This is a genomic window from Dyadobacter sp. Leaf189, assembly GCF_001424405.1.
GTDB lineage: Bacteria > Bacteroidota > Bacteroidia > Cytophagales > Spirosomataceae > Dyadobacter.
This window is the reverse complement of record NZ_LMPS01000005.1, coordinates 346029-461371: the sequence shown is the minus strand read 5'-3', so window position 1 is coordinate 461371 and position 115343 is coordinate 346029. Positions and strand designations below refer to the sequence as shown.

The 115343-nt window shown below is 47.7% G+C and carries 94 protein-coding genes, 1 tRNA gene and 1 riboswitch (2 of these 96 cut by a window edge); of the genes, 56 read left to right on the top strand and 39 right to left on the bottom strand.

Features of this window, described 5'->3' with window-relative positions; all coding sequences use genetic code 11:
- From ASG33_RS16295 to ASG33_RS16270, 6 genes are all read right to left on the bottom strand, one after another.
- Nucleotides 1–481 carry the 5' portion of a PQQ-binding-like beta-propeller repeat protein gene (locus ASG33_RS16295; protein ID WP_056287475.1) on the bottom strand. Its footprint begins 1628 nt before the window's first position, so 481 of the gene's 2109 nt are visible here — the first part of the coding sequence; it begins with the start codon at nucleotides 479–481; the stop codon falls past the left edge of the window.
- Nucleotides 482–586: 105 nt separating this feature from the next.
- Entirely contained in the window at nucleotides 587–1873 is a 1287-nt protein-coding gene (locus ASG33_RS16290) for a hypothetical protein (protein WP_056287473.1), read from the bottom strand.
- Nucleotides 1860–2444 carry an RNA polymerase sigma factor gene (locus ASG33_RS16285; protein ID WP_056287470.1) on the bottom strand — a complete coding sequence of 195 codons (585 nt, stop codon included), beginning with the start codon at nucleotides 2442–2444 and terminating at the stop codon, nucleotides 1860–1862. The genes ASG33_RS16290 and ASG33_RS16285 overlap by 14 nt, the downstream gene beginning before the upstream one ends.
- 47 nt (nucleotides 2445–2491) lie before the next feature.
- Complete coding sequence (locus ASG33_RS16280; RefSeq protein ID WP_157474817.1) at nucleotides 2492–3409, bottom strand: hypothetical protein; 918 nt, start codon at nucleotides 3407–3409, stop codon at nucleotides 2492–2494.
- Nucleotides 3410–3607: 198 nt separating this feature from the next.
- The gene (locus tag ASG33_RS25820; protein WP_157474816.1) at nucleotides 3608–4261 is read right to left on the bottom strand and encodes a hypothetical protein; all 654 of its coding nucleotides are present in this window, start codon (nucleotides 4259–4261) and stop codon (nucleotides 3608–3610) included.
- Nucleotides 4262–4947: 686 nt separating this feature from the next.
- Nucleotides 4948–5670 carry a DUF1080 domain-containing protein gene (locus ASG33_RS16270; protein WP_056287463.1) on the bottom strand — a complete coding sequence of 241 codons (723 nt, stop codon included), beginning with the start codon at nucleotides 5668–5670 and terminating at the stop codon, nucleotides 4948–4950.
- Between the two features lie 172 nt (nucleotides 5671–5842).
- Here ASG33_RS16270 and ASG33_RS16265 point away from each other — a divergent pair, with 172 nt between their 5' ends.
- Nucleotides 5843–8578, top strand: a complete 2736-nt coding sequence (locus ASG33_RS16265) for a VWA domain-containing protein (protein WP_056287461.1) — start codon at nucleotides 5843–5845, stop codon at nucleotides 8576–8578.
- 10 nt (nucleotides 8579–8588) lie between these two features.
- On the opposite strand, the gene ASG33_RS16260 is transcribed toward ASG33_RS16265, so the two are convergent.
- A complete protein-coding gene (locus ASG33_RS16260) occupies nucleotides 8589–9698 on the bottom strand; it encodes an acyl-CoA desaturase (RefSeq protein WP_056287458.1) in 1110 nt (369 codons plus the stop codon).
- 270 nt (nucleotides 9699–9968) lie between these two features.
- On the opposite strand from ASG33_RS16260, the gene ASG33_RS16255 reads away from it, so the two are divergent.
- Nucleotides 9969–10436, top strand: coding sequence for a hypothetical protein (locus ASG33_RS16255; RefSeq protein ID WP_056287456.1), 468 nt, complete (start codon nucleotides 9969–9971; stop codon nucleotides 10434–10436).
- Nucleotides 10437–10442: 6 nt separating this feature from the next.
- Here ASG33_RS16255 and ASG33_RS16250 read toward each other — a convergent pair whose 3' ends face one another.
- From ASG33_RS16250 to ASG33_RS16235, 4 genes are all read right to left on the bottom strand, one after another.
- Nucleotides 10443–10790, bottom strand: coding sequence for a TfoX/Sxy family protein (locus ASG33_RS16250; protein WP_056288565.1), 348 nt, complete (start codon nucleotides 10788–10790; stop codon nucleotides 10443–10445).
- A 66-nt stretch (nucleotides 10791–10856) separates the two neighbouring features.
- Nucleotides 10857–11756 (bottom strand): lysophospholipid acyltransferase family protein, encoded by a 900-nt coding sequence (locus ASG33_RS16245; RefSeq protein ID WP_229238679.1) that lies wholly within the window; start codon nucleotides 11754–11756, stop codon nucleotides 10857–10859.
- Nucleotides 11757–11937: 181 nt separating this feature from the next.
- Nucleotides 11938–12309: a DMT family protein gene (locus tag ASG33_RS16240; protein ID WP_056287453.1), complete on the bottom strand. Its 372-nt coding sequence runs from the start codon at nucleotides 12307–12309 to the stop codon at nucleotides 11938–11940.
- A gap of 89 nt (nucleotides 12310–12398) precedes the next feature.
- Complete coding sequence (locus ASG33_RS16235) at nucleotides 12399–13196, bottom strand: SDR family oxidoreductase (RefSeq protein ID WP_056287451.1); 798 nt, start codon at nucleotides 13194–13196, stop codon at nucleotides 12399–12401.
- A gap of 148 nt (nucleotides 13197–13344) precedes the next feature.
- On the opposite strand from ASG33_RS16235, the gene ASG33_RS16230 reads away from it, so the two are divergent.
- From ASG33_RS16230 to ASG33_RS16165, 14 genes are all read left to right on the top strand, one after another.
- Nucleotides 13345–15099 (top strand): 7TM-DISM domain-containing protein, encoded by a 1755-nt coding sequence (locus ASG33_RS16230; RefSeq protein ID WP_056287447.1) that lies wholly within the window; start codon nucleotides 13345–13347, stop codon nucleotides 15097–15099.
- A 229-nt stretch (nucleotides 15100–15328) separates the two neighbouring features.
- Nucleotides 15329–15646 (top strand): DUF4907 domain-containing protein, encoded by a 318-nt coding sequence (locus tag ASG33_RS16225; protein ID WP_056287445.1) that lies wholly within the window; start codon nucleotides 15329–15331, stop codon nucleotides 15644–15646.
- A 54-nt stretch (nucleotides 15647–15700) separates the two neighbouring features.
- The gene (locus ASG33_RS16220) at nucleotides 15701–21796 is read left to right on the top strand and encodes a right-handed parallel beta-helix repeat-containing protein (RefSeq protein ID WP_056287443.1); all 6096 of its coding nucleotides are present in this window, start codon (nucleotides 15701–15703) and stop codon (nucleotides 21794–21796) included.
- A 234-nt stretch (nucleotides 21797–22030) separates the two neighbouring features.
- Nucleotides 22031–22822, top strand: coding sequence for a tryptophan-rich sensory protein (locus ASG33_RS16215; RefSeq protein ID WP_056287441.1), 792 nt, complete (start codon nucleotides 22031–22033; stop codon nucleotides 22820–22822).
- Nucleotides 22823–22911: 89 nt separating this feature from the next.
- Nucleotides 22912–25359 carry a heavy metal translocating P-type ATPase metal-binding domain-containing protein gene (locus ASG33_RS16210; protein WP_056287440.1) on the top strand — a complete coding sequence of 816 codons (2448 nt, stop codon included), beginning with the start codon at nucleotides 22912–22914 and terminating at the stop codon, nucleotides 25357–25359.
- Between the two features lie 93 nt (nucleotides 25360–25452).
- Nucleotides 25453–25620, top strand: a complete 168-nt coding sequence (gene ccoS, locus ASG33_RS16205; RefSeq protein ID WP_056287439.1) for a cbb3-type cytochrome oxidase assembly protein CcoS — start codon at nucleotides 25453–25455, stop codon at nucleotides 25618–25620.
- Between the two features lie 26 nt (nucleotides 25621–25646).
- A complete protein-coding gene (gene ccoN / locus ASG33_RS16200) occupies nucleotides 25647–27797 on the top strand; it encodes a cytochrome-c oxidase, cbb3-type subunit I (protein WP_056287438.1) in 2151 nt (716 codons plus the stop codon).
- 128 nt (nucleotides 27798–27925) lie between these two features.
- Nucleotides 27926–28951, top strand: a complete 1026-nt coding sequence (locus tag ASG33_RS16195) for a c-type cytochrome (protein WP_056287437.1) — start codon at nucleotides 27926–27928, stop codon at nucleotides 28949–28951.
- Between the two features lie 2 nt (nucleotides 28952–28953).
- The gene (ccoG, locus tag ASG33_RS16190) at nucleotides 28954–30288 is read left to right on the top strand and encodes a cytochrome c oxidase accessory protein CcoG (RefSeq protein WP_056287435.1); all 1335 of its coding nucleotides are present in this window, start codon (nucleotides 28954–28956) and stop codon (nucleotides 30286–30288) included.
- A gap of 143 nt (nucleotides 30289–30431) precedes the next feature.
- Nucleotides 30432–30875, top strand: coding sequence for a FixH family protein (locus ASG33_RS16185; protein WP_056287433.1), 444 nt, complete (start codon nucleotides 30432–30434; stop codon nucleotides 30873–30875).
- Between the two features lie 15 nt (nucleotides 30876–30890).
- On the top strand, nucleotides 30891–31595 hold the full coding sequence (locus tag ASG33_RS16180; protein WP_229238678.1) for a sulfite exporter TauE/SafE family protein: 705 nt from the start codon (nucleotides 30891–30893) through the stop codon (nucleotides 31593–31595).
- A gap of 122 nt (nucleotides 31596–31717) precedes the next feature.
- The gene (gene hemN / locus ASG33_RS16175) at nucleotides 31718–33082 is read left to right on the top strand and encodes an oxygen-independent coproporphyrinogen III oxidase (protein WP_056287432.1); all 1365 of its coding nucleotides are present in this window, start codon (nucleotides 31718–31720) and stop codon (nucleotides 33080–33082) included.
- 108 nt (nucleotides 33083–33190) lie between these two features.
- Nucleotides 33191–34429: a PAS domain-containing sensor histidine kinase gene (locus tag ASG33_RS16170; RefSeq protein WP_229238677.1), complete on the top strand. Its 1239-nt coding sequence runs from the start codon at nucleotides 33191–33193 to the stop codon at nucleotides 34427–34429.
- 30 nt (nucleotides 34430–34459) lie between these two features.
- Complete coding sequence (locus tag ASG33_RS16165; RefSeq protein WP_082489270.1) at nucleotides 34460–35524, top strand: response regulator; 1065 nt, start codon at nucleotides 34460–34462, stop codon at nucleotides 35522–35524.
- A gap of 30 nt (nucleotides 35525–35554) precedes the next feature.
- Here the strand turns inward: ASG33_RS16165 and ASG33_RS16160 are convergent, their stop codons facing one another.
- Both ASG33_RS16160 and ASG33_RS16155 read right to left on the bottom strand, forming a co-directional pair.
- Nucleotides 35555–37345: a hypothetical protein gene (locus tag ASG33_RS16160; protein ID WP_056287428.1), complete on the bottom strand. Its 1791-nt coding sequence runs from the start codon at nucleotides 37343–37345 to the stop codon at nucleotides 35555–35557.
- A gap of 113 nt (nucleotides 37346–37458) precedes the next feature.
- On the bottom strand, nucleotides 37459–37947 hold the full coding sequence (locus tag ASG33_RS16155) for a hypothetical protein (RefSeq protein WP_157474814.1): 489 nt from the start codon (nucleotides 37945–37947) through the stop codon (nucleotides 37459–37461).
- 139 nt (nucleotides 37948–38086) lie between these two features.
- On the opposite strand from ASG33_RS16155, the gene ASG33_RS25965 reads away from it, so the two are divergent.
- The 7 genes from ASG33_RS25965 to ASG33_RS16120 all read left to right on the top strand — a co-directional run bounded on the left by ASG33_RS25965 (nucleotide 38087) and on the right by ASG33_RS16120 (nucleotide 47377).
- Nucleotides 38087–38269 (top strand): hypothetical protein, encoded by a 183-nt coding sequence (locus ASG33_RS25965; RefSeq protein ID WP_200942790.1) that lies wholly within the window; start codon nucleotides 38087–38089, stop codon nucleotides 38267–38269.
- Between the two features lie 139 nt (nucleotides 38270–38408).
- Nucleotides 38409–39800 (top strand): alkaline phosphatase, encoded by a 1392-nt coding sequence (locus ASG33_RS16145; RefSeq protein WP_056287425.1) that lies wholly within the window; start codon nucleotides 38409–38411, stop codon nucleotides 39798–39800.
- A 100-nt stretch (nucleotides 39801–39900) separates the two neighbouring features.
- A complete protein-coding gene (locus ASG33_RS16140) occupies nucleotides 39901–40440 on the top strand; it encodes a RidA family protein (protein WP_056287423.1) in 540 nt (179 codons plus the stop codon).
- A gap of 172 nt (nucleotides 40441–40612) precedes the next feature.
- Nucleotides 40613–41320 carry an RNA polymerase sigma-70 factor gene (locus tag ASG33_RS16135; protein WP_082489269.1) on the top strand — a complete coding sequence of 236 codons (708 nt, stop codon included), beginning with the start codon at nucleotides 40613–40615 and terminating at the stop codon, nucleotides 41318–41320.
- 46 nt (nucleotides 41321–41366) lie between these two features.
- The gene (locus ASG33_RS16130; RefSeq protein ID WP_056287421.1) at nucleotides 41367–42362 is read left to right on the top strand and encodes a FecR family protein; all 996 of its coding nucleotides are present in this window, start codon (nucleotides 41367–41369) and stop codon (nucleotides 42360–42362) included.
- A 45-nt stretch (nucleotides 42363–42407) separates the two neighbouring features.
- Nucleotides 42408–45746 (top strand): TonB-dependent receptor, encoded by a 3339-nt coding sequence (locus tag ASG33_RS16125; protein WP_056287419.1) that lies wholly within the window; start codon nucleotides 42408–42410, stop codon nucleotides 45744–45746.
- 11 nt (nucleotides 45747–45757) lie between these two features.
- The gene (locus ASG33_RS16120; protein WP_082489268.1) at nucleotides 45758–47377 is read left to right on the top strand and encodes a RagB/SusD family nutrient uptake outer membrane protein; all 1620 of its coding nucleotides are present in this window, start codon (nucleotides 45758–45760) and stop codon (nucleotides 47375–47377) included.
- Here the strand turns inward: ASG33_RS16120 and thiH are convergent.
- The 6 genes from thiH to ASG33_RS16090 all read right to left on the bottom strand — a co-directional run bounded on the left by thiH (nucleotide 47367) and on the right by ASG33_RS16090 (nucleotide 53780).
- Nucleotides 47367–48494 (bottom strand): 2-iminoacetate synthase ThiH, encoded by a 1128-nt coding sequence (gene thiH, locus ASG33_RS16115; RefSeq protein WP_056287413.1) that lies wholly within the window; start codon nucleotides 48492–48494, stop codon nucleotides 47367–47369. The genes ASG33_RS16120 and thiH overlap by 11 nt on opposite strands.
- Complete coding sequence (locus ASG33_RS16110) at nucleotides 48484–49251, bottom strand: thiazole synthase (protein WP_056287412.1); 768 nt, start codon at nucleotides 49249–49251, stop codon at nucleotides 48484–48486. Before ASG33_RS16110 ends, thiH begins: the two co-directional genes overlap by 11 nt.
- The gene (locus ASG33_RS25605) at nucleotides 49245–50435 is read right to left on the bottom strand and encodes a thiamine phosphate synthase (protein WP_082489267.1); all 1191 of its coding nucleotides are present in this window, start codon (nucleotides 50433–50435) and stop codon (nucleotides 49245–49247) included. The genes ASG33_RS16110 and ASG33_RS25605 overlap by 7 nt, the downstream gene beginning before the upstream one ends.
- Nucleotides 50436–50437: 2 nt before the next feature.
- Entirely contained in the window at nucleotides 50438–52321 is a 1884-nt protein-coding gene (thiC, locus tag ASG33_RS16100) for a phosphomethylpyrimidine synthase ThiC (protein ID WP_056287410.1), read from the bottom strand.
- Between the two features lie 82 nt (nucleotides 52322–52403).
- Entirely contained in the window at nucleotides 52404–52607 is a 204-nt protein-coding gene (gene thiS / locus ASG33_RS16095) for a sulfur carrier protein ThiS (protein ID WP_056287409.1), read from the bottom strand.
- Between the two features lie 69 nt (nucleotides 52608–52676).
- Nucleotides 52677–52772, bottom strand: a riboswitch (TPP riboswitch).
- A gap of 117 nt (nucleotides 52773–52889) precedes the next feature.
- A complete protein-coding gene (locus ASG33_RS16090; protein WP_056287407.1) occupies nucleotides 52890–53780 on the bottom strand; it encodes a response regulator in 891 nt (296 codons plus the stop codon).
- Between the two features lie 331 nt (nucleotides 53781–54111).
- Between ASG33_RS16090 and ASG33_RS16085 the strand changes: the two genes are divergently transcribed.
- Together ASG33_RS16085 and ASG33_RS16080 are read left to right on the top strand one after the other, a co-directional pair.
- Complete coding sequence (locus tag ASG33_RS16085) at nucleotides 54112–54648, top strand: hypothetical protein (protein WP_157474812.1); 537 nt, start codon at nucleotides 54112–54114, stop codon at nucleotides 54646–54648.
- Nucleotides 54649–54769: 121 nt separating this feature from the next.
- A complete protein-coding gene (locus ASG33_RS16080) occupies nucleotides 54770–55885 on the top strand; it encodes a hypothetical protein (protein ID WP_056287402.1) in 1116 nt (371 codons plus the stop codon).
- A gap of 74 nt (nucleotides 55886–55959) precedes the next feature.
- Here the strand turns inward: ASG33_RS16080 and ASG33_RS16075 are convergent, their stop codons facing one another.
- Nucleotides 55960–56568, bottom strand: coding sequence for a hypothetical protein (locus tag ASG33_RS16075; protein ID WP_056287400.1), 609 nt, complete (start codon nucleotides 56566–56568; stop codon nucleotides 55960–55962).
- Between the two features lie 213 nt (nucleotides 56569–56781).
- Between ASG33_RS16075 and ASG33_RS16070 the strand changes: the two genes are divergently transcribed.
- Entirely contained in the window at nucleotides 56782–57756 is a 975-nt protein-coding gene (locus tag ASG33_RS16070; protein WP_082489266.1) for a sugar phosphate isomerase/epimerase, read from the top strand.
- 73 nt (nucleotides 57757–57829) lie between these two features.
- Here ASG33_RS16070 and ASG33_RS16065 read toward each other — a convergent pair whose 3' ends face one another.
- Nucleotides 57830–58840: an alpha/beta hydrolase gene (locus tag ASG33_RS16065; protein WP_056287399.1), complete on the bottom strand. Its 1011-nt coding sequence runs from the start codon at nucleotides 58838–58840 to the stop codon at nucleotides 57830–57832.
- Nucleotides 58841–58880: 40 nt separating this feature from the next.
- Nucleotides 58881–59696 (bottom strand): acetolactate decarboxylase, encoded by an 816-nt coding sequence (budA, locus tag ASG33_RS16060; protein WP_229238676.1) that lies wholly within the window; start codon nucleotides 59694–59696, stop codon nucleotides 58881–58883.
- A 226-nt stretch (nucleotides 59697–59922) separates the two neighbouring features.
- Here budA and ASG33_RS16055 point away from each other — a divergent pair, with 226 nt between their 5' ends.
- From ASG33_RS16055 to ASG33_RS16035, 5 genes are all read left to right on the top strand, one after another.
- Complete coding sequence (locus tag ASG33_RS16055; RefSeq protein ID WP_056287398.1) at nucleotides 59923–61131, top strand: dipeptidase; 1209 nt, start codon at nucleotides 59923–59925, stop codon at nucleotides 61129–61131.
- A 126-nt stretch (nucleotides 61132–61257) separates the two neighbouring features.
- A complete protein-coding gene (glgB, locus tag ASG33_RS16050; protein WP_056287396.1) occupies nucleotides 61258–63267 on the top strand; it encodes a 1,4-alpha-glucan branching protein GlgB in 2010 nt (669 codons plus the stop codon).
- An 89-nt stretch (nucleotides 63268–63356) separates the two neighbouring features.
- Nucleotides 63357–64055 carry a hypothetical protein gene (locus ASG33_RS16045; protein ID WP_229238675.1) on the top strand — a complete coding sequence of 233 codons (699 nt, stop codon included), beginning with the start codon at nucleotides 63357–63359 and terminating at the stop codon, nucleotides 64053–64055.
- A gap of 10 nt (nucleotides 64056–64065) precedes the next feature.
- The gene (locus ASG33_RS16040; RefSeq protein ID WP_056287393.1) at nucleotides 64066–64737 is read left to right on the top strand and encodes an NUDIX hydrolase; all 672 of its coding nucleotides are present in this window, start codon (nucleotides 64066–64068) and stop codon (nucleotides 64735–64737) included.
- A gap of 85 nt (nucleotides 64738–64822) precedes the next feature.
- Nucleotides 64823–64894: transfer RNA gene (locus ASG33_RS16035), tRNA-Arg, on the top strand.
- Nucleotides 64895–65822: 928 nt separating this feature from the next.
- Here the strand turns inward: ASG33_RS16035 and ASG33_RS16030 are convergent.
- Nucleotides 65823–66203: a hypothetical protein gene (locus ASG33_RS16030; protein WP_056287392.1), complete on the bottom strand. Its 381-nt coding sequence runs from the start codon at nucleotides 66201–66203 to the stop codon at nucleotides 65823–65825.
- Entirely contained in the window at nucleotides 66190–67383 is a 1194-nt protein-coding gene (locus tag ASG33_RS16025) for an FAD-dependent monooxygenase (protein ID WP_157474810.1), read from the bottom strand. The genes ASG33_RS16030 and ASG33_RS16025 overlap by 14 nt, the downstream gene beginning before the upstream one ends.
- Before the next feature lie 89 nt (nucleotides 67384–67472).
- Between ASG33_RS16025 and ASG33_RS16020 the strand changes: the two genes are divergently transcribed.
- The 5 genes from ASG33_RS16020 to ASG33_RS16000 all read left to right on the top strand — a co-directional run bounded on the left by ASG33_RS16020 (nucleotide 67473) and on the right by ASG33_RS16000 (nucleotide 72696).
- Nucleotides 67473–68465, top strand: coding sequence for a helix-turn-helix transcriptional regulator (locus ASG33_RS16020; RefSeq protein WP_056287386.1), 993 nt, complete (start codon nucleotides 67473–67475; stop codon nucleotides 68463–68465).
- Between the two features lie 294 nt (nucleotides 68466–68759).
- Entirely contained in the window at nucleotides 68760–69623 is an 864-nt protein-coding gene (locus tag ASG33_RS16015; RefSeq protein ID WP_229238673.1) for a metallophosphoesterase, read from the top strand.
- A gap of 241 nt (nucleotides 69624–69864) precedes the next feature.
- A complete protein-coding gene (locus ASG33_RS16010; protein ID WP_082489265.1) occupies nucleotides 69865–70425 on the top strand; it encodes a T9SS type A sorting domain-containing protein in 561 nt (186 codons plus the stop codon).
- A 14-nt stretch (nucleotides 70426–70439) separates the two neighbouring features.
- Nucleotides 70440–71585 (top strand): hypothetical protein, encoded by a 1146-nt coding sequence (locus ASG33_RS16005; protein ID WP_056287383.1) that lies wholly within the window; start codon nucleotides 70440–70442, stop codon nucleotides 71583–71585.
- Nucleotides 71566–72696, top strand: coding sequence for a heparin lyase I family protein (locus tag ASG33_RS16000; RefSeq protein WP_056287382.1), 1131 nt, complete (start codon nucleotides 71566–71568; stop codon nucleotides 72694–72696). The genes ASG33_RS16005 and ASG33_RS16000 overlap by 20 nt, the downstream gene beginning before the upstream one ends.
- 440 nt (nucleotides 72697–73136) lie before the next feature.
- On the opposite strand, the gene ASG33_RS15995 is transcribed toward ASG33_RS16000, so the two are convergent.
- Both ASG33_RS15995 and ASG33_RS15990 read right to left on the bottom strand, forming a co-directional pair.
- Nucleotides 73137–73559, bottom strand: coding sequence for a response regulator (locus tag ASG33_RS15995; RefSeq protein WP_056287380.1), 423 nt, complete (start codon nucleotides 73557–73559; stop codon nucleotides 73137–73139).
- Between the two features lie 92 nt (nucleotides 73560–73651).
- Entirely contained in the window at nucleotides 73652–75073 is a 1422-nt protein-coding gene (locus ASG33_RS15990; protein WP_056287379.1) for a sodium:alanine symporter family protein, read from the bottom strand.
- Between the two features lie 154 nt (nucleotides 75074–75227).
- On the opposite strand from ASG33_RS15990, the gene nhaA reads away from it, so the two are divergent.
- Nucleotides 75228–76544, top strand: a complete 1317-nt coding sequence (gene nhaA / locus ASG33_RS15985; protein WP_056287378.1) for a Na+/H+ antiporter NhaA — start codon at nucleotides 75228–75230, stop codon at nucleotides 76542–76544.
- Between the two features lie 31 nt (nucleotides 76545–76575).
- Here the strand turns inward: nhaA and ASG33_RS15980 are convergent, their stop codons facing one another.
- From ASG33_RS15980 to mgtA, 3 genes are all read right to left on the bottom strand, one after another.
- Entirely contained in the window at nucleotides 76576–77253 is a 678-nt protein-coding gene (locus ASG33_RS15980; protein ID WP_056287376.1) for a TrkA family potassium uptake protein, read from the bottom strand.
- A gap of 6 nt (nucleotides 77254–77259) precedes the next feature.
- Complete coding sequence (locus ASG33_RS15975) at nucleotides 77260–79032, bottom strand: TrkH family potassium uptake protein (RefSeq protein ID WP_162242753.1); 1773 nt, start codon at nucleotides 79030–79032, stop codon at nucleotides 77260–77262.
- Between the two features lie 181 nt (nucleotides 79033–79213).
- Complete coding sequence (gene mgtA / locus ASG33_RS15970) at nucleotides 79214–81727, bottom strand: magnesium-translocating P-type ATPase (RefSeq protein ID WP_056287374.1); 2514 nt, start codon at nucleotides 81725–81727, stop codon at nucleotides 79214–79216.
- A gap of 239 nt (nucleotides 81728–81966) precedes the next feature.
- Here mgtA and ASG33_RS15965 point away from each other — a divergent pair, with 239 nt between their 5' ends.
- Nucleotides 81967–82812, top strand: coding sequence for a universal stress protein (locus ASG33_RS15965; RefSeq protein WP_056287371.1), 846 nt, complete (start codon nucleotides 81967–81969; stop codon nucleotides 82810–82812).
- A gap of 151 nt (nucleotides 82813–82963) precedes the next feature.
- Here the strand turns inward: ASG33_RS15965 and ASG33_RS15960 are convergent, their stop codons facing one another.
- The 4 genes from ASG33_RS15960 to ASG33_RS15945 form a co-directional block, all read right to left on the bottom strand.
- Nucleotides 82964–83863, bottom strand: a complete 900-nt coding sequence (locus tag ASG33_RS15960; protein WP_056287369.1) for a DUF4249 domain-containing protein — start codon at nucleotides 83861–83863, stop codon at nucleotides 82964–82966.
- Nucleotides 83863–86205 (bottom strand): TonB-dependent receptor, encoded by a 2343-nt coding sequence (locus ASG33_RS15955; protein ID WP_162242752.1) that lies wholly within the window; start codon nucleotides 86203–86205, stop codon nucleotides 83863–83865. The genes ASG33_RS15960 and ASG33_RS15955 overlap by 1 nt, the downstream gene beginning before the upstream one ends.
- A gap of 65 nt (nucleotides 86206–86270) precedes the next feature.
- On the bottom strand, nucleotides 86271–87257 hold the full coding sequence (locus ASG33_RS15950) for a hypothetical protein (protein ID WP_056287365.1): 987 nt from the start codon (nucleotides 87255–87257) through the stop codon (nucleotides 86271–86273).
- Nucleotides 87258–87698: 441 nt separating this feature from the next.
- Nucleotides 87699–88928: an exo-beta-N-acetylmuramidase NamZ domain-containing protein gene (locus ASG33_RS15945; RefSeq protein ID WP_056287364.1), complete on the bottom strand. Its 1230-nt coding sequence runs from the start codon at nucleotides 88926–88928 to the stop codon at nucleotides 87699–87701.
- Nucleotides 88929–89232: 304 nt separating this feature from the next.
- Here ASG33_RS15945 and ASG33_RS15940 point away from each other — a divergent pair, with 304 nt between their 5' ends.
- On the top strand, nucleotides 89233–90849 hold the full coding sequence (locus ASG33_RS15940; protein WP_056287362.1) for an ATP-binding protein: 1617 nt from the start codon (nucleotides 89233–89235) through the stop codon (nucleotides 90847–90849).
- Nucleotides 90850–91005: 156 nt separating this feature from the next.
- Nucleotides 91006–91308 (top strand): hypothetical protein, encoded by a 303-nt coding sequence (locus ASG33_RS15935; protein ID WP_056287361.1) that lies wholly within the window; start codon nucleotides 91006–91008, stop codon nucleotides 91306–91308.
- Between the two features lie 123 nt (nucleotides 91309–91431).
- On the opposite strand, the gene ASG33_RS15930 is transcribed toward ASG33_RS15935, so the two are convergent.
- Both ASG33_RS15930 and ASG33_RS15925 read right to left on the bottom strand, forming a co-directional pair.
- The gene (locus tag ASG33_RS15930; RefSeq protein ID WP_082489262.1) at nucleotides 91432–92073 is read right to left on the bottom strand and encodes a T9SS type A sorting domain-containing protein; all 642 of its coding nucleotides are present in this window, start codon (nucleotides 92071–92073) and stop codon (nucleotides 91432–91434) included.
- Nucleotides 92074–92168: 95 nt separating this feature from the next.
- On the bottom strand, nucleotides 92169–95699 hold the full coding sequence (locus ASG33_RS15925) for a PAS domain S-box protein (protein WP_082489261.1): 3531 nt from the start codon (nucleotides 95697–95699) through the stop codon (nucleotides 92169–92171).
- Nucleotides 95700–96016: 317 nt separating this feature from the next.
- Here ASG33_RS15925 and ASG33_RS15920 point away from each other — a divergent pair, with 317 nt between their 5' ends.
- The 7 genes from ASG33_RS15920 to ASG33_RS15890 all read left to right on the top strand — a co-directional run bounded on the left by ASG33_RS15920 (nucleotide 96017) and on the right by ASG33_RS15890 (nucleotide 100859).
- Nucleotides 96017–96961: a hypothetical protein gene (locus ASG33_RS15920; RefSeq protein WP_056287357.1), complete on the top strand. Its 945-nt coding sequence runs from the start codon at nucleotides 96017–96019 to the stop codon at nucleotides 96959–96961.
- Nucleotides 96962–97047: 86 nt separating this feature from the next.
- A complete protein-coding gene (locus ASG33_RS25890; protein WP_056287356.1) occupies nucleotides 97048–97278 on the top strand; it encodes a hypothetical protein in 231 nt (76 codons plus the stop codon).
- Nucleotides 97244–97678 (top strand): putative toxin-antitoxin system toxin component, PIN family, encoded by a 435-nt coding sequence (locus ASG33_RS25590; protein WP_162242751.1) that lies wholly within the window; start codon nucleotides 97244–97246, stop codon nucleotides 97676–97678. The genes ASG33_RS25890 and ASG33_RS25590 overlap by 35 nt, the downstream gene beginning before the upstream one ends.
- 177 nt (nucleotides 97679–97855) lie before the next feature.
- Nucleotides 97856–98743 (top strand): AraC family transcriptional regulator, encoded by an 888-nt coding sequence (locus ASG33_RS15905; RefSeq protein ID WP_056287350.1) that lies wholly within the window; start codon nucleotides 97856–97858, stop codon nucleotides 98741–98743.
- A 62-nt stretch (nucleotides 98744–98805) separates the two neighbouring features.
- Nucleotides 98806–99807, top strand: coding sequence for a zinc-binding dehydrogenase (locus ASG33_RS15900; RefSeq protein WP_056287347.1), 1002 nt, complete (start codon nucleotides 98806–98808; stop codon nucleotides 99805–99807).
- A gap of 18 nt (nucleotides 99808–99825) precedes the next feature.
- The gene (locus ASG33_RS15895) at nucleotides 99826–100269 is read left to right on the top strand and encodes a GNAT family N-acetyltransferase (RefSeq protein ID WP_056288533.1); all 444 of its coding nucleotides are present in this window, start codon (nucleotides 99826–99828) and stop codon (nucleotides 100267–100269) included.
- A 47-nt stretch (nucleotides 100270–100316) separates the two neighbouring features.
- Nucleotides 100317–100859 (top strand): DinB family protein, encoded by a 543-nt coding sequence (locus ASG33_RS15890; protein ID WP_082489258.1) that lies wholly within the window; start codon nucleotides 100317–100319, stop codon nucleotides 100857–100859.
- 11 nt (nucleotides 100860–100870) lie between these two features.
- Here ASG33_RS15890 and ASG33_RS15885 read toward each other — a convergent pair whose 3' ends face one another.
- Nucleotides 100871–101506: a Crp/Fnr family transcriptional regulator gene (locus ASG33_RS15885; protein WP_157474806.1), complete on the bottom strand. Its 636-nt coding sequence runs from the start codon at nucleotides 101504–101506 to the stop codon at nucleotides 100871–100873.
- A 114-nt stretch (nucleotides 101507–101620) separates the two neighbouring features.
- On the opposite strand from ASG33_RS15885, the gene ASG33_RS15880 reads away from it, so the two are divergent.
- From ASG33_RS15880 to ASG33_RS15860, 5 genes are all read left to right on the top strand, one after another.
- Complete coding sequence (locus tag ASG33_RS15880; protein ID WP_056287343.1) at nucleotides 101621–102442, top strand: sulfite exporter TauE/SafE family protein; 822 nt, start codon at nucleotides 101621–101623, stop codon at nucleotides 102440–102442.
- Nucleotides 102443–102533: 91 nt separating this feature from the next.
- The gene (locus tag ASG33_RS15875; RefSeq protein ID WP_056288526.1) at nucleotides 102534–103955 is read left to right on the top strand and encodes a rhodanese-like domain-containing protein; all 1422 of its coding nucleotides are present in this window, start codon (nucleotides 102534–102536) and stop codon (nucleotides 103953–103955) included.
- Nucleotides 103956–104035: 80 nt separating this feature from the next.
- Nucleotides 104036–104599 (top strand): YeeE/YedE family protein, encoded by a 564-nt coding sequence (locus ASG33_RS15870; RefSeq protein WP_056287338.1) that lies wholly within the window; start codon nucleotides 104036–104038, stop codon nucleotides 104597–104599.
- 20 nt (nucleotides 104600–104619) lie between these two features.
- Nucleotides 104620–105120, top strand: a complete 501-nt coding sequence (locus ASG33_RS15865; RefSeq protein ID WP_056287337.1) for a DUF6691 family protein — start codon at nucleotides 104620–104622, stop codon at nucleotides 105118–105120.
- Between the two features lie 89 nt (nucleotides 105121–105209).
- Entirely contained in the window at nucleotides 105210–106148 is a 939-nt protein-coding gene (locus tag ASG33_RS15860; RefSeq protein ID WP_056287335.1) for an NAD(P)-dependent alcohol dehydrogenase, read from the top strand.
- 29 nt (nucleotides 106149–106177) lie between these two features.
- Here the strand turns inward: ASG33_RS15860 and ASG33_RS15855 are convergent, their stop codons facing one another.
- The 3 genes from ASG33_RS15855 to ASG33_RS15845 all read right to left on the bottom strand — a co-directional run bounded on the left by ASG33_RS15855 (nucleotide 106178) and on the right by ASG33_RS15845 (nucleotide 108954).
- The gene (locus ASG33_RS15855) at nucleotides 106178–107344 is read right to left on the bottom strand and encodes an NAD(P)/FAD-dependent oxidoreductase (RefSeq protein WP_056287333.1); all 1167 of its coding nucleotides are present in this window, start codon (nucleotides 107342–107344) and stop codon (nucleotides 106178–106180) included.
- A gap of 31 nt (nucleotides 107345–107375) precedes the next feature.
- Nucleotides 107376–108122, bottom strand: a complete 747-nt coding sequence (locus ASG33_RS15850; RefSeq protein ID WP_056287331.1) for an AraC family transcriptional regulator — start codon at nucleotides 108120–108122, stop codon at nucleotides 107376–107378.
- A 67-nt stretch (nucleotides 108123–108189) separates the two neighbouring features.
- Nucleotides 108190–108954 (bottom strand): LytTR family DNA-binding domain-containing protein, encoded by a 765-nt coding sequence (locus ASG33_RS15845; protein ID WP_056287328.1) that lies wholly within the window; start codon nucleotides 108952–108954, stop codon nucleotides 108190–108192.
- 210 nt (nucleotides 108955–109164) lie between these two features.
- Between ASG33_RS15845 and ASG33_RS25815 the strand changes: the two genes are divergently transcribed.
- The 4 genes from ASG33_RS25815 to ASG33_RS15830 all read left to right on the top strand — a co-directional run.
- Nucleotides 109165–109317 carry a T9SS type A sorting domain-containing protein gene (locus ASG33_RS25815; protein WP_157474804.1) on the top strand — a complete coding sequence of 51 codons (153 nt, stop codon included), beginning with the start codon at nucleotides 109165–109167 and terminating at the stop codon, nucleotides 109315–109317.
- Between the two features lie 234 nt (nucleotides 109318–109551).
- Nucleotides 109552–112422: a PAS domain S-box protein gene (locus tag ASG33_RS15840; RefSeq protein WP_082489257.1), complete on the top strand. Its 2871-nt coding sequence runs from the start codon at nucleotides 109552–109554 to the stop codon at nucleotides 112420–112422.
- Nucleotides 112419–112817 (top strand): response regulator, encoded by a 399-nt coding sequence (locus ASG33_RS15835; protein ID WP_056287323.1) that lies wholly within the window; start codon nucleotides 112419–112421, stop codon nucleotides 112815–112817. The genes ASG33_RS15840 and ASG33_RS15835 overlap by 4 nt, the downstream gene beginning before the upstream one ends.
- 170 nt (nucleotides 112818–112987) lie before the next feature.
- A protein-coding gene (locus ASG33_RS15830; protein WP_162242750.1) for an ABC transporter permease crosses the window boundary here: on the top strand, nucleotides 112988–115343 show its 5' portion. The gene runs 2 nt beyond the window's last position; the window shows 2356 of its 2358 coding nt (coding positions 1–2356); the start codon lies at nucleotides 112988–112990; the stop codon is cut by the window's right edge — 1 of its three bases falls inside, at nucleotide 115343.

Genomic DNA, 115343 nt, shown 5'->3' with positions numbered 1-115343 from the left:
CAATGCGGCCATTTTCACCAAATTCGTCAATCAACTTCCCATTGACCGCATTCAATGCGTAAAGCCAGCGGCCGGCACCGAAGAAAATACGTTTGTCGTTTCCGTCAGCCCAGTAAGTCACGCCGCGGCTGAGGGTACCTCCGTTGTCTTTCAGGTTAGTCTTCCAGAGCTCCTTACCAGTAGCCGCTTCCACAGCAAAAGCCTGAATACCAGCCGAGACGCCGTAGAGAACACCATTAATAATGATCGGATTGCATTGAATTTGTGTGCGACCGTGCAGGGTATCTGCCCCGCCGGAGGCGTAGGTCCAGGCAACTTCAAGCTTGTCCAGGTTACCCGCGTGGATTTGCTGCAATGGTGAATAGTGGCTGCGTGCGCCATCGCCATAATATTCAGGCCAGTCGGAGTCAGTTGCAGACTTCCGAAAACCCATTATCAATACTAAAACCAGCGCTGCGGCAGCGAGTAATATTTTTGCCATAAAATCCTGATCAGCTACAGTTAACCTGAAATCCCGTCCGGATATTGAAGCGCGCAGTGCCGTCAGCCTACTGCAATAATAATTTCATTTAGTAGTAAAAATGCCCTATCTCACCAGTTTATTACGTAAAACAATGGAAAGTCCGACCTGGTAAGGTTTCACCTGGAAGGAACCTTCGGCATTCAGCAGTTTGGTGAAGCCGTACTCAAAATAGGGGCCGATATGTAAGGCCGTGTTCCGCCCTACCCGCACCTGGCGACCAATACCTGCATTGGCCCAGACAATGTTCTTGCCTTCGGTAAATTCCCTGGTGAATTCGGCTCCCGCAACCGCGTAAAATGCACGCAATGCCGGCGCGCGGGGCACCAGCTGTTTGCGAATTCCCAGACCAACCAGATTCAATGTACGCCCGGAGCTAACTGTCGCATACTTTCGCCTGGCTTCTGCATTGCTGCCATTTGGAACAATCTCAAATTCATTCCCGGCCACTTCGTAGCTCACCGACTGCCGGTAATGCCCGTAGCTGACCAAAAATTGCAACCCGTTTTTCTCCACACCTGCATTCAACTTATAACCCAGCGACTCGAAAGAAGCCGAACGGGGAAATTGAAAATTGCGATAGAGTTGGCCTTGATTTGGTAAAATGTTTAAGATCTGAAAAGACTGAACCGGCGTCACGCCAGCCAGTAATGTCCACTCAGTACCCGTTTTCGGTCTTTTCCCGGAAGCAGCTTCAAAGTAGGCAACGGAATCAGTAATCGCGAGTGCCGGACTGTTCCAATGCGCAGGGAGGCTGTTCAGGTATGAGATATCCGTTATTTGAAGCCTTTCACCCAGGTTTTCATTGTCATCACTTTTAGCAACAAATTGGTTATCAGTTATCTGAGATACGTCATTGAAAGTATTTGAAGCGGTAGCCGGTTCGACAAGCTTGCTTTCAGCACCCTCAACATTCTGTTCCTTATCTTCATTCGAAACCGTTAGTTTTTCGCGTATAATCCGCAAAGAAGCCTGTACAGTTTCCTTCTTCACTGCTGCCAGCGGCTCGGTACCTGCATTGACTTTACTAGCATTAGGTACTTCTACTTTGGCCAAAGTGCGCACCGCCTTTCCTGTTGCAGCCGCTTTTTCTTTTACTGCTGTCGCTTTCGCAGCAACTGCTCTCCCACCTATTCCCTGCTTGGAACTGTAAAACAATGTGCCTGTAAAAAGAATGGCAAAAAGCAGGCTCGCGATCAACGTACGCTGAAACGCCTGTTCGTGCTGCCAGGTGCGCAGTTGAGCGAAAATGTTTTTTTTCAGCTCAGTGCCGGGCTGCAGTTCGAAATCATCGAACCGGTTGCGCAACGCATTGCGCAATTCGTCATCTATATGATCGTCAGGAGATTTCATAGTGCGTTATTCCTTTTTTTTCCAGTTTTTTGATTAACAAATTCCTTCCCTTGAAAAACTGGGAGCGCGAGGTACTTTCTGTAATTTTTAACATTTCGCTAATTTCCTTGTGCGTGAACCCGTCGATCAGGAACAGGTTGACAACAATGCGGTAACCGTCCGGCAGACTGTTGATCACTTCCAGCAAAACAACCATGTCGAGCTGCTGGATAATGCGGGTATAATCTTCTGATTTGATTTCATGGTGCATTTCGTCGACTGCCGAATGCATCTGCTCCATTTTGGTAGTGCGGTGATAGTAGTTGATCGCAGTGCGGATCACGATGGATTTCACCCAGCTGCCGACCATATTGATATCTTTCAGGTCATTAAGGTTCTTAAAAACCTTGATCAAAGCTTCCTGAAAAATGTCTTCTGCTTCGGCGCCGGTTTTGGCATAACGGGCGCAAACACCCAGCAGCTTGGATTTATAAAGTTCATAAAAAGCAGTCTGCGCACTGGCGTCCTGCCTTTGACAGGCTTTGACCAGTTCTTCCAGCGAGCTGTATTTTCTGCTTTTAAAAAACTTCATGCAATCAATTCAAACTTTTATAAAGGTTCGGAATACCGGGTGTGCGCTTACCAGTTTACATAAATCATCTGGACACGGTCCACCTCCCGCCCATCCTTGTCCAATTTCACTTCCAAACTTTCCTGAACACCTTTTTGCAGGAACAAGCTGTACCCGCCAGTGTAGTATATTTCATATCCTGAGCCAAGCTTGTATCCGTATTCAGCTTCCATTTGCTGCAGATATGCCTGAATATGAGCAGGCAGGTTTAGTGTATTCGTAATTTCTTTCCGGTTGAAACTGGTCCAAAGCAATGTACCTTTTGAATCAAAAATGAAGTCGTAAACATTATTACCTGCGTGCTGCGCATTCATGCGGTACGTTCTTTCATTTTTATCGTTGATGAACATGGCGCCGCCGATGCTCCTCAGGTTTTCTGCTGCTATAAAAGCTTGTATGTTTTCCGGAATGTAATTGGGATACATACGTCCAAAAAACTTGTAATGGGGCACGCAGTTTAAAACGTAGGAGCGTAATCCGGGAGTCCACATCATTTCGTATTCCTTGTTCTGATAGGTATACCGGGCAACAAATTGTTTCTCTGTATCAATAAATGATTCAACTTGCTCCCGGTAGCCGGTTAGCTCTACCTTTGCTAGCGAGGTGTTTGTCAATAAGCTACGTATTGAATCCGGCACTTCCGAATTTACAAGCCGCAACCCTCTTAATACCTCCACGGAATCCAGCCCTGCATAGTACCGGTCGCTTCCCAGCTTAAAATCTGCTTCCCAGAAGTTTCCCTTTTCGACTACGCGCATCGTGGTTTCGGTCGCATCAGGATACTTTTGTTTAAATATATTCGCTACTCTTTCGGGTACCTCGGGCAGTTCTACGGGATCGGGCGGCTCGATCACCGTGTTACACCCCAGCAGGCAAACCCCGATCATGCTTACAACAAAGAGGCTGATAAAGGAGGATTTTGGCAAAACACAATTTTTAAAACGGGAGATCATACATTTCCGGCTCAAAGCGTCCATTGATTTCTTACCTGTGGAATGTCATGACAACACAACTAACCAGACACAAGTTAGCAAGTTACCGCTGCCTGACATTTCAATATTTTCTTAAAATTTTTTGATTAAATACAAAAAACAAGCAAGTACATGCATAACGCGTCGGCTAACTCAATTAAACCAGACTGCCCGCTGCAAACTTTCCAATAAATGCGGGATGGAAAATACGGTCATCGGAATTTGTTGGGGCATGAAAATGAGGTAGTGTGTGGGTATAAACACGCAAAGTATACAGGCAACAGGCAGATAATCACCTTGGAGCACGCCTTTATTTTTGAAATAGATTGCAAATGAAACCAGCATCATCGGGAATGCATAAATCAAACTACGGGTGATATCATATACGCTGTAAGCCACAATGATTTGTACGATGATGATACCCAGGCTAGTCAAAAAAATCGCATTGTTCCGACGGGAAATAATGTACAATGCACAGAAAAACAAGATCCACAATCCCTCAAATGAAAGGAACACACCTAAAAACCTGTTTTCAATCTGAAAGGGAATCAGTGCGGGACTTACACCTTCGTTTTTTCCCAATGGCGTGTGCAAATCAAACTGAACGGTAAGCAACATACGCGCTAATCCATAGGCGATAATTGCCAGAACACAAACATAAATCTGTGGCTTAAATAGTTGCTTTAATAATTCCATTTTCGGTCCGGGAATATTAAAATTATTGAGCTGTAATAAATGGAACAACACTATTCCAGGCAATGCAATTACTGCTCTTTCATCAGTCCAGAATGCTAATTGAAGCGCCATAAAAATCAGCAGCGGATTTCGGAAATAAATGGCTGATAAAATGAAAAAGTAAGCATATCCATCAAACCAGAAGTCGTAATCCCAGAAAAATGCCTTACACAGATAAGTGCACGCACATGCCCAAACAAACGTCCAGGAGCTGATTTGGTCAGCAAACCTTAGACAGACGTGTACAAGAATATAGATAAAAGGGTACAATAAAGCCGACTGGATAATATACAACCACATCATATTACTTCCCGACTTCTCTACATCCAATCCTAGCGATTTTCCTATTAATGGAACCGTTAATCTGAATACTACTTTTGAACCATGTGTATCCGTTGAAAGCTCATTGGTAGGTTGTAAAGGATCCGCAATTTTTTTGAAATAATAAGAATAGGTTTTTGCAAGATTAGGGTCGCTTAATAACTCAACATATTTTGGAAATGTGGTTAAAAAAACAAAAACAAAAACAATAAAAACCAGCTTGTGATTAATCTCTCTGCTATCCGAAGAGAGACTATTCCAAAAGTAGTTTTTCATCAAAGAGGAAGTAGATATAAGTGCCATTCATAACCTATGACACCTATTCCTAATTTCCCGCTGCCTGAACGTTCATTATTTTCTGATTTTTTTTAAATGATAATGCGAATGGACTTCTTTGCTCACTTACATTAAGAATGTACAATAGCAAATAGTATTTACTATAATTTCCTCAGCTTGATATTTCTGTACCAAACAGTACTGCCCCAGTCTTGCAAACCAAACCTTCCTTTGTAAATACCTTTTGAAATCGGCGCCGCTTTCAGTCCACTTCCAGCAACCCGCTGCTTCCAGTCCGCGCTACCCAGATCGTGTTCCTGCACCATAAACTCATTTTGATATACCGTCAGTTTTCCATTTCTGACAATAAAATGGATCTGATTCCATTCACCCTGCGGTTTGCCCTCGCGAAGTCGCGCATTGGCGATACCAAAGAAGTCGCTGGCGCGGTGCGTGTTTTCCTTCGCGCCATCATAGATCTTGTCGTCGATCACCTGCAACTCCAATCCGGTATCGTGCATGTTCTTGTTCTTCGGCGTTTCCTCGACAAAGAAGAAAATGCCGCTATTTGCAAACTTGCTCACTTTCCATTCTGCTTTAAACTCAAAATCACCGGTAATCTGCTCATCGGTAACAATATCTCCGCCATTTTTAGCTTTGTTGCCGGCACGTTCGGGTACATTCAGCTTGATCGCACCGCCGTCGATTACCCAGGCCGACCCGGGCGTCTTTCCATTGTAGGCGTGCCAGCCTTTCAAATCTTTTCCGTCAAAAAGCAGCTTCCAGCCCTCCTTCTTTTCGGCGGCCGATAAGGTATTCAAGCTTTGGGCGGACACAACGGAACAGGAAATCAGCAACAAAAGGGCAAATACAATTCTGGACATGAGATTCACAGTTTATGGTTTATACATTTGACAAGGAACAGACCGCCCCGAAATACTTGGCGAATACCTCATCCAGCCAGAATCTTTTCTCAATTATTTACCGGTAAGTATCCCCAAACCAACACACACTTTCAAAAATGAACCTGAGAGTCAGGCAACAGCTGATCACGTTATGAAACACCTATTAAAATTGGCGATCTTTTTCTATCTCTCGACATTCCGCGCCTTCTGCCAGGAAGCTCCCCGGTCGCTTAATGCTTACATTGAGTTGATGAGCCAGTCCGCGGACGTGGTTTCCAGTCGATTCGAAATGCTGAACCGCTACCACGAGGAAATTGACAGCTACAAGAAGCGGCCCGGAATGTCCCTGAGGCTGCCTTCTTCTGGCCCGCTGGAAACATACTATTATAAGAAGGCGAAAGAACCACGGAGTCTCACGCCGGCTGAGAGGCAATTGCTGAATGCAGCCGCCGACTCACTGTGGCAGCTGGTGAATGAACTGGATGAAACCGCCAAATCGCTCGAAACATACGTGCGGCTGGATGCATACAAGGATGATAACTTCAAACAATCGGCTGAAATCGTCGCGAAAATGCACGCGCTTTTCAGGTCTTTCCAGCGGCAGCGAACCGGATTTTACCGTCAACTCCGCAAGGTGTACCAGCGTTACCAGCCCTACCACGCCGCGGATCCATACCTGAGCACGGAGCGCGAAATGGAGCTGGCGATCGCCACTCAGCAGACACTGCTCGATTCACTGCCTTTTTACGCCGACAAATCAACGCGCGCGCCGTGGCCGGTTGAAACTGTCCAGCGGAGTATGCTCGCGGATCAAAGGCTGCTGAATGCATTCGGCAAGTCGCAGGCGGGCCTCGCTTATCCTGCTTCGGATATGGTTGGGAATTTAAAAGAATCGCTCATCGCCATGCAGCAGATCAAACGGGATGCGATAGACAGCTATAACCATGCTTCAAAACAATCTGCCGAGCACGGAAATGCCGTTTACCTATCACTCTGGAAGCGGTTTAACCAGGATATGCTGGTGACGCAAAAGGCTTTTGTCGATTACAGCCGCCAGCAAAAAGGGCTGCTTTATTATCCTTCGTACAGCGTTGCAGTGGCCGAACAGCCACAACAGGAGCAACAGCAAAGTTCAGCCACAAAACCTTTCGAAGATATTACTGTGCCTGGTCTGACAGTCAAAAAGACAAGTACACCAGCCCCGCCGGCAACGATCAGGACATTAAATGGATTCGTAGAGCTCATCAATGAACTGCTCCGGCAAATGCACTTGATGCAGCTGCTTGTGCGCAATTATCAGTCCACAGCTGAATATTACCGCGCCCCCGTGAAGGTGGTCAAGCGCGCCGACCTCACCTACTCTCACGAGGATTTCAAGCTGCCGCTTTCTGCTTATCAGCTCCTGGTAAATGCAGCTACCACACTCCCGCCCGCATACCGGACACCCGTTTACGCCCAGGCAGATGTGCTGATAAACGTCATGAAAGAAATGGATGCGCTGAGTATCGAGCTCACCGGCTATACAAGTGAAAAGAAGTACCTAAAAGACCAGCTCCGGCGCTCCGACGAAATCCTGGATCGCTACACAGTGCTATTTGAAATCTTCGATACTAAAAAGGAACAGCTGTACAACGATGTGCGCAAAATACATGAAAGCTACCCCAATGCAGCCGCGGCAACTTCCTGGAATACCTCAGGCAATGCGCTCCTGAAAACGCTCGATGATGATAAAGCACTGCTCTTCGGCATCCGCGCCTTTTATCAGGGAGATCAAACGTCGGTACCTTCTACTTCAAGCCTGGAATCAGGTGCCAAACAGCTGATTGAAGACGAGTACAAGAATATGAAAGGGTTGCAAAGGTATGGGCGCAACAACGGCCTTTGTCCGTACACACCCTACGAAGACCTCGCCGGCAACTCACTGCGTTTCGTCGAAAAGGCGGCTAAAATCAAACCTGTTGCACCGGGCACAAGCAACCATCCTTATGAATCATTTTACTATTTCTATAATGGAGAGTTGGTGTATTTGTATAATCAGTTTGTCGAGCTGGCCAATTCCGGTTTGCTGAAAGCGATCAATCAGCCTGATCTTTTTGCATTCAGAAGAGTAGCTGCCGATCGCGGCAGTGTAGCGAAAAAAGCAGAAACGCTTCCAGCTGAAACGCAGCAAGCACGTGAGCCAGAGCATACTGCTACCACGCAGCAGGCGGCATCTACTGGAAGCAGCGGGATCAAAACACCGGGACGGGATACTGTGTACGTGGAGCGGGTGCGGGTGGATACCGTGTATGTTGACAGGAATGCAGGTCAGCAAAATGTCGCGCGCACACTGGACGGATTTGCACCGAACAACATGATCCTGCTCCTCGATGTTTCCTCTTCCATGAATTCGCCATTGAAAATGCCGCTTTTGAAACGTTCCATTAAATCGCTCCTCACATTGCTGCGACCGGAAGATCAGCTTTCCATTGTATTGTATTCGGGAAAAGCGCGCGTTGTTCTTAAACCTACTTCGGGAGCAAAGGCGAATGAGATAGCACGGATGATCGATCTGCTGCAATCAGATGGAGATACTGACGGAAATGAGGGACTGCGATTGGCTTACAAGACAGCAAACAAAAGCTATATCCGGGGAGGAAATAACCGCATTGTGCTGGCAACGGACGGTGAATTCCCGGTGAGCGACGAGGTAATGTCAATGATCGGTCAACATGCAAAGCAAGATTTGTACCTGACTGTACTCACATTTGGACGCAATGCCCACACAGGCCAGAAGCTGCGAAAGCTTAGTGAACTCGGACAAGGTACCTACGCGCACGTAACAGAAGAAAGCGCCGATTTACAGCTTATCATAGAAGCCCAGGCGCGGAAGCTTTCAGGTAAGTGACACGCTAAAATCAACCGATTGCGTCATTAATCGAAGGCATGCCAAAGCGGCGGAGACTGGAAATGTGAGACCTCAATGCAGAAGTAAAAGACTTGTTTTCCATATAAGGCACTCCGAACTCGTGCGCTGTTTCCTTTACGATCACGGCGATCTGGGGATAATGGACGTGGCAGATTTTTGGAAAAAGGTGATGCTCAATCTGGAAGTTCAATCCCCCCAGAAACCAGGTAAGAAGGCGGTTTTTAGGTGCAAAATTAACTGTCGTTTCCAACTGGTGAATCGCCCAGTCTTTATCCAGATTGCCTTGTCCGTTGGCGACCGGATAGCTGGTACCTTCTACTGAATGTGCAAGCTGAAAAACGATCGTTAATACCAGTCCGGATGTAATGTGCATCACGCAGAAGCCTGCAAATACCTGCCAAAACGGGATACCTGCAACAGCAACAGGAAGTACAAAAAGGATGGAGAAATAGATCACTTTCATGATGATCAGTCCCGCCAGCAGCTCATTGTTTTCACGCCTGGTCTGCTTGTTAACGCCGGATTTTTTGAATTCATGATACTGTATAAAATCTTTGGCAGTAACCCAGTACAACGTCAAAATTCCGTAGAACAGGAACGCGTAAAGCCACTGAAAACGGTGCAGATGCTGCACACTGGAATGCGGCGACAGCTTGACAACGCCGCGGTCGCGGATATCTTCGTCCAGGGTTGCAATGTTGGTGTAAGTATGATGTAATACATTATGCTGCAATTTCCAGTTGGTTACGCCGGCACCCGCCAGGTAAATGGTGTAACCCAGCCATTTATTCACCCAGGCTTTTGTAGAATATGCGCCGTGATTTGCATCGTGCATAATGCTCATCCCAATGCCCGAGATCCCTAATCCCATCAGAAACCACAGCAGAAGCGCCACCCAGAATGGCGGCGTAAAAAGTAAAAGCGCACAAAATGGAAGAATGTAAATACCCAGCAGAACGATCGTCTTTATGACCATTGTACTGTTAGCATGACGGGATATTTTGTTTTCTGTGAAGTAGCTCTCTATTCTGGTTTTCAGAGTAGGGAAAAACTGGCTTTTTGCTGCTGGAGTGAATTTAATTCTTTCTTTGGCCTGCATAGGAGTTGGGTTGACTGGTCGGTTTGATCGACGAATGACCAAATGGATAGAGAAGTAAAATCTTTTCTGAACAGCAAGCCTTTCGCCGTAAATAACGGATTTTTTGGCCAAATCGTATCAGAAAGTCACTATTGTTTTCTGCTTCGGGCTGCGTCAATCTATACTAAGAATAAATCCAAATTTTCGAATTGCGGGGCTAAATTCTCATTCGGCTGAAATATCGGCTGGCAAGGTGCGTATTTTTGATATCAGTCATGAAAAAGTCAGATTATGCGGAAAATGCTTCGGAAAAACATACGTCTCAATGAGGAACAGATTAAAAAACTGCGAGACCTGAGCGAGTTTGACGGCTCCGATCCGCTTGATCACGTCACCAGGGCGATCGACGATTACCTCAGAAAACAGAAAACAGATCTGACGCTCCCGGCGGAAAAGGAGATCAATGCACAGATAACCGGAAAGTCGCCGGAGCCTGCTTCACCTGGTGCATTCTGGGTAAACGGGATCGTCGACAGGTACGAGTTTTCCGCGCTTATTTTGAAAGAAGCTTCCAAGTCGGCGATCGACAAGGATAAAGTTTCCAAGCTTTCCATACTCGACCCGATTATCCGCGAGAATACCAACAGCTTCATTGCAGCCTGCATTGTGAACTACGACAGAGGCTGGGATATCCGTCCAAGCAAAATCGCTGAACCCTATTACCGCAAAGTGAGAGAGCTGATCGACGCGCTGACCTGAAAACGATTACTTCGCTTTTCTTTTGGCGGCGGCTTTGGCGTGCGGGTTAAAGGCAAGACAAGTATCTATCCAAAAATGGAAATCACTGTTGGTCAGCATACCTTGCTCTGAAACAAGCACATACGCTTTCATAGGCCGGCCATTCATCTGCATTTGCTCGCAGCCGGGTCTTTCCTGCACTGCTTCCAGGTTCTCCTCTCCTACGCGGCACATCAGCTGATCGCCGACCACGCCCACGCACATTTTGTCATTTACCATATAACAAACGCCGCCGAACATATACTTCTCTTCCACATGCGGCAGCTCGGCAAGTGCTTCCCTGACCCTGTCGTTCAGTTTTTCGTTGATTGGCATAACAGGCTTTTTCTGCATTTTAAATAAAAAATGAATGCGAACAAACCGTTCAACTATAAACGCGCCTCAAACAAAGACTTGCTCGCGACTGGGCTTAGTTGTTTGTTGCCGCAGACGAAACTGCCAGCGTTTGTGAGACCAAAGCCAGAGTTCAGGCTTGCGCTGTATTGTTGTCTCCAGTCCTCTTGCATAACACTGCATCAGGTAGCTTTCATCCTGCCTCCCGGCATCGGAAGTGATCAGATCGAAACGGAAGGAATATGCATGACGGGCTTGCTGAACCACGTCCAGGTACACCAATGCACAGTTCAGGTTCGCGGCCAGGCGCGCTGCACCAGGTTGGAAATACGTTTTTTGATTCATGAAATGCATATTATGCCCACTCGGTGTTTCGGGGCGCTGGTCGGCGATGGTAACGAAAATGGCGGGCTGTTTGTCCCGGCGTCGCATAACGAAGCGGTACCAGTCGCGTTTCGCGATCAGCTGCACGCCAAACCTGCCGCGCATTTGCATCAATGCTTTATTGACAAACTTGTTTGCTACCGGGGAGTACGCCGCGAAAACTTCACAACCCGTAAATGCAGGCAATAAGTGCAGGTACTCCCAATTGCCAACATGCGAGGCGACGAGTACAATGGATTTCTGTTCGTCAAGAAGCTTTTTGATCAACCTGAGATTTTCAAATTCAGTCAATGCGCGCAACTGGCCTTTTGTAAGGTTACGGATCAAAAACGGCTCTACGATCAGGTCTGCGAGGTGTTTGAAATAGCTGCGTGCTGTTTGTTTGATCTGGTCCGCGTCAAGTTCAGGAAAGCTGGCAGTGAGATTGTCGAAAACCACTTCCCTGCGATAGTGCCAGATCTTGCTAAAAATGAAAAAGAGAATGCCTGATAACGCGCGGCAGAAAATAAGGGCCAGCCTGAGACCAATGTGCTCCCAGGGTGATAAATGCTGTAAGTTGCTCAATGTAATGTATTTGAAAGTGAAATTTCAGATACATACACTCGCGCTGTTATTCATGGCGGGCCCGGCAGAAAGCAGTTTTGCGATGTATGTGACATACCGACAACTTCCTCCGCCTTTACCCTGATTTTTTGGTCACTTAACCTGTCGCGAACCTCACAGCAGGCTTGTACACCGTTCATTATCAGCCCTTAAAAATAAAATAAACAGCCGCAACAAGCAGGGCGAAACCGATCAGGTGGTTGGTTGTGAACTGGGTATTCTTAAAGAACAGGGTTGAAAAAATCATAAAAACGATCAGCGTGATCACTTCCTGGATGATTTTCAGCTGCACAAGGGAAAACGGTCCGCCTGTCTCGGAAGAGCCGATGCGATTGGCTGGTACCTGAAAACAATACTCGAAAAAAGCCAGTCCCCAGCTCAGCAGAATGATCATGTAGAGCGGAGTTGAACTGTGCGCGCCTTCTTTGTTGAAGAATTTGAGGTGACCGTACCAGGCCAGCGTCATGAATGCATTGGACAGAAAAAGCAATGCGATGGTTGAGAAGTATTTCATAGAATAAAGAAACCCTGCGTGCGCGAAATTTCAAAATGCTGTGCAGCAAAAAGCCGGCACTTACGCCGGCCTTTTGATACCTGAAAAGTCTACTTTTCGTCGACCGGCTTTTGCTGCTCGCTGATCTGGTGGGCTACCATCGGGTCGCTCATGAAATTGCTCAAACCCATCTGGACTTTGTTTTTCAAGCCCGAAATTACCTTGTCTTTTCCCTCCATTAATGCCTCGTATCCGTCTTTCGCCACATCCGCAGGATCGGCCATGCTGTCGGGATCCTGCACAGCTTTACTGTCGTTCATATCGGCTTTGTTGAAAAAGTCCGTATCTGTTACGCCCGGCAGCAATGCGGTCATCGTCACATTGGTATCTTTGATCTCGTACCTTACCGCCTCCGTGAATGACAGTACAAACGCTTTTGTGCCGTGGTACACCGCCTGCCACGGTCCCGGCGTTTTGCTCGCAATCGAGGCAAGGTTGAGTATCCTGCCCGAGTCTCGCGCGAGCATATCTTTGAGGAAGAGCTTCGTCGTGATAATAGTGGCGGCCACATTCAGGTCAACGATCTTCAACTCCCGGTCGAGCTCATTGTCCTGAAACTTACCATATACACCCTGCCCTGCGTTATTTACAAGAAAATCGATCTGCAAACCTCTGCTTTTTACCTCGTCATACAGCGCAATTGCCTGCTCTCTCTCAAACAAATCCTTGGCTATTGTGACAATCTCCACATTGTACTGCGCAAATTCCGCTGCTGTAGCATCAAGCTCCTGCTGGTCCCTCGCAACAAGCACAAGCTTGTACTGGTCCTTTGCAAACAAACGCGCAAGTTCAAGGCCGATCCCGCTCGTTGCGCCGGTGATTAATGCATAATTTTTAGTTGCTGACATGATATCTGTTGTTTGTTGATTAAGCCGCCATTGCTAAAAAGTTATGCCATTGCCGAATTGCTGAACAGTCTATTTTTGAGCTGATATTCGATAACTTTGACAGAATAAGTTGTAATTTTCAGAACAATTAACCTGCAAATAACGCTATTTGGAAAAATATATACTGTTCGCTTTTCTCTGCTTTTTACAAGCTTTTTCTTTTGCCCAACCTGTCAAAGTACTTAGTGACCAATCTGCCGCGCACACGATTGACTATCTCGCCGTGCGTGACCGGGGCTACCAGATCGAGAAAATCCGGGATGGAAAGGGGATTGATTTCAGGTACAACGATTCACTTTCATCAGGATATAATTACTGGTTTAAAATCGTCGTAAAAAATCCCTACAATGCAGAGCGTGAATATGCAGTAAAAGTCTGGCCTTATTTCAGGAATGTAATCTATCATACTGACCTTGAACACAATACCTGGAAATCGGATACTGTCGGTGTATTTACAAAAAACGCGTCGCGGCTAACAGGCAGCCCCATTGTAAAGCTGGCGGCAAAAAGCACAAACACGATTTACGTCAGAATGGACCTGTCGGAAGTAACTGATGCAGATCCGAGGTTCAAACCGGTGATCGAGTTCCACCAGAAAGCGCTTGTCGATTACCATGAACGCTCGATTATGACAGTCTGGATCGCTTCAATGGCGATTCTGGTTGTCTTTTTCCTGATCAATCTAAATGTATATCTGACATTCCGGGACAACTCCGTGCTCTACTATCTTCTTACTCAGATAGGCGGGATGATGTATATTACTGCTTACAGATTTTACTTTCAGGTTCCATTTCCAAAGCCGGTTTTCAGTTTTGCGCTGCACGAAATCGTGAGTACTTACGATACTAACAGGATAATTACACACCTGGGGATCGTGTTTGTACTATATGGATTAGTCCAGCTGACCCGCTCGTATCTGAACACCGCCCAGACCCTGCCTGGCCCGGATAAGGTAATGAGGTATTCTCTTTACAGCTACATTGCACTCAGCGCCCTCGCAATGGCGATTAATCTGAGCGGTTTTCAACTGGAATACTACACACTCCTGGCCGACAATGTATTCTGTTTGACAATCCTCGCGGTTACGCTGGCGACCTGTATCATGGGTTATATACGGAAAATCCCGTCTTCGGGTTACTTCCTTGCGGCCCAGATCCTTCCATTGCTGTGTTTGCTGGCATTGCCCATTTACCACATTTTTGTGTCTTTCGATAGTGAAAAAGGCGCCTTCATAGCCGAAATCGCCATTGTTTCGCAAGCATTTACATTCTCTATGGCGCTAATTGCAAGAACAAAGGCAATCCAGAATAGCCTGCTCGCCAAAGAGCTGGACAACAAACAGCTTGAATTTGAATTGAAGGAAGTAGGCTACGTCAACAAGCTAACCCAGCTTGAACTTGAAAAGATGAACATGGAAATTCAATCTGAAAAGTCAAGAAATGAGCTGCTGCAGGAGCGACTGGAAACGAACCAGCGCGAACTGGCTTCCTCTACCTTATATATGGTGCAAAAAAATGAGCTGCTGAACCACCTGAAACTGGAAGTCGACCAGCTTAGCAAGCCGCATCAAAACAATACCTCGCGCGGTTTACGGGACATTACCTCCCTGCTTGAAAACAACATCCAGCTCGACACGGACTGGAATAAATTCAAACTCCATTTCGAACAGGTACATCCCGATTTTTTCGAAAACCTTAAAGCAAGTCACCCCAATCTCACGGTGAAAGAAGTACGCCTGTACGCCTACTTTCACATGAAACTTTCGCACAAGGAAATCGCCACATTACTGAATATCGACCCCGCGAGTGTGCGACGGGCGAAGACAAGGCTCTACAAAAAGCTCTCTCTGCAGGAAAACGACTAGCTACTGAGCTGATAATGCATCGCTGAATGCATTTGATCGGCGGAACGTATATAGATTGACGTCAAACTATTTTTAGCAAAACAGAAATTTATTCTATTGACAATCATGGAATTGACAAAGCTGTCTACGCTTTGTCTACGCTGCGTTTTTGGCGAAACAAATTTTAATATTCTCTTTTGTTTCAAATGCCTCATAACGTAAACCCTACCCTCCATCTCCCTCATTCACGATGCCACATCTGCTCTTACTGGTAAGTCTGCTCTTCTTTGGGCTGCCCCGGAATTTCCACAATTACAATGATCACGATGGACGCATTTACAGTTACAAGATTCTGAAAAACGGTGATCAGACCTTCGGTTATGACGTGTATGCCGACGGTAAACTGCTGGTACACCAACCCAATGTACCCGCGCTGCCGGGCAACCGTGGGTTCGTGAGCCGGGAATCGGCCGAAATAGTGGCCAGGCTCGTGCTGCGCAAGCTGCTGAATGGCGACAAGCTGCCTACTGTAAGTATAGACGAAATGCGAAAGCTGAATGCGATTTGAATGCGAATGCCCGGCTGGTACTGATAAAATCTAACCTCTTCTTAATTACTTTTTATGACAAAACTCTACAATGTTCTATTTTCCGCGCTACTCCTGATCCTTTTTCAAGGTCGGGCACAGGCGCAACTCATTTACCTGGTTGACGCAGGCAAAACAGGCAATACAACTGCCAATGGCGTCGGCTCAGTAGATGCGGCTGCATGGGAAAATGCGGTAGGTTCACTTCGGGTTGCTATTACCGCCGCAAACGCCGGTGATGAAATATGGGTTAAGGGCGGAACTTACGAGACTGTCCCGTATAACCCTTTCGTATTGAAAGAAGGTGTCAAATACTATGGACACTTTACTGGCAACGAAACCCAGGTTTCACAGAGAAACCTGCAAAGCGAATCCAGCATCACGCAAGTTGTTGGCCAGGACTATGGGACCTTCGTAGGAAGGGATATCACTAATGCAACCGTACTCGATGGATTCAAGATGACGAGAAACCAGAACAGTCCTCAGGGTCAGGGATTCTCTTTGGAAAATGCATCACCAATCATCAGAAATTGTCTTTTCGAACAACTAAGCAGTTCAACGCCACAAAGTGGGATTATTGTGACAAACGGGTCTCCGGTGATTGACAACTGTGTATTCCGCTCCAACACTGGAACTAGCGGCGGCTTGCTTATCATGTCTGGCACTTCTCCCACAATCACCAATTCGACTTTTGAAAATAATAATGGCACCATAGTAAGTATTGACAATTCCAATCCCGTTTTTACAAGCTGCCTTTTTACCAACAATAATGGCACTTCGATAGACAGCCACGCAAACTCCTCATCTACAATTACGGGATGTAAATTTTTGAATAATTCGTACACAGCCATATCGGCAGCACAATCATCCGTTACACTTTACAGCTCCGTTATTAGCGGCAACACCGCGTCAAGATCTGCGGGCGGAATCCGCGGCTCTATATCGTCTACAATTACACTTTTTGACTGCCTGATAGAGAACAACACGAGCACAGAGGATGTGGGAGGCGGCATCGCCAGTTACGCAACATTAAATATGACAAACTGCGTTGTTACCGGGAACAGCGCACCACAGGGTTCAGGTGGAGGAATTTACTGGTACAAGCGGGATGACAGCGCAAGTATGTCTATGATCAACTGTGTCATTTCAAGAAATTCTGCAGGTAGTGCTGGCGGAATGTTTGGCGCGCAATTACTTAAAAATTCAATCATCTGGGGTAACGCGGCGAGATTAGCGGATAGCAATGTATTTTTTATTGATGCTCCTGAAGTTGTAAACAGTATTATCGCGAACGGGTACGAAGGAGAAGGTCGCATTGATGTCAATCCGCAATTTGTTAACATAGACAATCCGAAAGGGAATGATGGCGTCTTTGGAACAGCTGATGACGGTTTGCGGCTTCAAAGCTGCAGTCAGGCTATCGATGCAGGTACAAACGAGGGTATTACCGTGACTACGGATGCAGGTGGCGCGCCGCGTATTTACAATTCGACCATTGACATAGGTGCCTACGAATTCAATGGATCCCGCACGATCATTCCGAACATTATAGCCGAGGGACCTGCTTCATTCTGCGAAGGGGGCAGCGTGGTACTTCGGGCGCCGGAAGGTTTTGGCGGCAATTACCAATGGAACCCTGGTGGTAGCACCGATTCGAGACTAACCGTCACCACGGCCGGATCTTACACAGTTACGCTTACCACCGGCGAAGGGTGCGTAACTACATCTGCACCTTTTGTGGTAACTACAACTGAGGCTCCCGCGACACCATTGATCGCCGGAGAAGCAACGCGTGAAATTTGTCCTGACGGTAGCACCATACTGGCACTTTCAAACCAAGTAATAGAAAACTGGACTCAAAAGGCTGCTTTCGGCGGTGCCGAACGGCGCCAGGCAATTTCCTTTACTATTGGAAACAAAGGATATACCGGAACAGGAGTCGCGCCCGACAGAACCAACCTGCGTGACTTCTGGGAATATGATCCTGCTACCGACAGCTGGACGCAAAAAGCTGATTTTACCGGATCCCCGCGCAGTGTAGCTGCTGCTTTTGCCGTGGGTGGTTACGGCTATGTAGGTACCGGTTATAATGGTGACCAGACCAAAGATTTCTTCCAATATGATCCTGCCGCCAATGCCTGGACCCAAAAAGCTGATTTTGGTGGCGCAAAGCGCTACAAAGCAACCGGATTCAGCATTGGAAATAAAGGTTACATAGGATTTGGCTTAACCCCATCGGGTTACGACGATGATTTGTGGGAGTATGATCCTGCCACAGACAGCTGGACTGAAAAAGCCTCCATTCCAGGCGGTGGAAGGGAAGCCGCAGCGGCTTTCAGCATTGGTGGCGCTGCTTACGCCGGAACGGGTTTTCGGAATGGATCTGTGTTGGCGGATTTTCAAAAGTACGATCAGGCAACCAATTCCTGGGAAACAATAGCGGACTTTGCAGGAGGAGGGCGACAGTATGCAGCAACTTTTGCAATTGGTAACAAAGGCTATATGGGTGCCGGAATAAGCCCATCGGGAAATGTGGGAGACTTCTGGATGTACGATCCGGCTGCAAACACCTGGAACCAAAAACTTGCATTTCCAAGTGGGGAGACTTTGATGTCACCTGGTTTTGTAGTCGATGAAAAAGCGTATCTCCCTGTTCGCACAAACGCATTTTACGAATATACGGCTGGTGAAAACTATACGTGGAGCAACGGAGAAACCACGCCTTCCATTACTGTGTCCGCGTCTGGTACTTACACGGTAACCGCCACGAATGCATCGGGATGTACTGCTACATCAGCAGCTACAAGTGTTACAGTCTTTGAATATCCTTCCGAAGATGTATTGGTAGTTACGCAACCATCCTGCTCAAAAGCGACCGGCTCTATTACGGTTGATCCCGGCAATGCAGCTGCTACCGGCTACACCTATGCAATCGGTGAAGGTGAATTCCAGTCGACAGCTGATTTTCAGGACCTCGCACCCGGTACATATCAGGTGCAAATCAAAAACAGCATCGGCTGCCTTACTACGGCATCCGTTACCATTAACGCACAGCCGGAAGGCACCACGATTCCTGTTATCACAGCCGGCGGCCCCACTACATTCTGCGCGGGCGGAGAGGTTACATTGTCAGCGCCGGAAGGATACAGTGCATATACCTGGAACCCAACCCGAGGCAATTCATCCTCGGCTACGGTAAGCACAACAGGCAATTACACGGTGACCGTCACCAATTCGGCAGGTTGTACAGCCACATCCTCGCCCATTACTGTGACCGTTTCAAGCTATCCTGTAATTGAGGCAACTATAACACAGCCCACCTGCACCGAGAGAACCGGTACCATTACTGCATCAACCGATCAGGATGGTAGTGAAGAGATACTATACACACTTGATGACGGAGAGTACTATACCGAGAACGTGTTTCCAAATCTCGCGCCTGGTACCTACGTCATTTATGTGGTAAATGAGGCGCGCTGCCTTAGTACAAAAGAAGTAACAGTCCTTGCTCCGGAGCCTGTAATTACCACGTCAGGAGCAACCGGTTTCTGCGTCGGCGGTAGTGTCGTACTCTCTGCACCGGCAGGATTTGCTTCGTACAACTGGAATCCGGGCGGCGCAACTTCATCTTCCATTACAGCTACGGCGCAGGGAGATTACACAGTGACGGTTACGGACGGAAGTGGCTGCTCCATGACGTCGAAACCAACCCGAGTGCTTGTCGGCTTACCTGTGATGTATGTGGATAAAAATGTAACTACGCCGGGAGACGGAAGCAGCTGGGCAAATGCACTGGCGTCTTTCAGCGATGCCGTTTTTATGGCAAAAAACATCAGCTGTGTATCTGAAATCTACGTAGCACAAGGCACCTACTACCCTACCAGCGACACGAACCGGGATAGCACATTTACCTTTTACAGGGGAGGTATTAAAGTTTACGGCGGATACCCTACCGGCGGAGGTACGCGGAACATTGCCGCCAACCCTACCATTCTCAGCGGAGATATCGGCGTGTCGGGCGATAAAACAGACAATAGCTTCCACGTCGCTACCATTGCCGGCCTGAATGCCGCTTCGGACAGTCTCGTTATTGACGGATTTTCCTTTCAGGATGGCAATGCAGATGACCCAAACAAATCTGCATCCTACAATGGCGAAACGTTCCCACAGTCCAGCGGCGGTGCAATTATGGCGATTTCGAACCCGAATTTTGACAAGCTTCTTCTCGCCAACTGCCGTTTCACTAACAACTCCGTCGCGGTAAGCGGCGGTGCTATCATAACGACAGACACACGTATAACCATCAGGAGTTGTTACTTTACCGATAACTCTGCGCAGTCTGGCGGGGCAATTCTCACTTCAACTTACAATGGATCGCCGGTAGGCCGCCTTCGGATTGACAATTCCGTTTTCACCTCCAACATTTCTACTAACCTGGCTGGTGCTGTCGGCGCAGTACAAACCCCGACTGAGATCAGCAACAGCGTATTTAATGCAAATTCAGGCGGATCTCTGGGAGGTGCATTCCTTTCTTCGAACGGAGCAGTGAAGATCACGGGATCTGTTTTCGAAAACAACACAGCGGAAAATGGCGGCGCCCTGCTGCAGTTGTCGGGTCAGCTTGATCTGATCAACAATACATTCCATTCCAATACTGCAAGTGCCAGCGGTGGTGTGCTGTACGCGCAGCTTGCTGCAGCTACACTGTATAATAACATTCTGTGGGGAAATCAGGCAGCACAAAGTGCTAACAATAACTTTTTTCTTTACGCAACGTCATTCACTGGCGGCAATAACATCATACAAGGCGTGCCGCTTGACAATGGGGATGACAGCCCTGATCCGCTTTTTGTAAACCCGGCCCAGCCAGCAGGTGCTGACCTGATTTTTGGCACAGCCGATGATGGACTTCGCCTGCAGCTTTGCAGTCCGGCGATTAATGCAGGTAATGCAACTTACCTGCCTTCGGGTATCACCACCGACTTGTCAGGAGGCGCACGCATCCTGGGTGGCAGCGTTGATATAGGCGCTTATGAATACCAGGGCAACGCATCGGGATCGGAGCTTCTTGCTAGTGATGAAGCCGTTTCAACCAAGAACGTAGCAAGCGGAGAAGCGGCGATACTCAATGCCGACGGTTCGGAATGCCAGATCATCGCAACGGTACAATCCACCGGTGACGCGCCGGTTTCGGGCAGCATTACTGCCAGAATCTGGATCGAAAGCGACCAGCCAGGCCAGTATGTAAAACGGCATTATCAGATCGCACCTGCCGTAAATGCTGCCAATGCAACTGCGCGCGTCACGCTTTATGCGACCGACGAAGAGTTCAATGCATTCAACACGCAAAGTCCGGCACCTCCTATACTCCTCCCTTTAAGCACGGACAGTGACGAAGTGAAAGCACAGCGTATTGCCAATCTGCGGATTGAAAAACGGAGCGGAACCAGCAACAACGATACAGGCTTACCCGACAGTTATGACGGCATAGCTGTCAATATCGATCCCGCCGACGAATCCATTGTATGGAATGCAGCAGCCCAGCGCTGGGAGATCACTTTCGATGTAACAGGTTTCAGCGGCTTCTTTATCAAAACACAATCGAGTGCGCTTCCCGTACATTGGATTTCCGTCAGGGCGTCGCTCAATGTAGAAAGTCAGCCGGTCATTTCCTGGAAAGTGCAGGAAACCGACGTAGCATCCTACTCCATTCACAAAAGCGTGGACGCAAGGCGTTATGAAGTAATCGGCCAGGTGCAAGGTATCGGTGACGGCATGCATGAATACCGGTTCAATGAAGCTTTGCCACTGACAGGAACAGCTTACTACCGCATCAGCCAGACTGATCTTGACGGGACTACCACTTTCAGCAAGATCGTCACATTGAGCAGCGAAACTATGCCTGATCCATCTTCGGTATACCCTGTTCCCGCGAGGAAAGATGTCATTCTGATGGTTAAAAAAGTGGTAAAAGAAGATGAAACGCTCACGCTGACAGACCTTGCCGGCAGAATTCTGCAAGTGCAAAATCTGAAAACAGGCGCCAACAAAATTGACATAAGCAACCTGCAAATGGGCATTTACCTGATCAGGACAACAGGCGGCGAAGTCTTTAAAATCATCAAGGAATAATTTCGCTCAACGTTCACAATCCCCTCCTCTCCCCGCAAACCGTTGGTTTGCGGGGTTTTGTTTTGGCTGTTGGCTACTAGCTGTTAGCTGTTGGCCGTTAGCTATTGGCTGTCAGCTAAGGGCTAATCGCTAACTGCTAATAGCTAACAGCTGTTGGGGCTTTTCGAACCTTGATGTCCTTTGGCACCTTTTTATTAGGAGTTTTTAAAACAACTTGTAACACGTGAATACCCTATGAAAAAGACACTCCAAATAACAAACATCATTGCGCTACTTGTCACGATTTTTGTCAACTATCTTTCCAATACAGGCGTTTTTAATGGAAATACAATGGCAAGCGTTTCCGGCGAATACCAGAATCTTTTTACACCCGCCGGCTACGCGTTTTCAATCTGGGGACTCATTTACATCAGTCTGGCAGGGTTTATTGTTTACCAGAGCCGCGGCCTTTTTAACAACAAACAACCAGATCCCGATGTAGCGAATATCGGCTGGCTTTTTGTACTTACCTGTGTGGCCAACTGCCTCTGGATCATAGCCTGGCTTTATGATTATACAGGCGTTTCGGTGCTGATTATGTGCGCATTGCTGTTTTTCCTGATCCAGATCATCATCAATACCAGAATGGAAATGGAGCTGATTTCATTTAAAAAAGTGGCATTGCTCTGGTGGCCGTTTGCATTGTATACCGGCTGGATTCTGCTCGCACTGGTTGCTAATGTAGCCGCTTTCCTGACCAAGATCGAATGGAACCGTTTCGGACTCTCGGAAGTGACCTGGACACTTATTATGATCACGGTTGCCGGGCTCGTGTACCTTTATCTTACCTGGACGCGCAACCTGCGGGAATCGGCTATGGTAGGGATTTGGGGGTTGATCGCGGTGGCGGTTGCCAACTGGGACAATGAACAGACCATCGCTTATTACGCGATCGCGGTGTCGGTCATTTTGTTTATCAGCAATGGAATTCATGGTTATCAAAACAAGGGACGCGCGTTTGTGCTGCCTAACGGGAAATCGATGTAATTCCTGACCAAAATCATTTTCTGGCATAAGGCCCGTCAGCCACTTCCTTTGCGTGATGCTCCAATTTTGTTCTGGTAAAAAAGAAGACCATGAGCAAATCCGTAATGGAGCCACCACAGGAAGTGGCTGAAAAACATACCTGCTATCACTGCGGGGAAGATCTGAAAAGCGAAGTTATCTTTCTGGACGAGCACGAATTCTGCTGTGAAGGCTGCTCTGTAGTGTATGATCTGCTGAAAGAAAATGATCTTTGCGACTATTACGCCATCGACGGCTCACAAGGTATATCTCCCGGTAATTCCTTTTTTGATGGTAAATACGATTACCTGGATTTACCCGAGGTAACCACTAAAATTCTCGAATTTACCGATGGGAAACTTTCCTGTGTCAACTGGCATATTCCCAAAATGCATTGCAGCTCCTGCATCTGGCTGCTGGAACAGCTTTACCGGTTCAACCCGGCGATCCGTAGCTCGGTAGTCAATTTCCCCGAAAAGAAGCTTCGCATTACATTTGATTCAACCAAAATAAAACTAAGTGAGCTTGCCGCCGTGATCACACGCGTGGGCTACGAACCTTACATCAGCCTCAACGATCTGGAAGGGAAACGGATCCGGCAATGGAACCGCATTAAACTGTACAAAATCGGTATCGCGGGATTTGCTTTCGGCAATATCATGATGCTGAGCTTCCCCGAATATTTCCACCTCAGCTCCTCCTCTATTGACCAGGATCTGCGCAAAACGTTCAGCTATATGAATGTGGCGCTGAGCCTGCCTGTTCTGTTCTATTGCGCGGCAGACTTTTTCAAATCGGCCTGGAATGCATTGAAAGGCAAATACATGAACATCGAAGCGCCGATCGCATTGGCACTGATATGCATTTTCCTGACCAGCCTCTACCAGATTTTCACTGAAACCGGGCCGGGTTACCTCGACTCTTTTGCGGGTGCGATCTTCTTCATGCTCGTCGGCCGCTTTTTTCAGGATAAAACCTACGCGGGTATTGCATTCGACCGGGATTACAAATCCTACTTTCCCATTGCGGTTTCAGTTTTAAATAATGGTACCGAAACGCGTACACCTATTACCGATCTCAAAAAGGGTGACCAGCTGCTGGTGCGCAACCAGGAACTGATCCCCGCCGACGCGGTACTCCTCAGCGCAGAAGCTTTGATCGATTACAGTTTCGTGTCAGGCGAAGCAGAACCTTTGCGCCGTAAAAAGGGCGATACCATTTACGCAGGCGGCAAACAAACCGGACCTTCTATTGAGCTCGAAGTACTGCGCGAGGTTTCTCAAAGCTACCTTACCCAGCTCTGGAACAATGATACCTTCGGCCGCGAAAAAGAGGATCAGAACAATACACTGGCCGCCCGGATCAACCGCTACTTTTCTCCCACCGTACTGGTAATTGCCTCACTTACCTTTCTGTTCTGGTATTTTATAAATGACAATCCCGAAACTGCATTCCGTGCATTCACTACCTGTTTGCTGGTAGCTTGTCCATGCGGTCTGGTCTTTTCTTCCACATTCACCAATGGAAACCTGGTTGCATTGTTTGGCAAAAACCGCTGCTACCCCAAAAACTCCGACGCCATTGAACGTTTGTCAAAGATCGATACCGTGGTTTTTGATAAAACAGGCACTATTACCAAGTCGAGCGAAGTGGAGATTGCATTTGTCGGAGACGACTTGTCGCCGGAAGAAATGGTGATCGTTAAAACAATTGCAAGCCAATCCTCACACCCGCTGAGCCGCGTTATCGTTGATTTTTTGTCAAACGTAAAAGCGAGCCGCAGGGGCTTAATGGGGTACCAGGAAGTACCGGGCGCAGGTATCAGTTGTCAGTGGGGAGGCCAGGAAGTGAGACTGGGCTCAGCCCAATGGGTTGGACTTCAAAAAACGGAAGCGGCCGCGGGATCATCACAGGTATTTGTATCTATTGACCGGCAGGTACCGGGTTATTTTTTGGTCAAAAGCAAATACAGGGCTAACCTGCCGCTCACGATCTCCAAACTGCAAAGCAAAGGTTTTGACACCTATCTGCTTTCAGGCGACAAACCCACCGACCAGGATTTTCTCGCGCCTGTTTTTGGAAATAAATCCAATTTGTTATTTGAACAAAAACCCGAAGAGAAACTGCAGTTCATCCGGCATTTGCAGGAAACAGAAAAAAAGAACGTATTAATGGTAGGCGACGGCCTCAACGACGCCGGTGCATTGCGCCAGAGTAATGTAGGTGTCGCCGTTTCTGACGACATCAACAACTTCTCGCCCTCCTGCGACCTGATCCTGGAAGGTAACCGCCTTGCTCTGCTGCCCGCCTACATCAAGCTGGCAAAAGCCGGTCAGAACATCATTAAGGCCAGTTTTGGCATTTCGGTGGTCTACAATGTGTTCGGACTTTCGCTTGCGATAGGCGGGCAGCTTTCGCCTGTGATCGCCGCAATCCTGATGCCGGTCAGTCTGGTCACGATCGTCGCATTTACCACATTTACCAGCAGCCGGGCAGCAGCACGATTGCTCAAAAACTGACCAAAGTCATGTGAATTGCTCCCGTGCGTCATCATTTAGCGAAGCTGCGCCCAGTAGTTTTGAACATCGGAATTAATCAAAATCACCACCGCCATGACAGCCATTTTCGTGATGCTAGCAGCCAGCTTATCCATCGCCATCGCCTTCCTGGGTGCATTCATCTGGTCCGTCAGAAAAGGACATTACGACGACGATTACACGCCATCGGTCCGCATCCTGATGGACGATAAAATGCCTGCTACCAAGAAAAAAACCACATAAACGCATTACTAAATTTTACTTTACCAATGTCAAACATTCCTCACGCTGATCTGGCTCAGGTTGAACTGGATGAGTTTCAATACGACAACCGCATCGTCCGCGACTTTGCCATCGCGACGATCCTATTCGGGTTAATCGGGATGCTCGTCGGGCTGCTCGCCGCTTTACAGCTCGTGTACCCCGACCTCAACATGGATTTACCTTTTCTGACATTCAGCCGGATCAGGCCGCTGCATACCAATGCGGTGATCTTCGCATTTGTCGGAAACGGATTTTTCACCGGTCTTTATTACTCCGCGCCACGTGTGTTGCGCACGCCGATGTGGAGCCCGGTACTGAGCCGCTTCCACTTCTGGGCCTGGCAGTTTATCATTCTCGCCGCAGCGATCACGCTGCCAATGGGCTTAACCACATCCAAAGAATACGCCGAGCTGGAATGGCCGATTGACGTGGCGATCGCGATCGTGTGGGTTTCTGCATTGATCAACCTGATCATGACCACGATCAACCGCCGTACCGAGCACATTTATGCGGCTGTTTGGTTTTACATTGCTTCTTTTGTCACCGTCGCCATGCTGCACGTGGTCAACAGCATCGCATTGCCGATCTCATTGTTCAAAAGCTACTCGGTATATGCCGGTGTGCAGGATGCATTGGTTCAATGGTGGTACGGCCACAATGCGGTCGCGTTCTTCCTGACTACGCCGTATCTGGGTTTGATGTATTATTTCCTCCCGAAAGCAGCCAACAGACCGATCTATTCATACCGGTTATCAATCGTTCACTTCTGGGCTTTGATCTTCCTGTACATCTGGGCTGGTCCGCACCACTTGCTTTACACTGCCTTACCTGAATGGGCACAAACCCTGGGAACCGTATTTTCAGTGATGCTGATCGCACCTTCATGGGGCGGGATGATCAACGGACTAATGACACTCCGCGGCGCCTGGGACAAAGTGCGCGACGACGTAGTGCTCAAATTCATGGTAGTAGCAATCACCGCTTACGGTATGGCTACTTTCGAAGGCCCGATGCTTTCTTTCAAAAATGTCAACGCAATTGCGCACTATACCGACTGGATCGTAGCACACGTGCACGTAGGTGCGCTTGGCTGGAACGGCTTCCTTACTTTCGGGATATTATACTGGCTTTTCCCACGCATATATAACAGACCGTTATACTCACAAAAAGCAGCCAACTTCCACTTCTGGATTGGTACGCTGGGTATCCTTTTCTATACCATTCCAATGTATTGGGCTGGCTGGGTACAGAGCTCCATGTGGAAAGAATTTACGCAGGAAGGACTTTTGAAATACCCTAACTTCCTGGAAACAGTTACCCAGCTTGCGCCGCTTTATTTCCTGCGGTCTGTGGGAGGTAGCTTGTACATCATCGGGTTTATCGTGATGATCTACAACCTCTGGATGACAGCGCTGAAAGGCAATCTGGTGGCGACTGAAACTGCAAAAGCAATGCCGCTTAATGCGATCTGGCATGCTGAAAAGAGCGAATACTGGCACCGCAGGCTGTTTGAACGCAAACCATTGGCGCTGACGATCTTCGCACTGGTAGCAGTGGCAATCGGCGGGATGATTGAGATGATCCCGACCTTTATGATCAAATCCAATGTACCTACTATTGCGGCAGTAAAACCTTATACGCCGCTGGAATTACAGGGACGCGATGTGTATGTCCGCGAAGGCTGCTACGTATGTCACACCCAGATGATCCGCCCGTTCCGTTCTGAAATTGAGCGTTATGGTGAGTACTCCAAGTCAGGCGAGTTCATTTACGATTACCCGCACCAATGGGGTTCCAAACGTACCGGCCCGGATTTGCACCGGATAGGCGGCAAGTATCCTGACTCGTGGCACTACAACCACATGGAAGACCCGACCACGATGTCACCAGGTTCCATTATGCCAAGATACGGCTGGCTGCTTGAAAATGACCTGGATACCAGCACCACCGCAGCGAAGATCCGCGCCATGCAGACCCTGGGAGTACCCTACGCAAAAGGCTACGACAAACAGGCAAACGATGACCTGCACAAACAGGCCAAGCAAATCCAGGAAAACCTAAGCAAAAGCGGCATCAAAACCAGCGAAAACAAAGAGATCATAGCGCTGATCGCGTATTTGCAACGAATGGGGACGGATATTAAGGGCGAGAAATGATGTAGTCTTATCACCCTGAGCAAACCGCTCCCTTCGACCGCCCGGCGGCCCGGTCCGGTCAGGGTGACAAAGCTGATCATTCACTAACTCGCTCATTCAGTCATTCAAAATTCAATTACTGACTCAAAATGAAATTCAGAACTTACCTTGAAACCATAGCCGGGATCGGCATTTATCCGATGATCTCGCTGGTTATATTCTTCGTCTTCTTCCTCGCACTCCTGATTTTTGTTTTCAGGATCGATAAGAAATCGTTGTCCAAAATGGAAAGTATCCCGTTGCAGGATGGCGTGGTACGGAAGGGGATCTTGTCTGCATTGTTCTTTTTCCTGATCCAGACTACTGCTTCGGCAGCAGCGCCGGTGGATGATATCCGGGCAATTTCAGGAATGGAAATCCTGCTGATCGTGCTGCTCGGCGTGCTCGTGTTCATCGCGGTCCTTGTTGTAGTCACCTTGGGCAATGCAATCTCGCTTTTACAAAAAGTAAACAGGATCAAAAACCCCGAAGCTGCCGCGAAAGCCGATGCTACCAGCTGGTGGAAGAAGTTTGCCGGAATGGGCGTTTCGATCGGCGACGAGAAACACATTCTCATTGACGGGCACGATTACGACGGCATCCAGGAACTGGATAACCGCATGCCGCCCTGGTTGCAGTCATTGTTCCTGGGAACGATCGTCGTGGGTGTTGCATACGCCGCATTTTACTTCGGCGGCCTGGGTGACAAGCAGCTCACAGAACTTGATAAGGAAATTGCGCAGGCAGAGGTTGAGAAAAAGGCTTACATGGAAAAAGTGGGTGCTTCACTGGACGAAAACACGGTGACCCAGCTGACAGAAGCGCCTGTGGTAGAACAAGGCAAGGCTATTTTCCAGGAGAAATGTACTGCCTGCCACGGTGTTGACGGTGGTGGCTCTGTGGGCCCTAACCTCACCGACGCATACTGGCTGCACGGAAGCGGCATTAAAAACCTGTTCAAAGTAATTAAGTATGGTGTTCCGGAAAAAGGGATGATCTCCTGGGAAAAACAGCTTTCACCCACTGATATTCAAAAAGTAGCCAGCTACGTGCTGACTTTAAAAGGTACCAAACCAGCCAACCCGAAAGAGCCGCAAGGCGAGATGATCTCGGACGAGCAGGTTGCAACTAACTGATTATGGAAGCCCGCGAATGGATTTATCCGCAAAAACCGACAGGTAAGTGGCATACCCGCCGCACCTGGTTCACAATCGGCATACTTGTAATGCTTTTTGCCATGCCTTTTGTGAAAATAGACGGCCAGCCTGTGCTGCTGCTGAATGTTTTGGAAAGAAAATTCATCATTTTCGGAATCTTCATCGGGCCCCAGGATTATTGGTTGTTTGGTTTGATGATGTTGTCGTTTATGGTATTTATCGTACTGTTTACGACGGTGTTCGGCCGGTTATGGTGCGGCTGGGCTTGTCCGCAGACAGTGTTCATGGAAATGGTTTTCCGCAAGATAGAATATGCGATCGAAGGTGACGCCACCAAGCAGAAGCTGCTGAACAAAGCACCCTGGACTTCGGATAAAATCATCAAAAAAGGCACCAAATACTTCCTTTTTCTGGTCGTATCTTTCCTGATTGCCAACCTGCTGCTTTCCTATGTGCTGGGTGTGGATGAGCTTTCAAAAGTAATTTCCGAACCGCTGGAAGATCACCTTACCCTGTTCGCCGGCATTGTAGCATTTACCGCCGTATTCTATTTCAACTTCGCGTGGCTCCGCGAGCAGGCTTGTACGGTAGTATGCCCTTACGGCCGCCTGCAAAGCGTGTTTATCGACCGTAATACCATTGCGGTAGCTTACGATCACGAGCGTGGGGAACAAAGGGGTAAGTTGCACAAAAACCAGGAACGCACAATCGGAGACTGTATTGATTGCCATCAGTGCGTAGCAGTTTGCCCGACCGGCATTGATATCCGTAACGGGCTACAAATGGAATGCGTCAACTGTACTGCCTGCATTGATGCCTGCGATTCGATCATGGACAAAGTGGGTTTTGAAAAGGGATTGATCCGGTACACTTCCGAGAATGCAATTGAAAACAAGACCAGAAAACTAATCACGCCGAGGGTAATCGGCTATGCCGCGATATTGCTCGTACTCTGGTCGGGACTGGGCTTTATGGTTGCTTCAAGAAGCGATACGCAAACCAGCCTGCTGCGCGCGCCGGGTACCCAGTACATTGAGAACCAGGACGGAACCATCAGCAACCTGTACACTTTCAAGATTTTTAACAAAACCAACAAACTGATCAAACCGACGATCAAACTGAAAGATCCAGCCGGAAAACTAATCTTCGCCGGCAACCCCGACCTCACCTTACAGCCCGCCGGAATGTCCGAAGGAACCGTATTCATCAACATGCCAAAATCAGCAATCACCCAAAGAAAGACAAAACTCTCACTGGCAGTCTATCAGAACGGAAAGCAGCTGGAAGGGTTTGAGACGATGTTTTTGGGAAGGTAGATTTGGCTGTCGGCTTTCGGCTTTCGGCCGTCGGCTTCAAACGATTACAGTCTGGTCCGACTTCGAATATTTGAAACAAGAGAAAAAAACACTAACAGCTAAAAGCCGATTGTCGACAGCTAACAGCTAACAGCCCAAAATCCATGAAAATCAACTACGCTACCGCTATTGTAACCCTTTATCTTGGCTTTGTGGCCATGATCATTGTGCTTGTGACTATGAGCATGAGCCAGAAGGTGGACCTTGTAACCGACAAATATTACGAAGAAGAACTCAGCTTTCAGGAGAAGATCGACAAGCGTGAACGCAGTGCTGCATTGCGGCAGCAGGTTAGCTGGCACGTTTCCGAGGAGGGTATCTCTATTTACTACCCCCAATCCATTCCCGACTCGGCGCTTTCAGGAAAGATCAGGCTGTACTGTCCGGCCGATGAGAATCATGACTTGACTATTCAGGTCAGTGCAAAAAACCACACGCAGCTGATCCCGGCATCAAGTGTGAAAGACGGCAGCTACCAACTGCAGATCGACTGGAAAAGCAGCGGGCAGACCTATTGGGACGAAGGCACCGTTTCTATCCGGCATTAAAACCAAAGACAAATCATGAACCCCGCACTTCCCTATCTGGCATTGACAATGGGCTTTATGAGCAGCTTTCACTGCATTGGTATGTGCGGGCCGATTGCGCTCGCATTGCCCGTTCAGGGCGGCAGTAAATGGCGGCAGCTTACGGCATTGATCGTCTACAACCTGGGCCGGATACTTACTTATGCGGCGCTGGGAGCTGTTATCGGGCTGTTTGGTACTTCCCTCGCCTTTTTAGGTTATCTCAAATACTTGTCTGTGTTCGCAGGCGCATTGATGCTGACTTACATGATCTGGCCCGCGCGCCTGAATGCAGCCATGCACGTTCCTTTGTTCTGGCAGCAATGGGTGGGCAGGATCCGGAGCAATATGTCAAAAGTGATCAGGAACAACCGCTTGAAAGGCCGGCTGATACTCGGCTTGCTGAACGGGCTGCTTCCCTGCGGCCTCGTGTACCTCGCGCTGGTCAGCTCTGTCGCGACGGGCAGCTTTACCGGCGGCGCCATGTACATGCTGCTTTTCGGACTGGGTACCTTCCCTGCGATGATGCTGGTGGGTATTTTCAAAAACAGGATCAGCAGCACGGTCAGAACGAGATTACATCAGATTACCCCCATTATGATCGCCATTGCCGGCATCTGGCTCATCGCCCGCGGTCTTACGATCGATTACCCCACTTCCAAGCAGAACAAGTCCGAAATCCCAGTTTGTCACGGTAAGTAGCGCTTTGCAAAATACAGCGCAGACTGGCAAAGGTTAGTCGCGCAACTGACATTCGTCATGTTTTTGCCCGGGCTGCCCTCCTAATTTTGATAGGCAATCAATCAGAAAAAAAACAACTTGTCATGGATAAGGATTTGCTTTTCAAATACAATACGGCAGGGCCAAGATATACCAGCTACCCTACTGTTCCCTACTGGCAGGAAACGCCGCCAACCCAGGCTGAATGGATGAACTTCGTCAAAGATTCATTTGCTGTTTCGAACAAAAAAGAAGGAATCAGCATCTATATACACCTGCCATTTTGCGAAAGCCTCTGCACGTACTGCGGCTGCAACACCAGAATTACTATCAACCACGCCGTTGAAGCAAAATATATCCAGGCTGTACTGAAAGAATGGGAAATGTACTTTTCTGTTTTCGGGGACGAAAAACCTGTGATCCGCGAATTGCACCTGGGCGGCGGTACCCCTACTTTTTTCAGCCCTGAAAACCTGCGTAAGCTGATACTCGGTGTACTCGCGAATGCGGAAGTGCACCCGGATGCGCAGTTCAGCTTTGAGGCGCACCCCGGCAATACCACGGACGAACATCTGCAAACCTTGTATGAAGTAGGTTTCAGAAGGATCAGCATTGGTGTGCAGGATTTTAACCCGCTCGTGCTCGCTGTGATTAACCGCCAGCAGACTTACGAACAGGTGAAGCACCTCACTATAAAGTCGCGCGAGATTGGCTATACTTCGGTTAACTACGATATCGTGTACGGATTACCGTTGCAGAAATCGTGTTACATGATGGAAACGATGCTGAAAGTGATCCAGCTCCGTCCCGACCGCATTGCATTTTACAGCTACGCCCACGTGCCCTGGATCAAACCGGGACAGCGCAAATACACCGAAGCCGACCTGCCAGATCCGGACAAGAAAATGGCGATTTACGAAACCGGCCGGAATGCGCTGGAACTGATCGGATACAAGGATATCGGAATGGACCATTTTGCATTGCCAACCGACAGCCTTTACGAAGCCCAGCAGGAAGGCAGGCTGCACCGGAATTTTATGGGTTATACCGATACGCGCACGCAGCTGCTGATCGGTTTGGGTGCATCGTCGATCAGTGACAGCTGGTGGGGATATGTGCAGAATGAGAAGAAAATTGAAGATTACTATAAAAGGATTGACGCAGGTGAGCTGCCTATTACAAAGGGACACGCGCTTTCCCGCGAAGACCTGATCCTGCGCCGTCATATTTTGAGGTTAATGACCGAATTTGAAACATCCTGGACCCAATCCAGTGAAGTTTGCAATGAAATTTTTCTCGCAGCCGAGCGCCTTTCCGAAATGGAATTTGATGAGCTGGTTGAATTTACACCCTTGCATTTGAAGGTTACAGAAAAGGGAAAACCCTTTGTCAGAAACATTTGCATGGCATTTGACGCAAGGCTCTGGGCCAAAAAGCCGGAAGCTGACCTGTTTAGCCAGACCGTCTGAATTTTCCCGAAAACATCATTCAGTATAATACAATGCCACCTTGTTCGCTCACTTTTGTAATTTGCCTTTTTTATGTTTGATAGCGATATCTTAACTCAGACCAAGGTGATGACAAGGCATATTGAAATGCTCGACGCGCTGTTCAAACACGCGACGGAAGGCATTGTGGTAGTGGACAAGACCGGAACAATCGTCATGCTGAACCCGAAAGCGCGCGAGCTGTTCGGTTATGCGGACACGGAATTGATCGGCAAAAAGATAGAAGCATTGATCCCGCAGCGGTATAGCAAAAACCATGTGGGCTACCGCAATGAATACCTGGAAGAACCCAAAGCGCGCGGAATGGGACATTTGATGGACCTGTTTGCAAAGCGGAACGACGGCAGCGAATTTCCGGTGGAGGTAAGCCTGAGCCCATTCAAAACGAGTGTAGGCGAGTTTGTGGTGAGCTTTATCGTGGATATTACCGAGCGAAAAAAACAGGAAAAGCGCATCATTGACGCAAACCTTGAAATACAAAAACTGAACGCGGAACTCGAAGAACGTGTGGAACTGAGAACGAAAGAACTGGCGAATGCCTTGCAGAAGATCGAGGAATCGCAGGAAGAAGTGCTCCGGGCATTGAAAAAGGAAAAGGAGCTGAATAATATGAAAAGCCAGTTTGTGACCATCGCTTCGCACGAGTTTCGTACGCCGCTGGCCACCATTCTGTCCTCCGCCTCGCTCATCAGCCGGTATACTACCACTGAGGAGGAGGAAAAAAGACATAAACACGTGCAGCGGATCAAATCGGCGGTGACGAACCTGACCGAGATACTGAATGATTTCCTGTCCATCGGCAAGCTGGAAGAGGGCCACGTGCACATTGTTCCTGTGGAAGTGAACCTCGCTGCATTTGGCAACACGCTGGTGGAGGAAATGCAGGGACTCTGCAAGGAAGGTCAGCAAATTCAATTTCAGCTCACCGGGAATGCGGAAGTTTGGCTTGACAAGCAACTTTTACGCAACATTCTGTTCAACCTGCTTTCCAACGGGGTGAAATACTCCGAGCCCGGAAAGATAATCAGCCTGAATATAAAAGCAGATAGTGAATCCGTGGTGATCGAAGTGAAAGACCAGGGCATAGGCATACCGCTGGCTGACCAGTCCAACGTTTTCGACCGGTTTTTCCGTGCGCAGAATGCAGGTACCGTACAAGGAACCGGCCTCGGGCTGAATATCGTAAGCAAATACGTGGACTTAATGGGCGGGACAGTCTCCTTTTCGAGTGAAGTGGGTATAGGTACTACCTTCGTAGTGACTTTGCCCAACCTGGTACCTGCCAAATCAAAGTCCATTTCCCTGTAAGTGAATCTGAATCATTGAAACTGACGCAAATTGGAAACCAAAAAGATATTACTGATTGAAGACAATCCCGAAATGCGGGAGAATACGGCCGAGATCCTCGAACTCGCCAACTATAAGGTAGTTACCGCGAAAAACGGGAAAGAAGGGGTGCAGGTTGCAGCCGAATTTGGTCCTGATATGATCATTTGCGATATCATGATGCCCGAGCTCGACGGTTACGGCGTGCTGCACATGCTCAGCAAAAATGAGAAAACGGCCAATATCCCATTCATTTTCCTTACTGCCAAAGCTGAGAAAGAGGATTACCGGAAAGGCATGACAATGGGCGCCGACGATTACCTCACCAAACCTTACGACGACATTGAGCTGCTCAATATCGTAGAAATGCGACTGCAGAAGAGCGAGCGGCTCAAACGCCAGTTCGAGCGTTCAGCCAGTGGACTGGACCAGTTTATCGAAGACGCGCAGGCTTTTGATATGATGGCGAAACTGGCCGAGGATAAGAAAACGAGAACGCTTAAAAAGAAGGATACGATCTACACCGAAGGCAGTTATCCTTCCAATATATACTTTCTCAGGAAAGGTAAAGTGAAGTCCTATAAATCAAACGGCAGTGGTAAAGAGTACATTACCGATTTGTACAAAGAGGGTGATTTCTTCGGTTACCTCGATCTTTTACAGGGCGAACCTTACCAGGAAACGGCCATTTGCCTCGAAGAATCGGAGCTTTCCATGATCCCCAAAGATGATTTTTTCAACCTGTTGCAGGCCAACCGCGAGGTATCTTCAAAGTTTATCAAAATGCTCTCAAACGAGATCAAAGACCGGGAAGACCGTTTGCTGCAACTGGCATATAACTCGGTGAGAAAACGGGTGGCGCAGGCGCTGGTGATGCTGGTGCAGCGTTATCAGGAAGATAAATCGAAACCATTTTCCATGTCTATTACCCGTGAAGACATTGCTTCCATTGTAGGTACTGCCACTGAAACTGTGATCAGGACTTTATCAGATTTCAAAGAGGAAAAGCTGATCGATATGAAAGGAAGCCTGATCACTGTTTTTGAGTACGAAAAATTGGCAAGAATGCGCAACTAGACTTTTGGTCCAGCTGCGCATTTGAACTTCTCAGGCGCAGATCGCGAGTTCAGCAACCGTCAAACCGGATTCAATTTCCGTCAATTGCCTTAACATTTCCGCACGATAAGCTTTATCCTGGTTCTGCATTTGCGGGATCAGGGTTTTGTAGTAATCGATACCTGCCAGCAACTGTTCGCGGAACCTGGTCAGGTATTTTTGCTTTTTATCAGTAAAGTTGCGGAGGTGCAGTTCCACGTCTTTCCGGTAATGCGTCACATATAAATTGAGCTCATTAATAAACATATTCGGCCGGGCTACATGGGACAGCAGGTTGATCTTGCCGTAGATATGCGCCACCATTTCGTCGAGCGAAGCCACTTCCGAGAACCAGGCCAGGTTGGGACCGGGACAAATCGCAACGCCGTGGTTTTCTCTCGCGCCCAGCAAACCATGCTTGATCAGCGTGCCGGTACTCAGTCCGTCGCACAGACATACTTTTTCGGTAACTGCATTGAATTGCTCCTGATATTCACGTTCCGGCAGGTTCAGAGATTTCAATTGCTTGATTTTCAAATTCTGATACTCACGCGAGGCGGTACAAACAGGCTCCTGCGTAAATTCAGTATTGGACACGAGGTACTTCTTGGTACACGGACTGCCCGGCCTTCCTTTCGCGATCCTTTCCAGTCGCTGCTTTTCAGAGCTGCTCTTTTTGAAATTATTAAACAGAACACCCAGCGGCGACGAGTTGCTGACATAATAGTCTGACTCATCGGCACTCGCGAGATTGCGCAACGTTTCCTGATCCACGTTAGTCGCCTCGGGAACAAGTAAAAACGGGCTGCCCCAGCCGGTAGCATCTACCTGGTAATGTTCAAGCAAAAAGCTGTCTTCCTTCGCTGTTCCGATTCCACCCTGAACAGTAATGCGAAGCGCAGGCGCATTGGTTAGCTTGATATCCTTGGCCAAAAGCGCATTTTGGTACAGGCCAAAAAGTTCGTCAATAAGCTCCTGCCTTTTCTCTTTGAACTCTTCGAGGATAGGCCCGAGAAGATAACCATCGGTAGCAAACGCGTGGCCGCCGCAATTCAGCCCAGACTCAATCCGGAACTCCGAAATCCATATTCCTTTTTTGGCGAGGTACTTGGCCTGGATCAATGCAGAGCGAAAATCACTGACTTTCAGAATGATCCTTTTACCAAAATTCCCATCGGTATCGGGCAGAAAAACATCAAACTGATCCAGGTAATTGTACAACCTCGGGTTCATGCCGGCCGAAAGTACGAGCGATGCATTGAGGTTGCTGTTGGCAAAACCGCGCAATGCAGCCGACGCGTCAGAAAATTGGTCAGGGAGCTTTTCGCCGTATACATCCTTGTTCAGCTTGTCGACCTTGGACATGATATTCACATCAATAGCGCCTTTGACCAGACCGTTTCGAAGCTGTTCTTCCATTTCAGCACGTTCGGCGGGGTTTTCTGTCGCCAGCATTTGCAGGTACAGCAGTTTGAGCGGAGCGGTATCGGACAGCAGGGTAAAGTAGCGGGTGATTTCTGTTCCGTTCTCAAAAGGCGAATGGCGGAGATCGTCGAATTTCCGGTTCACGATCCTGTCGAGCAGATTGAGATATTCCGTGATGCGGCGGCTCCTGAAATCAGGCTCATCCTTTTTTATAGGCGTATAAACCTCGTTGTTTTGGAGCGAATGAAACCTGCGCATGCGCTCGATCATCTCGTCGTCGACAATTGAAGCAACTGACGAAATGCCGTAATGCGCGACTTTGGCCGGTGTATCCACCGAATAACCTAACCCGAGAACGGGAATATGGAATGTATGCATTGTTTGACTTTGGATAAAATTCTGATAAAATCCCAAGTCAAAACTAGGCGCATTCGCCTTCCCGAAACCTGACCAGTATCGCGTGGAAATATGAAAAAGATCAGTTTATGAGGTTATTCAAGCACAGTGACATTGTAGCCTTTGCTTCTGAGCGAATTGAGGATCTGCGATTTTGAAACCAGATCGTTTTGGAACGGTACTTCTATACTTTTGTCTTTAATAGTTAATCCCCGCACCTTCACGCCATGAATAGCAGCGAGGTCTTCTTTTAATTTATCGGGGTTAAAATCGTCGTTTAATCCCAGCGAAATCCTGCGGTGTGCTCTGAAATAGGCAAACTGCTGCTGGGCAATCTGCTGCTTTTCCGATTGAAAAGGCTCAGCATATCCGATGTAAAATCCGACCAAAGAAAGTGCAAGGCTGAGGTGAAAAGAGACATTTTCCCATTTGCTGTGAAAAGACTTCCTGAGAAAGTAATACCGCAACAGCCTGACCGCCAGAAAAGCGATCATTGCCAACTGGAAAACAGTGAAAAAGGGTTTGTAGGTAACAAAAAACTGCGCGTAGCTCATTGCGTAAGAAGCAGCTGCGAGTAGCGGCAAAACGCAGCAGGCGATCTACTTCCTCTACCCTACTTTCGGGCCAACGGTCAGGCAGCTTGAAGGGAAAGAAGTCCGGATACGCGGCTACCTTATTCCTGTCGATGAAGAAGGCAACATTTACGTGATTTCGGAACAACCGATGGCCAGCTGCTTTTTCTGCGGAGGCGCCGGACCAGAATCGATCATCGAACTGCAGTTCAAAAACAAAAAACAGAAGTTCAAGACCGATGCTGTCAAGTTTGTAAAAGGAAAGCTGCTACTGAACCCGACTGACGTGGAACATTTGAATTATATCTTGACTGAGGCGGAAGTAGTGAATTAGGAATTGATTGATTGCCAAAGCCGGTCCGGAAAATCTTAACAAATACATAATCGCCCATTTTCCTTCTGTTTACATTCAAATCCGTCCTTTGCGGCTGCGTTGACGCATTGTAGCCAATGCATTTACATTTACTCAGGAAATGAAAAGAAGGGATTTTTTTACAAACAGCTCGGCGGCACTTTTGGCTGGTCCGGCATTGTTCGGCGGCAATAGCAAAACTTCGGCTCCCATTAAGAAAGGCAGCATAGCCAAGAATATCATCTTCATGGTCAGCGACGGTATGAGTACCGGTACGTTGAATATGGCCGACCTGTTGCTCAAACGCAAAGAAGGCCGCGATACCAGCTGGATGAAGCTGTACCTTGAACAAACCGGCAGCCGCGCATTCATGGAAACTTCTTCTTCCAATGCATTGGTAACCGACTCAGCAGCAGGCAGCTCGGCTTGGGGCGGCGGCAAAAAAGTACCGAACGGAAACCTGAATGTGAATGCCGACGGCAGCTTCAATAAGCCCATTCTTCAAAAATTCAAGGAGGCAGGCAAGTCGGTAGGCTGTGTTACTTCAGTGACGATCACCCACGCGACGCCGGCGGGTTTTTGCATTAATAACAAATCGCGGGGAGACGAATCGGAAATTGCGTCGCAATACCTGGATCTCAAATTTGATGTGATGATGGGCGGAGGCGCAGAGTTTTTTGAAGCGGAAAAGCGCAAAGACAAAGCCGACCTTTTTGCAGATTACACAAAAGCGGGTTACACCATAGCCCGTGACCGGAATGCGATGCAGGCGCTCAACAACATTCAAAAGCCCATTCTCGGTGTTTACTGTGAAGGCGCACTTCCCTATTCCCTCGACACGTTCGAAAATAAGGACCTTCAACAAAAAGTACCTACCCTCGCAGAAATGACGGCCAAAACGCTGGAACTGGTCTCCAAAAATCCGAAAGGATTTGCGGTCCAGATTGAAGGCGGGAAGGTAGACTGGGCGGCGCATTCAAATGACGCCGGCGGCTTGCTGTACGATCAGATCGCATTCGATGAGGCGATCAAAGTAGCACTTGATTTCGCTGCAAAAGACAAGGAGACACTCGTGATCATCACCACAGATCACGGCAATGCAAATCCCGGATTGTTTGGCAGCGACAAGCAATTTGATCTTTTTCAAAAATTCAGACATACCAACAACTGGATCCTGGGTGACCTGAAAGAAATCCCAACGGCCGCACAGCTCACCGAGCGCATTGAGTTCGCACAAGGGTACGCGATCAAGCAGGCGGAAGCTGAAAAACTGATCGGATTGTTGGGTGATAAAAACGAAAAAGGACTCTATATCACCAATAAGAAGCTTTTCCGGGAGCTCGGCGCTATCCAGAGCAGCTATACCGGAGTGGGCTGGGCCGGAATGGACCATTCCGCCGATTATGTGGAACTCGCCATGTTCGGTCCCGGCAGCGAAGCGCTGAAACCTTTCGTACTGAACACAGAACTGCACAACTTTATGCTTGAAAAAACAGGAATAGCAAAAGTTTAAAATGCAATAATACCGGCCGCATTTCACCAGAAATGCGGCTTTTTCTATGTTTGAAGCATAAAACAGGCTAATTTTGACGATCATACCTTAATTGTTGATCATGTCAAAAACCGCTTCCAAGATTATCCTCGCCTTTATACTGGCCGTATTTGCAAGTCCCTCATTCGCGCAGTCACGCCCCGACGTGGAGAAAAAGCTGACAGAAATGGGCATTACCCTGCCCAAGCTGAATGCTTCCAAAGGTAACTTGCTGCGTGCTGTCCGCGTGGGCAACCTGGTGTACCTGTCGGGCCACGGACCAGACAAGCCCGGTGGCGGACAGATCCTCGGCAAAGTGGGCGATGACCTGACGGTGGAGCAGGGAAAAGAAGCTGCCAAACTTTGCGGTATTGCACTGCTGGCTTCCCTGAAATACGAAATTGGCGATTTGAATAAGGTTAAACGGGTTGTTAAAGTACTCGGAATGGTCAATTCAGCGCCTTCACTCACGCAGCAGCCGCAGGTAATCAATGGTTTTACCGACTTTATGGTCGAGGTTTTTGGTGAAAGTGGCAAGCATGCCCGCTCGGCTGTCGGTGTAGCATCGCTTCCTTCGGGTATTGCGGTGGAGATTGAAATGATCGTGGAAGTGGCTCCCTAACCAGCTGTATATACTTTCCAAAACGCCCTGGTCTGCGATCCGGGCGTTTTGCATTAAAGGCCGGCAAGCTACTTTCGGGCAAAAAATGATTTTACAGAAAAATATTTCGTGAGCGGCTAGGTAATTAGTTTTGGCTGTCTGTCATATCAATACAGAGCCAAATAATTGCAATATGGGTGGATTTACCAGGCCGGATCATTCAGAAGACGAAGAAAGCAGCCGCTTCGGCGCGGGCAATGCGGCTACGCGTGCAGGTAACGGAGGCGGGCTGTCGGACGGCGAGTTCTTCATCCGGAAAACCTTCGAAACCGACGTGCAGAAAGGTTGCGAGCTGCTTTTTCAGAGATACTACAAGCCGATGTGCAGCCACGCGGTGCGTTTTGTTTATTCCAAAGATATTGCCGAGGATATTGTCGCCGAGATCTTCTGCAATTTCTGGGACAATGAATCCTATCAAACCGTGCATTCGTCATTCGGCGCATACCTGTTCGGTTCGGTACGAAACCGCTGCTTCAACTACCTGCAAAAAGAGCAGAACAAAACGCTTTCGCTCGACGCGATCGGTGAAAACGATCCTGTCCATTCCATTCTGCCCGAGAAAATCATGCAGTACGAAGAGCTTTACCAGCAGGTAAATACGCTGGTAACCAGCCTCTCGCCCCAATGCCAGAAGGTATTTATCATGAACCGTTTCGAAGGAAAAGCCGGCAAGGAGATTGCCGCGGAGCTTAGTCTTTCTACCCGCACGGTTGAAGCGCACATTGCCAAGGCACTTTCCATTTTGAGGAACGGCCTGCGGCATTACTGGACCGAGATCCTGCTGCTCGCGCAATCGGGGATCCTGATGAAAGAATTTGAAAATATTTTAACCAGTCTTTAGGTAATCACTTCTTCCTGTCTGTCAGTCAGGTTATCCATACCATGCCATGTCATTAATCAACAAATCATTCCTATTCGAACATTTCGCCGGCCGGACTTCTCCATTGCAAAAGAAGCTCATTGAAGAATGGCTGCAATCGGAGGCGGCCCGTGAGCAGTTTTACAGCTGGCTTGCCGAATGGGAGACTACTTTTCCGCTCTACGATCCGGAGCTCGCCGCGCCGCTGGAACGTTTCAGCGCGTATATGCGCACGCCGCGTGAGGCTGCTCCTGCCGGAGATCTGAAACCTGCGGCCCGCCGGTCTGCGTTTACTGGGTACCGTTTCGCTGCCGTTATCGCATTATTACTGGCCGCATTTGCCGGCTGGCTGGGCCGCGATCACCTGGTATATGCGCATTACCATGCCGATTTTGGTAAAACAAACACCATACTGCTCACCGACGGAAGCCGTGTTACCCTGAATGCGAATTCTGTATTGCGCGTTCCCCGCTGGACTTTCGGGAATTCCAACCGGAACGTGTACCTGGAAGGTGAAGCGGAGTTTTCGGTCAGGCATTTGCCCGATCACCAGCTTTTTGAGGTGCATACCATGGACAATGCGCTGGTGACTGTGCTCGGTACAGAGTTTACGGTTTATACCCGAGAGAAACATACAAATGTGGTCCTCAATAAAGGAAAAGTACGGTTGTCCCCTCCCGCCCGCGGCCAGTCGCACACAATGGTACCCGGCGAGCGCGCCACGATTGACACCGGTGGCAAGATCAAAGTAGAAAAGCTGACCGCCGCCCAGCTCGAAGCCGGACTTGCATGGAAACAGCACCGCTTCATTTTTGATAATACGCCGCTGAGCGAAGTGGCCGAGCGTATCCGGGAAGTATTTGGCGTGCAGGTGCAGATTGCCGACAAAAACCTCGCTATACGTACTGCCACAGGCTCTTTCCCTGCTGAAAGTGCCGAGGAGCTGCTGACCAATATGTCGGTGATGTACGGCTTTGAAATCGTTAAAACCAAGAAGCAATTACAGATTATTCCTATTCCCTGATCCTTTCCATTTCATCCTAACCAACCCTTAAACAACCCACTGATTATGCATAAAAGACTACATTTGGTCCGGCGGCTATTCCTTTTGCTTGCAGTCAGTACATTACCTACCCTGGTATCGGGCCAGCTGCTGGCCAAGCTGAAAAGTCACCCGGCCCAGCAACGCGTCGAACCTCAGCGGGCTATGTCGCTGAAAGACATGCTGCTGCTGTTGAAAGACAGGTACCACGTGGACCTTCTGTTTGAAGAAAAGATATTGCCGGAAGTACTTGTGCCGGGCAATGCGATCCGCTCGGGTGTATCTTTTGAAAGTAACCTGAAAACGCTGCTGCAATCCACAAGCATCGGGTTTATGAAGGTAAAAAAGGGCACTTACATGCTGGTTGACCAGCGTAAAAGCAGGGATTTCATGAAACCTGCGCCTTTGAGCCCGCAGCAGAAAGAAACGCAGCCACAAACTTTCCCCGCCATTCCGGCGCGTCCGGAGCCGGCAGCTGCATCCGTTCCTGAAAAAGCACGGGTTACTGCGGACAATATCACGATTAAAGGAAAGGTATTCGACACGCACGAGCCGCCGCGCGAGCTGCCTGGCGTTACGATCGCTGTAAAAGGCACTACCGACGGTGCTTCGACAGACGAAAACGGCTACTTCGCTATTGATGTTCCCAGGGATGCAATACTGGTATTTTCAATGGTAGGCCACAAGAGCGTGGAGCATCTTGCCAAATCTGCCAATTCCAACCTGATCATCGCATTGCAGGAAGAAGTAGCCAGCCTCGACGAAGCGATTGTAGTCGGACAAACCGAGCAGAAGAAAAAGCACATTGCCGGTTCAATCTCTTCCCTGAACGTAGCTTCGCAAATCAGTGGAAAACCCATTACTACACTCTCGCAGTCGCTGCAAGGTGGTGTAACCGGCTTGCAGGTGCAGCAAAGCTCGGGTATGCCGGGCGGTGATGCGGCGGCGATCAAGATCAGGGGGATCAGTACACTCGGCAACTCCAATCCATTGATCCTGGTAGACGGTATCCCCATGGATATGAACCACATAGATCCGGTTACCGTGGAAAGTGTGACCGTTTTGAAAGATGCGGCAGCTTCGGCAATGTATGGCGCGAGAGCCGCGAACGGGGTGATCCTGGTAACTACCAAAAGGGGAACGCCGGGCAAGATCAGCGTGACTTACGACGGATATGTGGGCAGCCAGTCCCCTACTTACCTGCAGGAGCTTGTGGATGCACCGCAGTACATGCGGATGTACAATGAAGCGCGCGTCAACTCGGGTAACCAGCCTTTTTACTCCGAGGATGTGATCAGCAAAACCCAGGACGGCTCCGACCCTATCCTGTACCCGAACACCGATTGGGTCGACCTGATCGTGAAAGAAAACTCACCCATTACCAGCCATTCAATCTCACTTGACGGCGGTAATAACCTGGCGCGGTTTGCGGTGACAGCCAACTATATGTTTCAGGATGGAATGATCCCCCTGAACAAAATGAACCGTTTTAATATCCGCGCGAATACCTCCATTACCGTCAACAAAAGCTTTGTTTTTGATGTAGATCTGTTAGCCATAAAAAGAAATACCCGCAACAACTTCCGGCCCGACGAAGGTTCAGGCTTTGGTAACCGGATACTGGAAGATGTGTACAGGGTACCTCCTACCATTTTACCAAAATACCCTGAAAAAAACGGCAGGACCATGTACGGCCGCTATGCAGACATTGTGAATCCGCTGGCCTATGCTGAGAAAGGTGGGTACCGCGACTTTGAAAGTGCTCAGGCGATGATCAATATGCAGCCTAAATGGGAAGTTTTCCCGGATTTCAATCTCAAAGGACAATTCAGCTTCCGGCTGAACAGCGACCAGCGCCGCTCAGTGGCAGATGCTTACAACTTCTTCGACTACGGCACCAACCAGCTTGTGCAAAGCTGGGGTGTAACGCGCTCGGGCACTTTCGAAAGAGCTACTTACATGTACCTGGCGGCCAATGCGGATTACACTTTCACCCGTAACGATCACCGGCTCTACGCATTTGGCGGGTTTTCAACTGAAAAGAACAGTGCAGGATCATGGGATGTAAATACAATGGTTTCGGGTTATACGAAGCTGAACTATTCTTACAAAGACAAGTACCTGATCGAGGCGACTGCGCGCGCGGATGGTTCGTCCAAATTCGGCCCTGGGCACAAATGGGGCTTCTTCCCTTCTACGGCGATCGGCTGGAATGTGCACCAGGAGGAGTTTATGAAAAACGTGAAGTTTGTCAACAACATGAAAGTGCGGGCGTCGTACGGATTGTTGGGAAATGAGAACATCGGGCTTTACCGCTACCAGACGCTTGTGCAGGGTACCAACGGATACGAAAACATCTGGGGCAATCCGGATATCACCTGGGAAACCGTCGGGCTTTTTGATGTTGGCCTCGACCTCGGACTGTTTGGTAACTCGCTTGAACTGATCTTCGATTATTATGACAAGATGACCAAAGACATTATCCTCAATCCGCAGGTTTCCTACGTGGGCGGAATGGGAAATGTGCCTATTAATGCAGGAAAGGTGAGAAACCGCGGCTGGGAAGTTTCGCTCAACTACTTCAAAGAACTTGGCTCTAACTGGAATTTGTCTGTAAAGCCGGGCGTCTCGTACAACAAAAACCGCATTATCAAACTGCAAAACGGTCCGTATCTCACCAGCACGTCAATCAACCAGGAAGGCAGTCCAATCAGCAGCATTTACGGCTACCGCAGTGCCGGGCTACTGCAGGAAAGCGATTTCAACAGTGAAGGAATGCCTTTACTGCCAACAGTAGTCGGTGCAAAACCCGGCGATATCCGGTATGTGGACCTGAATGGAAACGGACAAATCGACGCGCCGGATCAGGAAGCGATCGGCAACCCGGTACCGATGTTCAACTACTTTACCAACCTGCGGCTGGCTCACAAGAAATTTGATGTCGAAATACTGGTGCAAGGTACCGGCAAAAGCGATCAGCGGCTCACAGGAATGCTCGCCTACCCGCTCGACCAGACGGCAGACGGCGGTGTACCCACCATTTACTATTCGCAGCGCTACTGGACTCCCGAACGTACCAATGCAAGTTTCCCAAGGCTGTCCAACACGCCTGCCAACAACAAGCTTTCGTCCGATTTCTGGATCCAGAACGGAGCTTATTGTCGGGTGAAATACATTCAGCTGGGGTACAACCTGCCTGTGAATGCAGTACGCAAGGTAGGCGCGTCGGCTGCGCGGTTTTACCTGAATGCACAAAACCCCTTCGTCTTTACACCTATGAAGCTGATGGACCCGGAGAGTCTGGGTAACCAATGGACTTACGGCATTATGAAAGTGTACACGGTAGGTATCAACGTAAAATTCTGACAAATTCCAATATGAAACAGATAACTAGGATCTGCCTGACGCTGGTACTACTGACCGCATTCACCGGCTGCGAAGATTTTTTGACCCAAAATCACCCGACTGGTATAACAGATGATAAATTCTGGGAAACAGAGACCCACGCACGGGATGCTTTGAAAATCGTCTATGACGCATTGCCGGGTGGAACGAACGGTCGCGATATGCCGCTGAATACGAGCAATATCATGATTATCTCCGGCCTGAGCGACGAGGCCGTACACCGCGCCGACTACATTGGTGCCTATGAGGAATTTACACGCGGGGTACACAACAGCAACTGGAGTACTGCACTCTGGTTCTGGAGTTCCGACTTCTCGGGTACCCGACGCGCGAGCCGTTTTCTCGAACACGTTGATAAATGCTTTATGGACGAAGGCCTGAAAACGCGCATGAAGTATGAAGCGCGGGCATTGCGGGCTTACTATCACATGGAGCTGTTCCAGTTTTTCGGTGCAATTCCCATTGTAACGAAATCACTTACACCCAATGAAAATACGCTTTCACGCAATACCGAACAGGAAGTGTACGATTTCATTATCTCAGAACTGACCGAATGCGCCAAGAACCTGCCGGATACTTACACGAATGACGAGTTCTGGCGGGTAAACAGCTCGGCCTGCTGGACATTGATCGCGCGGCTTGCATTGTTTTACAAAGATTTTGAGTTGGCTAAAAATGCATCCAAAGCTGTTATCGATAAGAACATATACCAGCTTTACACCAGCAAAACCGCAGGGGCCAACCACCTTGCAGAGCTGTTTACCTACACGGGAATGCTCAACAACGAGCGGATCATGATTCGCCCGGGCGGTGCCAGCATTGCCTGGACGCGGTTTGCACCTTTTGGTATTGGCGGAGAAACTTACACTTCGCCAACCAGCACAGTAGTGGAGAACTGGGAAACCAGACAAGGAAAAACACTGGCCGAACTTGGCGCGGATTCATTGGCTATTTACCGTAAAAACCCGAATTACCGCAACAACCGCGACCCGCGACTGGTAGCTTCAGTCCTGTTCTCGGGACAGAACTTCGTTGACAATACCTACAAAGTAGATCCGTTTAACAGCTCTCCCACCAACCCCGACCGCATTGGTCTGGAAAAGTCGACTGCAACAGGTTACTGGATCAAGAAGTACCTCGACCCGCGTGACCGGCAGCCAAGAGGTGGCTCGCTGGACTTTATGATCGTCCGGTATGCAGAGGTATTGCTGAACTACGCCGAGGCATTGATTGAGTCCGGTGAATGGAACAATCCCGATGTGACGAAGTACATCAATATGGTAAGGAACCGTTCCAATATGCCCAATGTGGATGTTAAGGTGTACAATTCACAAGCCAAAATGCGCGAGCTGATCCGCCGCGAGCGCCAGGCCGAGCTGGCTTTTGAAGGACAGCGCTACTATGACATCCGGCGCTGGGGGATTGTTGATAAGGTAATGAACGGACAGGTTTACGGGGCTACAAACCCGGAAACGGGCGTGGCAGTAAAAGTCGAGGAACGGGCTTACAATCCGCAACGGGATTACCTCTGGCCCATTCCCCAAAGTGAAATCCTCGCCAATCCGAATATCAGACAAAATCCTAACTATTAGCCATACTGCCCTGCATATAAGTGTCCCAATCCTTCCAAACGGGCTCATAGCCGCTGTTTCGTATCACCCGGGCGATTTCCCCGGGTGAACGTTCGTCTGAGATCTCAAATTGTTCCAGCGAGCCCGCTTCCACCGCATAGCCGCCGGGGTTGGTCTTGGAACCCGCACTGATCGAGGTAATTCCCAGCTGAATGCAATGGTCGCGGAACTTCTCCGACTCCCGGGTTGAAAGGGAAAGCTCCACTTCTTCATTCATGATCCGGTAGGCACAAATAAGCTGAACCAGTTCCCTGTCCGACATTTCAACTTTTGGTTCGAGTCCGCCGGAGAATGGACGGAGGCGCGGAAAAGACAAGCTGTACCGCGTTTGCCAATATGTTTTTTCAAGATATTGAAGGTGCAATGCGGTAAAAAAGCTGTCTGTCCGCCAATCTTCCAACCCGATCAGCACACCCAATCCCATTTTGTGAATGCCCGCTTTGCCGAGCCGGTCGGGTGTTTCCAGCCTGTACAGGAAGTTGGATTTTTTGCCTTTGGGATGATGTTTACGGTAATCTTCCTGGTGGTAGGTTTCCTGGTAAACCAATACGGTATTCAGTCCCAGCGGAATCAGCTCTCCATATTCCTCGGTGTCGAGCGGCTGCACTTCCATCGAGATCATTGAGAAATGTGGCCGCAGCAGGCGCAGCACTTTTTTGAAATAATCCACGTGAACAGTCTGGTTTGCCTCTCCTGTTACCAGCAGCACATGTTCGTAGCCCAGCTTTTTGATCACCTCTGCCTCCTGCAAGATCTCAGCCTCCGAGAGTGTCCTGCGCCGAACCTTATTATCCAAACTGAATCCGCAATAGGTACAGATATTGGTACATTCATTCGAAAGATATAGTGGAATGTACATCTGAATAGTCTTGCCAAAACGCTTCTGAGTCAGCTTGCGGCTCAGCTGCGCCATAGGTTCAAGGTAGGCGGTAGCAGCAGGAGATATCAGCGCTTTAAAATCTTCCAGTGTTCGCTTTTCCGATAAAAGTGCCTTTTCTACATCCGAGGCGGTTTTTGCGTAAATACTGGCCTTCACCTCTTCCCACGGATGTTGCTCAAAAACTTGCTTAAAGCTCATCTAAAAACGCTGTTAACGGGCTGCTGGCAGAAGCCTGGCTTCCCTGTTTTCCTAATTTTGCTTCAAATGCCATTCTGCCTGCCTCTACGGCCATGCGGAAGGCACGCGCCATTTGTACCGGATCTCCGGCAGAGGCTATTGCTGTATTTACCAGCACTGCATCGGCTCCAATCTCCATTGCCCTGGCTGCGTCCGAAGGAGCCCCGATTCCCGCGTCGATCACCACGGGTACCTGGCTCTGTTCAATGATGATTTCGAGAAAGTCAATCGTCTTCAATCCTTTATTACTGCCTATCGGCGAGCCCAACGGCATTACGGCGGCTGCTCCTGCTTCTTCAAGCCGCTTGCAAAGCACCGGGTCGGCGTGTATGTAAGGAAGAATGACGAACCCAAGCTTTGCCAGCTCCTCTGTCGCTTTCAGTGTTTCAATAGCATCGGGCATGAGGTACTTGGGATCGGGATGGATTTCGAGTTTGAGCCAGTTTGTCTCCAATGCTTCCCGGGCGAGCTGCGCCGCGAAAACGGCTTCCCTGGCTGTCCTTACCCCGGAGGTATTGGGCAAAAGGTTGATTTGGGGATGATTTAAATGCAGGAGAATGTCATCCTGGCTACTATGAATATCCACGCGCCGTAAAGCGACGGTTGCCAGCTCGGAACCAGAGGCAAGCAGGGCTTCTTCCATGATTTGCGAAGAGCTGAACTTACCCGTGCCCGTAAAAAGGCGGGAATTGAATGTTTTATCTGCAATTTTCAACATAATGCTTTCTGAATTTGGTGAAAAATAACCTGCGGATCAGGCACATTGATAAGCGCCGACGACATAGCGACACCGTGTACTCCGGTTGCGAGCAAGGCCGGTACATCATCAGGAACAATGCCCCCGATCGCGATAATAGGTGTGTTGTATCCTGCCGCAGCCATTTTTTGCATCAGCGCACTGTAACCTTCCAGCCCGAGTACCGGACTGAGGTTTTGCTTGGTAGTAGTAAACCGGAATGGCCCCAGGCCAATGTAGTCACAACCCTCCTGCACGCGGAGAACGATATCTTCCCAGGTATTGGCCGTGCCGCCGATTACCATTCGGCTTCCCACCAATGCACGCGCCTGTGGAACAGCCATATCCGTGAGTCCAAGATGCAGCCCGTAGGCTTCCACTGCCTGCGCAACCCTTGGGAAATCATTAATGATCAGCTTCGCGCCATATCGGTCGCACAGCCGGGTAGCTTCCCAGGCGAGTTGCAGCACTTCCTCCTCGGGCTTGTTCTTCACGCGAAGCTGTATCCAGCGGCAACCCGCCTCCAAAGCCCTGCTGATACTATCCAGATGCGAGATCGCTCCATTTTCCTGAGAGATAAATTGCAGCCTGCCAATTCTGTTAAGAGAATTGTTGGGATCTAGCCAGATGCTGCCGAGGAGTGCGGCGCCATTGAAGCCCATTTGATATACAGCCTGCAATTTAGAGTCATTGATCCCGCCGATTGCGATTACTTCCCCTTTGAAACTGAGACGATCTAGCTTGAAATTCTCCGGCAATGCGGCGCGGTAATTTAGTTTTGAAATACTATCGAAAACCGGGCCTAAAAATGTGTAGCTGAATGCATTGGACAACCATGCCAGTTCATCAGGATTGTGAATGGAAGTACTGAGTGTAAAGCCTCGTAATTTTTGATCTTGAAGCAATTCTTCTGTCTGTTCCAAACGGAGCTGCTCCAGGAAATGCAGCCTTTTGATACCAAACTCCTCTGCGAGTTCATGGTGCTGGTGCAACGCGATCTTTGGATAGTTGACAGGATTGATGTCACGCAGCAGTGAGGCGAGCTCTTCCCTGCTACAATCTGGTTTCCGCAAATGCAGCAGCTGCATTCCCTGATCAAACAGCGCATTGATCCGTGCTGCTTCGTCCTCAAAGAAGTCGGGCCGGGATATGATGATGATTTTCATACTTATAAATAGATCTCGCTGCCTTTCTGTGCAAATTCACGTGCTTTCACCTGCATACCTTCTTCAATCGCTGTTTCGGTCAGCATTCCATTTTCTTCCGCATACTCGCGCACATCCTGCGTGATCTTCATGGAACAGAAGTTCGGACCACACATGGAACAGAAATGTGCGATTTTGGCGCCTTCGGCAGGTAATGTCTCGTCGTGAAACTCCCGGGCTGTGTCGGGATCGAGGGAGAGGTTAAACTGGTCTGCCCACCTGAACTCAAACCGCGCCTTGCTCAATGCATTGTCGCGGTACTGCGCGCCCGGGTGACCTTTGGCCAGATCCGCTGCATGCGCGGCAATCTTGTAGGTGATTACTCCGTCTTTCACGTCCTTTTTGTTGGGTAGCCCGAGGTGTTCTTTCGGCGTCACGTAACAGAGCATGGCGGTACCAAACCAGCCGATCATCGCGGCGCCAATGGCGGAGGTAATATGGTCGTAACCCGGTGCAATGTCAGTCGTAAGCGGCCCCAAAGTGTAAAAAGGTGCCTCGCTGCAATGTTCCAGCTGCTTTTCCATATTTTCTTTGATTAAATGCATCGGCACGTGGCCCGGACCTTCGATGATCGTCTGCACGTCGTGCTTCCAGGCGATTTTGGTCAGCTCGCCCAGTGTTTCCAGCTCTGCAAACTGCGCGGCGTCATTTGCGTCGGCAATGCAGCCCGGGCGCAATCCGTCACCCAGCGAAAAAGCCACATCATAAGCTTTCATGATCTCGCATATCTCCTCAAAATGCGTGTACAGGAAGTTTTCCTTATGATGTGCGAGGCACCATTTGGCCATAATGGAACCTCCTCTTGACACGATCCCCGTAATGCGCCTGGCAGTTAGGGGAATGTAGCGGAGCAAAACGCCGGCATGAATTGTGAAGTAGTCTACTCCCTGTTCCGCCTGCTCGATCAGCGTGTCCCGGAACAGCTCCCACGTCAGGTCCTCCGCTTTACCATTCACCTTTTCCAGCGCCTGGTAGATCGGCACGGTACCAATGGGCACGGGCGAGTTACGGATAATCCACTCGCGGGTTTCATGGATATTCTTGCCCGTTGACAGGTCCATGATCGTATCTGCACCCCAGCGGCACGCCCATACGGCTTTTTCCACTTCTTCCTCAATGCTCGACGACACCGCAGAGTTACCAATGTTGGCATTGATCTTCACCAGAAAGTTGCGCCCGATAATCATCGGCTCGCTTTCGGGGTGGTTGATATTGGAGGGGATCACAGCGCGCCCGGCTGCTACTTCCTGCCGTACAAACTCAGGGGTAATGAAAGATTGAGGGGTATTTGCGCCAAAGCTCTGACCTGGATGCTGATGTGACAATGCGCCTGCCCGTCCATTCATTTCACTAAAATACTGGTCGATCCGCTGGTTTTCACGAATGGCGATGTACTCCATTTCCGCTGTGATAATCCCCTTTTTGGCATAGTGAAGCTGCGATACGTTGCACCCGGACCTGGCGCGCAGCGGTTTGCTGACGTGTGCAAACCGCAGGTGATCGAGCTGAACATCGGACAGCCGCTGCCGCCCATAGCTGGAAGATATCGCTTCAAGCTGCTCTACATCCTGCCGCGCCCGGATCCATTCCGACCTGAGTTGCGGCAGGCCTTTTTTTACATCAATATCAATGTGCGGATCGGTGAAAGGGCCGCTGGTATCGTATACGGTTACAGGTGCATTAGGCTCCGTCGCGCCGGGCTTTCCGTGTATCCTGGTGTCGCTTAATGCAATTTCTCGCATTGCTACCGAAATGTTGTGCAGCTTGCCTGGCACATACACTTTACGCGAATTAGGAAAAGGAGTCCTCGTAACCACGCCGCTCTCAGGTGTTTTTTCAATTTTCATAACGTACAGGATTGGTGAACCGCGGCTGATCCAGAGCGGTTCGGGTGAATATTGGTAAACTGAATTTTGAAGAAACGGGCAGTTATCCTCCCTGGGTGGCTTTGATCAGGGTAATACGGTCGTGGGGCTGTAGCTTGCGGCGCTCCCATTCAGACCTTGCCAGCACGGACTGGTTGATCGCTACGGCAACGCCTTTCAGGCTGTCGGGAAAGAATCCTGACAATAGCTGATGCACCGAATAATGGTCGGGAATTTCGCAGGATTGATCGTTAACTGTGATTTCCATTCTGAAAAACGTTTTGTGAGAAAAACTTCAGGAATGGACCTTTATGGAAAGATTCATTGAGATACAATAGCAGTATCTCTTACTTTTCCCTTCGGCAGTACTAGCTGCATCAGGTTCAAAGGGTATTATCTCAGTCCGCATATCGGGACACCCCTAAAGTTTCGACAAAACTATCTGAAAATGCGGCTTATCAAAATTTTCAGAGAATAAAATGCCTGCCTGCAAACCGCTGCGGGCGAATGCAAGCGCCCATTTAACTGACTAAAAGGCTGATGAAAAGTACTAAACCCGCGCAGGCGACGAAATCGTATTCCACCAAAAGTCACACAGCTGGCGGAAGAGCTGCATGGATTCTCTCAGGTTTTTTCCCTTCATCACAAATGCATTCGCCTGATGGGAATAGCTTTCACGTATATCGACCGGGTTATCCGAAAAGCTGAAAACAACCACTGGTACAAACGGCAGCTCCTTCACAGAGCTTTTCATCGTACTCAGAAGATCAAGCCCCTGCTGTTTGGTAGGCAGATACAAGTCTAAAATGATCATGTCAATGGGAAACGGGGATACGTCGATGTTGTCGCGCAGGTACTCGCGTGCCGTACTATCGTCGCTGAAACGCGTGATATGTACATGCGGCAGGATCTTTCGTAAAGAAATATTCATCAGTTCCCAGTGGTCGTCGCTGTCTTCCACGATCAGGATGTTCTTGCCTTCGAGGTTTTCGGGCAATGCAACTTCCTCCTGTACAGGGTAACTGTTCAGAAAAGAAACGCTGATCGACTTGGCAAGTTTGCTGTACGCATTGTAGGATACCGGCTTTGTAATATAAGCATTGATCCCCTGGCGATAGGCTTTGAAAATCAGGTCCTGATTGGAGGAGGTCGACAACATTACGATGGGTACGTGCCGGAGTTTGCTGCTGCTCCTGATGACGGACAATGCTTCCAGACCGCTCATGCGCGGCATGTTCATATCCATGACGATCAATGCGGGTTCGTGCAGGCTGGCCGGGCGGTTCATCAGTTCAAGCAGCTCGACGCCGTCGTTCACTTCAATGATAGTGACGTCCTGCATCACCTGTTCAAGGGCTTCTTTAATGAGCATTCGATCATCCTCGTCATCATCAACAAGAAAGATGGATTTAGGGGTTTCGAACGTGGGAATACCCGTCATGATGATTGGTTAATAGTTTTGGTGATGTAGCGTAACGGCCGCAAAAGTATGAAAAAAGGGAATCTGATGTTACTTCGGCTGTCGGCTGTCGGCTTTCGGCTTTCGGCTGTTAGCTATTAGCTGTTAGCTATTAGCTGTTGGCTATTAGCTGTTGGCTATTGGCTGTTGGCTATTGGCTGTTGGCAGCGTAATTCAAAAAAAGCCGAAGTCTGAAAGCCGATAGCCGAAGTATACCAGCAAACAGCTAACAGCTAATACCTAAGCCCCAATAAACATTCTCCCATTTTTTTATACATTTGAAAGATCAATCCCTTTCAATTTGAACCGGCTTTTGTCACTTCTGCTGTTTGGTCTGCTGCTGTATAATACAGCGGGCTATTCGGTTGTGTACCTGCTGGAAGAAACACCGGCGATGTCGGGCGGCGGCGGGAACTACGCCGCGCAGGGTGGTTTTGGCGGGGATATCGTGATCAAAGTGCCTGTGAATGTGCCTTATCAGGTCAGCTGGGACAATGCGGAGCCTGTCGAGGGTGAAATCCGGCATAAGGGGCTGCATTACCAGATGAAGACCAAGCAGCTGATCAATGATACGCTCTACGTACACTGCGAATTTGACCAGAATGCGCGTGACCGTTACACTGCATTAGTGTCGCGGATCCAGGATGAGATTGCGGGAGCGCGGCCGCAAAAAGGCCCTCGTTCCGTTATCCTCAAATCCTTCCTTAAAGATTATCTTGCCAATAACAGAAAGCACATTTTCTACATCCTGGAATGGATTCCGGCTGGTGTGCAGATCAGTGACAATTATCTGCTTTCGGCAGGTTGCCCTCCGGTGGCCCCCCTTTGCCCCCCTCCCGATCAGGCATAAGCCCCTTTTTAATTTTTACACAAAACATCCGGCAGACCAGGTAACATGGCGGCATTGCGCCCGCTTTGAGTTTCCGTGGCTGTCGTGTTAAAATCTCCTATCCGGCTTATTCCATTCAAACATGAAAAAACATATATACCTCGCGTTCGCATTGTTGTTTGCTTCTTTCGTTTCCTTCAACGCTCATGCACAAGGCTGTGTGGCGATTCGGAGCACCGGAAATGCCTGCATGCTCGCTCACGCAGACAGTACCGACCACCCGCAATGGGTTTTGACCACCAGCGCACGCTACTTCAAATCGTTCCGCCATTATTCGGGTACCACCGAGAACAAAGAGCGGCTCGTGCAGCATACGGAAGTGATTAACCATACTGCATCGCTGGACATCAACCTGACGCGGATTTTAAATGATCGCTGGTCCATTATGATCGACTTACCGATTATTTCCAATGCGCGTTCCTCGCTTTACGAGCACGGCTTGATCAATGGCGCCAACAAATTCAATCAGCGTCACAGCATGCATTCTTTCGGTATCGGCGACTTGCGCGTGGCGGCTTACCGGTGGCTTTTTGATCCTAAAACAAGTGCGCGCGGTAATGTTCAGCTGGGTTTGGGTATCAAGCTGCCGACCGGCGATTATAAATACGAGGACTACTGGTACAATGTGGGCCCGAATGGAAGTAAAGAGCTTCGCCCGGTAGACCAGTCCATTCAGCTGGGCGATGGCGGAACCGGCTTTACAGTGGAGGCAAATACCTATTATAACCTCACGCACAACTTCGGCGTGTACGGAAACTTCTATTACCTGATCAATCCACGCGAGCAAAACGGGGTGAGAACTTACCGTGAGACGCTTTCTCCCAGACTTGCCAACGAGGCAATTATGAGCGTTCCTGACCAGTATATGGCACGTGGTGGCGTCAGCTACGCGATAAACGGACTTGTACGCGGACTGACAGCGGCAGCGGGCGCGCGCCTCGAAGGTATACCCGTGCACGATCTCGTGGGTGGAAGCGGTGATTTCCGCAGACCAGGATATGTGTGGAGCATTGAACCGAGTATCAGCTACTCTTCCGGAAAATTCGGCTTTTTCGTGAGTGTGCCGGTGGCATTATCTCGCAACCGTACGCAGAGCGTAACTGACAAAGCTTATTCAGCGGCCACAGGCACATTTGCAAGGGGCGACGCTGCATTTGCCGATTACTCTGTGAATGCAGGGATTTCGTTTAAGTTTTGATTTTATCAAAACCAAACAAAAGTGCCGCGTGGTCAGAAACCACGTGGCACTTTTGTTTGAGGCTGGCTTTGCAGCTATTTGGAAGCTTCTTTTTGCAGGATCTGAATGGAGCCGCCGGAACTGTATCCTGAAAATTGAATGAACACATGGTCGCCGGTCTTTCTCCTGATCGCGTATACTCTCACGAGCGTATTGGCATAATCAATGGACCCTTCTTCTCCGAAATAGCTGGCTTCATCTTTGATCCGGTTCAGCTCTGAAGGCGCTACTTTTCCACTAAAAATCAGCACGCCACCAGCGGCGATGATCTGCTCGCGATAGGTTTTTTCAAAATACGGAAGTGACCATTCCTTTCCTTCCACGCTGGTCAGAAATGCTTTGTAAACGTGGCCTTCAACGGGGATCATCACTCCTTTGTAGGGAAAAAAGAGCCTGTCAAACTCACGTGTAAGTGGTTTGTTGAGCGTAGTGATGTTTGCAGGAAGCTTCAAAAAGGGAAATTCTCCCAGTTCTTTCTCGCTGAAAGGAATTTTTGACAAATCAATGGAATCAGGTACCGTTTGCCGGTGATCTGCCACCAATTCCGTGTGATTGAACGGTGCCTGCTCTGCCTGCACAGAATGGACGTATGTGGCTAGTAACAAGGCATTTGATGCAAGAAATACTGCTTTTTTAATTTTCATGACGAATTGGCTAAGTAACTGTTTGAGGACAATTATAGATATTTTAGCCTGAATTGTATTCCGTTTCAGCGCCACAGTTCCTTACCAACCTTCATTTCAGTTGCCGCGATCGTCTCTGTCCAGCAGCTGCATTCATTTTTTTATACGAATTGAATTTACATTATTGCAAAACAGAATTCCTGATCCTATTGCTTACCACCAACCTTTTTAACAATGGAAAATTTTACAGCTTCTGAAACGTCGGATTCAAGAAGGGACTGGCTTAAAAAATCGGCTGCGATGGCGGCTGGTGTACTGACGGGAACGGTGGCAATGGCGGCACCTGAGAAAAAGCCGGTTGTGACCAGAAGATTGCCTATCGCAGTTTCCAGCTACTCTTACTGGCCACTGACAGGTACCAAATACCCGATCGAAAAAGTGATCGAAAATGCAGCCAGGATCGGGTTTGACGGCGTGGAAGTACTCCACCGCCAGATGACTGAAGATTCGGTGGCTTACCAGAACAAATTAAAGCGGCTTGCATTTGACAGCGGCCTCGCCATGCCCCTGCTATCCATTCACCAGAATTTTCTGCAACCTGATGTAGCCAAGCGGAAAGCGGATATCGAGCATACTTACAAATGCATCAATATTGCCTCGCAAATGGGTATTCCCTGCGTGCGCATGAACACGGGCTCCTGGGGCACCATTAAAAACAAACGCCAGACCGACTACTATACCCATGGCGTAGAGCCGCCCATTGAGGGATACACTGATGAAGACGGGATCAAATGGACCATCGACGGAATGGGCGAATGCCTCCAATACGCCGAAAAAGCGGGGATCGTACTTGCCCTGGAAAACCACTGGGGACTGTCTTCCAACATCGAGTACCTACTCAGAATGTACAATGCGCTGAAAAGCTCCCCTTCCATGGGACTGAATGTGGACACCGGCAATTTCGTGGGTGAACCTTATGCCGGACTCGAAAAGCTGGCGCCTTATGCTACCATTGTTCAGGCCAAAACCTACTATGGCGGCGGGACGTTTTATGATAAGGAAATGGATTATACGCGCATCGGCAAGATATTTCAGAAGGCGAACTACAAAGGTTTTGTATCGCTCGAAATGGAGGGCAAGGAAAACCCGGAAACTTCGGTGCCTAAGAGTCTTGAACTGCTCCGAAAAGCATTCACATTCACTGCCTGAGCGCTCTGACCATCACTCACAAAAAAGCCGGAGGTACCTGGGGTACTTCCGGCTTTTTTGTGGGTTAACACACTTACTTCACCGTTCTTTTCGCCCAGTTGAAAATCGTTGAATATACCTCTTCTCTCACAGGCTTTCGCGAAAGAACGAGATCGTGCATGCCGCCGGGTACCGCCTGAATGCTGTACTGCCCCACGATATTCTGCGCGCGCCGGGCCACTTCATTCACGTCCAGCACTGCGTCGCCATTGAAAAACAGGTCGCTCCATTTCTTTTCGTCGATGGATTTGGAAGCATGCAGTACGAGCACCGGTTTGTCGATCTGCAAGCCTTGCAGCAACTTTTCCTGCGCCAGATGCACCGCGCGCACCCAGCCAAAGTTGACCGGCGGCGCAATGAGCGGCTTAAAGCCGAGGCTGTATGCCCATTCACCGTGGTAATCTTTATGCAGGCTTTCTCCATAAAGTGGATTGATCCCGAGATCGATACCCGTTTCCGGATGTTTTTCGGCGCGTTTGATCATCAACGGAAGCGCTGTTTTTTTCAGTCCTGATTTGATGTTTAATGCAAATAGCGGACTGTTCAGCAGCACTGCGTCAAACTGCTCGCGTCCGTTCCGGGCGTCTGCATACACAGACACGATCAACCCGCCGAGCGAATGCCCCATTAAAAGTACCTTATCATTTCCCTCGCTGTGCATGATGTGCAGGGTAGTATCAATGTCGGGAAAGTACTCAGACAATTCTCTTACGTTATTAAACTTCTGGTGCGCGAGCCAGGAGCGACCGTATTTCCGCAGGTCGACTGCATAAAAGTTGTAGCCTTCTTTGAGAAAGCGCTCTGTCATTTCTTCCTGGAAAAAGTAATCGTTGAATCCGTGCACGTACAAAACGGCCTTGCTGCTCTTCGGAGTTGCCAGTTTCCGGATGATCGTGCAGGTTACACTACCTTCATAGTCGGCGGGCTGTACAATGGTGGCCTGTTTGAATTCTTTCCCAAGTATATCTCCGAAATAAGTAACCTGCCCGAACGCAGAGCAGGCGCTCAGTCCGATTAAAAGCAGGTATCCCGCAAATTTTTTCACTGGCTGTAAATTGAAAAATGAGGCATAAATATAGCTTCAACTATTCAATTTTCTTCAACTCTTCCCCGCGATCCGGTTTAAGGTTTACTGCCCGGAATTCGGGATTTGTGTTGTTTTCGATGACAAAGCCTTTTGCAATATCAACCTCAATGCGAACGGAACCCGTGGTAAACTTGAATATGTGTCCGCCCGCTTTCATATCGCCCGACAGGTAATGCAGGTGAAAGCCCGGCACATTGGTCCTGGCGAGGTACGGAGGCAGCAGAAATCCGTTGCAGGTACCTTGCGTGTTTTTGATTTCAAACACCGCCTGGTTTGTTTTCAAATGCTGGGTCAGTGTATGATAAGGAGGCTTGGCTGGCCGCGCGGCGCGGGTTGTCATCGTCGTGAAGTTACCTGTGATCCGCAGCGCGTATATACCATTGGGATTAAGGATTTTGAGTAAATGCTCCTGTACATTTTCATAGCTCAGGTTCTCGCCGGTAAGTGTGATGACGGTATCTGCTTTGAAGTATTTGACAAATGCGGCTGAGGTACTGTCTGCATCGCTTACTTCACTCACGGAGCCGTCGAAGGATACTTTATACACCCGGCCCTTGTCCATGATCAGCTCACCGTCGACTTTATTGAAGGTACCTACCCCAAAGTCGCCGCGCGTTTTCAAACCGGCGATATTCAGGTCTCCGTCAAATACGCCCGCCATTAATGCATCGATGATGGAATACTGGTACATGAGGTCTTCATTTTGCAGGTTCTGCAGTCCGCGCCGGGTGGAATTTTTAGCAACCTGGCAGCCGCCGCAAACGAGCAGAAGCAATGCAAATGAGAAAAAGATGGTCTTGGAGAAAGGGTTCACAGATGTGTTTGGGTAGATGAATTGAATATAACCTAAATACGGCAGCAGCCCTGCTTTACTTACCTGACTGGCTTTAAAGCACAAATACACAGTCAGAATAGGCGGGATTCGGGTTTAAATTGAAGTAAATAAAGGATTGCACTGGCGCAGTTGATTTTGCAGAAAAAAAGGGGCAACTTAAAAACATTGCGCTTTCCTGACCATTCACCAATTACAAACCCGTTCAATGAAAAAGACACTACTCCTGTTACTGTTGCCCGCCCTGTCCATCGCACAGACAGCCCCCACTCCAATGTCGCCCAAAGCGGCCAAGATCCACGCGAAAGCGCTGACGATCGACACCCACGCTGACGTGCCCATCAACATGATGAAAGAGGGATTCGACATCGCTGTCGAGCACGATTACGAGAAAGACCGTTCACAGATCGACTTTCCGAGGATGATCAAAGGCGGCATGGACGGGATGTTCTTTGCGGTTTACCTGGGCCAGGGAAAGCGAACCGACGAAGCGAATGCAGAAGCAAAAAAGAAGGCGCTCGCCATTTTTGACAAAATACATGAAACTGCCCGCCTGCACCCAGATATCGCGGCGATCGCAACTACGTCGAAAGATGCCTACCGTCTTCAAAAAGAAGGAAAACGCGCCATGTTTATTGGTATGGAAAATGGCTGGCCGGTTGGCAAGGATATCACAAATGTGAAACAATACTATGATCTTGGATTGCGCTATATCACGCTTTCACATTCGCTGAACAATGATATCTGCGATTCGTCTACCGATGGCGACGGTCCGGAACACAATGGACTCAGCAAGTTTGGAGAAGAAGTGGTGAAGGAAATGAACAGGCTCGGTATGATGGTAGATATCTCGCACGTATCGGATTCAACCTTTTACGATGTGATCAAGCTTACCAAAGCGCCGGTGATCGCCTCGCATTCAAGCTGCCGCGCATTATGCGATGTTCCCCGGAATATGACAGACGAAATGATTAAAACACTGGCCAAAAATGGCGGCGTGATCCAGATCAACTTTGTACCCGGTTTTGTAAAAAAACCTTCCCAGCCACACGAAATGTCACTCAAAGCGCTACGGTTGAAAATCCGTCAGACGGATCTTTCGGATGCGGACAAAAAAGCATTGCGCGATGAAATGAAGGCGATTAACGAGAAGTACAAAGGTGATATGCCGACTATTCAGGATGCTGTCAACCACATTGAGCACGTGATCAAGCTTACCAGTGTCGAGCACGTTGGTATCGGAATGGACCTCGATGGCGGCGGTGAGGTAATTGGACTGAAAGACGTGAGCCAGATTGGCGCAATTACCGAGGAACTGGTAAAAAGAGGCTATTCAGCGAAGGATATCGAGAAGATCTGGGGAGGCAATATCATGCGTGTTCTCGACCAGGTAGAGAAAGCGGCGGGGAACATCTGATACCCTGCTTTTTGCGCGATTTTCAAAGGAAATCGCGCAAAAAAATATATACATTTAGAGAAATAGTTTAATAAAATTGCAAATCTTACACTCTCTTAATGATTATCACAAATTGCGTTCAAACAAATGGCTAAGTCAGCGGATAATAAAAAAACAAAGTCAGCAAGCGACCTTCCGGAAAACGGAACATTGAAAACCGGGGGTCAGGAGCTGAATGCGGTCGAAACAGTTAGCCGTTTTACAGATTTTGATATTCATCTTTTTCGTCAGGGAAAACACTTCAAGCTTTACGAAAAGCTCGGCTCGCACGTGATGGAACACAAAGGCGTGGTAGGTACCTACTTTGCAGTATGGGCACCGAATGCGACCTACATTTCCGTGATCGGTAATTTCAACGGCTGGAACAAGGGCGGCCACGCACTGGCGCCGAGGTGGGACAGCTCGGGTATCTGGGAAGGCTGGATCCCAAACGTGGGTGTCGGAGAGGTTTACAAATATCATATTGTATCTCAAACCGGCGAGCACCTTGAAAAGTCTGACCCATTTGCACTCTGGTGTGAAGTGTCACCAAAAACCGCCTCTATCGTATGGGATAACTGGTACGAATGGGGTGATTCGGAGTGGCTGAAAGTGCGCAAGGAAAAAAACAAGCTGAATGCGCCGATATCGGTATATGAAGTCCACCTGGGCTCCTGGCAGCGCGATCCTTCGGACCCGCTGCGCTTTTTGACCTACAAAGAAATAGCGGCGAGCCTGGTTCCTTATGTAAAAGAAATGGGTTTTACGCACGTGGAACTGATGCCCGTGATGGAACACCCCTACCCGCCTTCGTGGGGATACCAGATCACGGGTTACTTCTCGTGTACGGCACGCCACGGTACCCCGCAGGAACTGATGTACCTGATCGATCAGCTGCATCAGGCCGGGATCGGTGTGTATATAGACTGGGTTCCCTCCCACTTTCCGGGCGATTTGCACGGACTCTACCGTTTCGACGGTACCGCGCTTTACGAACATGAGGATCCAAGGAAAGGATATCACCCGGACTGGAAGAGCTATATTTTTAATTATGGAAGAAATGAGGTCCGCTCGTTCCTGATCAGTAATGCCATTTTCTGGCTGGACAGGTACCATACCGACGGACTCCGTGTGGATGCAGTTGCTTCCATGCTTTACCTGGATTATTCAAGAAAGCACGGAGAGTGGATACCGAATGAATTTGGCGGAAGGGAAAACCTGGAAGCTATTTCGCTGCTGCGTGAAATGAATGTGGCTGCGTACACAGAGTTCCCCGACATCCAGACGATCGCCGAAGAATCTACCGCATTCCCAGGCGTATCGCGCCCGGTTTTTGTGGGCGGATTAGGTTTCGGTATGAAATGGATGATGGGCTGGATGAACGATACATTGAAATACTTCCAGCTGGATCCTGCATTCCGTCGCTGGCATCAGGATCAGCTCACGTTCAGTCTGGTGTACTCGTTTTCAGAAAATTTCATGCTCCCCTTCTCGCACGACGAGGTGGTTTACGGGAAGAAGTCACTGATCAACAAAATGCCTGGCGACGAGTGGCAGAAGTTTGCGAACCTGCGACTGATGTTCGCTTATATGTTTACGCACCCCGGCACCAAGCTGCTTTTTATGGGTGGGGAATTCGGACAAGCTTCTGAATGGAATTTTGAAAGAAGCCTGGACTGGCACCTGCTAGAACAAGCTCCTAATAAAGGTTTAAAGGATTGTGTTAAAACTTTAAATCAGCTTTATAAAGACGAGCATGCATTGTTCGACCATTCTTTTTCAAGTGAAGGTTTTGAATGGATCGATACCCAGGACAGAGAGAACTCGGTGCTTGTATATGCAAGAAAAGGGCTTGATCCTGCACAAAGTCTGATTATTGCGCTTAACCTGACGCCCCTGCCCAGAAAGGGGTATCGCGTCGGTGTACTTTCGGAAGGCAGCTGGCAGGAGATCTTCAACTCTGATGCGGAAGCTTTCGGCGGCAGTGGCGTCATCAACTACGATCCTGTTACCTCGGAAGCGCACAGATGGCACGGAAGAGCGAACTCATTGTTGCTGGACCTGCCACCGATGGGCGCAGTCGTTTTAAAGAAAACAACCGCCAAAAAGCTTCTTTAAGGCCGGTAACTTACTTTATTTCAATCTTAGGCAGAGCTTTCAAACTCTGCCTTACTTTTTTTGCACATTTTTTTACCTTTGCCCATCACATGACCAAGGATCAGATGAAGCGTTTAAGGATAATAGTACTTTTTTTGTTTTTGGGTTCGGTTTCAGGTTATAGTCAAAGCTTGTCCCGCGTCACGTCCGGTATTGACCTCGGACTTGGTTTTCAGGGCGATCAGTGGGTACCTTCTGCATTGTACCACCAGGAGCTTAGCCTAAATCATTTTCCATGGTTCCGCATCGGCTGGGGCGTGCGCGCCTGGGGCTATTATGCGGGCAGAACAAACCTGGTACCGCAAAGCAATGCATTCTCGGACGATACTTTGAAGTTTGGCAAGCTGAGCGCGAACGGAGCCAGCTTTGTATTCGGGGCAAATGTGCGTGTATGGAGATTTGACATCGGCGCGAATACAGACATTTTTGGCATTGCATTCGGCACGAAGCGCAGCGGACTTTATTCAAAATCAACTTTCTACGAAGGAGAAGGCGCTGAATATTACAATGCCTACATCGGCAGCAACCCTGCTACACTGAATGCGCTTCCATTGGTAATGGACAAGCAGAACGGGCAGTCGGAAGTATTCCTTCGCTACTGGATTGCGGATCGTATCGGCTTGAAGCTGGGCTATGTGCACGGTCGCATTACTTACAGCACGCCTGAGAAGCTTGACAATGGCCAGCGCCGCTTTTCGGCCACTTACGGCGTACCTTATGTCGGCATATCATTTCCCTTATACAACTGATCATTCAAGAATGCCTGAAAAGCTGGTTGATTCGCATAAATATAACCTCTGGAAAAACAAACTTGAAGGAAACGGACTTGCTATACACCGTGTAGACGAGCTTTACAGCCGCCGGAACGGTCACGGAGAAGTACTTTTTTCATTGCTTTACACAGACGCTACTACGCCGGAAGGCCACAAAATTCCACCAATCTGTTTTTTGAAAGGTGAAGTGGTGAGCGTGCTGGTTTGCTTTATAGATTCCGAGACGAAGGAAAAGTACCTCCTGCTTGTGCAGCAGCGCCGCATTTGCGACGGTTCCCTTACCTACGAGCACCCTGCCGGCATGCTGGACAGCGAAAGTGACGCAGCCGCAGTTGCAGCGCGTGAGGTGTTTGAAGAAACAGGTATCCCGGTGGAAGTATCGCAGTTGATCAGCGTAAACAAAGCACCATTTTATCCGTCGACAGGCACGAGCGACGAGGCGATGTACATGTTTTACTGCGAGCTCGAATTAAGCACTGAGGAGATCCACAGCTACCATAACAAAGTGCAGGGTGTATTTTCCGATCACGAGTTTATCAATACCTATGTAGTGCCTTTTGTGGAAGGCCACAAGCTGATCAATAATTCGAACGGAGTGCTGCTGGACTACCTGTATTTGAAGGATGTAGGAGACTGGGAGTTGCTGAAAAAGCTGTAATACGATCATTAGGCCAGAAAAAATTTTCAGCAAAATGGCCGAAAATCAAAATAGGGGCTATATTTGCACCCCATTACCGAGAGAAGCACCCGTAGTTCAATGGATAGAATTGTGGTTTCCGGTACCATCGATAGGGGTTCGAATCCCTTCGGGTGCACTATTTGACATAACAAAATCAATCATAACCCTGCAAATCAACTGTTTGCGGGGTTTTTGTTTTTGAAATGGGTGCCAAAATTTTCATTTATTACCAAATAAAAGGTGAGCAAATCGAGAGCAGCGTTACACCCAACGATGTGCTCACCAATTTGAGTGTAACTTGTTGATATGCAGCCTGTCCACGAGATGGACATTTTGACTTTTTGGAGCTTCAAACCTAATTTTCATTCACTAAAACTGGTTTGTTATGCTTACAAAAACATTCAATTTGCACTTCTATCCTAAAAAAAGAAGTGGCCATTCAGGAGGCAAAACGACGTTCCAATGGAAACTGTTTCGAAAATGCTTGGACACAAAGATTTGAAAACCAAGCAACACTACGCCAAAATCGTTGATCTAAAAGTACGAGCTGACATGGAAAAGCTGGGTAGGAAGTTGAAATAACTCAAATCAAAAGAATCACTTTGATTATCCCAAAATAAGCCCCCCACTACGTGAGCTGATCGAAGTCTCATGTCTCTCTACTAATCTTCATCATATCAGAAATTTTACCGTAGGCTTGTGAAGTGGGATTATTAATAGAATATCCCGGAAAAAAGTGAGCTGTGAGGAGATCGTTTAGCACTTCAAAACAATGTCGGTTAGCTTGGTTTAAAACCTGTCTGACCGGCATTATCGTGATTCGCTGTGAGCTTATCTCAGCTCTTTAAGAGGGGCATACAGAACCTGAGATTTTACATTTTCCCGCCAATTTTGGCTACCGTTCGACCTCTTAACTCAGGACAAACACAAAGACGGTGATTGCAGCATCAGGGCGTTTATTGCCCAAGGTATAACGAGAAGATTACGCAAAGTAAGCGTTTGTCAATAGAATGAAGAAAAAGCGCAAACGAAAAATGAACCAATACGTTATAGAATATGATTCCCTATCTCCTGATAATATTATTGCGGCTTCCAAAAACTGAAAAAGGGAAAACACCCGAAACTAAGAACGTCCAAAACCAAATAGGTTGTCCCACACTCAGCCATAACCAGCCAATTACGATGGTAATACATCCGGCAATAATTAGTATTTCCTGCTGCCCCCCTTTCAATGAAGCACATACAACTCCCCCCATAAAACAACTGATGTACACGCAAAATAGCTTAATGACATACTGAGTAATATCGTGGCTCCCGGCGATAGAATTATCAAACAACTCCAATGAACCGGGGAATACATATCCCTGGATTTTTGCTAAGACGGAGCTCAACAGTCCGATCGTTCCGAATCCTAACACAACGGATAATATCTTACTGAATTTCATGACTTATCTGGTTAATTATAAAATTTTCCTGATCTTTTGTAAGCACGATAGGCTCAGTCATAATCTTTTGAACATCTTTATCGCTTGCAGACCGGAATTTTTTGACAAATTTCTCTAAATCGGCTTTGTCTTTTGGTATGAAAGATGCGGCATTATTTTTTGCATTGGTTTGAAATTTTTTGATAATCGGCTGCATCAGTCTATTGTACTTTTCACAGGCTTTTAAAATATCGTCAGGGTATTCCGCTATAAAATGTGCCAGTGCCTTCGCCCCGAAAATAGATAATGATGCGCCCATGCCCGATAGGGCTGTTGGACAATAGCCTGCATCTCCCAGCAATACCAGGTTTCCACTCACTAGATCTGAAGCATTAATCATCCCCATTTTATCAACGAAAACCAAGCCGTTATCCAAAAGATCATCTAACAGCTTCTTTACTTCGGGATCATAATCAGGAAAAGAACTCTTAAGAATTAAAGAAGCATTATTTTTGATCGTTCCGATATCTTGTGTACTATGGATGTAGCACTGAACGGCAATTTCATCTGCCGCAATTGGATATATAGACAACATCTTATCGACGTCAATATATATCTTAAAAACACCAACCTGATACGAATGTATATGCTTCAATTTTCCTCCCATATAAAGCATATTAAAATCTTCTAATTGGCAATCATTAAAGTAACGTTCTCTGGTAACAGAACGCAATCCTTCCGAAACAACTACCAAATCAACCACTATTGTATCTCCGTTTGAAAGCGTAATTATCGTCTTACCTGCTTTTTCCTCCAGTTGTGAAATCGTTGAATCGAAAAGTATATTTACATCGTTGTTGATAGCCTCATACAAAACATGATGCAGCCCGCCTCGGGATATGAGTACCGAACGTTCGATATTTTCATTCATTTTATCATAATTGATGCTTCGAATGATTTCCTCATTACTATCTATAAAATGAACTGTCTCAGACGGGGACGATTCTGCCTGAAGTTTCTGGGTTAACTCCAGTTCATCCATGATTCTAACCCCGAAACTTTTCAGTGAAATAAGAAATCCGGCTTTACTGAACGAGGTCGACCTATCAATAATCGTAATAGTATGACCTTGTTTCGCTAAGAAATTGGCTGCCGTTAAACCAGCTATTCCCGCGCCGGATATTAGAATGTGTTTTTTCATTTTTTCTGTTTTTTCAATTTGGTAATGCAAACTTATTCATACTTTTAATGCTAAAATAGCTCTCTAAGTACAAAAAATAGTTCATAAAGATGACCAAGGAGAACAACAAACAGGAAATGATTTATTGGGCGGAGCGTTTGGGGATTTCGCTAACTCAATATGCAGAGGAATTGGAAGTGCTAGAGCTTAATGAGATTAAAATCGTAGATCTCTTACCCGCAATGTTATTGATGATTCGCTCTGTTATAGCAAAGAAAACATTTCGCTTCCGGAGAAAACCGATAAAGCTGATTGAAAATGGGATCTTAATTTCATTTATAAATATTGTCAACTTACCATTAAACTCATCCGCTGCTGGCAAAAATATATTGAAGCATGTACAGCCACACGTCCGCATTGTACCGCTGAATACAGACAGTGAAGTTGTCTTTCCTAAAGACATGAATATTCAGCAGATAACGATCATCATAAGCCTTGATTATTTACAGACGTTTATAGGAAAAGATCACGGGCGGTTTGATTACCTTTTTGATAATGAAAAAACACTTTGGATAGAAGAGTTCATGTCGCCCGAATTAGCAGCGTTGGTAAACGAAGTCGCAGATATTCCCTCTTCACAAACGTTACCGGACGCTTACTATCGATTGAAGTCACTTGAGTTAATATTTTATCTATTTAAAAATCTATTGATAAGAGAAGAAACTCCGCATCAAAATTTATCGAAATACGAAATAGAATCCGTCTATCGCGTCAGAGACAAAATTGCTGCTTCAACGGACCAACCATTTGTGCAGGAAGAATTGATAAAATTAAGTGGTATGAATATAATTAAACTTCGAAAAATTTTTACGCAAGTATTCGGAAAAGGCATGTATCCATACTATCAATATTTGCGTATGCAGGAGGCCGCTAGACTTTTAAGAGAAGAACATTTATCCGTTTCTGAGGTGGGTTATCAATTGGGTTTTAGCAATTTAAGCTATTTCGGAAGATTGTTTGAAAGGCACTTCGGTGCCAAACCCAAGAAATGGAGTCAGAGTGAAAAGCGACACCATTTGTCTAAAACAGCATTCTTCAGGTGAAGGTACGGAGCTGAAGCCCGGGACGTATTGTAAATTCTGCCCTTTTACCCGCTGGGATGCGAACCTAGGATATCTGTTGCTTCGTGGTTCACATCGTCAATCCTGTTTATCTGAATTGTAATCCTCATTTAGCGGGCGCTTAACATGCGGATAGTTCATTATCCATTATTTTTAATAAGGTTTAAGCTCATAAATGTTTGAGCGAGCAAATCGAGAGAAGTTAAGTACTATTGCGGCTAATCATTGATTTGCAGGATTTTTGTCTTTTGATAATTCTAAACCCAGATAACGTTTATGAATATGACGAATGCGTTAAAAACTCAGCTGATCGCAGGTCTGCTTTGCATGATTAGCATTGGTGGATTTGCTCAGAAAGGCCAGCCGTTCTTCTTTATCCAGATGACGGATACCCAGTTTGGCTTTTTTACCGATAATAAGAGTTTTGAAAAGGAAACCGAAAACTTCGAGAAGGCAATTGCAGCAGCAAACCGCCTGCATCCCGCCTTTGTCATTATCACCGGAGATCTGATCAATAAACCCGCCGACCAGGCGCAGCTGCTTGAATACAAGCGCATTGTAGCCCTCCTTGATCCTTCAATCCCCATTTACCATGTGGCAGGTAATCACGATGTAACCAATGATCCCAAGCAGGGTGATATCGAAAAATACCGCAAGGAGCTTGGCAAAGACTATTACACCTTCAAGCACAATGGGATGCAGGGAATCGTTTTGAATTCTTTGTATTTTAAAAGTCCGGCTGGTGTAGAGAAAGAGGCTGCTGCCCAGGAAAAATGGTTAAAAAAACAACTGAAAACAGCCCGGCGTTCATCGGCTGCGCCTGTGCTTGTATTTCAGCACCACAGCTGGTTTTTGACTAATCCGGAAGAGAAAGACGAATACTTCAACATCCCTGCTGCAACCAGAAACAAGTTTTTGGCCCTTTTCAAACAGTACGGTGTGAGCCACGTATTCGCAGGGCACTACCACCGCAATGCTTTTGGTAAGTCAGAAAATATGGAAATGGTGACTACCGGGCCAGTGGGAAAACCATTGGGTAAAGATCCTTCCGGGTTTCGTATCGTTACTGTGTCAGAAAACAAAGTGAGCCACCAATACTACGAACTGGACAGTGTTCCTCAGAAAGTTCTTATAAAGTAATTAATGCCGCAATTACTCCTATACTTGATGAAAAACGAAACTGTAACGCGACTTAATCTCAGGCAGACCTGATCCGCCTGCCAAAACAAGAGTTAATAATACCTCATTGAAAATATTAAGTATCCCACGTTACGATTTAAGTAACCGGTAAATCAATAAAGTATTAGGCATGGATTTATTATAGAATTAGTTTGTACTTTAATAGAATTCAAACTACATATCTAAAAACCAATGCAAGCCTATGAACAAACACTTTCGAAGAACATTTCTTTATGCAACCTGCTGTCTCGGCATAAAGGTTGCCGCCATGGGACAGAATTCCAACGTGAATTACCCAATCACAAGCAGCACGGTAGTAACAGCAGTTCAGACAATAACTGCATCAAGCTCGATTTCAGGGCCAACAAGCGTCGTTACATTTACCGCCGCGCAAACAATTAACTTCATCAACGGATTCACCGTTTCCGGAGTGTCCAACTTCACAGCACAGATTGGCGTGGCTACCGCGAGGACATCCGCTGAACACTTGTTGCCCGAAGATGAAGGCAGCAGTATTAAGATTTACCCCAACCCTATCCGGGACCTGGCGACCATCCAGATTTCCGGCAGCCGGAATACTTCTGCTGATATTGTCATTTATAACCTCAAAGGAGAAGAAGTGTCCCGCCTTGCAGCCAAAGAATCTAAGATCCACGGCGAACGGGAGGCAACATTTGACGCTACCCCCCTTCCCCCCGGACTTTATATCGTCGAGATCACAGAAGGTGAAAAAAGGACAATTAGCAAACTACTCAAACATTAAAGCTCATCAACAACATGAAAATTCAAATTTTACTTGCGGCACTTTTGATGTCCCTTGGCGCATTCGCCCAAAACCAAATCTCAACTCCTTCACAAAAACCACTTAAAATCAATAGCGACACTTTACGACTATCATCCGGATATCTTAAGCTAAACGATGCCAGTTTGATTTCTGTGAAATCAACCAGCGGTGGGCAAAACTTATCAGTTGGAGTAAATAGTGGCAATTATATAATCACAGGAAAATCGAATACTTCGCTTGGAGACAGCACAGGTAATGCGCTGACATCCGGATATGAAAACACGTTTTTAGGTTTCACTACCGGTAAAATAAATACCTATGGAAGAGAGAATACGTTCATAGGCGCCAATGTTGGTAAGAAAAACACGGGTGGTCATTATAATGTCTTCGTAGGCAGTCAATCCGGTAAAGCCAACGTAACAGGCGGAAATAACATTTTTATAGGCAGAGAATCAGGAGGTGCTAATACAGTAGGGAATAATAACATTTATCTGGGATATCAGTCCGGGGCAGCTGGCATTGATGCCGAAAATAACGTGATTATCGGGCACCAGGCAGGAAGGTCCTATGCAGGATCAGGAAACGTTTTCATAGGTTTCAAGGCAGGTTCCAACAGCGCTGGAACGCCCACGGGAGCGGCAGTGGATAACAAATTGATTATAACCAACAGAACCATCGACGGAAAGCCATTGATTGAGGGAGACTTTGCCAATGGTAGTAATCCGAGCAGGTTAATCTTATACGGCAAGACTGGTGTCACATCCAGTACCTCAACTTTCGTTTTTCCGGCTACGACCTATGGAACTTACAGCCTGTTTGTTAAAGGTGGCATTTTGGCCGAAGCAGTCACTGTATCAACAACCTGGGCGGACTATGTTTTTGACAAAGAATACAAACTGAAACCTCTATCGGAAGTTGAAAAGTACATCCAGGCAAATAAACACTTGCCAAACATTCCGGCAGCTGCCGAAATTGAAAGTGCAGGCATGAACGTTGGAGAGATGTCGAGATTGCAGCAAGAAAAAATCGAGGAATTAACGTTATATCTGATAGAACAGCAGAAGGTCGCAACCGCTCAGCAGAAAGAAATTGACGAACTGAAAGTTCTGGTAAAAACGCTTGTGGAAAGCCGTAAATAAAAAGCGCTATATCTTTTTCAGTTTACCAAAACAGATATTTTTGATGAAAAATATTCTTCAATTCTTTCTTTTTGCATTGTTAGCCTGCCCGGCAACAGCGCAATATGCTCAGAATACCTGGGACGGTTCCAGCAGTGATGACTGGAATAATAAAAGCAATTGGTCGCTTGATTCTGTACCAACACCTTGTCATCAGGTTGTCATTCCAGCTACTCCGCGCAATCCCAAGCTGACTTCTGATGTGTACCTTTCCAACCTTTCTTTTTCAGGAGGTGATCTTGTCACGAATGATTATAGTTCGAATTTCATTGTTGGTGGTGCTGGTTCGCCTCTGATTTATAAACGACAGACTTCCGGGCCAAGGATTTTCAACACAGTTTATACGGTTCATAATGATCCTACTAAAACTTACGCGTTGCAGAAGTCAATCAATACCTGCGCTCCGATATTCCGTTTTGAAGTACAACCCGGTGATAACTGGCCCTCTGATACGGGTTCAACGCCGGGGAGCATCACAGATGGTAATCGCCAAAACGGTAGGATCAAGGAGCGAAGCGAGCTTTCACAACCCAATATGAACATACCATTCAATGCGACGACCGACGTTACAATCTGGATGGCCTATTCCATGTATATTGAACCGGGGGAAAACGTTACGTACAACCTTAAAGACCATTATTGCTTTTTGGGGCAGTGGCACGGGTCCGGCAATGCTGATGCTTCATGGGATTTTTACTTCAGGGGGCAAGATTCGCTGGTATTGCAAACACGCGGAATAGATCTATTTACCGGAAGTGAAAACTTGCTTGCGGTCAATCGAAAAGTATCGACGGTTTCGAGAGGGAGCTGGCACAATTTCGTAGTCAAGGTAACCCATAGTTTAAAGGGCACGGGAGCTGTCCAATGGTGGTTGGATGGAATCGAGCAATGCAACATTAACAATATATATGTTGGGTGGAATCGCACTACTGTGGGTTATTGGAAGTTTGGGATTTATCGGACTGCCGCCAGCACAAGTGTACAAACGGACCTGGGAGTCCGATATGCCAATATGGAAGTCGGCACTTCAAGTTTGATTGACAGGGTGACCAATCCCAGGCCGCTGGAATAAGCGGAATCAAGCCCCGGCTTCATTTGGAAAGATATAGGCTTGTTTAATTGACAAGCCTATATCTTAGACAGCCTTAAACCAAAATCATATCGCTTTTCAACAACCCGGCTGATCATTCCGATCTGTCCGCAGTGATATATGGTGTGTTTGATGTTCCAGTCAATCGCCTCCAATTTCGTGGTCGCGATGGGGTGTGGCGTAGGTGTCGGCTGGGAAGCTTTTGGAGTATATCCATTTGATGTCCTCTGATAACCATTATTGAATGGAAATAGTGACTGACGATCAGATGTCCAACCTGCCAGTTGATACTGGAGTCAACCACTTCCGGGATGATTTCCCATTTGTCAGACGGCACAGCTTCAAGCAGCCGGTTTGTCCATTGATAGGCGTTAAGTGTCTGATCGATTAGCAGGTCAATTTCCGTCATAGCGGCGAAGAACTTAAAAGTTGTTAGGTGCCGCGCACTTTGTCCAATAATCCATTATTACACGAAGGGTATCGCGCAATTCATCGAAATTATTAGGCTTGACAAAAAATCCCTGAGCGGAAGTACTATAAGCATCGATCACCACTTTGTGGTTTAAAGCGGTAGTAAAGTATAAGTATGGAATACACTTAAGCTTTAATTCAGCATCGTTATTGAGCTTCTCGCGTAACTCAAAGCCGCTAAGCCTTGGCAGGTTGATGTCAGACAGGATGAGAAACGGTAACTTGTCAGTGCTATGTAGATATTCGAGCGCCACCTCCCCGTCCGGGAAGTACCTGCGCGCATTAGAATATCCTAGCACTTCAAATGCCTCTTCGAGTATAAATTGATCATCTGCATCATCTTCTATGATAATAATTTCTCCGTTTTTATTCATAGTATCGTATTGAATCCGTACGCCGCACAGCAGCAAAAATCATTCCCCTGTCCACAGTCGTATATTGTTGCGATCGCAAAAGGCTACATATATTATTTCCACTCTTCTGTTCCGGTGATCCCCAGTTCCTGCGGCCGGAACACGGGATCTTTGCCTGCGTCCTTTTGTTTTTGGTAATCCTTAAGTGCATCTAATGCGGGCTTTCTTAGCAAGAGGATAGCAATGATGTTGAGCCACGCCATGATTCCTACACCTATATCGCCAACCGTCCAGGCCAGGGCAGCTGTTTTGATAGAGCCATAGAACGTGGCGGCCATGATCAGGATACGTAGTCCCCAGAGCGCTGCTTTACTGTTTTTGTCACCGAGCAGGTAGCTCAGGTTCGTTTCGGCGATGTAGTAATAAGCCATCACAGTCGTGAATGCAAAAAACAAAAGTGCAACCGCAACGAAGCCGCTGCCCAGTGAGGGGAAATGGACATTAATAGCAGATTGTGTAAACTCGGCGCCCATCGCGGCTCCGGGAATGTGCTCCACCAAAAAGCCGCCGTCGGGATTAGCAACATTATATTGGCCTGTAAACAGGATCATCAATGCCGTAGCAGTGCATACGAAAAGTGTATCGACATAAACTGAAAACGCCTGAACAAGTCCCTGCTTGGCCGGGTGGCTTGTTTCGGCCGCCGCTGCTGCGTGGGGTGCTGTTCCCTGTCCGGCTTCATTGGAATAAACTCCGCGCTTCACGCCCCATAATACCGCCATTCCGAAAATGCCGCCAAATGCCGGTTCCATATCAAATGCGCTGCGGAATATCAATGCAAACACGGCGGGTACCTCGGTAATGTTCAACCCGATTACGATCAATGCCATCAGAATGTAAGCACCAGCCATGAACGGGACTACAAATTCGGCCACCTTGCCAATGCGCCTTACGCCACCGAAAATGATCAGCCCTAGCAGCACAGTAACAAACCCGCCTGTAACCTCGACAGGAATATCAAATGCTGTCAGCGAACTGGTGGCAATGCTGTTGCTTTGCACCCCGGGCAAAAAGAGTGCAGTGCTGAGTATAGTAGCAAATGCGAACAGGTTGGCATACCATTTCATACCTAAACCTTTTTCAATGTAATATGCCGGTCCGCCCCGATACTGACCATCCTGTACGGTTTTGTAAATCTGACCCAATGCTGCTTCCACGTAAGCCGAAGCAGCGCCTAAAAATGCAATGGCCCACATCCAGAACACCGCACCCGGCCCGCCCATAGCGATCGCCGTGGCTACGCCGGCAATGTTTCCCGTGCCGACACGACCCGAAATCGCAATCGCAAATGCCTGAAATGAAGACACTCCCTGCGCAGAAGCTTTTCCGCCAAACAGCAGCTTTACCATATCCTTGATATATCTCACTTGCAAAAACCGGGTTACAACAGAAAAGTAAATACCGGTCGCAAGACAAAGTCCGATTAAAGCTTTGCTCCAAATGAGATCATTAATAAGATTGACTGTTTGCTCCATTTTGTTGGCTTAAATAAATATAGGGGAGAATTTTGTTTGGCAGAATGTCAAATAAAGCGAAATAATATCAAAACCAAGACAAGAATTTTGTTCTTTCCTAAAATGCATTTAGACCTATATTTGCCAAAAACAGCATTACACTTACCTCATCCACATGGCCAGAACCCCCATCGATCGCGTCATCCAACCTGTCAGCAAGTTCATCCACCAGGAATATACCAGTGGCATTGTGCTGTTTCTATGTGTCGTTGCAGCGCTGATCTGGGTCAATTCGCCATTTGGAGCGTCTTACCACCACGTTTGGGAAACGAGCCTTTCGGTTGGTTTTAATGGAAGCTTGTTTGATCATCCGCTGCACATCTGGATCAATGACGGGCTGATGGCGATCTTCTTTTTCGTGATCGGGCTGGAATTGAAGCGGGAGTTTATGGCTGGGGAATTATCGAGTGCAAAAAAGGCAGCATTGCCCATGGTGGCTGCGCTGGGCGGGATGCTGGTGCCTGCGGGCATCTATTATGCATTCAATTACGGCACGGAATCAGCAGGCGGCTGGGGAATCCCGATGGCGACGGACATTGCATTTGCGCTGGGCTTGCTCTCGCTTTCAGGCAAGCACATTCCGCCTTCAGTAAAGGTTTTTTTATCGGCACTGGCCGTGGCGGATGATTTGGGTGCGGTGCTGGTGATCGCGTTTTTCTATACTGCACACATCGATTTTAGCTATCTGATGTTCGGTTTCGGATTGCTTGTATTGCTGCTGGCTGGCAATTTGCTGGGTATCCGCAGCACGCTTTTTTACCTGCTGGTAGGCATCGCGGTTTGGGCTTGTTTTCTGTTTTCGGGCGTTCACGCGACCATTGCGGGTGTGCTGGTGGCGTTTACGATTCTCGCACGCACCAAGATCAATGAATTGGAATATATAGAGCAGATCGACGAACAATCCAGAGCATTTGAAGTGGCGATTCCGCTGCACGGACCGCTGATGACATCTGACCAGCACCACATTATTGAAGAAATAAAGAGGATCAGCATCGACGCACAAACGCCCCTGCAAAAGATCGAATATGCCTTACACCCCTGGGTGGCTTTCCTGATCATGCCGCTCTTTGCCATCGCCAATTCGGGTATGCACATCGGCAGCGACTTTTTTTCCGCGCTCATTAATCCGGTCAGTTTCGGCGTCATGTTCGGACTGGTAATCGGCAAGCTGGTCGGCGTTTTTGGGTTTACCTGGCTGATGGTCCGCCTCGGCATTGCCGACCTGCCGCGACTCGTAAACTGGAAGCACATTTTCGGAGTAGCATTGCTCGCCGGTGTCGGATTTACGATGTCATTATTTGTTACAAACCTCGCATTCGCCGATGAGCTGCACATTGATGCGGCCAAGTATGGTATCCTGCTTGCCTCGGTTGTTTCAGGCACGGCCGGAATTGTCTATTTGCGCACCACGTCCAAGCCGGTATTAAGTTAAAGTAAGATCTGATAATGTAAGTGCTGCCCAGTTAATGCATCAGCCGCTCAATGTCTTCGAGCTCGCCAAACAGCACCAGCACCTCATTCTCGCGCAAAACCGTATCAGGTGTGGCAATACCGGAGGCACGTTTGAAAATTTTGGCCAGCCCTCCTTCTGAACCTTTGGATAAGGTGAGCACTGTCAGCACGATCACATTGTAACGCTTGGTCAGGTCGGCTTCGGCGAGCGTCATGCCAATGTAGCGTTCAGGGACTTTGGTTTCGATAATGCTATATTTTTCGGAGATCTTAAAAGAATCTACAATGCCCGAGTTATCAAGCCGCATGGCCAGACGCTCGGCCGATTCCTCTTCCGGCACCACGTATTCTTCAATCTGCATGGCTTCCAATACAGTCCGCTGCAAGTCCGACACTACCCTTCCGATGATCTTTTTTACATTAAGCTGTTTGAGCAGCGCAGTTGTAAGCAGCGATGAAGCTTCGTCTTCCCCGATGGCAACAACCACCGCGTCGCAATCTTTGAGCGGCAGCGAACTGACTGCATTTTTATCCGTACAATCCATACACACTGTGTGCGTGATCTGTTCTTTCAGCTGCGAGACTTTCTGCATGTTCTTATCGACGCCAATGGTTTCGTGGCCGAGTTCGGTCAGTCTGGTTGCAAGCGCCTTGCCGAAATTTCCTAGTCCTAAAATGATGTATTTCATAGTGTTTTAAAGATTAACCTGCTCTGGCGGAAGGTGATAATTTTGCGGCTTTGCTTTTTTGATCAATGCAATCAAAAGCGTCATCGATCCTACCCGTCCCACGAACATGGTCACGATGATCACCAGTTTGCCTGCATTGCTCAGGTTTGGCGTAATGCCCAGACTGAGCCCGGTGGTCGTAAATGCTGAAAAGCTCTCAAATGCGAGTGAAAGCAATGTTTTTTCGGGATCGGTGATGGTGAGCGTAAACACAGACACGCCCAGAAAAACCAGCGAAAGGCTGATGATCCCGAATGCACGTGCAAGCGAATCTTCGGAAACCATTCGTCCCAGCACTTCAATGCGATCACGTCCCCTTGCCAACCGAACAATGTTCAAAGCCGCAATGGCAAATGTAGTAACCTTAATACCGCCACCCGTTGAACCTGGCGCCGCACCGATCCACATCAACAGCAAAATGAGCATGATCGTAGAAAATGCCAGGCCCTCCATAGGCACGGTGTTGAACCCGGATGAGCGCGGACTGGTGCCGATAAAAAGTGCGGTTACCATCTTGCCCGTCAGCGTTTCATGGTCTTGCAGCGTATGATTGTATTCGAGGATAAATGACAATGCAAATCCCACCAGGATCAGCCAGAAAGTGGTATAAGCAATGATCTTTGAATTAAATGCAACAACGACCAGGCGGTGCTTGATAGGCCGGCCGTGAAATACCTTGCGATAAACATTTAAAACACCTCTTTTCAGGAAATCATATATGTTAAAAATAACAGCAAACCCCAGCCCACCCAAGACGTAAAGGAGGATAATACCGAGCTGAAAAGCATAATTAAACCGGATCGCCGGGTGATGCAGCCCGTGCTCGAAAGTAGAAAAGCCAGCATTACAGAAGGCGGTGATCGCATGAAAAACAGTAGCGTACAACCGCTCGCCTTCACCAGGGAATAGGCTGCTATCCAGGGTGAAAAAGATCACAATCCCACCGATAATTTCAAACAGAAAAGTAACGAAGACAATCTTGTAAAGACTCGAAATTACTGTGCTGACTTTGTTTTCACCCAGCAGTTCGGTGAACATCAGTTGATTTTTATACGAGAATCCACCCGAAAAAAAGTAGCCAAAAAATCCCGTAAAGGTCATAATACCCAGCCCGCCAACCTGTACGAGAATCAGCAGTACCGTTTGTCCAAACCGGGTCAGGTCGGCAGTAATGTCAATGCCCGAAAGTCCGGTAATGCACACGCCGCTGGTTGCCAGGAACAATGCATCGATGAAACTGAGCTGTTGCTGATACGTGGATTTAGGGAGTAAAAGCAGGGCGGTCCCGATCAGGATCAGCAGCAGGAAACTGATCACAAACAGCAATGTAGGGTTGAAATAAAACTGATCAAAAAACAGTGTTTGCTTCGAGATCTCCACCACCAGCAATGCAAATATCCCCAAATACATCCATTCGGGCTTGACAAGGTGCGTCCCGGCTGCACCAGCAAAGTGATAATTATCGATCAGCGTTACAGCCAGGAAATAAAAGCACAAGATCGCCTCACTGACCCTGGATGTTATGGTGGACCGGCTTTTGAATGCAGTAACGGTTTTGAGGATCAATGCCAGCGTAAAAAAGTAGAAGCACCACTCCAGGCCCCTGTTCACAAAGCGTTCGATCACTTCGTCGCGATTGTAACCAATGTGAAAGATCACTGTGAGGGCACAGATCACGCTCATTATGAGTATGACCTTATCCATCGATTTTCTCAGAAAAAGGATAGATTCGCTGGTCATGGAATGTTTGCTGTGATAATCATGTCTGGCTGCTTTTCCCGGGATAGTAGGCTTGGTATTTTTGCAAAATAACAATGCCCGTGCTATTCCCAAGATTTTCAGGCAAACTATCCCTGACATTAGTCAGATCACCCAGTTCCGGATAAGCAAATGCGAATGGTTAGCTACATCGGCCAAAACGTTAAACGGCTTTGTTGAATTTAAAGAACCACACCTTTAACCAGTCGGCGGTGAGCATGTACGCTGTCAGGATACCGAGTAAAATCAACACCTGCTTTCCTGCAACAGCTGTCAGCCCAAGCGAAGAGGAGACGGGAGACCAGGGAAGGTAAATGGTCAAGATCAACGCAGTAACCGTGATAGCTAATAGCAGGTTGCCCGGCTTACTTTTGAAAAAAGATACATTCGTACGGATTACCAGCAAAATCAACAACTCGGTAATCACCGATTCAAGGAACCAGCCTGTACGAAAAGCAGCCCCTGTCAGGTGAAAATGAAAATACAAGACATAGAACGTCAAAAAATCAAACAGGGAACTATGCAGCCCAAATACGATCATAAAATTCCGGATCAGTTTCATGTTCCAGCGACCGGGCGAAGCAAGCTGCTGATCATCTACGTTATCGGATGCAATTGCCAGCGCAGGCAAGTCTGTGATGAAGTTTGTAAGCAAAATCTGCTTGGGCAGCATTGGCAGAAAAGGCAGTAAAAGTGAAGCCGCAGCAACACTGAACATATTCCCGAATGTGGCACCTGTTGTGATGAAAATGTATTTCATCGAGTTTACAAATGATTTTCTTCCCTCCTGGATCCCATCCGCCAATACGGAAAGATCTTTTTCCAGCAGAACAAAATCAGCCGCTTGTTTAGCAGCGTCCACGGCATTACTCGTTGAAATACCTGCATCAGCTGCATTAATCGCTGCCACATCATTGATCCCGTCGCCGATATAGGCCACAACCTGTTTGGCCGCTTGCAGTGCTTTCACAATCCGGACCTTCTGATGAGGCTCTATTTCTGAAAACACATCTGTTTTGAGTACCCTGTTCAGAAGCGCTTCCGGCGACATTTGGTTCAGCTCGTCCCCCGTCAGTATCTGGGGCTGGCTGATGCCAAGTTGCTGCGCGATATGCGCCGCCGCATAACGGTTGTCTCCGGTAATGATCTTGAATTGCACCTGCATTGCTCTAAGCCTCTCAATAGAAGCGAGGCTGGATTCTTTCAACGGATCTTCCAACAGCAGATACCCCATGAATGTCATAGCTCTTTCATCATCGCGGGTCATTTTATTTCCTCCAAACACCTTTGACGCAATGCCGAGCACACGGTAGCCTTCTTTGGAAAAATCTTGGAAACGATCATTGATATTGCGTCGCATCTGTTCGTCAAGAGGCTGTAACTCCCCTGTTTCTGACTTCACAAATTCACAAACTTCAAGAATATTAGCCAGAGCCCCTTTGCTGATAATGGTTGCCTTTTCTTCAAAGCCCACCAGAATACTCAGCCTTTTCCGGATAAAATCGTAAGGTATTTCTCCGAGCCTGACATAACCGTGTTTATCGATATCCAGCGCGCAGATCGCCTCATCTACCGGGTTTGTAAAGCCTTGCTGCATGGATGCATTCAAAAACGCAAACAACCGGACCTGCTCATCCGATCTACCGTATACGTCGACAAAATCCTTGGCGACTACCGTGCCCTCTGTGATGGTTCCGGTTTTGTCCGAGCATAAAACCCCTACCTCGCCAAAATTGAAAATGGATGAAAGCTTTTTAACAATCACTTTCTTTTTCATCATTCTTTGCGCTCCGGAGGCCATTGCCACAGTCATAATAGCCGGAAGCAACTCTGGCGCCATTCCGATTGCCAGGGCGAGGGAAAACAGCAGTGAATCCAGAAGGGGTTTGTGGAAATAAATATTAATTGCAAAAATGATCAGCGTCAAACCCGCCGTGATCTGCAACAGGAAATAACCAAATTGTTTGATGCCCCTTTCGAACGCTGTCTCCTGTGTATCTGAAAGGCTGGCGGCTATTTTCCCAAAAATGGTTTCCGATCCGGTATAAACTGCTACTGCTGACGCGGTCCCGCTGACGACATTGGTACCTTGCCAGAGGCAGTTCAAGGTTTTCGCCAGAGGAGCGTCCTCGTCGGATATGCCCTCCATTTTTTCTGCGGGGTAACTTTCACCGGTAAGACTGCTTTCATTCACATGAAGCTCATTGCTTTCGATAATCCGGCAGTCTGCGGGAATAATGTCACCGGCTTTAAGGCGAAGAATATCTCCTGGCACAATTTCATCTGTATTGACCATTTGCTCAGCCCCATTGCGGACAACAAGGCTTTTGATTTCGATCATTTGCCGAAGTTTCTCAACTGCTTTTCCCGCGTGAAGCTCCTGCCAGAAACTCAGCAAGCCCGTGATGATAAGGATAAAAAAGATGATCAAAGTATCCGAAACTTCTCCAAAGAAGGCCGAAAGCATGACGGCAATCACAAGCAAGAGCACCAGCGGACTGGTAAATTGCCTGATAAATATTTTCAGGCTTTGTTTAAACTCCGAGTCGCCGACAGTTTTCTTTAAACTTTCCTTTTGCCGCTCCCTGACAAGCTCATCCTTCAAACCTTGTTCATTACTGCTAAGTAGTTCAAGAACATTGCTTAATGGCAGGCTGCGGATATTGTTTACGTACATGATTTGCAGAACATTTAAATATTGGCATGCAAGATTTAAATGCAAAGGTCATCAAGGTATAAGGCTGCATATATGATTTTGGTCAGCTAAGAATATGAGCTGAAAACGGGCAAAATAACGGGATTGAGTGATCAAAATCATAATCTGGACTAAGCCCCGTCAAAGCATTAAAGTCCACGATTCCGTTATTTTATTTTTGAAAATGGACTGGCTCCGCAACTAACCAAAAACATGATGTTATGAAAAATATTCTGGTTCCCTGTGACTTTTCGAAAGCCTCTGAGCAGGCACTTCGATTTGCTGTTGAAATTGCGGCTATTAGCCAGGGAGAAGTAACCGTTCTACACGTCATCAACCTGACTCCCAATTACATTGAGACCCTTGAAACAAATCCTTATTATGTTGATTCAATGTCAATTCTTGCTGAACTGAAACGACAGGCCGCTGCTGATTTTGATGAATTAAGGCAGAAGGTAGATACCGGAAATGTTCCTGTGAAACTCGCTATTGAACAAGGTCTGTTCAATCACGCCATTTTGAAATCTATTCACCAGCAGAATGCTGACCTTGTTGTAATGGCAACAAAAGGTGCCAGCGGGCTCAGCGAAATGCTCATTGGCTCCAATACTGAGAAAATTGTCCGAAGCGCTCCGGTTCCTGTTTTCGCCATTCACAAAAACCAGAAAGTACAGCAAATCAAAAACATCATTTTTCCTACCAACATCGAATTGAATCAAAGCGGCTTGCTGGAAAAAGTGAAAGCATTGCAAACGTTTTTCAATGCGAGACTTCATTTACTTCATGTGAAAACCCCTGAATCCAAACAGAAGGACCAGGAACTGAAAATGGCATTGACAAACTTTGCGCGGTTTTACGAATTAGATAACTACCTGGCAGTGGTGAAACAAGCCAAAACAGAGGAAGAAGGAATTCTAAAATATGCGCGGCAAGTCGAATTCTCAATGATCGCGATGCATACGCACGGGCATACCGGCCTGACACACCTGATCCTTGGCAGCATTGCGGAAAACATCGTAAACCACTGCCCCGAAGCCGTCTGGACCTACACTGCGCACGAGGCCTAGATTTCCCAGGTTTGCTGGACAAACAGTTTCTCAGGAACATCTTATTCAACCTGCGAAGCCAGATTGTGATATATGCTATGCGTTTCAATTTGCTTTATAATAGCTGGCGCCGCAAATATTCACATTGAATTTCTGCGGATATTAGATCCGATTACTTCTTCAGGATGAATTCCTTCGTAATTTCATTATAGCCGGTAAAAATTCCGTAGCCCCCAGTAATGTTTGTATATCTTGGAAAAGGTGGCATAAAAGCCGTAATAAGTTCAGATTCGGTATAATAGGTTTTGCAAAATTCATAATAGCTTTTACTGATCTGTCTCGTGGATACTGTAACTTTATCCAGCGCAGTCCAGTCAACTTCCTTGCCAAATTGATCATTCAGCTCTACCCCTTTTCTCAATATTATCTTCCCGTTTTCAGCACATAAATCTGATAACACGATGTTGGACCGGTAACGGAATTGGCAGGGGTCTTCGAAATCATCCATCGGCCTGTCCAGGTCGAATATGCTCGTTCCAAATGTATCCTTGCCAATGCTCCTTTTAACGATTACCATATAATAGTTCTCTTCATTTAGGTGGTCCTGTATACTGATGATCAACTCTTTAGAGGGTGTTCCCGGGTTGAATTTCGAATCGATCGATCGGCCGAATTCATAATTGATAACAACCGGCGCAGTCGGCATCATTTCCAGAGCCGTTGAAGCCGGCGGCAACCCGGGTGCTTCTACTTCGATTCTGTATCGGCTCCCTGACAGCCATTTGCGACCGGAGCCGGACATGTAGATACCTTTACTATGGTACTTGAGTGTTTCCAGGAAGCCGTGCTCATCGAACAATCCGACCGTCGCGTTTGCAATCCCCTCAATGTAAGTAGATTTATCGGTTGGCGGATAGGTTTTCTGTACCTCTATCCGCACAGTATCGGTGGTGTTTACCTGACCGAAAAGCACCAGTTTGTCGCCTTCATAAGGCAGCTGCAGGTTGACACCCCGTTCTTTGCAACCGACCAGGATCAAAAATGACAACAAAATAATAATCAGCTGTTTCATCAAAATGTAACTGTATGACTAAAATAAGGTAGGAACGGAAGTACGCCGACCTTGTTAACGGATCCAACAAAACCGGTAAATGGCTGAGAAGGAGCGGGTCTATTTGAAGGCTGAAGATTAACAGTCAAATAATAGGGATTTAGCCTATTGTAAAGATTATAGACACCCAGTGTCATGCGGCCGCGCCGTTTAAGATCAAAGCTGGCGCTGAAATCGAGTCGGTGATAGGCAGGTAGCCTGACACTGTTCCTGTCCCCGTAAATGAATTCCGGATAACTGGGATTAATCTGCCCTTCGTCGAATTCTTTGTACACCGCTATGGGCACAGTTACCGGCGCTCCTGACTGGTATACCCACGCTGCGGAAAAAGTGGTATTTGTAATAGGGCCGGTATAGCTTCCGACAAGCGAGATTACGTGCCGGCGGTCAAAATTAGAAGGATACCATGTCCCTCCGTTGATCTTATCGAAGCGCCGCTCATTTCTGGACAGGGAATAGCCAACCCATCCAGTAAAATCTCCTTTGGTCTTGTTGATGAACACTTCTATCCCGCGTATCCTGCCCACCCCGTTTTGTTCAATAAGGCTTTGCCAGGATCTGTTGAAGCTCATCAGGAAACTGCTGTTAGCAGAATAGTCTATCAGGTTGGATAACGATTTGGTATAGGCGTCAATGCTGACTTCTATCTGGCTTCCGACCGTTTTAGAAATACCTGCCGTATATTGTTCGGAGGAAGAAGGTTTGATATGTTCGGTTGCGGGCACCCACACATCGTTGGGCAGGCCAACGCTATTGCTGGTCAGCAAATGAATGTATTGGTTCATCCTGGAATAGGCGCCTTTTAACGCAAAATCTCCCGGCAAGATAAAATTCACAGTAGCCCTGGGCTCGAAGTTTTGATAGTTTTTTGTGTTGACATGCATATTTACCACCCTTCCGCCCACATTGGTCTTCAACCATTTGCCAACAGCTAGTTCATATTCCAAAAACGCCGCAGCTTCATTTGTAGAAACGGACGCATTCATCTTTGACAGTGAATCAGCAGGAAGCGCAATGCTAGTCTTGACCGACATCGGCCTGTACCTGTACAGCGAAGCCTGCACCCCGGCGCGGAGCGTGTGACCGGATCCCGGAAACCATTCGATCGAAGTCTTGTTGGTCAGGTCATTCACAATGGAGGCTGATTTGATAAAGCTCGTCTCGTCCCACTTCCGCCCGTCCTTTTCAAAGCTTTTTGTAGAAATTCCATAATGGTACCTGGAAAAAGACAGGATGCTTTTGAGGAACAGTTTGGGCCGGATCACATAATTATACCTCGTTGTCGCCGTTGTGTTTCCCCACGTAAGGCCCATTCTGCCGCGGTTATCGTCAGACCTTTCTCCGGCAGAATAGAAGTCGTTACCATGGTACAGACTGAGAAATACCTGGCTTTTAGGATTCAGCTGATAGTTGATTTTTGCATTCAAATCATAGAGCCAGTAGTTGAAATAGTTGGCCGATTTTCCGGCTTTGTATAACAGGTATTTTGGGAGCAGAAACAAGGTAAGATAGGATGTTCTTGCCGCGATTAGGTAGCTGGATTTGCCGTAATGTTTTTCCTTCATCGACAGCGGGCCTTCCCAAAGCATCCGGGAGCTGACCAACCCGATGGTGCGTTCGGTTTTTCGCTCCATTTTGTTCCCTTCCTTCATCGAAATATCGAAGATTGACGAAAGTCTGCCGCCATAACGAGCCGGGAAGCCGCCTTTGTACATTTCGACGTTCTTGACGGCATCGGTATTGAATATTGATACAAGCCCAAACAGGTGGGCGGTATTATAAACGGGCGCGTCATCGAGCAATATTAGGTTCTGGTCCGGCGTGCCGCCTCGTACCAACAGACCTGTCGTTCCCTCATTGCCGGTGGTGACGCCCGGGGTAAGCGCTAGGGCTTTTACGATATCGGCCTCACCAAACAGGATCGGAACAGCCTTTAACCTATTTACGGGGATGCTCAGGTACCCGACACTGGATTGGGAAAGGGTGCTCTTGGCTTTGACCAACACTTCGTCGAGTTTGAAGCTGGCAGGGGACAGACGGATGTTCAGCGTGGTGTCGGTAGTCGTATGAAGATCGAGAGTCAGAGATTCATAGCCTACGCAAGAGACGTCCAGCCTGGAACTACCCGAAGGCGATGTCAGGATAAAATACCCGTAAGTATTTGAAACCGTCCCTGACGATTTTCCGTCGTTTCGGACACTCGCGCCTATAACAGCTTCCCCAGTCTCCGCATCAGTAACATGACCATTGAGGATGACATTCTGGGAAAAACAAAATGTCGAGTTAAGAAGAAAAACAATCAAAAATAATCTGTGAACGTGTCCGGTAATCTGTATCACCGGGCACGTTCTAATCAAAACTGCAAGAATTAGCGCGTTTCTGTACATGCATGAAATTGTCCATCAGTACCAATCCCGCTTGCTGTTACCGAAGCTGTTGCCCGGTAATTATTCCCCCAACCGTTGGCCGTTGCAATTTCATCTTCATTATAAGCAACAACTTCGGTCAAAGTTCCCGGAAAATACCCACCATTGTCATCCAGGTAAGCTACGTTACCATTTATCCTTAACTCACTTGTCTCACTATTATGCCATACGAACGCTGTCCTTTTCCTATGCTGAGCAATCATTATCACCGAATTAAACTTACCACTGAAATCGGCAGTCCAATTACCCGACGGGTTGACGGAAGTTGAGCCTATTAAAATAAAAATTCCCTTAAACCTATATTTAGTGTCGTATGTACTGGTACATGATTTATCTAAATCCAAAACGCCGTTTTCTCGCAGATTTTTAGATTCCTTAGTAATTATCTGATTCGCTATTTTGAGATGATTACTATTCTCGTTTGGAGATTTAAAAACCTTTTGAATTTTTGCCTCATTATAGGAGTCGATTTTTATCAACCTATCCTTTTGCAGTTTAAATGCATCTTTACCGATTAACAGCAATCCCTCGTGATTGAAGAGCCTTGCCATAATAGGGTGATCTGTAACTGCTGCCGCTTCTTTTTCGCCGTTTTCCATCCTTATCTGTAGTACATTCTCATACCCCTTGATCGAATTCTGTTGAGCGATTTTTTCAAAGTCTGTGTCTTTCAGGTTATCGTATGCGGATTTCATCGAAGTGAATCCCTTATGCTGACTCTCCCATGCAACTAAATACTCGTTGTCTTGATTTTTCATCAATTCGTCGAACACTTTGTCAAAATGGGCTTGATTTTCAAAGGTTAAACGCCCCGACTTAACTTCTATTGTTTCCAATTTGTCTACTACTGGATGTTCATCCTTGGAACAACCTTGAAACAAGCCGCAAAAAAATGCTAAAGCTAGCACCTTAGTACAAGTGGTTTTCATACGTTTTTGAAGTTTAAATTGTGAAAGGATATGATAATTTTTTTGACGTCTCTTAATGATGTATTCGACTGGTGATTTGCTTGAATGGATCGTTCAACCCGTGTTTGTGGAATTGAATAGTGCGTAGGAGCAACTACAACTGTGCGATGTTTAACTTGGAAGAAAGGTACTTCAACATTAAGCTCCCTTTAAAAAAAAATCGACCATTAAGGACGGACATTCGACGAACGCAACATCGGCTTCGATGAAAGCTATGGCTGCATTGATGAAGCGAGATCGAAAAGCACGCGAAGTACTTACAATTCAAAGAGGTACCCGTTGTTTTCTAAACCTGAATGATGGAATGATAATGAATTGTTCCGGGCTTCGCGCCGGCGTTCCTGAGCATGATGCGACAGGAAAGTGAAGTATGGGGAATTTACCGCGACGTTAATCTACTCATTACGGATATAGAAGATACTTCATCCGGATTGCCTTAAACTTCTGCAATCCGGGCTCCCAGCTTTTCCTGATATCGGCTTCCGGGACGCCTGCGATGATCTGTTTTCTTAACTGATCGGTGCCAATGCGCAGATCGAATGCTGATATGTCCTGGTTCGCTCTTCCGGGAGTAAAGAAGTGAGCTTTGTCAGGATAGGCATTGTATAGTTCAATTAACCAGGAAAGATTGATCTGGCGGCTGTTGCGAAGTTTTTCAATATCAAAATCACGGAGGTCCAAGCCGTAACAAACCGAGTCTTTGTGATTGGGGCGTTCGCTCATTCCGGGAATACTTACAGGTTTGTATGAGAATGGATACTTGCCTTTCAGTGCGGGCGCTCCCAAAACAGTAAACGGCATATGAGTCCCCCGCCCTTCATTGATCGCAGTTCCTTCAAACATGCATAAGCTAGGGAAAAGCATTACGGCTTGCCGTGTATTTAAATTCGGAGAGGGATTGACCGGTGGTACATAGGGCATGTCGTGATTATAATTGGCAACCTTGATGACCTGTATTTTACACGGCTCATTCAGATATCCTTCCCCATTCAGGTATTGGGCAAATTCACCGATCGTCATGCCGTGCGTCATGGGGATATAGTGGATCCCGATCGCTGATTTGAATTTATCATCGGTCATCACAGGTCCGTCAATTACATATGCATTGGGATTAGGCCTGTCTAGAATGAGTAGTTCTTTCTTGTTTTCGGCACAGGCTTCCATTACATATTCCAGCGTATTGATATTGGTATAGTAGCGACAGCCCACATCCTGAATATCAAAGACCATCAGGTCGACATCCGCCAGCTGCTCTTTTGTTGGTTTCTGATTTTTACCATATAATGATATGATTGGGATTCCGGTCTTCGCATCGACCTCATTGCTTACCGCAGCCCCATTACTGGCATTACCTCTGAAACCGTGCTCAGGTCCAAATACCTTTACAATGTTAATTCCAAGGCTCAGTAAGCTGTCCACACTGCTTATTGAACCGATCAGCGAGCTCTGATTGGCCACCATACCAATGCGTTTTCCTTTCAGATATGGTAGGTATCTCTCAGTTTGATCCGCACCTGTAATGATTCCCTGCTTACCGGATTTACCATGGCTTGGCAATGCCAGTTGTGCGGTACATGCAGTGCTTCTGATTACCAGGGCCGTGAAGAAGAGAATAGAAATATATTTGATCATCTATACAGGACTATCATTTCGCATTACCATTAACGTTTGGTAAGATATCAAAAAGTCAGCATTTAAAGCTCCACCAAACGCCACCCACAAACTTAATATGGCGTTAATGCGCCCGGGAACAATAATTTTAGTAGTATACAACTTAAAGTTGTATACTGTGGTTAACATGCCGGAATTACTCAACCTTTTAGAGAAAAAGTATCCCAATTACTGGAGTCAGCGAGACGACATTACTGACATCAGGACAAGAACACTGGAGTTTTTACTTATTGCTTATTGCGTTTTGGGTATATGTTTATCCGTCATGCATTATTTTGAACACAAACTGCTCCTGATCGAGGTTGTGCTATTCTTTGTAAGCTTGTCCCTGCTTGCTGTGGTAATGCTTCGCAAAGGTGTACCCATGCAAAAGGTGGCACATTTCGCATTGGTCAGCCTGAGTGTCGCCATTATTTCAACCTCCCTGCTTTTCGAGCCAGGAAACCATGTTGCTACGCTTCAATACATTTTCGTCCTGCTGAGTGCAAGTTTTTACCTTTTGGGCGCCAGGTGGGGACTGATCTATTCCGTTACCAATGTTGTGGTTACCTGCGGGATCATGCTCGGTCAAGCTTATCATTTTGTACCGGTTGTCGATCATCCATTCTCTGTGGAGCCTCCTACCCTGTTTTTCGGTGTGATTTACAATTGCGCAATGCTCCTCTACATTCATTTCCGCTATTTCAAGGATTCTGAATTGTCAGATGCGAAGGAAAAGGTTCTTTTGGGAGAATTAAAGGTCGCGGCAGCAGACGCGCATGACATGGCGGATTATAAGTCCAATTTTCTGATGATGATTTCACATGAGATCCGTACTCCACTGCACGCCATTGTCGGAGGCATTGATATCTTCATGACCGAAAATCCTCAGGCGCGTCGCGACCAGTCGCTTGAATCGATCAGACTTTCTGCCGCTGTACTCGACTCGGTCGTAGAAGATGTTTTAAATCTCAATGAACTTGAAGTAAGCAAGATAACACTGCGAAAGGAACAGTTCAAACCACTTTCCATTGTTACGGACATTGGTCAGGTTCTTCGTGCACAAGCGGCCAGGAAGCATCTTTCTTTAAACATCACCAGTTCGCCCGAGCTGTCTGACTTGTCGGTGATTGGAGATCCGGTACGTCTTTCACAAATCCTGATGAACCTGACCAGCAATTCCATCCGATATACCGAAGCTGGCCGGATCGAGATCGATATCAGCACCAGGCGAAGCAGCGATACAATGGTAAATATCACCTTCAAAGTGTCCGATACCGGAATCGGCATTCCTGAGGAATTCAAAGCTGATATTTTCGAGCCCTTTAAGATAATCCAGTCAACTTCCCGTAAGCAGTACCACGGCACAGGATTTGGCTTACCGCTTGTTAAAAAACTCGTAGGCCTGTTAGGTGGAGTAATTGAATTCGACAGTGTGGAAGGGGTCGGCACCTCATTTTATTTTACTGTCGCTTACCCTTTGCCCGGCGTTACAATGCAGCGAGGCGCAGACCCGGTCGGCAAATCGGAGCCATTGAAATTGAATGTACTGGTTGCAGAAGACGACAAGATGAACATCTTGGTCCTTTCTCATTCGCTCAAAAAGTGGAATCTCAATTTCGATATTGCAGAGAATGGATTATTGGCTGTGGAATTAATGAAAAGCAAACATTATGATGTTGTACTAATGGACATCAACATGCCTGTCATGGACGGAGTTGAGGCAAGCCGGCAAATCCGTGCGCTCGATAGCCCCAAAAGCAAGGTAGCTATCATTGCCCTGACGGCGGCCAACAAAAAGATGTTTGAATTCAGCGACGACCTGGCACTCTTTGACGACTGGATGTCCAAGCCTTTCCAACCTGAGTTGTTGTATTCAAGGCTACTACAATTAGTTACATAGCAAGAACTTAGGGCACAAATTATCAAAGCCGCCCCGGCTCAACAAGCAAGATTATATCCTGAATTTAAGGCTATAATAACTTCATCTGAGTAGTTAATAATAGCCTCGAACTTACTAGATTTACGAACTAGTTTTACACGATATACCCTCCTTGAAATGATTAAGCTTTTTATCGCGCTCGGTGCACTCGCACTTTGCTGCTGTACCGGATCGGAAAAGCCTATTGACAATGATACTGTCCTTCTTACCGACAGTATCGGCTTATACGCTCAACCACCTTTCTCTCCAAATACGAAGGTAACTCACCTCTTGTCTGATATACCGAAATCAATGGATTCTGTGTTAAACAGGCTATCACCCCGGGAACGGAAGCTGTATATCAAGCACATGACCAAATTTTACAATGACCTCGAAGAAACAAGCAAAAATGCATATGTAAGTGCCTCTCCCAGAAAATAGCTGTCAGGTTAAAAGCCCACGAGCGTGGACGGATTCATTCATTAAATACTAAAACAAAACCCTGCAAATTGTTGATGTGCAGGGTTTTGTTTGCTTTCGAAGAGCAGTAAAAGCTTTTTCAGTTCAATGTCTTTCGACTAGCAACTTTCGGGTGAAGGAGGAGCTGTCTTTCTTGACTACTTTAACAACATACGACCCGTCAGGTACATTGTTGAGCCTGATACCATCACTTGAAATCATGGAAGTCACAAAAATAGATCGACCGGTGAGCGTGAAGACTTCGATACTCGCCGCATCACTTGTAGTTTGATGATCTAACGAGAGCAAACCTGCGTTAGGATTCGGGAACAGCCTACCGTGAGTTGGACTGGAAATCTTGATCTGTTTGATGTCGCTATAAGCAAAGCTCCCATCGTTATCGACCATTTTTAGCCGGTAGTAATTGCTTCCGCTTACCGGCTTATCGTGAAAAAACTCGTAAGGGCGGCCGATCGAACTTTCCCCTGCACTGGTAACAGTCCCGAATGATAACCAGCCCTTTCCATCAGCACTATGCTGCATCTCAAAATACTTGCTGTTAATCTCTTCACTTGTTTTCCAGATTAGCCTGATTCCATTTTCTTCACTCCGAACATCAAATGAGATAAGTGACACCGGCAGAGATGGTGATTGCTCCTGACTTGTTGCTAAAATCCCTTCTGGGCCTTGGGCTCTTGCAGCAAAAAATAACGAACAAAGAACTGAGGTAAGGTAAAGTGTACGCATTAGATAGTATTTAGATGATTTAATCCCACAAACTACTACATAATTCCAACTAGTTCTAATAAACTTACTAACCGGAAAATAGTGAATGCGATATTTTACTTATCAGCCTGCGCAATTACACCTTCAATCAAAATAATAGCCTTAACAACAGCAGCTTGCAGATTCTCAAAAATGCTGGTAAATACCTGAGGATCGTCTTGCTGAACATGTTCCAATTCTGCTGACAGGCGATTTACATTTGGTAAGCATGCGTAACCCGCTATCCCTTTCAGTTTATGCGCGACAAACTTGCCGGATGGAAGATTTCGAGCTCTTACATGCTCTTCCAGTTCTTTCATAGTGGTTAAAAGCGAAGTTCTGGTCACGATCAGGTATTCCTGAACAAAATCTTTATCACCCAGAAATATTTCTGTCAATCGGTCGAGATCAAAATCGGCGGGTTGTTCAGCGGTAACATTGCCGGACTGGTATGCCGGACTGCTCACAGCCGCGGCCGCTGTACCGTTCAGCTGTTCGGATAGAACCTGTCTGAGAGCCTGCTCATTAATGGGTTTGGTCAAATATGCACTCATCCCTGCCAGGACACTTTTCTCCCGGTCCTCTATAAAACTACCCGCGCTGAGTGCGATAATCGGAAGTTGACCGGCTCCTGCCAGTTTTCTGATCTGCCTGGTCGCCTCGTATCCGTCCATTTCCGGCATTTGAATATCCATCAGGATCAGGTCCGGCATGCTGGTGGTACAAATGCCAAGAGCTTGTGCCCCATCTCTGGCTTGTGAAATAATGGAATTTGGTAAAAGCCTTTTCACCAGGATGTTTGTCAGGAAAAGGTTGGCATCGTTATCGTCGGCAATCAGCACCTGCAGCTTCGCACCGGAAACTGGTGTGGGCAATTTTGTTTTTTGCTCAAAAACAGAAGCGATTGTTTTCCTGGAAACCCTGTTAACAAAACCAACGATATCGTCAATCTTAACCGGCTTGCTCAGATGTTCCATGATACTCAGGCGGTTTACCGCTTCATTGACAAGTACATCGTCTGCAGAACTGTGCAGAAGCAGGATTGGCAACTTACCCGGATCAAGCTGCTCCCGCACCTGCTCTATCATCTCAATTCCATCCATCTCTGGCATGTGAAAATCAACCACCGCCGCATCATAATTGCGTGTTCTGAGCAGTTCCAAACCCTCTTCACCGGACGGAGCGGAATCCGTGCTGATGTGAAACAGATCGAAAATAGAAGCCAGGATCATCCGGTTATGCTCATTGTCATCGACAATCAGCACATGGCGGACTTCTTCCACTTTTTCAAATGCAAATGGGTGAGAATCGTCGATCTTCACCTCAATATCGAACGAAAAAGTACTTCCCTGGCCAACTTGGCTGCTCAGTTGCAGGCGGCTTCCCATCATTCCCAGCAGCCGGTTGGAAATTGTCAGGCCCAATCCTGTTCCGCCGTACTTCTTGGCCACGCTTCCGTCTTCCTGGGCGAAGGCTGAAAATATTTTCTCCATTCTATCCGCCCTGATGCCGATACCGGTGTCCCTGACCGAAAACCGGATTGCCTGATGCATAGGTCCGGCCAGTCCAACCGGGGTAACACTTAGTTCGATTTCGCCGCGGTCCGTAAATTTGGCCGCATTGCTGAGCAGATTTAGCAGAACCTGTTTCAATCTGATCTCATCCACCCAGGCAAACCTCGGCAGCGAAGGCGCCAGATTGAGAAGGAATTCAACGCCTTTTTTCTGAATGGAGTAAGAAACGATATCAGTTGCCTGTGACACAACTTCAATCAGGTCGCACCTCGCGATGTCCAGTTCCAGCTTTCCCGCTTCGATCTTCGAGAAATCAAGAATGTCATTGATCACCGCCATTAATGCGGCTGCCGACTGGTTGACGATGTTGAGATACTGGCTTTGCAGCGCGGATATTTCCGTTTTTAGAAGTAGATCAGTAAAACCTATGATTCCATTCAGCGGCGTACGGATTTCATGGCTCATGCTTGCTAAAAACTCCGATTTGGCTACACTTGCCTGCTCGGCAGCCAGCTTCGCAGCATTGAGCTCCTGTCGTTGCGCTACATCGGAGGTTACGTCGCTTGTGAACATCATAATCCCGCCTATCTGGTTATCATGTAAAAACCAGGGTCTTACCTCCCAGCTCAGGTATTGATCATGATCCCATCCGGGTGGTCGCCAGCATTCTTCGTGACTTTTTACAATCTCGCCTTTTAGACAGCGCTGGTGAATTGCCCGCCATTGCTCGCTGATATTCGGGAATACTTCATAATGTGACCGGCCCATTACCTGTTGATTTTCCAGACGGTAATCTTCAATCCATTTCTGGCTGGTGGCCAGGTAACAGATATTGGTATCGAACATAGCCACTGCCGCCGGCGCGTGTGTGACAAAAGCCGACAGCCTTGCTTTTTCCAGTAACAACTCATTTTGGGTTGTCTGAATTTCGGTCATATCCGTCGCAATACCCAGGTAACCAGCTATTTCACCATCCTCCGAGCGGATCACAGTCACTGTCAGGTTGACGGGTATCAGAGACCCGTCCTTTCTTTTGTAAGTCCAGTCGCGCACGTCAGAACCATGCCGTTCGGCGTGGTGTACAAATGTGCGGAAACCTGAAATGGGAATGTTGTATTCACCGGAAAGCTGCACAGCCCTGTGTTCGAGCTCATTCCCGAGATGGACCAATTCCGGTGAGTGAATGCCGACGAGTTCTTCGGCTTTGTAGCCCAGCATGTTCTCCGCACCCTTGTTAAAAATGGTGATCGTTCCCTGCGGGTCCGTTGCTATAATGCTGATTTTCGAGGCTGAATCGAGTACATCCTGCAGCAGTTTACGCGATCTGGAAATTTCCATCTCCCGTTTTTTTCTTTCATTGATATCCTGAAAAGTACCGAAAAGCCTGACACACTTTCCATTCACAAATTCAGTCTTGCCGATAGACCTTACCCATAAGTGGTTACCTTTCGCTGTGATCAACTCCAGCTCCACATCATATCCCTTCCCTTCAGTGATGGCGTCGTGCACGCAAGCCTGGATGAGCTCTTTGCTGTAACCCTCTTTGTAAAAGGAAAGTCCCTTTTCAATATCAGGGGCAAAATCCGGCCCAACTTCATGAATTTCCCTGGTGACCTCCGTCCAGAAAACTCTGTTGTTCTTTAAATGCACTTCCCAGCCGCCTACCCTGGCAGTCTTGTTTGTTTCTGCCAACAGCTCCTGCAGTCTCTCCATCTGCACGGCCATTCTATGCGAGTCTGTGATATCGACGGCATTGCCGATCACAACGTCCTCCTGGCCCTGCTGACGGATCAGGTTGTTCCGGTACCGCCATACCATTTGTCTGCCATTTTTATGCAGGATGGGCATAACGCCTTCGGCATACCGGTTCTGGTGAACCCTCTGAAGATAATCCTCGAAAGCAGGTCCGGAACCTTTTGGCATCAGATCTACCAACAGCTTACCTTCCAGCTGGCTGGGCTCGTAGCCCAGGCTTTCTGCACCTGAGGGATTGACAGACAGCAAAACACCCTTGCTATCGTGCATACACATCAGGTCGTGAGAATGCTCAAAGAAGAGCTGGTAAAAGTCTGAAATCGATTGTTTATCTGGCATTAGTGGGAGGGCGAGATCGTGTACTGTATTCGGGCGTCAGCGCAAATGTTAATGTGCAAAAATTTCAGGAATATTCGTTGCGATCAGCGCAATCCTGTTTGTGATTTATAATGCAATTTACGCGTTCCCACAAGCAATATCAATCTATTTCTACAAGGCGATCGAATTTCGTTAAAGATTCGAGCGCAAGTTTGAACGCGGCGAGCGGTTCCTCATTCATGGGCAGTAATCGCTGGATGGAAGAAAAAGTGCTAAATTGGCGTGAACATCGCAGTCAGTTTATTGACCTGCTACAACTCTCGCTACTATATTAAAATATGATGATTCTCCGGCTTGCATTCTCGCTTATCCTGCTTCTGGCAACCCGCATTGCTTACGCGCAGAATGTGATTAACAACGTTTCCACACCAGAACATTTGCCCGTTACCGGAACAAAAGTGAGTCTTGTACCGCCGAAAGGTTTTGAAAAGGCCGAGAATTTCCTCGGCTTCCAGCAAACCCAGAGCGGATCAAGTATCCTCGTAATGAGCATTCCCGCACAGTTTGAAAAACTTCGGGCAGGATTAACAAAGGAAGCATTTCTCTCTAAGGGTGTCGAGATCAGCAGCATTGAACCACTCACGCTGAATGGTATGCCCGCCGCTTTCCTGACCGGCACACAAAGTGCGTATGGAAACGTGTACGCCAAATTAATTCTCTGTTTCGGCAAAGACGATGAGAGCGTGATGATCAATGGAGCTTACCCGCAAGATTTACCGGAAGTTGGAAAACAGATTAAGGAAGCAATTCTCGGCGCATATTTTGATGCCGGGAAAAAAGTCAATCCTTTTGAAACAGTTGATTTCGAAATCAGCACCACAGGAAGCAAGCTGGTTTTCGCCAAGAATGTAGCGAATGCGCTGGTTTATAATATGGACGGAAAAGTACCGACCCAGTCCACAGACAAAACATCTTTCATTCTCTCAAAGTCTATGTCCAGACTGGACATTCCAGACAAGAAGCTTTTCTGTTTAGGCCGGGCCAGACAACTATACCCTGAGCTCAGCGTAGATTCGGTGAATGCGGTAATCATTGATGGAATCGAAGGCTATGAATTGAGCGGTATTGCCAAAAACAAAAACACGGGTCAGGAGGAGCAAGTTTACCAGGCTGTCCTGTTTAGCGACAATATGTACTATATAATAATCGGCTCTTCAAACAACGATTTCGCAAATAACCTGCAAACGTTTAAATCGATAACGAAGTCATTTAAGCGTAAATAAATTTCGGCATTGCATCAGTTCGAATCTTTCATAAACCGCATCAGGCTTTCAGGTAAAATGATTAAATTGTTTTAAAATTGAGAAAAATGAGCGCAAGTAATGCAATGACACAGACTGAATTCATAAAGACCTTTGAAACCTTTCCGGCAAGGGCGCGTTTGGCTATTGCTAAAAAGATTCAGGATCGCATGATTGATCAACTCTTCGAAGAACTCGACGCAGAGCTTCCCGATGTCGAAATGTCTGCCCAGGAGATTCAAGACGAAATCAATGCGTACCGGAATGAAAAGAAACAAAAAGCGCAGCATCGTCCTTGATGCTAATTGGTACGTATCTGCCTGTATCAGTCGAAAATCCCGACGATTTCTATATTATAATATCTTCAAAAACCCAGACTTTCAGGTTTTCTATTCCGCTGAGTTAATGGCTGAGTTCAGTCACGTAATCGAACGGCCAAAATTCTCAAAATACATCACACACAAGCAGGTAAACCGCTTCAAGCTCATCGCATTGAAGTTTCTGAAAAGAACAAAAGTCGGGATAATACCTGAACTGGTTCGCGATGTGGATGATAATTACCTGCTGGGTATTTGCGGAAACTGCAAAGCTGATTTCCTGATAACCGGTGATCAGGATTTATTGGTTTTGAAGGAATATCAAAAAACAAGAATTTTAACAATGGCATTGTTCATGCAAATTGTGCAAGACGCATTGTAGGTTTCTACATTGCCTCCGTAACACAAAGCTTCCCTAACCTAAACCCGGCATCAATTCAACCCGCATAACTAACATTTCATAGCTGATTCCAAGCATTTGAAATAACTCAGTATTTACCCGAATGCACCTGTTTCTCAACTTTGTGCCATTGAAAATGCGGGTGAAAGATCAATAACAATGCGCATATCTTATCAGAATGAACTGCTCTACCCCCACCAGCGCACGGATATAGTAGCGGCAAACCAGCTTTACCGGCACTATGAGCAGTCACCGGTTACTGGTTCGCTGGCTTCGCACGTCCATTGGTTTGACTTCAAAACGCGCCGCGCGCATCAGTTGAGTGTCAGTTATCCTGGGCCACTTTACAAACTGGTGCTTTGCGTTGCAGGGAATTCAAGATCGGTGCCTAAAACGTCCGGGGAATATGGTTTCACTACCGGAAAAGCACTTTTTTACAAAACAGAAGAAGACCCCTACACTTCGCTGCTGCCTGCCGATACGGCGTTTAAAGTGATCCACATTCATTTGTCAGACCCGCATCTCGCATTGCTCCATAACGAATTGCCGCAGCTTTTTGAAAAGCCAGTCCAGGCGATGAGCCTCTCTGCGGATTGTGCCGCCGAGTTTGTCCGGTTAAAGGTAATTTCAAAGGAAAACCCTGGCTTGCTGCGCCTGTTCGAGGAAAAGCTGATCTCTGACCAGCTGTTTCATCTGGCTTCGCAAACGTTGCCTCGCAGCGACAGAAAGGACATTTTGCAGGAAGCAATCTGGCACATTCACCAGGCAGGCCGCTACCTGACGATTGCAGAACTGGCCAGACAATGCGGTACAAACAGCTTCCGGCTCAAACAACTTTTTCGTGAGCAGCTGGGCAGTTCTGTTTTTCAGTATCAATATGATCTGCAAATAGAGCGGTCGGCGCAGCTGCTGCTGGATACTGCTTTGACGGTCTCTGAGGTAAGTCTGCAATGCGGCTATGAGAGCGCTGCCGCTTTTTCCAATGCATTTGCACGAAAATATGGTGTGCGGCCAATGGATTTCAGAAACGCCCGATCGCGCAAATAACGCTCCCGATCTGACAAACCCGGCTGCCATACGAATGCTAGATTTGCTCAAAAACAATGAGCATGAAAGCAAATGTAATTACAGCGCACGGTCCGGCAGCGACAGTTTTTGAGCTTTGTGAAATGCCGGAGCCCGTTGCAATGGCCGATGACCTGGTTATAAGAGTTTTGACAACAAGTGTAAATCCGCTCGACTGCCGGATTCGGAACAAGGCTTCCGTCCCGCGCAATTTTCCGCTGATCCTGGGTTTTGACGTTTGCGGTGTGGTGGTTGAAATGGGAAGCAATGTAAAAGGTTTCAGGATGGGAGACAGGGTAATCGGGTCTCCTACCCCATTTCGAAACGGCGCGAATGCGGAGTATGTGGCCGTGGATTACCCCTCCTGCGCTTTGGCAGGCAATCTTTCCGATGAGATAGCAGCCGCCATTCCGCTTGTTGGCATAACGGCGTTTGAAGCGTTGCTTGACCGGCTGCATATCCGGAGTGGAGACCTGGTCGTTATTCATGCAGGCGCAGGCGGAGTCGGACATCTGGCCGTACAGCTTGCCAAATACGTGGGCTGTAAAGTGGTTACCACGGCCAGCCGGGAGGAATCAATGGAGTATTGCGCCACCACGCTCGGTGCAGACTATGTTTTGAACTACAGGGATGAGAACGTAAAAGCCGCGGTTATGGATTTAACCAATGGACAAGGTGCCGCTCTGATCCTGGACACGGTAGGAGGTTCCACATTCAGTCAATGCATTGATTATGCTGCGTACAACGGACATATCTGCTCGATACTGCCTGTTTCGGTCGACGCTCAGGAAGGTTACCGGCTGCTCTTGAAGAATATTACATTGAGCTACCAGTTCATGGGCGGGCCTTTACAAAATCCTTCTCAAAACCGGCAGAGCATTATCCTGAAAAGGCTGGTAGAAATGGTTGAAACCGGAACATTGCAGCCGCAAGTATCCAAAGTGTATCCGCTGGAAGAATTGGCGAAAGCACATGAGGAGATGGAAACCGGGCACACGATGGGGAAAATTGTTATTCGTAACAGTAATTTAAACGCTGGAAAGTAATCGAAAAAATAGATGCAAATGGAAATTCTGCCATTATCTGAAAAAGACTATCACTCAATAATATCGGTATGGGAAGCTTCTGTGCGCGCCACACATCATTTTCTTTCGGAGGCTGACATTCAGTTTTATAAGCCGCTGATATTGAAAGAATATCTCCCGTCTGTTTCACTGTTTGGCATTTACAAGGAGCCTGAAACGCTGGCTGGATTTATCGGCATTGCTGGCGATGAAATCGGAATGCTTTTTATTCATCCAGACGATTTTGGAAAAGGTCTGGGCAAGAGCTTATGTCACTTTGCGATCCGGGAGCTCGGCATCTCCAAGGTTGATGTTAATGAGGATAATCCGGGTGCATTTGAATTTTATAAAAAAATGGGCTTCGGGATTGCGGGCCGCTCTGCCACAGATCCGAGCGGAAATCCGTTCCCTATCCTCCATTTACGGCTTGGCTCCGGTTGTTAATGCCCGATTGAACTTGCAGAGGTACCCGCTTAAAGTCTAACAGCTTGATGATACTAAAACGAGATTTCCACATCAGATTCGGGAACGCGCCGGACCATTCCATTGATTACCTCTTGGGAATACTCAAAGATGCGCGGCTTACGACGATCCAGAGTATCGAAAAATTACCCGATGAGCTGATCGACTGGCAGTATAGTCAGAACTGGAATACGGTTGGCGCGCTGCTATCCCACATCATCGCCATAGAACATTACTTCCGCATTGAATTCGTAGAAGGCAGGCCGCTGACAGCCGAAGAAAATGACGAACTTTTGCCAGCCCTGGATATGGGCGAGCATATCCCGAAGCTGCTGTTAAGGCAACCGGTGCAAAGCTATATCGACGCATTGCATGCTTCCCGGAAGATGCTGATAGCGGCTGTTGAAAATATCAGCTTTCATGATTTCAGCAGAAAAATCGAGGGCTACGACCCGGAAGGAGGCTGCAACCTTGCGTGGGCACTATATCATATGATCGAAGACGAAATTTACCATCGCGGCCAGATCAGCATGATCAGGAAGTTATATCAACAAAGCAAGGTATCAAACTGATTTAGAATCCATTACAGCCACGCAATGTGGCTACGAAAGAGCTGTATCTTTTTATTTTGCTCCATCTTTTTCAACAACCTGGAAACCACCTCGCGCGACGTGTTGAGGTCATTTGCTATTTCAGAATGGGTCATAAAAAGCTCCTTTGTCCCCCGGTTCTTCACCTGATTTTTAAGGTAAAATTCCAGCCGCTCATCCATTCCTTTGAAAACTACACTGTCTAAAACCGTTAATAGTTCTTCAAATCTTGACCGGTAATTATCGATCACAAAGTAATACCAGCTCTTGTACTCCTGCATCAGATTGTCCATCAGCTGAATGGGCACCATAATGGCGACGGTATCTTCAAGGGTGACGGCCGTGATCTCGCTCGTCTGCTGGCGGGTGTTACAGATCATCGAAAGTGCACAGGCATTCCCGGCTTGCAAGGTATAAATGTAGGCTTCCTCCCCATCGTCACCCTCGCGGTATAGCTTCACTTTCCCGCTGGCTATCAACAATGTATACTTAAAGTACTGGCCCGTGCGCATGATCACTTCGCCCGCAGGGATCTTTTTCAGCGACGATTCCGCTGCAAGCCTTGCTTTTAATTCCGGCTCAAAATCGGAGAAAACCGTGTCCAGGTAATGTACTATATCCGCATTCATAAGATCGCTTTTTACATTCCAAAGATAGGATCAATTCGTTCACTGCTATGTGACATTTATCACTGACCGGTAAATTCCAGGTTACCAATTTTGTGTCCGACAAAACACATTGACATGGAAACTTTTGCATACCTGGCCTCCATCCTGATCGGCGTATCGCTGGGACTGATTGGCGGCGGAGGCTCCATTCTGACAGTTCCTGTACTGGTCTATCTGTTTGGGATTAACCCATTGGTTTCCACATCCTATTCGCTTTTTATTGTTGGGTCAACCAGTCTGGCGGGTGCATTTACTTATTACCGCAATAGTCAGATCAACCTTCGAACAGCTGCATTTTTCGGGACAATATCCATCACGACGGTCTACCTGACCAGGAAATTCCTGATGCCGATCGTTCCTGATAATTTGTTTCAAATAGGCAATTTCACGATCACCGAGGCGCTGCTCACGATGATCCTTTTTGCAGTACTGATGGTGGCTGCCTCTCTGGGTATGATCAGAGACAAAGAAAAAACGCCGGGCTGCCTGACTTGCGACTTGAAAAGCAATGTAATCCGGTTGGTGCTGAGCAGCATCGGGATCGGGCTTACTACCGGGCTGCTCGGAGCAGGAGGCGGTTTTCTGTTGATTCCCACTTTAGTTTTGATCATGGGAATGCCCATGCGCGAGGCCGTCGGCACTTCCTTACTGATTATCGCGCTCAATTCCCTGATCGGCTTCCTCGGCGACCTCGGGCATTTTGCGATCGACTGGCTATTTCTTATCAAAGTCACCAGCATTGCTATGGGTGGAATTGTGATCGGTACGTGGCTCGGCAAGCGTGTAGCATCCAGTCAGTTGAAAAAGGGTTTTGGCTGGTTTGTGCTGGCAATGGGGCTATTTATCATTACAAAAGAACTGGTCTGGCCGTTGCTAGGAGGCTTTTCTCCTGTCTGACAAAAAATTTACAGCTGGGTGACAAATGTCACTGACCCGGCAAGCTGCAAGGCCGAAATTTGCACATACAATGAATCAACTCAATAGAATTATGAAAATCGAACAGATCTATACCGGGTGTCTTGCCCAGGGTGCCTATTATATCGAAAGTAATGGCGAAGCTGTGGTAATTGACCCGCTCAGAGAAGTGGAGCCCTACATCAGTCGCGCAGAAAAGAGCGACGCAAAAATCAAATATGTGCTGGAAACGCACTTCCACGCCGACTTTGTCTCCGGGCACCTGGATCTGTCGGAAAAAACAGGCGCAAGGATCGTGTTCGGACCAACTGCGCAGCCGGGATTTGAAGCACATATTGCAGTAGACGGCGAAGTACTGACCGTCGGCAATGCAACAATCAAAGTTCTGCACACGCCGGGCCACACGATGGAAAGTACGTGCTATCTGCTCAGCGATGCAGCCGGCAAAGACCTCGCCATTTTCACCGGAGATACCCTGTTTATCGGGGATGTAGGCCGCCCTGACCTGGCGCAAAAAGTAGTGGCTGACCTCACGCAGGACAAGCTGGCCAGACATTTATTCAACTCGTTGCGGACGAAGATCATGCCACTGGCGGACGACATTGTGGTATATCCCGCACACGGTGCCGGCAGTGCGTGCGGTAAAAATATGAGTAAGGAAACGACCGACACGCTGGGCAATCAAAAGCGCTTTAACTATGCGCTGCGCGCGGACATGACAGAGGAAGAGTTTGTAAAAGAAGTTACCGACGGACTAACACCTCCCCCAGCTTATTTCCCCGAAAATGTGATGATGAACATCCAGGGGTACGATCGCATCGATACCGTGATGCAGCGTGGAAATCGTGCGCTTGATCCCGATGCATTTGAAGCAGCTGCCAACGAAACCGACGCCATTCTGCTCGACACGCGTGATGCCGGGGTTTTTGCCAAAGGTTTTATCCCGAATGCGATCAATATCGGCATTGACGGAAGTTTTGCACCGTGGGTAGGTGCAATGATCCCCGATATCAGACAGAAGATCCTGATTGTTACCGAACAAGGCAGAGAAGAAGAAGTGATCACCCGCCTCGCGCGTGTCGGGTATGATTATACGATCGGCTATTTAAACGGCGGCTTTGAAGCCTGGAAAGAAGCCGGCAAAGAAACCGATCAGATTGAATCCATTACTGCGGGCGAAATGGCGCAACGACTTCAAGAGGATCCGGCATTAACCGTGCTCGATGTAAGGAAAGCCAGCGAGCATTTCTCCGAACATATGATTGGTTCCGGGAATATCCCATTGGATTACCTGAATGATCGTCTTTCTGAAATTGATAAAAACAAAACCTATCTGGTGCATTGCGCGTCCGGTTACCGGTCGATGATTTTCAACTCCATTCTGAAATCGAGAGGATACGATCGCGTAATCAATGTAACGGGCGGCTTCAAGACAATGAAAGAATCAGGACTCTTTCAGATCAGCAATTACGTCTGCCCGAGTACCATGTTATAGCCCGCCTCTCATTTTGTCGAGTTAAATTTTTCACGTATTCCGGTTATGCTGAACAGGAATTTCAAACATAAAATACATTCATGCTGGACTTAATTAAACAGCCGTGGCCCTGGTACATTGCCGGGCCGCTGATCGGGCTCACGGTACCTGCCTTGCTCATAGCAGGAAATAAATCGTTCGGGATTTCGTCATCGCTGCGTCACGCGTGCGCGGCCTGTCTTCCCGCCAAGGTTCCCTTTTTTCAATACGAATGGAAAAAAGAGACCTGGAACCTCGTTTTCGTGCTCGGCATTTTTCTGGGAGGTGTAATTGCCTCGAACTTTCTGGTTAACCCCAACGGAATCCAGGTCACGGAAAATCTCACAAAAGAACTTGCAGGGTATGGTATCACGGACTTTTCGTCCCAGGTACCTGTCGATATCGTGAGCTGGGAAAGCCTTCTGACCTTACGCGGCATAATCATGCTGGTTGGCGGTGGATTTCTGGTTGGCTTCGGGGCGCGTTACGCCGGGGGCTGCACGAGTGGTCATTCCATTACGGGCCTTTCCACATGGCAGTGGCCCTCGCTGGTCGCCACAATCTGCTTCATGATCGGCGGGTTTATCATGGCGAACTGGATTTTACCCGTGATTTTAAGTTTATAAAACAGGTAATACATTTGAATATGCAACCCATTGTAGAAGAAGAAAACGAATACGCCATCCGCGCGACAGATGCCATTTGCATCAACGAAAGTGAACAGAATCACGCCTGGTATGGTAACATTAAATACCTGATAACCGGCATCCTGTTCGGGATCGTCTTTATCAAAGCCGAGGTAATCAGCTGGTTCAGGATACAGGAAATGTTTCGCCTCGAATCTTTCCACATGTACGGCGTGATCGGAAGCGCCGTGGCCGTGGGAATGTTGTCCGTATGGCTGATCAAAGCATTCAACGTCAAAACGGTGAACGGCGAGCAGATCACTTTTGCCAAAAAGCAATTTAACAAAGGGCAGATTTATGGCGGTTTGCTGTTCGGGCTAGGCTGGGCACTAACAGGCGCTTGTCCGGGGCCGTTGTTTGCGCAGATCGGGTTTGGGGCCACCGTCGTGATCGTGCCGCTGCTCAGCGCCATAGCGGGCACCTGGGTTTACGGCTATTTTCGGGAGACGCTTCCGCATTGATGTAATCATTCCTCTTATCATTTGCGGTTTTGAGTTTGCGCCAGGGCACAACTTTTTAGGTCCTGTACCTAAACATTTCATCCAAAATCATGAAAGCCGCAATTATCAGCGAATATGGTTCCCCGGAAGTTTTCAAAATAGCAGATCTGCCCACGCCCGAGATTGAAGACGGCCAGGTATTGATCCAGAACAAGGCATCCTCTGTAAACCCCGTGGATACGCTTGTGCGGCAAGGTAAAACGAGGCTCATCACCGGTTTGTTCGGCAAGCACGTTCTGGGCGCCGATTTCGCCGGTATTGTTATCAAATCCAAAAATCCCGCATTCAATGTCGGCTCAGAAGTGTACGGAATGCTGAGTGCAGTGAAAGGCGGCGCTTATGCTGAAATGCTCGTGGCTGAGGAAGATAATATGCACTTCAAGCCTGCAAACATCTCTTTCGTAGAAGCCGCCTCCATTCCGCTGGTAGGTTTAACAGCCTGGCAGGGATTAATGGTCGACGGAAAAATGCAGTCAAGACAGCATGTTCTGATCACCGGATGTACCGGCGGAGTTGGTTACATAGCTGTTCAGATCGCCAAGCATTTCGGCAATACGGTAACCGGTACCTGCAGCGAAGCCCACGCTGATTTTGCAAAGCAGATCGGCGCAGACCACATCATTATATACGACAAAGAAGAAATCCCGGCAGATAAGCAATTCGACCTCATTTTTGATGCCAGTGGCCATTTTACGATCTCCGATCTCAAAGACAGTCTCACCGACACGGGCCTTTTTGTTACAACCCGCGGCGGAGCAGACAGTCTGGGTGGCGTAGTTGATGCGGCTATCGATATGGTATTTCAGAAACGCATGAAAATGGTCGGAGTGAAACCAAATTCCGAAGACCTCTTTCAACTGGCCAAGCTCATTGAAGCAGGTGTGATCAAACCCCAGGTCTCCAAAACGTTTGCATTGGAAGACCTGGGACTGGCGCATCAAATGGTGGAAGAGGAAAGCTTCACCGGGAAGGTAGCAGTGGAAATTTGATGGAAATCCCGACTCTGCCGGGCAGCACGTTAATGTTCAATATCGTGCTGCCCGGCATTTTCAAACATACCTAACAGCTTGCTTACAGCACCTTCCGAATGCAGCATCTCCGTGGATTCAAGCGTTATTTGGGTAACGATACCGCCGCGCTTACACATTTGCTGTTCGAAACTGGCAATAGCCTCTTGAATTGTGACATACGCATCACTTACTAAATGCGACGCCAGTTCCATCGCGTCCTGCATGGCCATATTGACGCCCTCGCCGGCGTAAGGCGGCATCCGGTGTGCAGCATCGCCGATCATCGTGAGGTTAGCGAGCGGTTCCCATTGCTGATCTGTCGGATAATGATACTGCGGCCGCGGCACAAACCATAGCTCGTCACCCGCAAATAGCTCCTGCCAGATCTCGTCCCACGAGCCGAACGCTTCTTTAAACCAATGCAGTACCTCCTGCTTGTTTGCAAAGTCAATCCCGCTTTCTTTCACCCAATACTCAGGCGACTTGCAGCCCGTGTAAAATGACAGGCTACCGTCACCTTTTGCGCTCAGTATCAGCGATTGTTCATGACCGAATGCAAAAACCTTCCCTCCTTTCGTCAGCTGGTGCAAATGCGGCGCATTTTTCTCGGCATGGTACACATTGCCTTCCACGATTGTAATGCCCGAATAGATCGGCTGAATGTCGGTGATATAAGGTCGTATTTTGGAGTTAGCCCCGTCGGCTGCGATCACGATATCGGCGTAGGCACTGGTGCCGTTTTTAAAATGCAGCAGCCAGCCCGACCCGCTTTTGTCCATAGACAGGAAGTGACTGTTCCAAACGATCGTTTCATCATTTAGCGAGTCAATGAGTAAACGCCGCAATGGGCCGCGATCGATCTCGGGGCGGTCTTCGGTCACCGATTCTGATGTGTGGTCATCTAACTGAATGCGCGCGTGCTGATCAGTAACGCGCAGTTTGCCGGCGTCTGGCCGATAGTTCGCGAAGAATGCTTCGAGCAGTCCTGCCTGGCCTAATGCCGCGAGACCCGATTCCTGGTGAAGGTCGAGTGTAGCGCCTTGCACGCGCACATCTTTATTGATATCACGCTCATACACTTTTACCTGAGCGCCGCGCATTTGAAGCAAGCGGGCTAATGTTAAACCACCGGGCCCGCCGCCGACGATTGCAATTGTTTTATTTTCAATGACCATGATTTGTCTTGTTTGATTTAACAAGACAAAACTATGGGGGAGGAAGAGTGGAAAATTGTATAAATCGGTCTTCCCGGTTCCTGGCCAGCTCTTTTGGGATAACACCCGCATATTTCCGGATCTCACGGATGAAATGAGATTGGTCAGTATAATTTTCCTCCGGGAAGAGCTTGCCGGCTTTTATATGCCCGAAAGAAGACTTGAAACGCAGTACGTTGCAATATGTTTTGAGCGACAAACCAAATGTATCCTGAAAATAGCGGTTGATCTGCCTGCTGCTCCAACCCGCCTGATCAGCAAGTTCTGCAACGCTCATAGCGCCGTGAGATTCATATATCAGATCGAAAAGCCTTTTTTTGCGTGGGTCAATATCTGACTTTATCAAAACCAAAAGTGCATTCGTCAACAGCGCTGCAAACTGCCTGACATCGTCGAATTGCCCGATTGTAGCATTGAAAAAGTCTGCGGGTAATAAGGTGACGCTATCGGGTAGCACCGGCAAATGGGCTTTGAATAGATATTCCGCTGCCAGAGGCCGGAAGCTGATGCAGAACATGCTGAAATGCGGCGCAATTTCCACCTGCGACGGACCGGTTTCCAGTCCATGCAAACCCAGGTACTGCCGGTTATCAAAATGAAAGCTCACATCCAGCCGGCCATCGGGCAATACAATAGCAGGTTTCTGCTCGTCCGACTCATTCGTCAGAATCCAAAAGCTTTCCACCAAATCTTCCAATGCTGCCACGGGCTGTACCGTTTCAAAGCTGATACCCTTCATTGTAATGCTGTTTTACACAAAATCCCGAATAATAAGCCTTTGTTTCAGAATCCTGAATGCGACCCCATTACAAAATATTATCGCCCAGACCTCTCAGGATATTATCCCGGTAGGTGGATCCGATCGGGATTACTTTTCCGGTGGTCAGGATCATTTCGCTGCCGTTGATTTCCGCTATGATTTTCCTGCTGACAATAAATGACCTGTGAACGCGCAGGAAAACCTGACCGGGCAGCTTTTCCTCTATCCTTGTCATCGTCTGGTGCAACACCGTCACGCCGTTCGACCAATAGATTTTGAGGTAGTCTTTCATGGCTTCAACAACCTGAATCTTCTCGATATCGATCCTCACAAGCCGCTTACTATCCCGCACCAGAAGATAATCGTCTTCCTCTACATTGATTTTCTGGTTATTCGCATATTTGGTTTCTGGCTGAGGTTCACTCTGGCCGGAAACCTGATGCCGAAGCTCGCCATACGCTTTCAGGACTGCGCGCGCAAACCTTTCGAATGAGATCGGCTTCAGGATATAATCGGTCACCTGGGAATTAAACCCTTCGATGGCAAACTGGGGATCGCCGGTAACAATGATGATCTTCGGACGGGGCTCGGGAAGCAAAGAAATCAGTTCCATTCCGCTTAGTCCGGGCATCTGAATATCCAGAAAAACAAGATCCGGCTTTTGTGCACGAATCTGTATCAGCGCGTCCATTGCGTTCGCACATTGCCCGGTAAGTTTCAGATAAGGGATTTTTTGAACATGCTTTTCAAGGATTTCCCTTGCCGGTTTTTCATCGTCTGCAATAATGCACTTCAACTGATCAATCTCCATTATACGCTATCGTTGAGAAAAAAACTTGCCGCGCAAGATACGTTCATTCATCGAAAGCACCACATGAGCTAAATCCTGCACGCCCCAAAGTCGCATCCAAGGCGGCTTTTGCGCACGGCCGTCGTCCCGACAGCAAGCATTTGTAACCAAAAAAACGATTTCGTCGAAAACCCGGACACGTTCGTCTAAAAAAAAAATAGGCCGATAGATATGAAGGGATTGGTTGTACAGGAGCGGAAAGTAGCCGGCCGCGGCAACCACAAAGAGAAAATTTCGCTTTCCAACAATTCATCCGGGACTTACCTCGTGAGAATCCTTCGGGAGAACGGACAGCAGATCAAGAAGGCTGTGGTGATTAAATAGAATTTTAATGAGTTCAAGAAAGGGCGTTCAGCAAACACTGGGCGCCTTTTTTTATCTGAAACAAATGCGTGGAATGCTGCCGGGTTTAATCCTTTAAAATACCCGCAACCAGCTTGACCCTCAGGCGGCATTGTGCTTTTATCAGGATCCTGTACCACCAGCACTACTATATTAAAACCGGAACGGTTCAACATTTGCATTAGAGTAAAACTTAGCCGACTATTACATTGTAGAATGATCCGTTGCGCAAATCTGAGATCGTCCGGGTTCTGGCTATTTGTCACAATATCCAATGCATTTGAAATGAAGCGTATGTTGAGAGTAGTATTACTGGAAAATTCAGAGGAGCAGGAGGATATTGTCAGACAGTTACTATTAAAAGCTCAACTGCACGCCGAGATACACGTAGTTACGACCCGTGATGAATTCGTCGGCACCATCTCGGAATCACCCCCGGATATTGTAATCTCGGAATACAAGCTACCCGGCATTGACTGCTCTCACGCAATGGAAATACTGCGGGAGCACCAGGTTATAATCCCCTTTATTGTCTTTTCTGACGCCGTAGGCGACGAAATGGCCGGGGAGTTGCTGTTAATGGGCGTTGAAGATTACGTAACCAAGTCACAGGCAGGCAGGCTGCCGTTTGCTATTCACAGGGCGCTGGAAGCATATGGCGTAAAACGGGAACAGCAGGCGCTGCTGCAGCAATTAAGCAACCGCGAAAAGCAATTCCGCACCCTTATCGAACATAGTACCGATGCCGTTGTGATACTCGACAAAAATGCCAAGTCGACTTTCGCTTCCCTGGCCGTGAAAAACGTGCTGGGATATACGCCCGAGGAAGTGATGAGTATGGACATTTTCACCAAGGCGCATCCCGATGATCTGAACAGTCTGTACGAAATCATGGCCAAAGTGTTCGCCAACCCGGGCCAGGCAATCCCGGGACATACCGGCAGGATGCTTCACAAGGATGGTACCTGGCGCTGGATCGAAGCAACAGTAACCAACCTTTTACACGAACCTACCATCAATGGGATCGTAGATAATTTTCGTGATGTCACCAAACAGAAGGTCAGCGAGGAAAACCTCCTGCACCTGAACAGGCTTTATGCATTCCTGAGCCAGGTTAACCACACACTTGTACACGCGCCCGACGCCCAGACCGTTTTCGCAGAGGTGTGCCGCATTGCCTGCGAGACGGGGAAGTTTGAAGCTGCGTGGATCGGCATGTTTGTCGATCATAACGATACAATCAATGTGGTAGAGCAACAGCATATCTCTGCCGAGTGCCTGCTGGGCTTCACCAGCGCCACAGAGGAACAGCATCTGCTCCGTACAATGCTCGATTCCCGGCCGTATTATGTTAGCAACAACATCCGGGAAAGTTTTATATCCGAAAGCTGGAAAGCACTTGCGGCTAATGCCGGGTACCAATCCTGCATGATCCTGCCCATTAAAAAATCCGGTATTGTCACAGGCACGTTTAACCTGTACGGTTCTGAAACGGATACTTTCACCGATGCTGATATCACATTGCTGAAAGAAGCTGCATTGGGAATATCATTTTCACTGGACCTTTTTGAAACGGAAAGATTGAAATTGATCGCGGACGAACAGCTCAGACATAAAGAAAGAAGATTACGTCAGGCCCAGGCTATCGCACATTTAGGCAGCTGGGAAACAGACCTGGTGACGAATATGAGCTTATGGTCCGACGAAGCCTGCAAGATTTACGGTTTGCCGGAAGGCGACAACATCCAGTCTATCGGATCCTGGCTGTCGTTCGTCCATTCCGACGACCTGGAACACGTAGTTGAAAAGAACCAGCAGGTTTTTGCCTCCATGCAGCCCGCCGACTATCACCATCGCATTGTCCGGCGCGACGGTCAGATCAGGCACTTGCACGTGCAAACGCATTTGGAACTTAATCATCTGGGCGAACCCGTGAGTTTGTTCGGCGTTTTGAATGATGTTACCGAGCAAAAGCTGGCAGACGAAAAGGCGATCAAGGCACTTCAGGAAAGAAACATCATTCTGGAAAGTATCGGCGACGGGTTTTACGCACTTGACAAAAACTGGGTGGTAACTTACTGGAACAAGAAAGCCGAAATACTGCTGAACCGCCCGAAAGAGTCCGTACTCGGGCGGAATCTGTGGGAAGCGTTTCCGGATATTGTCAATACTGCCATTTATCACTCCTACCAGCGGGCAGTGGAGAACAATGCAATCCATCATTTTGAATATTACTACGAAAGTGACCGGACCTGGTTCGAGATTACCGCCTACCCTTCTGCAAATGGCTTGTCCGCATATTTCAAGGACATTACACAGCGGAAACGGTCAGAAGCACAGCTCACGGAGCTGAATGAAAGCCTGAGAAATTACGCGAATGAACTGACTGAATCGAACAAGGGACTCGACCAGTTTGCCTATATCGTATCACATAACCTGCGGGCACCGGTCGCCAATATCATCGGGTTGGGCGAGCTTATTACGCAAACTGACTATCCTCCGGAGGTGAAAGAACAGTTTCTGGAAGGGATTGTAGTGAATGTAAAAAGACTGGACAACGTCATTTCAGACCTTAATGCCATTTTGCAGGTAAAACAGGGCGTCGGCGAGAACAAGGAGCTGGTGAATCTGCAAAACCTGACCGAGAATATCAGGTCGAGCCTGCTGAATATTATTGAAAAAGAGCAGGTCAGCATCGTCACCGATTTCAGTGCGAGCAACGAACTGTTTACCCTGAAAACATACCTGTATAGCATCTTCTACAATCTGATTACCAACAGTATAAAGTACCGCAGCCCCGATCGGTCGCCCGTGATCCACATTACCAGCAGAGTAGAAGAAGGCAGGCTGAAAATTTCCTTCCGGGATAATGGCATGGGAATTGACATGGACAGGAAAGGCGCCCAGATTTTTGGCTTATACAAGCGTTTTCATAACCACGTTGAGGGTAAAGGGTTAGGATTATTCATGGTGAAAACACAGGTGGAAATGCTCGGAGGGAAGATCAGTATAAGCAGTCGTGTTAATGAGGGTACCGAATTCAATATTGAGTTTGGCTCAGATTTGTTCCACAATCCTGTCCTATGAAGTTATACTCTCAATTCATCGTTGTAGACGACGACCCTGTCAATAACATGGTCAGTAAATATATGATCGCCAATGTGGCTCCCGGCGCGCGCATTCAGCTTTTCGACGATCCCGACCAGGCTCTGGCCTCTATTAAAAACGAGTTTAATGCTGATTCAGACTACCCGGATACGGTGCTCTTTCTGGACATCAATATGCCAACCATGAGTGGCTGGGAGTTCCTGGACCAGATCAGCCTGTTCCCCGCAGAGCTGACAGCCCGCATTTCTATTTTCATCCTTTCTTCGTCTATTGATCCAAAGGATAAGAAAAGTGCTGAAAGCCACCCGCTGGTCAGCGGATACTTCTCCAAACCGTTGAACAGGGAGATGTTGAAAGCACTTTTAGGAGGCTAAAAAACGCGTTTTCCGTCCACTTTCTTCATTAAACTAACTATTTAGTTTTTAAACTAACAAAGAAGTTATACATTTAGCCAACATCCGCATTCATTCCGTTGGCTATGCTCTACAATTACATCAAAATTGCCTGGCGAAATCTGTTAAAGGATAAATCAATTTCGTTTATCATGATTTTCGGGTTAGCGTCCGGCATAGCTGCTTTTCTACTGATCACGCAGTATGTTTTCTCCGAGCTGAGCTATGATGCATTCCACTCCAGAGCAGATCGCATTTACCGCATCCGGCTTGATGATTATAAACAGGATGTTCTGACGAACAGCAGTGTAATCAGCTACTACGCCGAAGCGCCCGCGATCAAAGAGGCATTTCCGGAGATGGAAGATTTTGTGCGGCTACACAGGGCCGACGGCATGATCAGTTACCGAAAACCGACAGGCGACCTTGTCAGCTACCACGAGAAAAGAGCCTTTTACGCCGACTCTTCTTTATTCAACGTGTTCTCATTTCCGCTGCTGAAAGGCAACGCGGGCCAGGTGCTGCGTCGACCTGAGTCTGTTGTGATCTCGGAAACAATGGCGCGGAAATACTTCGGACAGGAAGATCCGGTTGGCAAAACGCTCCGGTTAAGCTCCGAGTGGCAGGGAGGGGATTACGTAGTGGAAGGCATTTTTGCAGATATCCCTTCAAACAGTCACATTCACTTCGACTTCGTATTTTCCATTCAAAACCTGCTTAAAAATAAGCAGTTTGCCACGGGAGGCTGGTACTGGACCAATTTCTATACCTATCTGCTCCTGAAACCGGGCACCGCTCCTGCCGCACTGGAAGCCCGGCTCTCCGGTGTGATCGAGAAGAATATCGGTAAGCGGCTGAACAGGTACAATATCCGGCAGGCATTCGTTTTACAACCCCTGCGTTCCATTCACCTGCATTCGCAAACTGCCTCAGAAGTAGAAGCGAATGGAAAGATCGTCATCGTTTATGTGCTGATCCTGGTCGCATTCCTTATTCTGGCAATCGGCTGGCTTAATTACATCAACTTATCCACGGCAAAAGGAATTGAACGCGCGCAGGAAGTTGGTATCCGCAAAGCGCTGGGTTCTGAAAAACGGCAGCTGGTCCAGCAATTCCTGGTTGAATCTTTGGGATTTAACCTGCTGTCCGTGCTTATCGGAGTAGGTTTCTTCGCGCTCGGACTGATGTTCTTTGCAGACTGGATACAGGCGACAAACGGCTTCTCCATGCTGCTCAGCCCGGGACTCTGGCTGGTATCCCTGACGGTAATCTGCCTGGGTTTCTTCCTTTCCGCATTCTATCCTGCTTTTGTGCTTTCGTCCTTCAAACCGATTGCCATTCTGAAAGGATATCTGCCGAAGAAAGCCGGTGGCGAATCCTTTCGTAAAGCTTTGGTGGTATTTCAATTCACGATCTCGGTATTCCTGATCATCGCCACGCTCGTTATTAACCAGCAGCTCACTTTCATGCAGGCGCAGGATCTTGGAATGAACATCAATCAGAAACTGATCATCAAAGCTCCGAAAGTGCTGCGCACCGACAGCTTTACCAATGATATCCGTTTTTTCAAAGACCAGGCACTGGCACATACCGGTTTCCGCCGGGTAACAGCCTCGTCGGAAGTGCCGGGACAGGAGATTTTCTGGACAGACGAGTGGCAAAGATTCCATCAGCCTGCTTCCGAGTATAAGCTGTGCAGTATGCTGGCGATCGACGAGGATTTTATCCCTGCCTATCAGATCAGGTTATTGGCAGGACGAAACTTCCACAAAGATCTGTCGCTGGACGACGGATCCGTGATCATCAATGAAAGTGCATTAAAGGCTTTCGGCTTTGCAAGTGCAGCACAGGCGATTGATCAGGAAATTGGCAACACGATACCCAGAAAGATAGTCGGCGTAGTCGATGACTTTCACCAGCAATCGCTGAAAACAGCCAACCGCCCCATCATTTTCCAGCATATCCCCTGGAACAGCAGCTTCTTGACGGTTGCGCTAGGCAGCAAAAATGCAATGCAGACCGTTAAAACGCTGGAAGCAACCTATGAAGAAGCCTTTCCCGGCAATGCATTTGAGTTCTTCTTTCTCGATGATCACTTTCAGCAGCAGTACGAATCCGACGAGCGGGTGGCAACACTTTTCAGCTGGTTCGCAGTGGTAGCTATCAGTATTGCGTGCCTGGGCTTATTAGGTCTGGCGATGTTTACGGCTAAAAACCGGACGAAAGAAATCGGCATCCGGAAAGTACTTGGCGCCAGTGTCGGCAGTGTTGTCGTGCTGCTTTCGAGGGATTTTCTTAAACCGGTCGGTATCGCCATTCTCCTGGCTTCTCCCCTGTCCTGGTACGCAATGACCTGGTGGTTACAGGACTTTGCATACAGGACGGACATTCCGTTGTGGACCTTTGCAGCAGCCGGTCTGCTGGCGATTGCGATTGCCCTGATAACAGTCAGTTTTCAAAGTATCAGAGCCGCGCTGATGAATCCCGTAAGGAGCTTGCGGGGAGATT

Coding starts and splice junctions, on each gene's coding strand:
- ASG33_RS16290 (WP_056287473.1), bottom strand. CDS start 1,873: ATGAAATCTCCTGACGATCATATAGATGACGAATTGCGCAATGCGTTG.
- ASG33_RS16285 (WP_056287470.1), bottom strand. CDS start 2,444: ATGAAGTTTTTTAAAAGCAGAAAATACAGCTCGCTGGAAGAACTGGTC.
- ASG33_RS25820 (WP_157474816.1), bottom strand. CDS start 4,261: ATGGCGCTTCAATTAGCATTCTGGACTGATGAAAGAGCAGTAATTGCA.
- ASG33_RS16270 (WP_056287463.1), bottom strand. CDS start 5,670: ATGTCCAGAATTGTATTTGCCCTTTTGTTGCTGATTTCCTGTTCCGTT.
- ASG33_RS16265 (WP_056287461.1), top strand. CDS start 5,843: ATGAAACACCTATTAAAATTGGCGATCTTTTTCTATCTCTCGACATTC.
- ASG33_RS16260 (WP_056287458.1), bottom strand. CDS start 9,698: ATGCAGGCCAAAGAAAGAATTAAATTCACTCCAGCAGCAAAAAGCCAG.
- ASG33_RS16255 (WP_056287456.1), top strand. CDS start 9,969: ATGCGGAAAATGCTTCGGAAAAACATACGTCTCAATGAGGAACAGATT.
- ASG33_RS16250 (WP_056288565.1), bottom strand. CDS start 10,790: ATGCCAATCAACGAAAAACTGAACGACAGGGTCAGGGAAGCACTTGCC.
- ASG33_RS16240 (WP_056287453.1), bottom strand. CDS start 12,309: ATGAAATACTTCTCAACCATCGCATTGCTTTTTCTGTCCAATGCATTC.
- ASG33_RS16235 (WP_056287451.1), bottom strand. CDS start 13,196: ATGTCAGCAACTAAAAATTATGCATTAATCACCGGCGCAACGAGCGGG.
- ASG33_RS16225 (WP_056287445.1), top strand. CDS start 15,329: ATGCCACATCTGCTCTTACTGGTAAGTCTGCTCTTCTTTGGGCTGCCC.
- ASG33_RS16220 (WP_056287443.1), top strand. CDS start 15,701: ATGACAAAACTCTACAATGTTCTATTTTCCGCGCTACTCCTGATCCTT.
- ASG33_RS16215 (WP_056287441.1), top strand. CDS start 22,031: ATGAAAAAGACACTCCAAATAACAAACATCATTGCGCTACTTGTCACG.
- ASG33_RS16210 (WP_056287440.1), top strand. CDS start 22,912: ATGAGCAAATCCGTAATGGAGCCACCACAGGAAGTGGCTGAAAAACAT.
- ccoS (WP_056287439.1), top strand. CDS start 25,453: ATGACAGCCATTTTCGTGATGCTAGCAGCCAGCTTATCCATCGCCATC.
- ccoN (WP_056287438.1), top strand. CDS start 25,647: ATGTCAAACATTCCTCACGCTGATCTGGCTCAGGTTGAACTGGATGAG.
- ASG33_RS16195 (WP_056287437.1), top strand. CDS start 27,926: ATGAAATTCAGAACTTACCTTGAAACCATAGCCGGGATCGGCATTTAT.
- ccoG (WP_056287435.1), top strand. CDS start 28,954: ATGGAAGCCCGCGAATGGATTTATCCGCAAAAACCGACAGGTAAGTGG.
- ASG33_RS16185 (WP_056287433.1), top strand. CDS start 30,432: ATGAAAATCAACTACGCTACCGCTATTGTAACCCTTTATCTTGGCTTT.
- ASG33_RS16180 (WP_229238678.1), top strand. CDS start 30,891: ATGAACCCCGCACTTCCCTATCTGGCATTGACAATGGGCTTTATGAGC.
- hemN (WP_056287432.1), top strand. CDS start 31,718: ATGGATAAGGATTTGCTTTTCAAATACAATACGGCAGGGCCAAGATAT.
- ASG33_RS16170 (WP_229238677.1), top strand. CDS start 33,191: ATGACAAGGCATATTGAAATGCTCGACGCGCTGTTCAAACACGCGACG.
- ASG33_RS16160 (WP_056287428.1), bottom strand. CDS start 37,345: ATGCATACATTCCATATTCCCGTTCTCGGGTTAGGTTATTCGGTGGAT.
- ASG33_RS25965 (WP_200942790.1), top strand. CDS start 38,087: ATGGCCAGCTGCTTTTTCTGCGGAGGCGCCGGACCAGAATCGATCATC.
- ASG33_RS16145 (WP_056287425.1), top strand. CDS start 38,409: ATGAAAAGAAGGGATTTTTTTACAAACAGCTCGGCGGCACTTTTGGCT.
- ASG33_RS16140 (WP_056287423.1), top strand. CDS start 39,901: ATGTCAAAAACCGCTTCCAAGATTATCCTCGCCTTTATACTGGCCGTA.
- ASG33_RS16135 (WP_082489269.1), top strand. CDS start 40,613: ATGGGTGGATTTACCAGGCCGGATCATTCAGAAGACGAAGAAAGCAGC.
- ASG33_RS16130 (WP_056287421.1), top strand. CDS start 41,367: ATGTCATTAATCAACAAATCATTCCTATTCGAACATTTCGCCGGCCGG.
- ASG33_RS16125 (WP_056287419.1), top strand. CDS start 42,408: ATGCATAAAAGACTACATTTGGTCCGGCGGCTATTCCTTTTGCTTGCA.
- ASG33_RS16120 (WP_082489268.1), top strand. CDS start 45,758: ATGAAACAGATAACTAGGATCTGCCTGACGCTGGTACTACTGACCGCA.
- thiH (WP_056287413.1), bottom strand. CDS start 48,494: ATGAGCTTTAAGCAAGTTTTTGAGCAACATCCGTGGGAAGAGGTGAAG.
- ASG33_RS16110 (WP_056287412.1), bottom strand. CDS start 49,251: ATGTTGAAAATTGCAGATAAAACATTCAATTCCCGCCTTTTTACGGGC.
- ASG33_RS25605 (WP_082489267.1), bottom strand. CDS start 50,435: ATGAAAATCATCATCATATCCCGGCCCGACTTCTTTGAGGACGAAGCA.
- thiC (WP_056287410.1), bottom strand. CDS start 52,321: ATGAAAATTGAAAAAACACCTGAGAGCGGCGTGGTTACGAGGACTCCT.
- thiS (WP_056287409.1), bottom strand. CDS start 52,607: ATGGAAATCACAGTTAACGATCAATCCTGCGAAATTCCCGACCATTAT.
- ASG33_RS16090 (WP_056287407.1), bottom strand. CDS start 53,780: ATGACGGGTATTCCCACGTTCGAAACCCCTAAATCCATCTTTCTTGTT.
- ASG33_RS16080 (WP_056287402.1), top strand. CDS start 54,770: ATGAAAAAACATATATACCTCGCGTTCGCATTGTTGTTTGCTTCTTTC.
- ASG33_RS16075 (WP_056287400.1), bottom strand. CDS start 56,568: ATGAAAATTAAAAAAGCAGTATTTCTTGCATCAAATGCCTTGTTACTA.
- ASG33_RS16070 (WP_082489266.1), top strand. CDS start 56,782: ATGGAAAATTTTACAGCTTCTGAAACGTCGGATTCAAGAAGGGACTGG.
- ASG33_RS16055 (WP_056287398.1), top strand. CDS start 59,923: ATGAAAAAGACACTACTCCTGTTACTGTTGCCCGCCCTGTCCATCGCA.
- glgB (WP_056287396.1), top strand. CDS start 61,258: ATGGCTAAGTCAGCGGATAATAAAAAAACAAAGTCAGCAAGCGACCTT.
- ASG33_RS16045 (WP_229238675.1), top strand. CDS start 63,357: ATGACCAAGGATCAGATGAAGCGTTTAAGGATAATAGTACTTTTTTTG.
- ASG33_RS16040 (WP_056287393.1), top strand. CDS start 64,066: ATGCCTGAAAAGCTGGTTGATTCGCATAAATATAACCTCTGGAAAAAC.
- ASG33_RS16030 (WP_056287392.1), bottom strand. CDS start 66,203: ATGAAATTCAGTAAGATATTATCCGTTGTGTTAGGATTCGGAACGATC.
- ASG33_RS16025 (WP_157474810.1), bottom strand. CDS start 67,383: ATGAAAAAACACATTCTAATATCCGGCGCGGGAATAGCTGGTTTAACG.
- ASG33_RS16020 (WP_056287386.1), top strand. CDS start 67,473: ATGACCAAGGAGAACAACAAACAGGAAATGATTTATTGGGCGGAGCGT.
- ASG33_RS16015 (WP_229238673.1), top strand. CDS start 68,760: ATGAATATGACGAATGCGTTAAAAACTCAGCTGATCGCAGGTCTGCTT.
- ASG33_RS16010 (WP_082489265.1), top strand. CDS start 69,865: ATGAACAAACACTTTCGAAGAACATTTCTTTATGCAACCTGCTGTCTC.
- ASG33_RS16005 (WP_056287383.1), top strand. CDS start 70,440: ATGAAAATTCAAATTTTACTTGCGGCACTTTTGATGTCCCTTGGCGCA.
- ASG33_RS15995 (WP_056287380.1), bottom strand. CDS start 73,559: ATGAATAAAAACGGAGAAATTATTATCATAGAAGATGATGCAGATGAT.
- ASG33_RS15990 (WP_056287379.1), bottom strand. CDS start 75,073: ATGGAGCAAACAGTCAATCTTATTAATGATCTCATTTGGAGCAAAGCT.
- nhaA (WP_056287378.1), top strand. CDS start 75,228: ATGGCCAGAACCCCCATCGATCGCGTCATCCAACCTGTCAGCAAGTTC.
- ASG33_RS15980 (WP_056287376.1), bottom strand. CDS start 77,253: ATGAAATACATCATTTTAGGACTAGGAAATTTCGGCAAGGCGCTTGCA.
- ASG33_RS15975 (WP_162242753.1), bottom strand. CDS start 79,032: ATGACCAGCGAATCTATCCTTTTTCTGAGAAAATCGATGGATAAGGTC.
- mgtA (WP_056287374.1), bottom strand. CDS start 81,727: ATGTACGTAAACAATATCCGCAGCCTGCCATTAAGCAATGTTCTTGAA.
- ASG33_RS15965 (WP_056287371.1), top strand. CDS start 81,967: ATGAAAAATATTCTGGTTCCCTGTGACTTTTCGAAAGCCTCTGAGCAG.
- ASG33_RS15960 (WP_056287369.1), bottom strand. CDS start 83,863: ATGAAACAGCTGATTATTATTTTGTTGTCATTTTTGATCCTGGTCGGT.
- ASG33_RS15950 (WP_056287365.1), bottom strand. CDS start 87,257: ATGAAAACCACTTGTACTAAGGTGCTAGCTTTAGCATTTTTTTGCGGC.
- ASG33_RS15945 (WP_056287364.1), bottom strand. CDS start 88,928: ATGATCAAATATATTTCTATTCTCTTCTTCACGGCCCTGGTAATCAGA.
- ASG33_RS15940 (WP_056287362.1), top strand. CDS start 89,233: ATGCATTATTTTGAACACAAACTGCTCCTGATCGAGGTTGTGCTATTC.
- ASG33_RS15935 (WP_056287361.1), top strand. CDS start 91,006: ATGATTAAGCTTTTTATCGCGCTCGGTGCACTCGCACTTTGCTGCTGT.
- ASG33_RS15930 (WP_082489262.1), bottom strand. CDS start 92,073: ATGCGTACACTTTACCTTACCTCAGTTCTTTGTTCGTTATTTTTTGCT.
- ASG33_RS15925 (WP_082489261.1), bottom strand. CDS start 95,699: ATGCCAGATAAACAATCGATTTCAGACTTTTACCAGCTCTTCTTTGAG.
- ASG33_RS15920 (WP_056287357.1), top strand. CDS start 96,017: ATGATGATTCTCCGGCTTGCATTCTCGCTTATCCTGCTTCTGGCAACC.
- ASG33_RS25890 (WP_056287356.1), top strand. CDS start 97,048: ATGAGCGCAAGTAATGCAATGACACAGACTGAATTCATAAAGACCTTT.
- ASG33_RS25590 (WP_162242751.1), top strand. CDS start 97,244: ATGAAAAGAAACAAAAAGCGCAGCATCGTCCTTGATGCTAATTGGTAC.
- ASG33_RS15905 (WP_056287350.1), top strand. CDS start 97,856: ATGCGCATATCTTATCAGAATGAACTGCTCTACCCCCACCAGCGCACG.
- ASG33_RS15900 (WP_056287347.1), top strand. CDS start 98,806: ATGAAAGCAAATGTAATTACAGCGCACGGTCCGGCAGCGACAGTTTTT.
- ASG33_RS15895 (WP_056288533.1), top strand. CDS start 99,826: ATGGAAATTCTGCCATTATCTGAAAAAGACTATCACTCAATAATATCG.
- ASG33_RS15890 (WP_082489258.1), top strand. CDS start 100,317: ATGATACTAAAACGAGATTTCCACATCAGATTCGGGAACGCGCCGGAC.
- ASG33_RS15885 (WP_157474806.1), bottom strand. CDS start 101,506: ATGAATGCGGATATAGTACATTACCTGGACACGGTTTTCTCCGATTTT.
- ASG33_RS15880 (WP_056287343.1), top strand. CDS start 101,621: ATGGAAACTTTTGCATACCTGGCCTCCATCCTGATCGGCGTATCGCTG.
- ASG33_RS15875 (WP_056288526.1), top strand. CDS start 102,534: ATGAAAATCGAACAGATCTATACCGGGTGTCTTGCCCAGGGTGCCTAT.
- ASG33_RS15870 (WP_056287338.1), top strand. CDS start 104,036: ATGCTGGACTTAATTAAACAGCCGTGGCCCTGGTACATTGCCGGGCCG.
- ASG33_RS15865 (WP_056287337.1), top strand. CDS start 104,620: ATGCAACCCATTGTAGAAGAAGAAAACGAATACGCCATCCGCGCGACA.
- ASG33_RS15860 (WP_056287335.1), top strand. CDS start 105,210: ATGAAAGCCGCAATTATCAGCGAATATGGTTCCCCGGAAGTTTTCAAA.
- ASG33_RS15855 (WP_056287333.1), bottom strand. CDS start 107,344: ATGGTCATTGAAAATAAAACAATTGCAATCGTCGGCGGCGGGCCCGGT.
- ASG33_RS15850 (WP_056287331.1), bottom strand. CDS start 108,122: ATGAAGGGTATCAGCTTTGAAACGGTACAGCCCGTGGCAGCATTGGAA.
- ASG33_RS15845 (WP_056287328.1), bottom strand. CDS start 108,954: ATGGAGATTGATCAGTTGAAGTGCATTATTGCAGACGATGAAAAACCG.
- ASG33_RS25815 (WP_157474804.1), top strand. CDS start 109,165: ATGAAGGGATTGGTTGTACAGGAGCGGAAAGTAGCCGGCCGCGGCAAC.
- ASG33_RS15840 (WP_082489257.1), top strand. CDS start 109,552: ATGATCCGTTGCGCAAATCTGAGATCGTCCGGGTTCTGGCTATTTGTC.
- ASG33_RS15835 (WP_056287323.1), top strand. CDS start 112,419: ATGAAGTTATACTCTCAATTCATCGTTGTAGACGACGACCCTGTCAAT.